Source organism: Streptococcus parasanguinis (assembly GCF_016648855.1).
In the GTDB taxonomy this organism is placed as follows: Bacteria; Bacillota; Bacilli; order Lactobacillales; family Streptococcaceae; genus Streptococcus; species Streptococcus parasanguinis_L.
The window spans coordinates 173,015-288,357 of sequence record NZ_JACLQU010000001.1; the positions used below are offsets into that span (position 1 = coordinate 173,015).

A 115,343-nucleotide genomic window follows, 5' to 3' on the forward strand; every position below is an offset into this window, starting at 1 on the left:
CCATATCGGTAAAAGCATAAGTGATGATCATCGGAATCAAACCGATGGTTGGTCCTACATAGGGAATCAAGTTAGCCAGCCCAGAAAAGATGGCAAAGACCAAAGCGTACTTCAATCCAATAAAACTATAGCCAATGTAGGCTAGTGTCCCAATGATCAAGGCATCGATTGAAATACCACTAATATAGCGGGAGACCGTTTCATTCAAACTAATCAAGAGGCTTGAGATATGGAGTTTGTCATTGCGTAAAATGGTCCGCTCTAGCATGGGCAATAACTTCTTCCCATCGATCAAGAAATAAACCAAGAAGACGGGGGTCATGATCAAAATAAAGACCGTATTGACAATGGTGTTAACCACACTTCCCAAACTGTTGGTCACACTATTTAAGAGATTTTGTAGGATATCCATATAAGAGAGATTCAACTGTTGAATCGTAGATTGGATATTTACATTCTGGAACAAAGGATTGGCCGAAAGTTTTCGAACCAAACTTTGGACTTCCCAGTATAGTCCTTGAGTTGAATTAATCAAGCTGGTTAACTGATTGATTAAGATTGGGAGCAGATAAAAGATCCCTAGACCAATGATCCCAAACAATAGTACTAAGGTGATCAAAATCCCAAACACACGCTTGATTTTTAAGTGTTTTTCTAACAATTCAACAATCGGGTTGGTGATATAGTATAAAAAACCTGCAATTAAAAATGGTAAGAGGATGGTATTCAGAACAGATACAAATGGAGAAATCAAAGTCCCCATTGATTTCCAAATATAGAAAATCACCGTCAATAATAAGATCTCACATGTCCAGAATAACAATTTACTATTTCGAAACATTCCTTACCTCCTGTTTTCTATTCTACCATATTTTATGATAGAATAAAGGAGATTTTAATCAAAAGGATGAAGTTATGAATAATTTGATTGAACTACAAGACGTCAATTTGATCCGCAATGGAAAAGCCCTTTTAAAAGAGATTAACTGGCAAGTAAAAGAAAATGAATGCTGGGCCATTTTAGGCTTAAATGGAGCAGGAAAATCGACCCTCCTCAAACTGCTCATGTCTGAATACTGGGCTAGTTCTGGCCAGGTAACGGTCCTTGGAACCCGCTTTGGAGAAGGGGGTATTCCTGAGTTACGTAAGCGTATTGGGATCGTTAGCTCCTTTATTTCAGAAAGACTGCCAGAACATCTTTTGACAGAGCAAATTGTCCTAACTGGTCAATACAAGAGCAGTATTTTATATACTGCATACGGGGAGGAAGAACTGAACTGGGCACGGGATATGCTAACTTCAATTGGAGCTAGCTCTTTGATCGGCCGCAAATACCGGGAGCTCTCCCAGGGAGAAAAGCAGACCGTTCTCATTGCACGAAGCCTCATGGACCAGCCAGATCTGATCATTTTTGATGAAGCTTCTAGTGGATTGGATCTCTTTGCCAGAGAAAAGCTCCTCCGTCAGATCCATCATATCAAACAACTGGATCACGCGCCTACCATGATCTACGTCACCCACCATGCCGAGGAAATTACAACAGATATGACCCATGTCCTCTTACTCAAACATGGCCAAGTGGTCGAGCAAGGACCAAAGGAAAAGATCCTAACTCCCCATGTCCTTAGCCAATTTTATGAAGCACCAGTATCCCTTATTGATCTTGGTGATGAGCGACTCTTTGTCAAACCAGAAATCGCACACTGAAAAGAAAATGAATAAAGCAAAAAGAGAGTGGGACAGAAATCGGTAATTCGTCAGAATTCGATTTCGTCGTCCCACCTCCGCACAGTTGAGTAGGGCTGTAAAAGCTGATGAAATCAGCGTAGTAGAGTCCACTCAACCACTGCGTCTTGATCGACAATCCAAAAATAATTGAGAGGCTAGGATTTTTGTCCTAGCCTCTTTTACTCTTATCTCAACGATTCCGTGCATACTCGATCAAATCGTATGGAAGCGTATTGGCACTTTCTCTTAGGGAATAGCTTTCTAATTCATTGACATTTTGCCGCATACGGCGCGCTTGCTTAGCGGTAATCAGGTGTTGCGCTTCATATTCAAAAATAATCTTACGCTCCAAATAATAGCCTCTCAACATTTCATCGATATTATTTGGTTTCACGCGATTAATAACCCGCTCCACAAAGGCCCCACTGGTAATAATAGCTGTCTCTCTCAGACGAGATTCTTGTAGGAAAGAAATCAAACTGCTCCGATAAACCCCCTTGAGGTCTTCCAAACTTTCGATGATGATTTCCGTATTGGCCAGATAAAGGGCCGCAATCTGGTCATAATCAATGGCCTCTAACTTGCTGTCTTCTCGGGCCCACCAGTTTCGCAAGCCAGACCCAAAAGTTAAGATCTCATGAACTAATAAACGCAAAAGGCGGAAAGACACCAAGAGGTAATAGGTTAAGCGAGACGAAAGATTGCGATTGACACGTTGCTCCATATTGCGAAGATAGCGTTGATAGACGCGGTAGCCCCGCTCTCGAATCTTCCCTTCTTCATAAGCCTGTTCCAAGCCGTCACTTTCAATACTCAAAATCAGGAGCTTCAACTGTTCCCAGTCCTTTTGAATGAGCCTGTTTTCTTGGCCCAGAATCAAGTTTTCTATGCGACCATGGTAGTTATCAATCGCCGCATACAAGGGTCCCTTGTGCTTGCTATTCTTTAGGTCTGCTTCTAATTCCATGACGACATCATTTAAAATCGCGATCTGCATCAGGTAGTCATTGGTTTCTTCCTTTTCTTCTGATAATTTTGGAAGTACCACTAAGCCAGCAATAAAGCTGACAAGGGTAACTCCTGCCACTAAAAAGAGTAGGATAGGGTATTCTTTTTCGATCTTGGTTGGAATCAAAAGAATCGTCGCAATCGAAACCGTTCCCTTCACACCCGAAAAAGTCAGCAATAAGGCATCTTTTAGATAATTTCTCAACGATTTTTTTAGTCGAGCCGTTCGGAACCAATAAAAGAGGTAAACCATGACAAAACGAATCAAAAAGAGCAAGGCTGTCAACACAAAGACCGAAAGAACTAAAAGAAGATCATTGTAAATGGGACTACTTAAGATGGGCTTGGAAATCATTTCCAATTCCATTCCTAAGATGACAAAGACCGACCCATTTAAGATAAAGTTGACCGTATTCCAGACAGTATGACTCACAGTATCTACCCGCGCTTCAAGGAGGGTAATGTGCTTAAAGCGACTGGCTTTTAGGATTCCTGACACAACTACTGCAATGATACCAGAGACATGGAGTTCTTCTGCTAAGAAGAAGGTCAACAAAGGGAGGCTTAGTTCTAATAACAATTCACTGGCAATATCACTGGCGCGAACACTCAAGAGTAAGGTTTGCAACCAACGGTTCACAAAGGCCGTCAAGATCCCCACTGCAAATCCTCCAATGATGGAGATTCCTAAGGAAACCCCTGCCTCTCCAAGAGAGAAACTTCCGGTCGCAAGGGCTGCCAAGGCCACTCGAAAGGCAACTAGACCTGAGGCATCATTTAGTAACCCTTCGCCTTTTAAGATATTCGAAACCCGCTTTGGAAAGCTAAAGCGCTCAGACAGGGAGGCAAAGGCTACTAAGTCGGTAGGCCCAAGGGCTGCCCCCACTGCCATACAGGCTGCTAAAGGAAGGCTCAGCCATAAGGAGTGAGCTGCCCAGCCCAAACTAATGGTTGAGATAAAAATCACTGGGAAAATCAAATAGAGGATGATCCGCCAGTGTTTCAAGACAGAAGTAATATCTGCTTCTTCTGCCTCTCGAAATAAGAGAGGGCCAATGACCAAGGCCAGAAAGAGCTCGGTATCCAGATGAAAATTTTCTTCTGGCACAAAGAGAGCCCAACCAATCCCTAGTAAAATTTGAATCAAGGGCAGAGGAAGGCTCGGCACAAGTTTATTCGTGGCATTTGAGACGATCAAAATCATCGAAAAGATCACTGTATAAAGGAGTAGTTCCATATCACTCCCTCCTTAGCGTTCTTGGCAGCAGGTCTCAAATTGCTGTTTTAACTCCGCAATCTTTTGGTCTGTCTTGGTTACATCCTTGTGCTCAATCTTCTTTTGGCACCGTTCCATCTCAAGCGAAACCAATTTCTTTTTTATTTTGAGCATCTTTTTGGTCATATGGGCTTCATCATAAAAACCCATTGCACGCTCGTGGATGGTTGATTCAACAAAATGATGTCTCAATCCTTCGATTTTATTCTTTAAATATTCTTTATCCATGACGGTAGCTTTCTAATTTTTCGATCATGACCAAAAAGGGTGGCTGATTCACTTGATTCAGTGTCCGGTAGATAGTCGCTGTATAGTCTTTTTGAGGCAGATGACTAACAAAGTCCAGCACTGCATCACGCTCGATGTCTCCTCCCTCATGACCATAATAGATCATAATAGCCATTCGCCCACCTTTTTCTAGGCGAGCACAGATTTTTTCCATCGCTTCAATCGTGGTAGCTGGAAGAGTAATGACCGATTTATCTGCAGATGGCAGATAACCCAGATTAAAAATAGCTGCTTTGATGGTCTCCACATATTGGTCCACATGCTGGTGGCCATCCAAAATCAATCGGACATGTTGAAGTCCCAACTTCTCCAATCTTTCTTGAGTATTTACAAGTGCCTGCTCTTGAATATCAAAGGCATAGACCTGGCCTGCTAGTTGGGCTAAAAAGGCCGTATCATGTCCATTTCCCATGGTCGCATCCACCACCACATCTTCTTTGGTGATGACTTCTGCTAAAAATTGATGGGCCATTTCAAGTGGTCGAAGCATCGGCAGTCTCCTTTTCTTCTAGCTTACATCCTTGGGTACTTCCACGACGACGCATTTCAGTTTCAATGGCGTTTAGGACTTCCCATTTGTTGAGGCTCCACATAGGGCCAATCAACATATCTCGTGGCGCATCCCCGGTAATCCGGTGGATGACAATGTGTTTGGGGATGATCTCCAACTGGTCACAGATGACCTTGACATACTCCTCCTGGCTCATGAGTTGAAGTCGTCCTTCATGATAGTCCCGTTGCATCCGTGTATTGGTCATCAAATGCAAGAGGTGTAACTTGATGCCATCAATTTCATTATCGGTCACACAACGGCGAACATTTTCCACCATCATCTCATGCGTCTCCCCAGGAAGGCCATTGATCAAATGGGAGACGATCTCTGCCTTGGGCACCTGTTTGCGAATACGCTTGACTGTTTCAACATAGAGATCATAACTATGGGCCCGATTGATCAATTCAGAAGTCGCTTCATAAGTCGTCTGAAGGCCCAACTCGATCGTCACATGCATGCGCTCTGTCAGCTCTGCTAGGTAGGCCAAGGTCTCATCTGGTAAACAGTCCGGGCGCGTACCAATGTTGATTCCTACCACTCCTGGTTCATTGATGGCCTGTTCATACCGCTCTCGAATGACTTCCACTTTATCGTGGGTATTGGTGAAATTTTGAAAATAGACCAGATACTTCTTCACATCTGGCCATTTCCGATGCATAAAATCAATCTCTTTGTAAAACTGTTCTCGGATTGGAGCTTCTGGGGCCACAATGGCATCTCCTGAACCCGAGACCGTACAAAAAGTACAGCCACCGTGGGCGACTGTTCCGTCTCGATTGGGACAATCAAAGCCTGCATCAATTGGGACTTTAAAGGTCTTTTCTCCAAATAAGGTTCGATAATAATCATTCAAGGTATTGTAGGATTTCATACCCTTCATTATAGCAAAAAAAGAGTCGAACTCAAAACGCGAGTTCGACTCCTAGTTGTTAGATGCTTATTTTTGCTTGCCTGTAAAGCGCCATTGAAATCGCAAGCGATCATACAAGGGATACTCAAACTGTAAGACAGCAAGACCCAAAATCATACTGCCGAGAACGTCTGATGGGTAGTGGACCCCGACATAAACCCGGGAAACCACAATGGTCACGATTCCCAGAACCAGCAAGCCTTGAAGGCAATAGCAGGCTGTTTTATGTTTTACATGTTGGCTGATGATGATGATCAAACTTCCCAAAACAAGGGTAGACGCCAGTGAATGACCACTCGGAAAAGAAAATCCTTTTTCCTCTACTAGATGAAGAATACTTGGTCTCGGTCTCTGGTAGATATTCTTTAGAAGAAGAACCAAAAGACCAGTCAATACCAGATTGCTTCCAAGAAAAAGAGCTTCACTGTACCATTTCTTGTAAGCAAAGACCGCTAGCAGAAGACCCACCCAGATGACAATGATCTTGGTATCCATGACGTGGGTCACCTTGGTAAAGAAGGCCGTCAGTGCTGCAGGCAGATCGCCTCGAATAGCAGATTGAATGGTGCTATCAAAGCCTGTTAATTGTTGCGGGTAAAAGCGAATCACATACCCAAGAATGACAAAAATGAGAAGGGCGAAGCTTGCCTTCGCCCAATGTTGTTGTTTATTTTTCATATTTTTTCAAAATCGGTTGCAATAAGGTATAGATCAACCCAAATGCGATGGCCCAAATCACTCCTTCGATCAGGTTAAACGGTGCAACCATTGCAGCTAAATAGTGGACAAGCCCTAGTGTTTTCGAAATATTATAGTTCATAAAACGAGCATACAAAGGGATTGCATAGACATAGTTCACCAATACCATCGCGATACTTAAGCTGATCGTTCCAACAATCGTTGCCAGGACAAATCGACCATGGGTCCGTTCCTTGTTCCAAATCCATGCAAAAGAAAGGACAAAAACAAGAACTCCAATGATATTGATTGGTAATCCAATCAAGGTTTCAAGCCCCTTATTATTTAGGGCTAATTTAAGGACAGATCGGATCAAGGTTACCCAAACGGCACTTTTAAAATCCAATAGGACCAAGGCCAACAAAATGGCGATGATACTCAAATCAATTTTGAAGAAATCTATCAAGAAAGAAAATTGATAGAACATCAAAATAAAAGATAAAGCGGATAAAACAGCCACTAGGGTCAGTTTACGTGTATTTGTCATAACAGGTTCCTCCAATTTTTTAAAAATTAGAGAAGCTGGAAAGACGTCTACTCCATCATTCTACTCTAAACTATTTAAACAAAGCTTAAACTCGAAACCATTCTAGTTACTCTAGCTGGTCTCCATCGAAACATGCCGTTAGTCAGTCCCAGCCACTAACGTTTTATTCCCATGCATCAGCTCTAAACAGATCAGAATAGCTGTCAGTCTATTCGTCTCTCGTCTTCTCCCATCCAGACTATACTGTCGGTTGTGGAGTCACACCACATCAGCTTGCGCTCGCGGACTTCTTTTAGAGTATGGAAAAGAACATTTCCTAGTAAAAGTCACCGCCGGTCGGGAATTACACCCTGCCCTGAAGACCCTTTTATGATAACAAAAAAAACTTGCCTAGGCAAGTTTTTGTAACTTTATAGATTACATCGTTCGGTCTTTTAGTTTTCATCGGCTATTTGAGCTTGTCGTGCTCATAACGATGGCTCAACTCCAGCCCTTTAAAGCCCTGCTGGCGAAGAGCCTCATAGACAATCATGCAGACGGTATTGGAGACATTTAAACTACGGACATGCTCGTCATTCATCGGAATGCGAATGGCCTTCTCTTCGTGCTGGCGCATAAATTCTTCCGGCAATCCTTTATCTTCGCGTCCAAACAAGAAATAATGGGACTTCCCATCCTGATAAGAAACGTCCGAATAGGTCTGATTTGCAAACTTGGACACTAGGTGTACCTGACCGTCGCGCGCCGCTTCCATAAACTCTTCTAGGCTATCATAAAAACGGACATCCAGCTTGTCCCAATAATCAAGTCCTGCTCGCTTCATTTTGCGATCATCGATCGGAAAAGCCATGGGACGAATGATATGCAAGGGGGTATTGGTCGCTGCACAAGTCCGTGCAATATTTCCCGTATTTTGTGGAATCTGAGGTTGGAACAAGACGATGTGGTTTTGAGCAGCTGACTCTTGGTAGTCCAGTTCTTCAATATTCATACTCGATCTCTTTCTGATAAAAAAATAGCCACACTGCCCGGAGTCAAGCTCAGCAAACAGCGTGGTTACAGCTTCATTAACTTAACTCACAACAGGTTTGAGGTAAATCAACGAAGGTACTTTCTAAGTATAACACTTTTGAAGCTCCTGTCAATAGTTTTTTTAGATTTTTTTAAGAAACTTTACCAAAGTTTTCAATCCCTCCTCGTTCTACTCTTTTGACGATTTTTCCTACTTGTTCTTAGCTTCTCAAAATTCCACCAGAAAATCCTTAAAAAAGATGAATTTTTCTTGAAAATAGAGTATGATAGAAGCATACTCTGGAGGTATTCTATGAAAATTATTGTTGTTGGTGGAGGAAAGGTCGGAACGGCCCTTTGTCGTTCTCTCGTTGCTGAAAACCACGATGTTATTTTGATCGAAAAAGACGAATCCGTTCTTAACCATATTACCAAACGGTTTGATATCATTGGAATTTTAGGAAATGGGGCAAACTTCAAGATCTTGGAGCAAGCAGATGTTGAAGACTGCGACATCTTCATTTCCATGACCGAGTACGACGAAGTGAACATGGTTTCTGCTGTTTTGGCTAAAAAAATGGGGGCCAAAGAGACCATTGTTCGGGTGCGGAATCCAGAATATTCCAATTCCTACTTCAAGGAAAAAAATATATTGGGCTTCTCCCTGGTTGTCAATCCTGAATTACTGACTGCTCGTTACATTGCCAATATTATTGATTTCCCAAATGCGCTTTCTGTGGAGCATTTTGCCAATGGTCGGGTAGCCTTGATGGAATTTAAGATCAAGCCAGATAGCAATCTCTGCAATATGAGCCTATCCCAATTCCGAAAGAAATACGGAAACGTCATTGTTTGTGCGATCGAGCGTGGCAATGAACTCACGATTCCAAATGGAGACTTTGTTTTGCAGCCCCAAGACAAGATTTTCGTGACAGGAAATCGGATCGAGATCGTTCTCTTCCACAACAATGTCCGACCTCAAGTCATTAAGAGCATGATGATGATTGGTGCCGGAAAAATTGCCTACTATCTGCTCAATATTCTCCAGGATGTGCGTCGCAAAATCGATCTCAAGGTCATCGAGGTCAATCGCGAACGAGCTGAATTCTTTAGTCAAGAATTCCCTGACCTCTATGTCGTCCATGGAGACGGAACCGCTAAAGACATTCTTTTAGAAGAGAGTGCCAATAACTTTGATGCTGTGGCTACTTTGACAGGGGTCGATGAAGAAAACATCATCACCTCCATGTTCTTGGATTCTGTCGGAGTCAAAAAGAACATTACCAAAGTCAACCGAACCAGTCTGTTGGAGATCATTGGCGATCAGGATATGACCAGTATTGTCACTCCAAAACGCATCGCTGTAGACACCATTATGCACTTTATTCGCGGGCGCTACAATGCACAGTTCTCGAACTTAGAAGCCTTGCACCATGTCGCAAACGGCCGGATTGAAACCTTGCAGTTCCAAATTAAGGAAGACAATAAACTAACCCAATATCCCCTCTCTGAATTGAAATTGAAAAAAGGCGTCTTGATCGCTGCCATTATTCGAGACGGCAAGGCTATTTTCCCAAATGGAGATGACCGTTTGATGGTAGGAGATCGGATTATCGTAACTACCTTGATTCAAAATGTCACAAAAATCTACGATCTACTTGAGAGGTAAGCCTGATGAATAGAAGCATGATTCGTTACCTCTTGTCCAAGCTCCTCTTAATCGAGGCAGCTCTCCTGATCGTTCCCTTAGTCGTCGCTACGATCTATCAGGAACCTGCCAAGGTCTTTGTCTCTATTGGGGCAACCATGGCCATCTTACTTGGGCTGGGGCTACTTGGTAGTTTTCACAAACCAAAGGACTTTCACATTTATGCTAAAGAAGGAGTCCTGATTGTAGCCCTCTGTTGGATCCTCTGGTCCTTCTTTGGCGCCCTTCCCTTTGTCTTTTCGGGACAAATTCCCAACATTATCGATGCCTTCTTTGAAGTCAGCTCTGGCTTTACAACAACAGGGGCAACGATATTAGATGATGTGGGTGTCCTCACCCATTCTCTCCTCTTTTGGCGCAGTTTTACCCACTTGATTGGGGGGATGGGAGTATTGGTCTTCGCCCTTGCAATTATGGACAATAACAAGAACAGCCACCTTGAAGTCATGAAGGCAGAAGTTCCTGGTCCAGTTTTTGGGAAGGTCGTTTCCAAATTAAAAAACACAGCTCAAATCCTCTACTTCTTGTACTTGGGCTTGTTCTTCCTTTTTGTGGTTCTTTATTTCCTTGCCGGCATGCCCCTTTATGATAGTTTTGTCATCGCCATGGGGACGGCTGGAACCGGGGGCTTTACCGTTTTTAACGACGGAATTGCCCACTACAATAGTAGTTTAATCACCTATTTGGTCAGTATCGGGGTTTTAGTCTTCGGGGTTAACTTTAACCTCTACTACTTCCTCATGATCCGAAAATTCAAGGCCTTCTTTAAAGATGAGGAATTGCGGACCTATATCACCATCGTCCTCGTGTCCAGTGTCTTGATCGCTTACAATGTCCTTCATCTCTATGCCAATGTCGCTAAGAGTTTTGAAATTTCTTTCTTCCAAGTTTCCAATATCATCACCACTACCGGTTTTGGTTATGGAACGACGGAAAAATGGCCTCTCTTTTCACAGTTCATCCTCTTGATGCTGATGGTCATCGGTGGTTCTGCTGGATCGACCGCTGGGGGGCTTAAAGTCATTCGGTGCTTGACCTTATGGCGAATCGCAAAAAATCAGGTTCTTTCGACCTTGTCTCCGAATCGCGTTCTAACCTTGCATGTCAATGATACGGTATTGGATAAGGATACACAGCATCAGATCCTCAAGTACTTTACGATATACAGTTTTATCACGATCGGCTTGCTCTTTGTAGTCAGTCTAGATAATAATAACTTCATGACGGTTGTCAGTGCTGTTTTTAGTTGTTTCAACAACATTGGACCTATGATCGGAACAGGTCAAACCTTCTCCATCTTTAGTCCGATTTCAAAACTGTTACTTTCCTTAGCCATGATTGCCGGACGGCTTGAAATCTATCCAATGATTCTTCTCTTCCTCCCTAAAACATGGTCTAAACGCTGATAGACAACTCTTTTACAAAATCAACACCCTTAGAAAAATAATTTCTAAGGGTGTTTCTGTTTATTTGCGATCGTCCTATTTTGATTCTTCATTTCGCTTCAGACTAAAATGGTCTGGCAAGGGGTCCGGTCCTGCTTTGGTTCCAGGATGGCAACGTAGAATCCTCGCAATCCCCATCAAGACACCTTTCACACCAAAACGTTCAATCGCTTGGATCATATAATTGGAACAGGTCGGTTGAAAGCGACAAGAAGGCGGAAATAGGGGAGAAATCCATTTTTGATAGCCTCTGACCAGTGCAATCAGGATTTTTTTCATGCTTTTTTAGATTTAGTTACTGCTAGATTGTGCAGTTGGCTGATTTCTTTTTTGTTCAAGCGACGGTATTCACCCGGACGTAGTCCTGAGACGTCCAAATTTCCAAACTGGGTCCGGGAGAGTTTATCCACTAAAAGTCCGACAGCTTCAAACATCTTTTTAACCTGGTGGTTGCGCCCTTCATGAATAGTCAACTGAACCACTGAACGATTCTTTTCAACATCCACTTTTAAGATTTCGTAAGTCGCTGGCTTAGTTTTCTTTCCATCAATGGTCACCCCTCGCGTCAAGGGACGCAAGTTTTCCTTATTGGCAATCCCTTTGACACGCGCCACATAGACCTTATCAATTTCATTGCGCGGGTGAATCATCTCATCTGTAAAATCACCATCATTGGTCAAAATCAAGACACCAGATGTATCCCAGTCCAAACGTCCCACTGGGTAGATACGCTCTGGCACTTGAGATAAAAGGTCAACGACTGTTGTCCGCCCTTTATCATCAGATACACTAGAGATGACGCCACGTGGCTTATTTAAAAGATAGTAGACCTTTTCTTCGTTGTAGATTGGAGTGCCTTCTACTTCAACCTGATCACCGGTCTTAATAATAGTCGCTAATTCACGCACAACTTGGCCATTTACTGTAACCAAGCCTTGCTTGATCAGTTCTTCGGCCTTGCGACGACTAGCCACGCCTGCATGGGCAATATATTTGTTAATTCTCATCTAGTTCCTCTGTTCTCTCTGAAAATAATTGACCTTCCTCTGGATCAATGTCCACTTCCTCAACCTTTGGTAATTCCTCCAAATGATTGATTCCCATATAATCCAAAAAATACTCCGTCGTGACATACAAATTGGGACGCCCGAGGACTTCTTTTTTCCCATCCTCTCGGATCAGATCAAATGACAGTAGTTTGGTAATGGCACCGCTGGAATTGACACCCCGAATATCATCGACCTCCACACGGGTGATTGGTTGCTTATAAGCAATGATTGATAAGGTTTCGAGGGCAGCCCGAGACAAACTTTGATTCATGGGCGTTCTAGAATAGTCTCGTAAAACTGAAGCGTAGTCTGCCTTTGTCACCAATTTATAACGGGAAGCTGTCTCCATCAAACACAGACTGGTATCTGTGTCCTCCTGGTATTTTTGGCTTAATTTTTCTAAACTTTGCACCACACCTGTCGGAGGTAAAGAGAGAAGGTCTGCGATTTGTCTGGCAGTAATTCCTTCTTCACCTGCTACAAATAAGAGTGCTTCAATTTCAGCTAATTTGCTCATGTTCAATCCTATTTAAGTAAATTTCTCCAAAAGCCCTATCCTGGATCACCGTTACTTCTTGAATCTTGATCAATTCAAGGGTTGCAAGAAATAGAGTAATGACCTCTTGGAGATCCGTTGCTTCTAGAAACAAGTCCTGCAAGAGAACTTGTGAGCGATCGTGGAATCGGTGACGCAGCTGGTCCATCAGATCCTCAATCTTGTATTCATCCTTTACAATGGTCGTATGGTTCTGACGGAATTCTTCTTTTTTCTTGGTCAATAGTTTTGAGAAAGCCAAGAAAAGATCCACCGTTGTACGATCGTGAAGCAATTCCGTATCGTCGTAGACCAATTCCATCTTGGGTTTTGAATAATAGAGGGCGCGCTCCTCGTGCTGTGAGGCCATCAACTCTCCTAATTGCTTGTAAGTACGGTACTCTTCCAATTGAGAAAGGAGGTCCTGCTCGAGATCCTCTGCTTCATCCATCTCCTCTGCAACCTTAGGAAGAAGTCTTCGACTCTTGATCAAGGTTAGTTGACTAGCCATCAGCATGTATTCCCCTGCTACCTCTAGTTTCATCGCCTGGAGAGTCGCCAGATAAGCCAGATACTGTTCGATCACCTCAATCAAGGGGACCTCATAAATATCCATCTGGTATTTAGAGACCAAGTGGAGCAAGAGGTCCAAAGGCCCTTCAAAATCTTTAATTTTAATATCCATTATTTATATTTTTCTAATGTCACCATGGTTTTTAGGCCCAATTCACGCGCAATACTAAAGAGATCCACACCGAGTTCACGTTGTTTCAAAATATATTGCTCACGAATCGATTGCGCCGAAAGGTCTTGATTGCCTTTTTCGATCAAGAAGGCTTCTAATTGTCGGAATCCCCACTGACGGGAGTAGCATTTTCCTTTATTATCAAAGAGATAAATACCATCTAAGAAGAGTTGCAACTCATCCAGTAAAGGCTCTGGAACTTTTAAAACCCGTTTTTGGCCATCTTTGCCCACTCGAATGACATGAAAGTCCAGCTGAATATCTTCGACTTTGACTTGGAGGATCTCACTTGGCAATAAGCCCATCTCCAGAATCAACAAGGCCATCAAGCGTCCCTGTGGGTTAGTTGATTCTTCCCAAAAATGGGTCAGATCCAACAATTCCCGATCATGGGTCTTGGCCGGTTGAATTTTAGGCAATACCAAACGATGGTATTCAGAAATAAAGCGTTCTTGATACAAATAATATAAAAATTGGTTGACGGCGGATAATTTTCGTTTTTGAACCGCCGGTTTAAAATCTTTAATCGAAGCTTGGTAAATTCTCAAATTCGTCTGCGTCACTTTCCCATGGATCGACTCAATAAACTGGTCCAAATCATAGAAATAGGCTGACTGAGAATTTTCACTTAATTCTTTTTGATCAATAAAACTTGCAATAAATTCTTTCATTTTGGAATCATCTCGTATTCATTTGAAAAATCATGCAGGAGCGAATTGATGGCTTTAAGAATCGATTTCCGTGTAATAATCCCTTGGAAATAGCCTTCTTCATCCACCACCGAAAGGAAGGAGTCATCCACCAACTTGTGAAGAACTTCTGTCAAATTGAAGTCTAAGCCGATGACCCCGACCTCCTTCTTTGCAACGTCTACGATATCCATCGAAGCAAAAGTCTCCTCAGGAATCTCATGTTTCAATTGATAAGATAGAATATCCGTTAGGGAGATCGTCCCCACAAACTTGCGTTCATCCGTCACTACCGGAATACGACTATAGCTAATCTGGCTCAACAACAAGACAGCATGGTCTACATTGTGGGTATCAATCAAGACCGCTAAATTTTTGGCTGGAGTTAAGAACGTCTCTTCCTGTGCCAGCAAGAAACGTTCAAATTCCTTTGCTATCATCTGCTAAACTCCTTTGTCAATTCAGGATACAACTCATGATCTCGCGTATAATACTCTACCTTGTAATTAGAATCATCTATCTCAATTTTAGCATAGAGACACTCTCGAATCAGACCGCGTGGCTGACTGATCGATCCAGGATTCACAAAGAGGGTTCTTCCTTCCTTCCAAGCATCTGGGATATGAAGGTGGCCGTAAAGACAGATATCTGCTTCTTCCTCTTGGGCCCACAGATCCAATTTTTGAAAACTAAAATTGATCTGGAAGAGATGCCCATGGGTCTGGATGATTCGTGTTGGCCCTAGTTGGGTCACCAAGCGTTCTGGATAGCCATCATAAAAATCCATGTTTCCTTGGACAACGTGAATCCCTTCCCAGACAGGATCATCACTTTTTAGTTCAGAATCCCCATTGTGAAAGATTCCATCGACCTTGCCTAGATATTTTTCTTTAATTGCTTCAACAACGGAGCGGTCTCCATGCGAGTCACTCATCACGATGATTGTTTGCTTTGCCATGATGGAAATACCTCCAATAACTTTTTAACAGCTAAAGCACGATGCGATTGTGTATTTTTTTCTTCAAGTGTTAATTCAGCGGCAGCACGGCCCGTTTCCCCAACTAAGAAGAGCGGATCATAGCCAAACCCGTTTTCACCCTTAGGTTCAAAATTAATATACCCTGGCCAATCAGCCTCAACGACTAAGCTTTCCTTGCCCGGTCTTGCAACCACCAAGGTTGTATGGAACTGGGCTGAACGGTCTTTCAAATCAAAAACCATGGCCAATTCGTGCAACAATTTCGCATTGTTTTCCGCATCTGTCGCACCTACTCCAGCAAAGCGAGCTGACCAAACCCCTGGTAAGCCTCCTAAGATATCTACCTTCAAACCTGAATCATCCGCTAAGACTGTTTTCCCAGTTAGCTCTGCGATGGTTTCAGCTTTTAGGCGGGCATTCTCCTCAAAGGTCATCCCTGTTTCTTCGACTTCTGGAAGCTCTGGATACTGATTGAGGTTTTCCACTTCAAAGCCTAGCTTTTCAAACATATTACGGAATTCTTTGGTTTTTCCCTCATTTCGAGTTGCAATAAGAATCGTATCTTTGACCTTGTCTTGACCCAAGAAGGCTTCCAAATCCAGCCCATCACTTGGCAAATGCAAATAGAGCAATTTCCCTTTTTCAACCAAGAGTAAGGCTCCTTGACGCTGGATAATTTCAAAAGATCTTCCCTTGACTTCATTCAAGATTTCAGTCAAAAAGGTTAGGAAACGAAAGGCTGATCCATAGCGCATCACCGATAGATTGAGAGGAAATCCTCCAGGATCCTTGGCAAAGAGAAGTTCCAGCTGGTCTAAAAGAGTGGAAGCTTCCGCAGGAACTTGACTAAATTGGTTGTAGTCTGCATCTTCTCCCCATTGGGCAATATACCAATCTTGGGAATCTTTGTACTCAAATAGTTTGTCACTCATAAATTTACGTGCTCCACATTCACTGAACGTTCTAGCCATTTTTCGGCAATCGCTGCAAAGCTATTGGCATTTGCAGTGGTATAAAAGCGGTGGGTCTGCTCTAAGAGTTCGCGGCTCTTATTGAGCTCAAAATAGTTTAATAAGACGGAAATATCCCGAACACACTCCGCTCCACTATCAATCAATTTGACATCCGGTCCCATCACATTTTGAATGATCGGTTTTAAAAGGGGATAATGGGTACATCCCAAGACTAAGGTATCAACCTTTCCAACTAGTGGTTTTAGGGTTTCGTAAACCACCTTTTTGGTCACACTGGATGCCAACTCGTTGGATTCCACTAAAGGAACAAACTTGGGACAAGCTAAACTGGTGACTTTCATATCTGGTGCCAGACTTTGAATCTTCTCTTTATAAATTCCAGAAGAAACCGTCATCGGTGTCCCAATCACCCCAATTTTTTGATGGGTCGTTGATTTAATGGCTGCAGAAGCTCCGGGCAAAATCACTCCCAAAACAGGAATATCAAGTTTTTCCTTGACTTCTTCCCAAACCACTGCAGTCGCTGTATTACAAGCTAAAACAATCATCTTGACATTTTTGGTCAGAAGGAAGTTCACCATCTGCCAAGTATACTCGCGAATTTGGTCTGCTGGTCTAGGACCATAAGGTGCACGCGCTGAATCTCCAATATAGACGACATCTTCGTGAGGAAGCTGACGGAGCAATTCGCGGACAACAGTCAGGCCCCCTACTCCAGAATCTAAAAAACCAATCGGTCGGTTATCCATATCTCTTCCTTCCAAAAGGAGGGACTAAGAAATTCCTCCAAGCCCCTCTCATTTATTATCGTGAGATTGCCCCACTCTTATTTTTTCTTGTTTTTCGCCATTGCTGATTTTTGTTGGGTCATAATTTGGCGATAGACTTGTTGAACTTTTGCTTCGCTTGGACGTTGGCCACTCGCACCTAAAAGTGTGCGGACTGCTTCAACATTCAAACGTGGGTTTGATGCAAATTCTTTTTCAAACTGACGACGAAGCAAGAACATTCCTGCAACCATCCCACCAAAGAAAGCTAAAATAATCAACAAAATTCCTAAAAAGAGATTCATACAATTTTCTCCGATCCATTATTTTTACATAACTATCATTATATCAGACAATCGCTTATTTTTCAATGTCAAAGCCGTAGAGTGTCGCAAGATAATCTTCTGGTTTTTCTGCTCGACGAATCAAACGGGCTTGCCCATCTTCTTGAAGCAAAACTTCTGCCGAACGCAACTTGGCATTGTACTGATACCCCATTGAAAATCCATGGGCTCCAGTGTCATGAATCACAAGTAAATCTCCAATCTCCGTCACGGGTAGTTCTCGTTGTTTGGCAAATTTATCGTTATTTTCACAAAGACTTCCCACGACATCGACCACTTCAGTCGGTTCCTCTGGACGATCCATATTGGTAATATGGTGATAAGCACCGTACATAGCCGGTCTAAGAAGGTTCACAGCTGAAGCATCGACGCCCACATAGGTCCGATAGGTTTTCTTTTTATGCGTCACTCTGGTTACCAGAAGACCATGTGAAGCCAGCATAAAGCGACCAAGCTCGGTATAGATTTTCACATGACCAAGTCCTGCCGGTTTGAGAATCTCATCAAAAACGCGATGCACGCCTTCCCCAATAATGGCAATATCATTTGGTTCTTGTTCTGGTTTGTAATTGACCCCAACTCCACCAGAGAGGTTGATGAAGCCCAAGTGGACACCTGTTTTCTCGACGACTTCCACTGCCAATTCAAAAAGTTGACGCGCTAGCTCTGGATAGTAGTCGTTGGATACTGTATTAGAAGCTAATAAAGCGTGAATGCCAAACTCTTCCACACCCAGTTCTTTCAACTCGATAAAGGCTTGGATCAATTGCTCCTTGGTCATTCCAAACTTGGCTTCTTCCGGATTGTCCATAATATCAGTTCCCAGTTCAAAAACTCCACCAGGATTATAGCGGCAAGAAATGACCTTGGGAATGCTAGTCACAGACTTCAAGAAAGCAATGTCTTCATAGGCATCCAGATTGATCGTTGCCCCTAATTCTCTAGCATAGACAAATTCATCAGCTGGCGTGTTGTTAGAAGAAAACATGATCTCTTCTCCACTAAAGCCCAGCTTATCCGCCATTAACAATTCGACATAGCTGGCAGTGTCAACCCCACAGCCCTCTTCTTGCAAAATTTTTAGGATCGATGGGTTAGGAGTCGCCTTGATGGCAAAATATTCCTTAAATCCTTCATTCCAAGCAAAAGCTTGATGGAGGGCACGAGCCGTTTCACGAATTCCTGCTTCATCATAGAGATGGAAAGGGGTCGGAAATTCTTGGGTCAGGCTTTCTAATTGTTCACGGGTTACAAAAGGTGTTTTCATAAGCGCTCATTTCTATACTTTAGTCACTATTAGTATAGCACAAGTCGGAAGACAAAAAAAGCCGAGGCAACTGCCCCAGCTCAATTGCTCTTTGATTAGTCGTTTCTTCCGAAGATACGAAGAAGGCTGATAAAGAGGTTGATAAAGTCAAGATAAAGTTCCAAAGCCATCGCTACTGCCCAACCTGTAGCAGGTTGACCATTTGTTTGATCATAGACATAGCGAATCTTTTGGTTATCCCAAGCTGTCAATCCTGCAAAGAGGAAGACAGAGATGATACTCAAGATATAGTCCATTCCAGAACTTCTCAAGAACATGTTCACAACAGAAGCGATGATCACACCGATCAAGACTCCCATCAAGGCACGTCCCATACCAGACAGGTCTTTTTTCACGACGCGTCCGATAGCTCCCATGACAATAAACATCAAGGCACTGACCAAGAAAGCCTTATAGACAGTCGCTTGCATGTAGCGAGCAATGATAAAGCTCAAGGTAAAGCCATTCAAAGCTGAGTAGATCAAGAAGATTGGAAGAGCAGACGGGCTATTTTTAACAGCCTTCCCACTGGCAACAAAGACCAAGATCAATTCTACAACCACTGCTGCATAGTAAACCATTGGTGCGGTTGTCAAGATTTGTACGAAGAAGTCTTGAAAGACTGTCATCATCAGGCCAGACACAAGGGCTGAAATCCCCACACCGATCCCAACTAATGAGTAGATTTTGTTATAAAAAGCATTCAATCCACTTTGTTCTTGGATTACTGAATCATTATACATATTAACAAGTTCCTTTCAAATTTGTTTACTACGATTTTAACATTTTTCGATGAAAAAATCTCTTTTTAGCCATCTTTTTACGCCAAGGTTCTGAAGCTTCCTTAACAGCCCAGTATTTATCCACCATCGTCACCACGAAGGATTCTTTGTAGCGAGGCGGGGCAAGGGTAGCACCCCACATATGTTTAATAATGATGTCTTCTTCCTTGGCATTGAGATCTGTGATCTTTCGTGCATTTCTCACGGCAATGCGGGGATGGATCCAGGCGTGACTTTTCGTAAACTTGGTCTCGCGCCAATCATAGTAAAAGAGGTCATGCAAGAGGCCACCCCGAGCCGTACTTTTAGCATCCCAACCAAATTTTTTAGCCAGTTTATAACTGGTATAGCTAACATGAATGGAATGCTCCAAACGATTGGAATGAATATGGTGGGGAATGTCAGCTAATTTTTGAACCTTAGGATGCTGGATCAGATGGCCTACATAGGTCATGTATTCTTTGTCACGATGATATTGCATAAGATAACCACCTTTCGTTGATAAGCTCTCCCAATAAGATCTCCATCAACTTCTTCTTACAGGTTAAGTATACTTCTTTTTCTCAAAATTTCCTTAAAGAAAACATCAAAATTCCTGCTGCCACTGCAACATTCAAACTCTCGGCCCGACCTGGCATAGGAATATGAACCAGCTGGTCTGCTTGTGCCGCCATTTCCTGGCTGATGCCATTTCCTTCATTGCCCATAACCAGAATAAACTGATCGGTCTGAGGAAGCTGACGGTAGTCAATGGAAGCTTCTGAAAGCGTCGTTGCGAGAACTGCTAGATGAGATTTCGCAGCTCGTTCCAATAGTTCTTCTCGATCCAGTTTCCAGATAGGAATATGGAAATGACTGCCCTGCATGGATCGAAGGGTCTTGAGACTGTATAGATCAGCGGAGGCTTTCGATAGCATGACACCATCAAAGCCTGCTGCATCTGCTGTTCGAATCATAGTCCCAACATTGCCAGGATCCTGTACATCCTCCAAATAGAGGAAGCGCCCTTGTAGCTGATCCGGAAGCTCTGGCTGCTCTAGAAGAATCTCTGCGACAATTCCTTGCGGAGTCTTCGAATCTGCCAGGAGACTTAAAATCTCCGGAGTCACGACGGTGACTTTTGGGATGTCCTCTACCCGGTCTAAATAGGCTTCTAAAACAAAGACCTGCCGAATCTTCGCATGATTTTCTACTGCCTCTTCAAACAGATGCCAACCTTCAATGAGATAAGAATCTATCCGGTATTTTTTTTGATGTAATTTTTTAGCATTTTTGATTACATTATTGGATTTAGACGTTATAATATTCATAGAACTATTATAGCACAAAGAAAAAGAAGAAATCATGCCTCAGATAGATTTCTTCGAGTCAAGGAGGTTGCACATGCAAAAGGTAAAAATGATTGCCCAAGGACGGGTTCAAGGGGTTGGCTTTCGCTGGGGAGTCTACAGTCTTGCTTTAGAGATCGGTGGGATCACTGGCCGTGTCTGGAATAATGACGACGGAACAGTTGGCATTCTGGCACAGGCAGAGTCTAGTAGCCAAATGGCCAAATTCATTCAAGAAATTCGCAAAGGTCCTACACCTTTTGCACATGTAACTTATTTAGATGTTACGCTCGCAAACTTTGAAAACTATACAGACTTTAAAATTGCAAATTAAGACTAGAGAACTATTGTGTATTTTAAAAAAAAACAGTAGAATAGAAAGGTAACATTTTAAAAAAGAAGGAACTATTTGTGAAAAAAAATAAACTTGCATTACTTGCATCGATGGGACTAGCTTCGCTTGTCTTCTTATCAGGATGCGTGAGTGTCGATCGGAAAACTGGAAATCCGACTGGATTGATCTGGAATCTTCTTGGCCGTCCAATGGGCGAAGCCATCAAATTCTTTGCCAACAACCTTGGCTTGGGCTTTGGGATCGGGATTATTATCGTCACCTTGATCGTGCGGTTGATCATCTTGCCACTTGGTTTGTACCAATCATGGAAGGCAACCTACCAATCTGAAAAGATGAACTACTTAAAACCTATCCTTGGGCCAATCCAAGAGCGCATGAAGAACGCTAGCACACAAGAAGAAAAGCTATTGGCGCAACAGGAATTAATGGCTGCTCAACGTGAAAATGGAGTTAGCATGTTTGGTGGAGTTGGGTGTTTGCCACTCTTGATCCAAATGCCATTCTTCTCAGCTCTCTTCTTTGCAGCTCAACACACCAAAGGGGTAGCAGATAGTAGCTTCCTTGGCATTGCTCTCGGCAAACCAAGCTTGCTCTTGACAGCAATCGTAGCAGTTCTTTACTATATCCAAAGTATGCTCTCTCTTCATGGAATTGAAGATGAAACCCAAAAGGAAAGCATGCGCAAAGCATCACTGATGAGTCCGATCATGATCGGTGTCTTCTCATTGATCTCTTCAGCCGGAGTGACTCTTTACTGGGTAGTCGGTGGGGTGATCCAAATTATCCAACAATTTGTCATCAACTACTTGATTCGTCCAAATCTTCGCAAGCGCGTCGCTGAGGAATACAAAAACAATCCTCCAAAAGCGACTAGTCACCGCGTGAAAAAAGATGTCACACCTACTGCAACGACACAAATCCAACACAAACCAAAAAACAACCGCAATGCAGGAAAACAACGCAATAGAAAGTAGTACAAACTACTAATTCTAGCGGTATACAGTAGCACTTGAACCCAAGGTTCAAGTGCTTTTTTTGATATCGTTCAGTCAGCAAAGAATTTTCACTCTCACAAAAAGATTAAGAGCACAAAAAACAAGCCCTCTTGGAGGGCTTGCGTTTTATAGTTACGCTGTTTTTTCTACGTTCAAAATTTTCACTTGGTAGCTTCCAGCTGGTGTCTCAACAGTGACAACGTCACCTGTCTTCTTACCAATCAAAGCGTGACCGATTGGGCTTTCGTTAGAAATCTTTCCTGCAAAGGCATCTGCCCCTGCTGAACCAACGATGCTGTATACTTCTTCATCTGTTTCGCCAACTTCTTGAACTGTAACGGTTTTTCCGATCGCTACTTCGTCTACTGCAACAGCGTCACTATCGACGATTTCTGCATAACGGATTTTTGTTTCCAAGCTAGAGATTTGACCTTCCACAAAAGCTTGTTCATCTTTTGCCGCTTCATACTCAGAGTTTTCTGAGAGGTCACCATATGAACGAGCGATCTTAATCCGTTCCACCACTTCAGGTCGACGGACCAATTTCAATTCTTCTAATTCTTGTTCCAATTTTTCTTTTTCTGCTAGGGTCATTGGGTATGTTTTTTCTGCCATTATTCTTCTCTTTCTATTATTTGAATGAAAAAGCTGTGGACGCGCCACATGCTTTTTCTAGTTTGAACTTGCTTGTGTCAATTTACTATTGACGTGTTCTTCAACATTTTTATTGTGTTCTTCGTATGTCTTAGCGAAGAAAACTTCACCATTTTCGACATTTGCGACAAAATACAAGTAATCGGTCTTACTTGGGTTCACCGCCGCTTCGATCGCTGATACTCCAGGGTTATCCACTGGGCCAGGCATCAAGCCGGTATTCTTATAAATATTATAAGGTGAATCCAGCTCTGTATTGATCGTTGCATCTTCTTTTAAGGTCGTCTTTTGACCAAGTTTCCCTTCTGCATAAAGAATTGCAATATTACTTTGCAAAGGCATGTCTTGGTTCAAACGGTTATAGAAGACACTCGCGATATCTTTGCGGTCCTGATCCGTCGCCCCTTCTTTTTCAACCAAGGAAGCAAGAGTCAATACTTCGTTTACATTGATGTTCTTGCTCTCAAGTGTTTCATAGTATGGGCTTAAGTTTTGATCCATTGCCGCAAGCATCTGATCGATCATTTCTTTCACTGTGGTATCTTTGCCATAGTTATAAGTTGCTGGGAAGAGATAACCTTCTAAACGGTAGCGAACACCAGAATCCTTACTTGGCAGATTCGCCAAGAGTTTCGGATATTTGGCCACCATCTTCTCAATAAAGGCATCGTCTTGGACAGCCTTCAAGAAATCTTCTTTCTTGAATGGAGTCTTGCCGGCCTTCTTAGTGGAGACATCGGTGGTGATAGCCGTCGCAATCTGATCGATCGTATAACCTTCTGGAATCGTGACCTTTCCAAGAACTGGAGCCTGAGGAGTTTTGGTTCCCTCTTCTTGCAGTTTTTGGATGATGGTTTCTAGATCCATGCTCTTTTGCAAATTGAAATAACCAGATTTGAAATTGCTATAGTTCTTGAACTTGGTATAGTAGTTAAAGAACTGACCATTTTTCACGAGTCCTTTTTTCTCAAGGATCGCGCCAATCTCACGATTACTTGAACCTGCTGGAATCTCAACCGTTACGAATTCTGTTGCATTTTTATCCATCGGCTTGACAGCTGAATGGATATAGGTCACAGCAAAGATCCCTGTAGCCACGATCACAATCAGCAAAAGGCTGACCACTGTCCGCACAATTCGTTTAGCGATTTTATTTTGTTTCTTTTGTTTTTGTTGGCGCTGGTTACGAGAAGAGCGCGATAAGCTTTCCTCTACCGGTTCCTGACTTGGTTCTTTTTTAGCAGGCTTTGTACGCTCACTCTTTTCTTCCACAGCAGGAGTCGCCTTTACCGGCTCCACTGGTTCTTCTTTGGGAGCCAACGCAGATTCTTCTACTTTTGGAGGTAGTGTTGCTTCTTCCTCCTCTTTCAGTGAAGAAGGGGTTTCAATACTTCGATCAGGTAGATCATACTCTTTTTCGATTTTTAGAAGTTGCTCATTGGCCTCTTCTAAGTCTCTGAGGATCTGCTCTTTGAAGCTTAATAACTTCTCACTGTCTTGTGATTTATCAGTCAAATAATTGACCTCCCTCATCATAATCCTTAATATTATATCTTAAAAGATTTAGAAAAGCAATACAAATCGCTCTTCTTCTTCAAAATACCTATTTAATCAAGTTTTTCATTTTCCCAGACCAGATTGTACCAAACTTCACCCGCATATTGGGATTCTGAGAGACCCTCATTGGTAAATCCTTGCTTTTCATAATAAGGAATCAAATAATCATGACAGGTCAAATTGATCCCTTGGCGATTATCTTTCAACGCAATCTCTTTCATCGCTTCAAGCAAAAGGGTTCCCACTCCAAGTCCTTGAGCTTCTTTAGCAATGGATAGACTCGTAATGGAAATAAAGCCCTGTTCTAACTGACTTAGATCTTCAACCTCTGAAAAAGAGGAATCGATCAAATAGCGCTCCAGTCTAACAGGTCCTTCTAAATAGCCTAAAATCTGACCTTGGCACTCTGCTACAAGAAATGTCGTTTGAATCTTTTCGATGTGATCTTTTAAAATCTCACGCGCAATCGCTTCTTCTTCTGAGAAATTCTCAAGCTCAATGCGCTCGATGGCATCCAAATCCTGCAGCTCTGCCTGTCTAATGTGAATCTTTTCTTTCATCATTTACCCCTTCTATCGTTCCCAAACCATACGGACACCTCGATCAGACTCAGCTTCATCTCGAAATCCTTGCTGGGAAAAATAAGATAGTAAGTCTTCTGGGCAATCGATCCAAATGGCTTCCTTTTCCTTTTGAACAGCTAGATCCTTTAAAGCAGCGATCAAAATAGAACCATAGCCTTGACCTTGAAAGGCTGGTCTCACTGCTAATCGAAATACGATTAGGTTTCCTTTTAAAGGCTGGTCTTCTGTCGCCAACAAGTAAGCCACAGCATCCCCCGCCTGCTCTGCAAGCAAAGAAATGGTTTCCTTCGAATCTAGCGCTTCCTCAAGAGTGGCCTTGTGCTTCTTTCCTTCATTGTCATGAAGTTCATCTTCTAGCAATAACAGCTGTTCTTGATCAGCTGGGGTGATTGATCGAATCATCATCCTGCTCTCCTCATTTCATGATTCTTCAGCGGACAGATAAATTTGAGTCTGGAACCAATCGATTCCAGACTCAATCATCTCTTATTGTACACTATGTGTCAAACTAGATAATAAACGCTCAAATGAGTATTCATAGGTTTGAATATCTCCTGCTCCCATAAAGACATAGACTGCATTGTCATGGTCAAGAAGAGGAGAAACATTCTCAGCTGTAATAATCGCTGAACGTTTGACAATTTTTGCTTCCAAATCTTCAACTTTCACATCGCCGTGATCGACTTCCCGCGCAGAACCATAGATCTGTGCCAAGTAAACAGCATCTGCTTGATTCAAAGCTTCAGCAAATTCATCTAACAAGGCAATCGTCCGTGTAAAGGTATGTGGTTGGAAAATGGCCACAATCTCTTTACTTGGGTATTTTTGACGGGCTGCATCCAAGGTTGCAATAATTTCCGTTGGATGGTGCGCAAAGTCATCGATGATCACTGTTCCATTGACTACTTTTTCAGTGAAGCGACGTTTCACTCCAGCAAAGGTCTTCAAATGCTCGCGGACTAAATCTAAGTCAAATCCTGCAATGTAAAGCAAACCAATGACTGCTGTGGCATTCATGATGTTGTGGCGACCAAAAGTTGGGATATGGAATTGCCCCAAATCTTCTCCACGGAAATGAACGTTGAAGGTTGAACCAGTCGTTGAACGAAGCAGGTTGCTTGCCACAAAATCATTCGTCTCCTTATCAAAACCATAGTAATAAATTGGTGCTGATGAGGTAATCCGACGCAATTCTTTGTCTTCTCCGTAGATGAAGAGGCCTTTGCTGATTTGTTTGGCATAATCGTTAAAGGCATTAAAGACATCTTCTAAGCTCGTGAAATAGTCTGGATGGTCGAAGTCAATATTGGTGATGATGCTGTATTCAGGATGGTAAGGCATAAAGTGGCGTTCATACTCATCTGATTCAAAGACAAAGTATTTGGCTGCTGCAGAACCACGACCTGTCCCGTCACCAATCAAATAACTGGTATCAGTGATATTTGATAAAACGTGAGAAAGCATCCCTGTTGTTGAGGTTTTTCCGTGTGCTCCGGCAACTCCCATGCTGACGAATTCTCGCATAAATTCACCAAGGAATTCATGGTAGCGTTTATAGGTTAGGCCATGCTCATCTGCATAAGCGATTTCCACATTGTTATCTGGACGGAAAGCATTCCCGGCAATGAGGATCTTGTCGCCTTCCAAATTTTTCACATCAAATGGATAAATTTGAATTCCTGCTTGTTCCAAGCCACGTTGCGTAAAGTAATACTTTTCAACATCTGACCCTTGAACCGTATGTCCCATTTGGTGAAGCATGAGGGCTAAAGCACTCATCCCTGCTCCTTTAATTCCAATAAAATGGTATGTGTTAGACATATTTTCTCCTTATTCTTGATCTAGATGGGTTAAATCCAATTCTTGTTTGATTGGCTGTGGTTTCAACTTGTGTTGATCTTTATTGTATATTTGGCTAGTCTTTAAGAAATCATAATTGTTTTTCTTTTCAGTCGGTTCTGCCACTTCTGGTTCTCCTGCAGATTCGAACTCTGCAAGGATCAACTGATCTTGTCGCAATCGTTTGCTATATTTCAATAATTCGCCTGGGTTTTCCTTTTGGAAGGGAGCCGTTGGCTGACCGGGTTTCCGTTCTGAAATAAACGGTTTTTTCCGCTTACTTGTGGTAGCTGCTGGATCCGTTGTCAGATAGGGGGCTGTGCGTTTCTTTTTCAGATCTTCACGCGCACGCTCTCTCGCTTCCTCTGCATAACGATTGGCTGGACTTTTTTTATCAATCGGCTCTTTAAAATCAGGTTTTCTTACTGGCCGTCTTTTCGGTAGGGGCTCTTCTAGTGGTTGGTGGTAAGGATGCTTAGGTTTGGTATTTTCAGCAATCGGTTGCCATTCCAAATAATTTTTATCCACATAGTCGCCTGTAATGTTACTAATCAAATCTGTTTCATCATACAGGTTCATGTGAGGCATCTCTGTTAACATCAACTCATTATCCCCTACTTGAGGAAAATATTTTTCTGTCATGCTTTCTTCCTTTCGACACTCCATTAATTATAAACTATTCACAGAATTTTTCAAGCTATTCTGACTGAATTCCAAGAATCTCACGAATTTCCTCAACCGATAAACTAGATCGTGTTTCCGTTCCATCTAAAATCGTTGAGACCAAGTGTCTTTTGGAAGCTTGCAGTTCTTGGATTTTTTCTTCAATCGTACCACGAGTGATCATGCGGTAAACTTCAACATTTTGTTCCTGTCCCATTCGATGGGCACGTCCAATAGCCTGGTCTTCCACTGCAGGATTCCACCACAAATCGACTAAGATGACCGTATCGGCACCAGTGAGGTTCAATCCAACCCCTCCAGCCTTCAGAGAAATGAGAAAAGCATGGCGCTCACCCGCATTAAAAGCATTGGTCATTTCTTGACGATCTTTAGCGGGAGTGGATCCCGTGATTTTAAAGGAGGTCATGCCAAGCTGGTCAATTTCCTGCTCTAGGATATCCAGCATGCCTCTAAATTGAGAGAAGATCAAAACCCGGTGTTCGCCATCCTTGATTTGACCCAAAAGATCTCGAAAGCTCTCCAATTTCCCACTATCTCCCTGATAGTCTTCCATAAAGAGGGCGGGGGTATCACAGATTTGGCGAAGGCGCATGAGACCCGAGAGAATTTCCACCTTACTCCGATTTAGTTCTTCCTCGCTAGAGCTTCGAACCCGATCTTGAATTTGTTTTAATTGAGTCAAATAGATCGTTTTTTGACTTTCATCCAACTCATTGTGATAGGTTGTTTCAATCAAGTCCGGTAATTCTTGGAGCACTTCATCTTTTTTCCGTCTCATGACGAAAGGTTTGACAAATCGCGCAATGGTCTCAGGACTCAACTTTTGAAATTCTTTTTTAGCTGGGAAGAGCCCTGGAAGGACAATTTGGAAAATGGACCAGAGTTCACCCACATGGTTTTCAATCGGTGTCCCAGATAGGGCAAATACGTGCGGAACGTCAAAGCCACGTAAGTGTTGGGCAATCTTGGTTTGGGCATTTTTCATGACCTGGGCTTCATCTAGAATCAAGTACTCATACTGATTCTTCTGGTATTCCTCCACATCTTGACGGAAAGACGCGTAACTAGTGATAACTGCCTGTGGATTGGTTGCGATGAGTTCATCTCGGTGCTGCTTGAGACCATAGACGACGGCCACCTCCATCTGAGGAGCGAATTTTGAAAATTCTTGTTTCCAATTGTAGATGAGACTAGATGGAGCTAGAATCAAGATTTTAGTTTCTTTTTTTGCAACACTAGTCAAGAAGGAAATGGTCTGCAGAGTTTTACCAAGCCCCATATCATCCGCTAAAATACCACCAAAACCATAATGATTTAGCATGGAGAACCATTTGACCCCTGTTTCTTGGTAATCCCTTAGGGTCGCTTGGATTGTCATCTGAGGGAGTTGGAAGTCTTCTGGATGAGTCAGATCATGAGCTAAATTTCGAAATTCTTCTGAAAAATGAACATTGTCTTGATCTGCCAACAAATCAGATAGCTGATAAGCGGCAATCCGGCGGGCTTGTAGTTTCCCACCCTTGCTCATTTTCGCCCGCAAATCTGCTAGGGCTCGACTGATCTTCTTGGTTTCTTCATCAAAAACAAGGACCTTCCCTGTATGGCTGACAAAATAATCTGCTTGCCCCACTAGAGCTTTGAGGACCTGGTCCACTTCGGCTGGATCCACACTTTCAAAGTCAAAACCGATCTCCAGTAGACTGCCATTGGTTTTAACATCAATTTTTGGACGCTCCACTTGATAAAGATCTAAAAGGCTATCAGAGAGGGTAACCTCTCCTAAGGCTTCAAAAGTCGGGATCTGTCGATGAAAGAATGGATAGATTTGCTCACTTGATAACGGACTTCTTTGGGAAGAAAAGTCGTCTGTAAAACCTGCTGCTAGCATGGTTGAAAAGACTTCTTGCTCCTTATCGAAATCACTGGAATAAGGAAGATTGAGGAGTTCCTCACGCGTGGTCACCACACGATCCTGGTATTGAAAGACTACATCCAGTAAAACAGTCTGGTCCTGTGCTAGATCAAAATGAAATTCCGGAGTGAAATCGTGGATTAAAAAGCTGGTCGGTGCGGTTATTTGTCCCAGTTTTTTGAACTCTTTTAAACTATAGGAAAGTTTGGTCTGATCCGTTGGATCAAAATGCAGGCGTTTTTTGCGATCCTGATCCATTGGTAAGTCTTGAATGGCCTTCCATAGGGTCCGCTGTTGGGGCGTCAGGTGATAGAACACTCCATTTCGAAACAGGTAATTAGCCGACTCGACAACCTTCACTTGAGGCTCCGTAATGATCAATTCGTAAAAATCACCATGGTCTTCCACCTGAAAATGAAAGAGATCTTCCTCCCCATGGACATCCTGAAAATAGACTTCAGAAAAATCATACAAGCTATATTGCAAGAGGAAGGAATCCAAATTCATCAGTAATTCTACAGCTTCTTCAAAGAGAGTCGGTGGAAAATAAAGATGGCGCCCAGCATTGGGAAAGAAATCTTGCTCTTTCGATCCACTATCTGTGACCAAGCCTTGTAGGAAATTGATCACATCCTGACTAGACCCATCAAATTCTAAGTAAGAAATGGGTTCATAGTAACTTTTGCCAATTGCAAAGTGGCCTTCTTTCTGAAGGGTCTGCAAAAAAGCTAGCACATCTCTGATTACATAAGAGCGCTCGTCTGGCAAGCGACGAATGCGAAGGGTCCACAAGAATTGACCAGAGTATTCATCCTCCTGCCCAACTGCTGATAGGACATAGCGAGTTTCTTTCTTTTCGATTTTTGGAAGGACCTGGTCTAAAAACAAACTTCCAAAAGAGACCTTCTCCTGCGTTTCTTCAGTCGCCGTGGCGTCTTCTTCAAGGCTTGTAAGAGCAGCTTTCCCACTGTCATCATTCTTCAAAAAAGCTTCTACAGCTGCTAGATGCGTACAGAATTTTTTCTTTTGAAAGAAAGCGCAGCTACAAAAAACGACATCGTCATCCAAACTGTACCGCAAGCTTTCTTCTTCCACCCGAAAATACAGGTATTTTTCTTTTACTTCCTGAAGGGAAACTTTCCCAGCTTCATAGAGAAGGCTCCCTTGTGAACGAACCTTCCCAGGAATTAATTTTGCCATGTTTACCACCTTAGATTAATCCCTTTATTATACCATATTTAAGATAAAATTAGAAAAGATAATTTTACTATTAAAAGGATTTTAACTTACTTTTAGAAAAAAACTGAGACAGTCTTGTCCCAGCTTTTCACCTGATTTCGTAACAGAGTTACCTCAATCAGCTATCCATGATTTTTTTCTTTTAACTGTTTGAGCGAACATTAGACAGAATAGGTAAATAGAGAGGAGAAAGATCCCGATAGCCCACAGAAAAAGACAAAAAACAAGACCTATTGTTTAATAAAATCCCCAACAATAGGATCAAGAGCTCCAAGCTTACGATCGAACCGAGAAACAAGAGATACAGATAGATTTTAAATAATAAGTATACAAACCTAAAGCTCTCATGATCTTCATGAGTTTACTCTACTCATCCTTAAAAAAAGCATAAGGAATATAGAATATCCGGACTATGAAACTATGCATCTGACTATCCTCCACTTCATTTTACCAGCTTATTAAAAAAAGCAACGCTTATGCGCTACTTTTAGTTGTTTTCATAGTTGGAAGAATAAGCATTTTATCATTTGAAATATCCTTCTCCACTTTGATCCATTTGTCTCGTATTCCCTACTTCCGTTTCCGCGCAATCAAATGGATTGGAGTTCCTTCAAAAACAAAGGCCTTGCGAATTTGGTTCTCCAAGAAACGGAGGTATGAGAAGTGCATCAGTTCTTCTTCATTAACAAAGACCACAAAAGTTGGCGGCTTGGTTGCCACTTGTGTCGCATAGAAGATCTTGAGACGTTTTCCTTTGTCGGTCGGCGTTGGATTAATGGCAATGGCATCCATAATCACATCGTTCAAGACAGCTGAAGGAATCCGTGTATTTTGACTCTCACTGATCTGTTTGATCATCTCTGGCAACTTGTGCAAGCGTTGTTTGGTCAAGGCAGAGACAAAGACAATCGGCGCATATGAAAGGTATTGGAATTGATCGCGAATGTCATCTTCCCACTGCTTCATGGTATGGTTGTCTTTTTCAATAGTATCCCATTTGTTGACAACAATGATCATCCCTTTACCAGCTTCATGAGCAAAGCCAGCGATCCGCTTATCATACTCCCGAATCCCTTCTTCGGCATTGATAACCATCAAAACCACATCTGAACGGTCGATGGCACGCATGGCACGCATGACAGAATATTTCTCAGTGTTTTCATAGATTTTACCAGATTTGCGCATACCAGCTGTATCGATCATGGTAAATTCTTGGCCATCTGCATCGGTAAAATGGGTATCGATAGCATCCCGTGTGGTTCCAGCAACAGGGCTTGCGATGACCCGGTCTTCTCCAAGGATCGCATTGATCAAGCTTGATTTCCCAACATTTGGACGACCAATCAAGCTAAATTTGATGATATCTGGATTTTCTTCTTCTGTGTCATTCGGAAGATTTTCGATGATGGCATCGAGAACATCCCCAGTTCCGATCCCGTGGACAGAGGATACCGGTAGTGGCTCACCCAGTCCTAAGGCATAAAAGTCATAGATATCATTGCGCATCTCTGGGTTATCCACCTTGTTGACTGCAAGAATCACCGGTTTATGGGTCTTATACAAGATACGAGTGACATATTCATCCGCATCCGTGATCCCTTCTTTTCCAGAAACAACAAAGACGATCACATCTGCTTCGTCCATGGCAATTTCTGCCTGATGCTTGATTTGCTCCATAAATGGGGCATCTACGTCATCAATTCCCCCCGTATCAATGATACTAAATTTTCGATTCAACCACTCAGCTGTTGCATAAATGCGGTCACGAGTGACTCCTTCTACATCCTCAACGATGGAAATCCGCTCACCGGCAATCCGGTTAAAGAGCGTCGATTTTCCGACATTGGGACGGCCTACAATCGCAATAGTTGGTAGGGCCATGATTTCCTCTTTTCTAATGAAAGGCGAGACCTCGGTTCAAGAACGCCTCTCTTCATTTCATAATAGTTTGTGTTTTTCTAGTAGTTTTTTGGTCTCTTCTTGTTCAGGTTGACCAAATTGAGCTGCAAGGCGCTCGCTCCAGCTATCGGTTGCACGCGCTCCAGCATAATCTGCCTGAACCTTGTCATAGGCAGTCACAACTGATAGGTCTTGTTCTTGGTATTCTTCTTCAAAAGCAACCTGCTCCAATGGCAAACGTGGTTTCACCGCATGTTGCTGGTTGGGTACTCCGAGGGCAATCCCAAAAACCGGATAGGTATAGTCTGGCAGACGGAAGAGTTCTGCGACTTCTTCTGAACAGTAGCGCAACATGCCGATAATCACTCCACCATAGCCGAGACTTTCAGCTGCCAATAGTGTATTTTGAGCTGCTAGAGCCGCATCCACTGAGGTGATCAGTAAGTTGTCCACCCCTTCAGGATGGAAATCCTGCTCATGAAGTTTGACAGCTTTTCCAGCACGGTTTAAATCCCCAACAAAGAGGAGAAAGACGGCTGATTGGCGAATCGCTTCTTGAGGAAGCAAGTCGTAGAGGGCTTCTTTCTTTTCCTTGCTTTTGACCACAATCACAGAATAAGACTGAAAATTTTTCCAACTTGATGCCATCTGCCCAGCTGATAAAATTTCCTTGAGGTCAGCTTCTTTGATGGCTTCTTCCTTAAAACGGCGAACAGAAAAATGAGATTTCATTAAACGGATGGTTTCATTCATCGGCGATTGACTCCTTCCAGATGGATTTCCTTGGCTAAAAATTTCACGCGCTCCATGACCCGTTTGGCCTGCCAGGTTTCATCCCCATTGCGCGAAGCTGCAAAATGACGTTCCAACTCTTCAAAATTAAAGTTAGAAGTAAAGAAGGTTGGGAGATTTTCCTGCATTCGGTGCTGCAAAATCACCTGTAAGATTTCATCTCGCACCCAGGCTGACATCTGTTCCGCACCGATATCATCGAGAATTAAAATTTCGGCTTTTTTCACCTGATCGACGGTTTCTTTGACCAAGCCTGAACTGATGGCATTTTTGACATCGATCGCAAAACTTGGGAAATGAAGTAGGGTAGTAGAGGCCTGACGTTTTTCGGATAAATCATGAGCCAAGGCTGCCATCATGTAGCTCTTTCCTACTCCAAAATCACCATAGAGGTAGATCCCCTTTTGATATTCCGGATAGTTGGCTACAAAATTGGCTAATTCTTCAAAGGCCTCAAATCGTCCCTTATCATCGAGCTCTACCTTGGCTAGACTCGCTTCTTTCAAGGTTGAAGGGAGATTGATCAAGTTGAGACGTTGGTTGATCGCAGCTCGTTTTTGGGCTTCGATTAACTCTGGCGTTTCCTCATAAGCGACATCTGCATAGCCTTCATTCATGGTGAGGATGGGCTTATAACCTTTGGCAATATAATCCGGATCTCCCAATAAGAAACGGTTGCGTTCACTAATGTATTGATTAAATTTTGAAATACTCCGTCGAATTTCTTGTTCAGACAAAGACTGGTCCTTGATAAAGGCAGCAACTTCTTGGTCTGCCAAGATCTGTGCGACCAAATCCTCATAGTTAAATTGACGCGCACGGTTCATATGAGACATGGTTTGACCTACACTTTCCATCTACTCACCTCCTTGATTCAGTTTTTCTAACAGGCGTTGTTTCTCTTTAGCAAGATCCACCTTTTCTGCTTGACTGGTTTGATTTTGATAGTTTGGTTGGCTCCACTTGGGAACATTGCTGTGCTTACTCTTGGCTGATGTAGGACTCGTTCCCTTGTTTCCTTGAGCCTTAGCTTGTTCCTGGCGTTCTCGAACTTTTAAAATCGCCAGTTCTGCACTGTTGACCCCTTGATAAGAAAAATCATTTCCTACCTTCAAAGAATACTTTTCATTGAGATTAGCAGACTGGGTCTTATTAAAGGTCAACAATAAGATGATATTGATCACCTCATCTAATAAGCCTAGATCAGCTAACTTGGATAAAGTCTTGCGTTCGCTCTGCGTAATGGTCGCATTGCGCGCCTTCTTAATCTCCGCTAGAAATTGTAGGCTGGATTTTGCCTTCGCTTCCCTCAGAATAGTTTCTTCCTGACGGCTATAGGACATGCGTGGTTGCTCTTGGTTGGCCTGAGCCAACTTTTGCTTCATTCTATTTGGAGAGACAATCCGGTCTACAGCCGTTTCTTTGGCTAGGAGATAGGTTTCATACCAGGTCCATTGCTGCTCTTCTGCGATGGCAAAGAGGGCTAGGGTTGCTTCTCCTTCATCTGCGAAACGAAGCCCATCACGCCCCATCATTCGCTTAAACATCTCCATATCAAACTGCTGTTTCTTACTGGCAACAACAGTCACCTCCCCAGCATCTAGTCCAAAGACTTGCGAGAAGGAAACTTGCCGTTTAGTCCCTAAAGAGCGTGCTGGGAGCAGATCCTCCACGGCCTTTTCCCCAATTTTCTTTTCAAGCAAACGTTTGAAAACAGCATTCGAAAAAAATTGTTCTGAGGCAAGAGGAGCATGTAACTGAATGGTGATCCCAACTTCTTCCTCATAGAGATCGAGCAAACCCATGGCAATTAACCGGTCAAAAGCCAGTAGCAACTGTGGAAATCCTATATTCAAATGATTGAGGATTTGAGCAAGTAAATATTGTTTTTCACCCTGATCATAAGAGGCGAGCAGATAACGATAAACTGCTACCGTTTCCGTCTCTAAAATAGGCAGGTAATACTGCTCCAATGCAGCCCCTGCCGGTGGAAGAAGATTATTTTTTAAAAATGCGAAAGGCGTATTGGGCTTCATCTATTTTTCCTTTTTCTTCTTGGTTCCCTTCGTAATTTGTTTCAAGAGGGTCTCTAACTCACCGACATCCTTGAAACTCCGGTAAACACTAGCAAAACGGACATAGGTGATCTCATCTAGATCTGCTAACTCATCCATGACCAACGAACCAATATACTCACTGTTGATTTCATTATCACTTTGGCTGCGAACCTTTTGTTCAATCCGGTTTACAATTTCTTCGATTTCGTCACTAGAAACAGGCCGTTTTTGAGCTGAGCGGATAATACCATTAAAGATTTTATCACGAGAAAATTGCTCGCGTGTCCCATCCTTTTTGACGACCACTAGAGTCCGCTCTTCCACTCGTTCGTAGGTAGTAAAGCGATAATGGCATTCTTCGCATTCCCTGCGACGACGGATGGTGTTCCCATCTTCAGCTTGTCGACTATCCACCACACTAGACTTACTTCCACCACATTTTGGACAACGCATTTGCTACCTCCTTAAACTGTTTTAACACTTCATTTTACCATAAATTGAATCGTAAAGAAAGCAGAAGAACAGGAGAATCCCCTATGCTTGCTCCTCATTGATCCATAAAAAAGAGTCGAAGGACGATTGACTAAAATCGTTTTCCTTTCGACTCTCCATTTATATTAAAGTGATAATTCAGCTTCTAAGCCATAGTGATCACTGACATGGGGTTTGTTTTGATCATCAAAAATGACATGTAGACGCTGGATGTCCCATTCTGGACTTGCAAAGACGTAATCGATTCGCAATGGAACTTGATTATCCGTCCAGCCATCGATTCCAGGACCTACAGTATAAGTCCCCTTTGTTTCTTTGGCTTCGATAAAACTATCTTGAAGTTTTAGCGAACTGGATAGAATCGTTTCATACCCTTCTTGACCAGCAGGATTATTGAAATCACCAGCTAGAATAAAAGGTTTGCCTACTTGGCTGAAGTAGTTCTCAATGCGTGGCCACTCAAATTGGAAACCTTTGTCCCACCAAGAAAGATGGACGCTGGCAACAGCAATCTCTTTGCCATCTACACTTGTATGGGCAACGGCTACTCGACGAGTATGGTAGTCCGTTGGATCATCCATATTGGATACCAAAATCTCATCTGCCTTCAAGGGTTGACGCGAAAGAACGGCCACACCCTCATTGAGGTGATCATAGCCAATATGGTTGTAGGCCCAAGTCCAATAATAGTGGAGTCCATGAGCAGCTAACTCTTCTACCAATACGCGAACAAAGTGATCCTTGTGAATCGCTACAGATGATGGCAAAGCTTGATAATACTCATCTGTTTCGACTGTTTCTGAGGCCATTTCTTGATTGACCTCTTGGAAACAGATCACATCATATTGTGCTTCTAAAATTTGTTCCTTGAGGGTTTCAAATTTTTGCTGAGCATTCTCTTCCATCCAACTATGGGAATTTAATGTTAAAAATTTCATCCCCTGATTTCTCCTTCTCTCCAAATCAAGAAACGGCAAGAGGCCGGGTGCACTGTCCCAACCTCATTTTCTTTGCCGATGTCTTTTATAATTCTACTGTTGCAACTGGTGCATTTGCTGCCAATTTACCAGTATGTTCGACCTTAACGGATTTAATCGCATCTGCATTTGTGAAGACAACAATTGTTGAAGTTTCACGACCAGCTGCACGGATTGCATCAAGGTCTGCTTCTACCAAGAGGTCTCCAGCAGCCACTGTTTGACCTTCAGAAACTTTAACCTCAAATGGTTTTCCTTCAAGACTAACAGTATCTAGACCGATGTGAACCAAGACTTCCAAACCATTATCTGTTACCAAACCAAGGGCATGTTTGGTTGGGAAGACACTAGTAACTTTACCAGCAACTGGTGAAACGATGTGGCCATTTTCAGGCTCAACTGCAAATCCGTCTCCCATCATTTTTTGTGAGAATACAGGATCTTTCACATCTTCGATGTTGATCACTTCACCATCTGCAACAGAGTTAACTTCATCAGTTACCCCTTTAAAGGTTGCTTCAGCCTTTTGAACTGCTGTCATTTGGCTAGGAAGTGTTTCAGGAATAACTTCACCTGAATCAAGAACGTCTTGGATATCAGATTTCAATACGTCAGCTTTAGGTCCGTAGATCGCTTGGACACCTTGTCCTTTCATGACAAGACCCATAGCGCCTTCAGCTTTCCATTGTTCTTCTGTTCCGACTTTTTCAGCGTCCTTAACGGTTACACGAAGACGAGTCATACATGCGTCCACATCGACGATATTGGCACGTCCACCAAGAAGGTTGATAATGTTAATGACTTGTGAGCTTGCTGAGCTTGTAGCTGCACCTGCTGCTGCACCATCTCCTGAAGGGGCATCATCATTTTGTTCATAGTTACCGTTACGTCCTGGAGTTGCATAATTGAATTTCTTAATCATGAAGTTAGCAATGAAGTACATGATAAAGGCAAAGAGGACTGTTACCCATACAAAGTTAAAGATATCTAATGCCAAACCAGCATTGATGGCCATTGGGGTACGTGTCAAGAATTCGATTGAACCGAATGAGTGAACACGAAGGTTAACCAAGTCAGCCATTGCAAAGGCAGCCCCTTGAACAAGAGCATAGATGATGTACAATGGTGTAGCAATAAACATGAACATGTATTCAATTGGTTCTGTTACACCTGTCAAGAAGGTTGCAAGGGCAGTTGCAAAAAGCATCCCTTTGTATTTTTCTTTTTTATCTGGATCCACATTGCGGTAGATGGCAACCACGATCCCCATCAAGATACCAAATGATCCGATCATTTGACCAACTTTGAAACGAGCTGGTGTGTAGGCATGAAGCAAGTGTTGGTATTGGCTAGGATCAGCTTTCTTCAAGTTAACAAGGTCTGTTACCCAAGCCAACCAAAGTGGATCTTGTCCAAATACAGTTGTTCCTTTAGCTGCACCTGTAAGAACTTGGTAGCTACCACCCAATTGAGTATAGTTGATTGGAATAGTCAACATGTGGTGAAGACCAAATGGCAAGAGAAGACGTTCCAAGGTACCAAACAAGAATGGTGCCAATACTGGAGCTGTTGATTGTGAGTTGGCGATCCAAACACCAAATCCATTAATTCCTGATTGAACTACTGGCCACAATGCTGCCAAAACCAAGGCTGTAGCAGCTGAACGGACGATAACAACGAATGGTACAAAGCGTTTCCCATTGAAGAAAGAAAGGGCTTCTGGGAGTTTACGGTAGTTGTAGTATTTATTGAAGGCTGTTGCTCCAACAAAACCTGAGATAATCCCTACAAATACCCCCATATTCAGAGCTGGTGCTTCAAGAACACTGATAAAGTAGTCCGCAACTTTAATTGATCCACCAAAGATTGTGTGAACCGTTGCAGCTTTGTCAGCTAACATTGCAGATGTCACTCCGAAAACTGCACCGGTAATACGGTTAATCAAGATGAAAGAGAGACCAGCCGCAAATGCGCCCCCAGCACGCTCTTTGGCCCAGCTACCACCGATAGCGAGTGCAAACAGGATGTGAAGGTTACCGATAACCCCCCAACCAATTTGTTCGAGAATCCCACCTGTAATAACAAGTGGAGATAAATTCGGGTTGATCATAGGGATTGATTTCCCGATTGAAATCATCAACCCAGCCGCCGGCATGACAGCGATAACGACCATCAAGGCCTTACCGAACTTTTGCCAGAATTCAAAGCTAAATAAACTTTTGAATGATCCTTTGTTCATCATTCAACCTCCTTATATTGCTTAAGGCTTTGTTTTTGAGAAAACGTTTGCGCTTAATTTGTTTCTAGTATACCATATTTTAAAATTTTGTAAAGCCTTACATTCATTTTTTTCTCCAAATTTTATCTTTTTTTATCTTTTTTAAGCCGAATCCTTTTTAAAAGCTATTCTTTTTACACGCAAACGTTTCCCTTTAGACGTAAAAATATTCGAACCCTCTTAGGGTTCGAATATTTTATTCTAATGCGTCTTGCATGGCATAGCCAATCCCACGAACTGTCTTAATATAGCTTTTTTGACCGGGTAGATCAATTTTCCCACGGAGATAACGGATATAGACGTCAACAATATTAGTCTCACCCGTACTCTCGTACTTCCAGACACTTTCCAACAACTGCTCGCGTGTTACCACTCCCTTGCTCCCCATCAGAGTCGCCAGGAGATCGTATTCTCTACGGGTCAAACTAATCATGTCTTTCCCACGATAGACGGTATGGTGTTCCACATCAATGCGCAGATTGCGGTATGAGGTTGGAATTTTCATCTGGCTACAATGTTGGTCAATATAATCACGGCCTCTAAAAATAGCTGTGATTTTATCGACTAAATCACTGATCACAAAAGGTTTGACCATATAGGAAACAGCAAAGCGCTCAATACTCTTTTCGTGTTCGGCAATTTTTTCGCGACTATCCAAAACAATCAAAACAGAAGCTGGGCGAATCTGACTGATTTCCTCTGCGAATCTTTCACCAGACATATCTGACAAATCGTAATTAAACAAGATCAGATCATATTTAGTCGCAGCAATCAAGGCCAGACCCGCTTTTCCATCCTCGACCACATCAACTTGGTACCCTTCTTTTTGAAGTTCCAAATCAATGAAGCGAGCGATTTGCTTCTCATTTTCTACTAGTAGAACTCGTTTGACCATAGAGCAAGATTATTTTTCGTCGTACCAAGAATAGTGGAAGGTACCTTCTTTGTCTTTACGTTGGTAAGTGTGGGCACCAAAGTAGTCACGTTGCGCTTGGATCAAGTTTGCTGGAAGGTCAGCTGAACGGTAGCTATCAAAGTAAGTGATGGCAGCTGAGAAGGTTGGCACTGGTACACCTGCTTGAACAGCAAGAGCTACGATATCACGAACTGATTGTTGGTACTTAGCAGTGACATCCAAGAAGTACTCATCCAAAAGAAGGTTAGCAAGATCTGCATCACGGTTGTAAGCATCTGTAATCTTTTGCAAGAAACGAGAACGGATGATACAGCCATCGCGCCAGATAGATGCGATATCTGCAAATGGCAAGTTCCAGTTATTTTCTTTAGAAGCGACACGCAATTGGGCAAAACCTTGTGCGTATGAGATGATTTTTGAGAAGTAAAGGGCTTGGCGGATTTTTTCAATCAACTCAGCCTTATCACCTTCAAATTTGAAAGCAGCTGGTTTTGGAAGCACCTTGCTAGCGTGTACACGTTCTTCTTTATATGTAGAGATGTAACGTGCAAATACTGACTCAGTGATGAGTGACAGTGGCACACCAAGGTCAAGAGCTGATTGGCTAGTCCATTTACCAGTTCCTTTGTTTCCTGCAGCATCCAAGATGTAGTCTACGATAGGTCCATCTTGACCTTCGTCGTCTTTGCGTCCAAGGATATCCGCAGTGATTTCGATCAAGTAGCTGTCCAATTCACCCTTGTTCCATTCAGTGAAGATTTCAGCCATGTCTTCTGCAGAAAGTCCAAGCAAGTGTTGCATGAGGTCATAGCTTTCCGCGATTAATTGCATATCGCCATACTCGATCCCGTTGTGGACCATTTTCACATAGTGACCAGCTCCATCAGGACCGATGTATGTCACACATGGTTTGCCATCTTCTGGTGCTTTTGCAGAGATTTCTTCAAGAACATCTGCTACCAATTCATAGGCTTCTTTTTGTCCACCAGGCATGATAGAAGGACCTTCAAGGGCACCTTTTTCACCACCAGAAACCCCTGTACCGATAAAGTTGATACCAGAGTTTGCCAACTCTTCGTTCCGACGGATGGTATCTTTGTAGAAAGTATTTCCTCCGTCAATCAAGATATCGCCTTTATCCAAATGTGGAAGAAGGGCTTGGATGGTTGCATCTGTACCAGGTCCTGCTTGAACCATGAGCATGATACGGCGTGGTTTTTCGATAGAGTTTACGAAGCTTTCGATATCATAGCTTGGCACAAAGTTCTTTTCAGGATGGCAAGCAACAACATCTTCTGTTTTTTCTTTACTACGGTTATAAATGGCAACTGTATAGCCACGAGATTCGATATTAAGGGCAAGGTTACGACCCATTACGGCCATACCAACAACACCAAAGTTTGCTTTAGTCATGTGACACTCCTCTTTATAGTTTGCCTATATTCTACCATTTTTTGACATCAAATGAAAGCAGAAAATAGCTTCCCACTTCTCCAAGAGCGAGAAGATCATGTAAGTCATTTGATCTTAAAAACAAAAGTGCCCGAGAAACAGTTCTCAGACACTTCCTTATGAATGGCATTAATCTTCTTTTGAAGCTAATTCATCCGCTTCAATGACCGGTTGTTCTCCTTCTTTGAGTTTGTTGACCGTCATATTGACCCCAAGAGCTCCTGCTAGCAATTGACGAATATCAAATCCAGCTCCTTGAGAGACTTGGTCGATACTTTGCATAATATCGCCCACCATCTTAGAAGCATTGCCTTCGCCATACATGGTGATTTTATCCACCTTGGTTAATGGTTCAGCGACAGCACGCGCAATTTCAGGCAACTTATCAACAACCATTTCAGTAATGGCTGCTTCTTGCATTTTCTTCATCGCTTCGGCCTTTTGGTCCAAACCTTTGGCTTCAGCTTCCAGTTTCAAGCGAATGGCTTCAGCCTCGGCACGACCTTTAGCCTCAATAGCTTCGGCCTCTTGCAATTGGGCAAATTTCTCAGCTTCGGCTTGGGCTTTTCGAGCTTCGGCTTCTTTTTGTGTTTCGAAGAGTTCTGCTTCTGCCTTGCGTTGGCGTTCGATCAATTCTGCTTCGGCTGCTTGTTGACGCGCATATTTTTCAGCTTCGGCTTGCTTACGGATGTTGGCATCCAATTCTTGCTCACGAACCTTAACTTCGCGTTCTTTGACTTCCGCTTCTTTTTCTTGTTTCATGATATTGGCTTCAGCTGCCACGCGCTCTTGTTCACGACGTTGCACTTCTGCCTCAATCCCTTTAGCTGCATCTGCTTTTGCTTGGGCAATATCTGCTTCTTGCTTGAGGGCTGCTTGTTTGAGTTTTAATTCGTTTTGTTTTTGCGCAATTTCAAGATCGGCTGCAACACGTTTGTCGTTGGCCAATTTATCTTGTTCTGCTTCGACTTCCTTGCGTTCGCGTTCTGCTTTGGCTTTAGCGATCAAGGCATCTTTCTTAATGGTTTCAACATTTTCAATCCCGAGGTTGTCGATGACTCCCCCTTCATCAGAGAAGGATTGAACCGTAAAGGCGATGACTTCAAGACCCATTTTAGCCAAATCTGGCGCTACGTTGTCTTGCACCTTTGAAGCAAACTCTTGACGGTCGTTGACCATCTTACGGAGCTCCATCTGACCGATCACTTCCCGTAAATTCCCTTCCAAGACATCTTGGACAGAATTGGAAATATCCGTTGTATTCCAGTTCAAGAAGTTCTCTGCAGCACGGGCAATCATCTCATCGGTTGTACCGATTTTTAACTTAACAGCCGCATCGGCACGGACGTTAATGAAGTCCAGTGTTGGGACTGCTTCAGATGTCCGAACATCTGTCGAGAATTGCTCAATATCAAGATAAGAGCGTTGTTCGACAAAGGGAATCATAAAACCAGCTTTCCCACGCAAGTGACGTTGTTTCCGAAGACCTGTAATGACCACGACTTCGTTGGGTTTAGCGTTGACATACCCTTTAACAAGCAAAATCAAAATAATAACTGCGACTATTAGGCCGGTAATCAACCAACCTGGAATAAATAAAGTATCCATACTTTTTCTCCTTTTTTAGAGGTCTCCCCTCTGTTATTTATTAATCCTAGTATATCAAAAGAAGGCCTTTCCTCAAAGAAAAGACCTGTATTTATGTCTAAATTTATCAAATGCAATCTCTAGCTTATTCTTCATCAAACAAGCCATTTAGACCAGCGAAAGGACTGTTTTCTTCTTTCTTGATCGCTTGAGCGGCTTGGTATTCTTCTTCGGACAGGATTTTCCAATCATTGCCTTCGATAAAACCTTGTCCAGCCTCTTCTTCTGGAGTGAGAACCTTGAGAGGAATATTGAGCAGAATATTATCCGCTACACTCTCACTCAGGTCAATCTTCCCACCTTCGATTGGAAGGATCAAGTCTTCCTCTAGGGCCTCGATATCTGCGTCAGACTGTACATCCTCCGCAAACACCTCTGTTACAGGATAGTTCTCTTGAAGCTCAACAGGCTCCATGCTTCGGCTAGATGCCAAAACGATGGTGTAGGTCAACTGGTAATCCAAGACATAGAGGCCTGTATCATAGGCTACTCGTCCTGTCGCTGTCACATTCTTTAAATCAAGAATTTCTGAATTACGCTTTTGCAGATCCTTTAACAAATCCAACTCTTGATCAAAAGCTAGTCCTTCAGGATTTTTACGGATTTCTTGTGTATATAAGTTCATTCTTTTGTCCTCAAATCTTCTAGATACTACTAGTATATCATGAAGCTGCCCCTCAACCAAGAAGTCTCCTCAAAAATTTGTTATAATCATGAAAAAAGATACAGTAACTAGGCCAATTGGTGTTGTACACAAGGTCCCACCATCTCTTGGACAACAGAGGGTCACTGGCTAGGGCATTGAGCAATGTTAGATAGAGGAGAATTCATGAAAGAAATCGGAGCAGTTTTTCGGCAAATACGTGAAAGTCGCCACATCTCTTTAGAGGAAGCTACGGGTGGCGAATTTTCGCGCTCTATGCTGTCGCGATTTGAAAGAGGAGAAAATGACCTGACCACGCAACGGTTTTTTCAGGCCCTTCAACAGATCAAAACCAGCCTCAGTGAGTTTTCTCATCTAGCTGGAATCGATCAGCACTCTTTTATTCCCAAATTGTTGAAAGAGCACTATGAAAACATGAGCTTGGAACACGACCAAGCCTTGTACCAAACTTACCAGCTAGCCTATCAGAAACATCACAAAAAAGAAGACCTCTTAGCCAGCATTATTCTCAAGGCCCAAATGCTTGGCTTCTATCCTGAGGTGGAGCTCACCGCTAGCCAAGAGGAACTGGATTTCCTCCATGATTATCTCTTCTCTGTCATGATCTGGGGAAATTTTGAATTGAACCTGTTCTCTCTGACCTCTCCACTTTTCTCTAGTCGCCTCTATCGACAATACACAGAGGAGTTGGTCCAAAGGGAGGATTTCAAGCTTCTCCTAGATTCCTCTCGTCCTGCCCTTAACTCTATTTTTCTTAATGGCTTCTTTCTGGCCATTAGTTCAAATGAATTTGAAGATGCAACCTATTTTGATCAGTTGATCAAGGACCACTTTTACTCCGAAAACGAAGCCTACCTTCGAACAGTTTATCTCTACGCCAAAGGAGAATTTCTCTATCGAAAGGGAGAGAAAGAAATTGGTCTTGAAAAGATGGAGCAGGCCATCCAGGTCCTATCCATTCTGGATTGTAAGGATAGTGCTAGCTACTATAGACAGAGCATGCAGGAACTCATCAAAGAAGATTGAAAACTCACAGATTTATTCTGTGAGTTTTTGTTGAAAATATGCAACATTTATTTTTTCTTGCTTTTTAGGTTTACAATAGGACTATCAAGTAAAGAAAGAAGGTTCTTCCCATGATGACCAAACTAAAAAACCACTTCCTCCGCTTTCTTCTCTCACATACTAGCGTCTATCTGAAGGATCAGAAGCTAGCTCTTTCAGAAGAGGAAAAATTGGAGCTCTTCAAACAGATCTTTCGATCCATCAAACAAGTCCTAGCAACTAATCACGTGAAGGAGGAAGGCTCATGAAACTCTTAGCTCGTAATAAAATTTTTGCCTTACTTAGTCTTTCACGCTTTTTAAATACCCTTGGCGCTGCCATCTACAATCTTGTCTTTGTGGTCTTTGCTGCCAGTATGCCGCAACCGAGCCTAGCAGTTGGCATTGCCAATCTCATTGTATTTATTCCTAGCCTCTTTACCATTTTTGTCGGGATGAAGGCTGACCGCACGAAGAAAAAAGCTAACTGGTTGATCCGCATTGGCTATCTTCAAGCTATCCTCTTTATCCTTATTGCCCTCATGACCAAGATTCCGGGTTACCTAGCCTTTTCGATTGTTTGCTTTTTAAACATCGTTTCAGATTGTTTGAGTGATTATCGCGGAGGCTTGCAACTCCCTATCATGAAAAAGAACATCCCAGACGAGGATTTAATGGAGGCTTATTCCTTCAACCAACTGCTTAGTATGGTCTGTTCGATTTCTGGACAAGCTCTAGGAGTTTGGCTGCTAGCTATCAGCCATCAAAATTTTGCCCTGGTCGCTTCGATCAATGCAGTGACTTTTCTCCTGTCTTCTACCTGTCTCTTGATTAGAAAAAAGCAGCTGACACATGATCCCGTCATTGAGCCCAAAAGTAAGAATTCTTTGGTACACGAATGCCAAGAGATGTACCAGAACGCCAAAAGTATTTTTGCAGATGAGGAGGTCCACCACTTTGGTAAGTTGCTCTTCTCATTGGTTCTCATCAATGCTCTTGGGGGATCCATCTCAGGTATCTACAATTTGCAACTGCTTCACTCCCCCTTCTTTCAGTTGAGCTTTAGCCAATCCCTCTTGATTTTAGAGGCAGTGACTATTTTAAGCATGGTCTGGGCTAGCCTGACACCCCATGACTATTTTTCCAAGCAATCACTCCACCATATCCTCCTGTGGATCGCAGGTGGGCTCACCATACTTGGGCTCACAAATATCCTAATGCACTGGGACATTCTTTCCCTTCTACTCATCACTTTCCTTGGTTATCTTGTAGCAAAAATCAACCCAAAAGTTTCCAGTCTTTTAATGAGCAAATTACCCGCTGAAAAATTAGCTTCTACGTCTAGCTTTTTGGGACTGATGGTCAGCTTTGCCATGCCACTTGGGACAGCTCTCTTTTCTAGTCTAGCTATCTGGAGCCTTCCCCTAGCGTGGGGGATGTTTGCCATTCTCGGTTTCGGCACCGTCCTCTTAACAACCAAATAAAAAATCCACCGTTTGGTGGATTGATCTTGAAGACAAAGTTATCTTAAAAACTTTCCTTAGGTGAGGACGGACGTCAGCGAACTTCTTCGAAGTTCCATGACTTAGTTTTGGACACAAGGTTCCAAAACTCCCGAGTGCTAGAAACAAAAGTGTTTCTAGCACTTTTCTCACAGCGGAAAGTTTCAATAGATGAGTTAATAATTCTAAAGAATAAATTTCTTTTATTTGTATAGAATTTATTAGATTTATAAAGAAAAACAGTTTTCCCACACTCTCAATCCTACTAATGGTGGATTTTTTACATTTTTCTTAGGCGAGCTACCCGTTCAGCAATGGGTGGGTGGGTATAAAAGAGTTTTTGCAAACCGGATTCTTTTTTAGGATCGTTGATAAAAAGAGCACTGCTCGCATCATCGACATGTCGTTGCATTGGTTCGCTATTGTCTAGTTTTAACAAAGCATTGATCATCCCTTGAGGATTCCGCGTCAATTCAACACTTGAAGCGTCTGCTAGGAACTCCCGTTGACGAGAGATGGCTAACTGGACCAGGGTCGCTGCTAATGGTGCTAAAACGATGGCAAGCAAGGAAAGAATCAAAATAACAATCTCCAAACCACCGCTACCTTCTCGATCATCGTCCCGGCTACGGCCACCGCCCCACCACATCATCCGACCACCAATGCTAGAAAGCATGGTGATGGCACTAGCAAGGGCAACTGCAATCGTAGAGATGCGAATATCGTAATTGCGAATATGGCTGACTTCGTGTCCGATGACTCCCTCCAATTCCTCACGGTTCATCACAGCTAGAAGACCTGTCGTTGCTGCAACAGCAGCATTTTGAGGATTAGACCCTGTCGCAAATGCATTCATAGAAGGATCATCTACAATATAGACCCTAGGCATGGGGATCTGGGCTACCATAGCCATATCTTGTACAATATGGTAGAGTTGAGGGGCTTGCTCTTCCGTTACCTCATGCGCCCCATTCATCCGCATGACAACTTCGGTGGATTGAAAAATCATGCTAAAGGCATAGATTCCACCAATAATCAAAGCTAGGATGACGCCACCAAGGGAGGAGCCTAACCAGAGGTAACCAACGGCTGCTCCGATAAGAGCTAAGAGTATGAAAAAAGCAATAAGGAGAATCCAAGTTCTCCTTTTATTGCTTGCAATTTGGTCAAAGAGCATATTAGTCTCCTAATCCGCTAAAGTCCACCTTTGGTACTGCTTTTTCTTCTTCAGGCACTTGAAGAAATTCAGCTTGTCTGAAGCCGAACATTCCAGCAATTACGTTTGTTGGGAAAGTTTCCAACTTGACATTGTAATTGCTTGTGACACTATTGTACAATTGACGAGCATAAGAAATTTTGTTTTCTGTGTTGGTCAATTCTTCTTGCAATTGCATGAAGTTGGTGTTGGCTTTCAAGTCTGGGTAGTTTTCAGCCACCGCAAAGATGCCTGCTACTTGACGGGAAAGAGCATCACTGGCTGCCATTGCTTCTGCAGGTGAAGAAGCTTGCGCTACTTGTTGGCGAAGTTGAGTGACCTTAGCAAGGGTATCCCCTTCGTACTTGGCATAGCCTTTAACGGTTTCGATCAAGTTTGGAATCAAGTCATTTCGACGTTTCAATTGTACATCAATTTGACTCCAAGCTTCGCGAGTTTGCATCCGGCTTTTCACCAAACCGTTGTAAACTCCTACTACAATCAACACAAGGACCACAATGATCCCAAGAATAATCCAAATCATTTTATTGAATTCCTTTCATTTCTTTCTACCAGTATATCAAATTTCCCTTATTTTGTGGTAAAATAATAGCATGAAACCAGAAGAATTTTATGCCCGTTTAGCCGAACTCGGCTTTCCATTAACTGATCGTCAAAAAGAGCAATACGAACGCTATTTTGAGCTCCTCGTGGAATGGAATGAAAAGATTAATCTCACTGCCATCACCGAAAAAGACGAAGTCTATCTCAAGCATTTTTATGATTCGATCGCACCCATTTTACAGGGTTTGATCGAAAACCAACCCATCCGTCTCTTGGATATCGGGGCTGGCGCCGGCTTTCCGAGCCTTCCTATGAAGATTCTTTTCCCTGAACTAGATGTGACCATCATTGATTCCCTTAATAAGCGGATCAATTTTCTCCACTTGCTGGCTGAAGAGTTAGGTTTGAGCGGAGTTCATTTCTACCATGGACGTGCTGAGGACTTTGCACAAGATAAGGCCTTTCGTGCCCAATTTGATATCGTAACCGCCCGCGCGGTTGCCCGCATGCAGGTCCTCTCTGAACTGACAATTCCTTACCTGAAAGTAGGGGGACGTCTTCTTGCTCTTAAGGCCAGCAATGCTCCAGAAGAGTTGGAAGAAGCCAAAAACGCCCTCAACCTGCTCTTTAGCAAGGTTGAAGACAATCTACAGTATGAATTGCCAAATGGCGATCCACGCTATATCACTCTTGTCGAAAAGAAAAAAGAAACCCCCAATAAATACCCAAGAAAAGCAGGCATGCCTAATAAGCGGCCATTGTAGTAAGATACAAAGGGCTAAGAGGATAAAGTCAAATAAGAGGCTGGACAAAAGTCCTGGCCTCTCAATTGTCTTTAGATTGTCGAGCAAGACGCAGTGGTTGAGTGGGCTCTACTACGCTGATTTCATCAGCTTTTACAGCCCTACTCAACTGTGCGGAGGTGGGACGACGAAATCGAATTCTAATGAATTACCGATTTCTGTCCCACTCTCTTTTTTATTTTTGTTTCAATTCTGTTCGCAGGGCTTCTTGCTGCTCTTTTGTCAGATGAACTCCCTTACTTGCTACAATTTGACTAGAGACTTTATTGGCAAAGCTTAAGGCTTGCGCGATATCTAAACCTTCTAAACGAGCGGATATAAAAGCTCCGACATGGCTATCCCCAGCACCTACTGTATCAACGACTTCTGCTGGGAAACCGTCCGCCTCATACCAGTTGCCATCATAGGCAACCGCTCCTTTTTCCCCCAAGGTGACAATGACTAATTGCCCCGTTCTCTGATACAAACGTTCGATGGCTGGCTGGATCTCTCTACACCCAGAAAAAGCCAGTGCTTCAGCCTCATTAACATGGAGAATCGGATGCAGATCATAAATTGCTTCCAGTCGATCTTTGGGAATCATGAGTCCGCGTGGTCCTGGTGCGAAAATCACCTGGCCTTCTAATTGCGAAACAGACTGCACCAATGCAAGACCGGTTGGCTCCTCGACTTCAAGGCCACACAAGTAGATGTAATCAAACGGATCTGTCTCGATCTCTTTTAGCCACTCTGCTTGGAAGCTATACTCCACTCCATGATCCGATAAGAAGGTCCTCTCACCATCAGACTCTACAAAGCAATAACAGCACCCATTGGCCCCCTCTAATGAGATGGAGGAGGAAATTCCCAATTGTTTCAGCTCTTTCCTTATAAAATCACCATACATACCAGAACCGACTGGCGAAACAAATTGGTAGGGCTGCGACAAAAAATGAAGGATATTGACGACATTAAAGGCACAACCTCCTACAGACCATTGCTGGTGATCAATATGAGCATCTCCTTCACGACTCGGCAAACGATCCAAGTAAATCATCACATCACAAACTGTAGAACCAATAATTAACGCAGCTGTCATCTTTTTCTCCTTACTTTGCCTTCTATTATACCAGAGGAAACATAAAAAACAACCAACCCCTTGTGGAGTGGTTGCTTCTCTTTTTAATCACGATAAACAGGTTGAGGCCCAAAGGTTTGGGAAACCGGCATGATTTCAATCCGATTGACATTGACATGCTTGGGCTGTTGGAGCAACCAAGCTACGGTGTTGGCAATGTCTTCCGGCTGAATGGCATGGGCATCTCGATAGAGGGCTTCTACCCGTTTTTCGTCTCCTTTAAAGCGAACAGAAGAGAACTCCGTTCCTTCGCAAAGACCGGGTTCAATATTGCTGACACGAATCTTCTTGCCAGCTAGATCCGCCCGAAGATTGAGGGAGAATTGCTTGACAAAAGCCTTGGATGCCCCGTAAACATTGGCCCCTGGATAAGGCACAGTTCCTGCTGTAGAGCCCAAATTGATAATATAGCCATCATTTCGTTCCACCATCTGGGGCAAGATTTTCCTTGTCAGATAGGTCAAGCCGACAATATTGGTCTGAATCATGGTCAGCCAGTCTGCGACCTCTGCTTCATAAGCTGGGGCGAGGCCTAGGGCCAAACCAGCATTATTGACCAAAACATCCACTCTCTCCCAAGCTTTTGGCAAACTGGCAAGTGCATGATCTACCTGAGAAAGATCCGTCACATCCATTTGCAGGGGATAAAAGGCTTCTCCCAACTCTTCTTGGAGGGCCTGTAATTTTTCGATGCGTCTAGCTGATCCGATCACACGGTATCCATCTGCTACTAAACGACGGCAAATCGCTTGACCAAAGCCAGCTGAAGCTCCTGTTACTAAAATCGTTTCTGACATGACATTACCTCCATGGATTGTAAAAACGTCCCTGATTGACAAAGATCCATCAGGTTCTGTTTCGACTTAGAATCTAGATGAAACAATCCTATCTTGCAAAATTACTTCTTGTATTGGAAGGAAAAATCCTTCAGTTCAATCATTGCTTCTTTCATTTAGTTTGCCTTTTCCCAAAAGAGCGCAAATTGGATGGCTAACTCCGCGATGCGATCCTTGCCATCTAAGTCCTCATGACTAGATAAGGTTCGGATATCCCATTTTTCTTCAGAGAGGTGGTCCGCCGCGTAGAAAAAATGGCAGAGTTCAAAGCCCCGAAAAGCTGCTAATGCCGCCACTGCCGAACATTCCATATCCACACAGATGGCTCCTGCTTCCTTTCGACGTTTCATCTTGTCGATGGTTTCCCGATAGGGAGCATCGGTCGTCCACACTTTTCCTGACTGATAAGAAACCTTGTGACTGTCCAGAAAAGCTTGGAAGAGAGGAAGGCTTTCCTTATTTACTTCCACTTCATCACTAGCCGGAAGATAGTGGTAGCTGGTCCCTTCATCACGAAGAGCTGCTGTTGGAATGATGATGGAGGTCGCTTCAATATCCCTGTCCAAAACCCCACAAGTCCCAAAAAGAACGAGTTTTTCCATCCCAAATTGAATCAAATCCTCAATAATTCCCACACAAGAAGCTGCCCCAACGGGCGCATTAAAGGCAGCGATCTGTTGGTCTCCGATAGTGATCCCATAAACGAAAACTTCAAAGTTGGCCATGGAGGTTCTTGTGATGACCTCATGTTCATAATTTTCAAGGAGGCGCGCAAAAGTTACTCTTGAAAAGCAAGAGATGACTACTTTGGGAAATCCTTCAATTGGTTTGTGTAAGTCTTGTGGATTAATAATAGCCTGTCGGTTGGCGTCAAATTCTTCTAACAGCATTTCGTGCACCTCTTTCATTCTACTTCTAGGTCCCTATTATACCACAATTAGCCTAGTCATTGGTTTTTGATCAAAGGTAAGAGTATAAAAAAGAACTGCTCCCAGACGTTAGATTTTTCGGATCAAACGTCGGAAGGACAGTTCACTTCGATATTGTTACTTGTTTTCCAATTGCGCTAATTCTAGCAAGCGTTCTTTGGACAATTTTTTAATTTCAATTTGACTAGCATCAAGCAGCTGGAATTCATCTGGCTCTAAGGCCTCCAGTAAGTCCTTCAGAGCAAGAGAACCAATTGGATGGTAATTTTCTGGCTTATCCGGATCTCCATCGATCGCAACCAATAGCACCCGCCAATCAATGATACCTGCTAAGCCCACGATTTCTACATATTCTGCAGGAACATGTGGCACCCGTGGCAAGACCGTATCCGTATCTTCTGTCAAGCTATAGCTGGCTAAGAAGGCTCCTGTCTCCTCCTGTTGGTAAAAACGGACTTGACTGAAATAAGCTGCACTATATTGAATCTTCTTGATAAAGGCGGAGTAGGCTTCTAGGGGATGGACATGGTTCAAGACTTCCTGCACTGTATCCCGATCCAAATAGACCGGATGAGCGAAGCCTTGTACTTCAAACTCTTTTAGATCTTTTTCCTTGGTCAAATTCCCCAGCGTTTCTAGGATAACGACTTCATAATCAAAATGGAAAATAGAATCTGGAGTATAGCTCACGCCGTCGCTAGCCACAATCTCCGTTCCCAACACTTCTGCTAAACGACTGATCCAGCGCAGGGCCAACTGCCAATCTTCTTCTATCGCAAAAGAGGGCACCTGAATTTGATAGGACTCTTCCTCATCAAAATAGCATAACTGCAGAGGAAGACCACTCTTTCTATACACGATACAGTTCAAGCCTTCAAAATCATTTAAGGGACGATGAAGAGTAGCAGGATCATAGTTGTAGGTTGTTAACCCCTCCACTAATTTAAGAACTTCCTGTGCTGCGAGTACTTTCTGATAGCCAAATAAGCTCTTTTTATTTTTGATTGAAAACACGATACTCATTTGTTTTCTCCTTTGTGAAATCGCTTACCTAAAGTATAGCACAATTTTCAATCAATTTCCATATAAAAACAGCCTGAGCTTTCAGACTGTTTGTTCCTATTATGCAGGTGCTCCATCCAGCGTCTCACCGATAAGTGCCAAACGCCCAGCAACCTCTGCTTGTGACAAGTTATGTTCTTCTACATAACGATTGCGAGGGTGAACCCGGCACTCATGCGAACATCCGCGAAGATACTTGTCTTCGTTTTCTTCTGAGGTCAAGATGCGACGGTTACAGAAAGGATTTCCACAGTTGACATAGCGTTCACATGGTGTTCCATCAAACCAATCTTTTCCGACAACGCTTGGATCGACATGGTTGACGTCGACTGCAATCCGCTCGTCAAAGACATACATTTTCCCATCCCACAGTTCGCCTTGAACTTCTGGGTCTTTCCCGTAAGTGGCGATTCCACCGTGCAATTGACCGACATCTTTGTAGCCTTCACGGACCATCCAACCTGAGAATTTCTCACAACGGACTCCACCAGTACAGTAGACGACAACACGCTTGTCCATGAATTTTTCCTTGTTATCACGGACCCATTGTGGCAACTCACGGAAGTTGCGGATGTCTGGACGAATAGCCCCACGGAAGTGACCAAGATCGTACTCGTAGTCGTTTCGAGTATCAAGGACAACGGTATCCTCGTCGAGAAGAGCATCTTTAAATTCTTTTGGAGACAAGTAAGCACCTGTCGTTTCAAGAGGATTGATGTCGTTATCGAAGTTATCATCTTCTAAACCAAGGTGGACAATCTCTTTCTTATAACGTACAAACATCTTCTTGAAAGCTTGCTCTTCTTCCTCATCGATCTTGAACCAGAGATCTTCCATCCCTGGAAGGCTGTGAACGTAGTCCATGTATTTTTGCGTTGTTTCGTAGTCACCAGAAACGGTTCCGTTGATCCCTTCATCAGCGACTAGGATACGACCTTTAAGGCCGATTGATTTACAGAAAGCCAAGTGATCAGCCGCAAATTGTTCTGCGTTTTCGATGGGAACATATTTATAGTAAAGTAATACACGAATAGGTTTTGCCATAATATTCTCTTTTCTAAGATTAAATTATCAGAATTTTTCATTCAACTATACCAGTATACTCTCCCAAGAAAACGAATGCAATTTATTTGACTGAAAAATAAAAGCCTGGGAGACCAGACTTTTACACGATGAAACCAAGTTACTCTTCCTTTTCCAACTGATCCAGATATGCATCATAGCGTTTTTTCTCAACTTTTGCAAGAAGCATTACAAGGGTATTCACTCCCCATACAATTGGAAGATTCAGTAAAAAGGTAATAGGAAGTACTAATAAGAATTTTGAATGGAAGGGATTTGACTGATAGACAGCCTGGTTTAATTGAAAATTTTGAGCCCAGATGAACAAGGAGAGAATTGAGGTTACTGCAACAATTCCCGTCACATTTAGATAGCTATAACTGATAAATCTCACACCCAATCGTTGACAACGAACAGAATAATACAATCCTGAGACGATGAGTAAGGCTACCACCATGATTGGACTGAGCCCCACCTTAGATGTAAAAATGGATCCTACACTAAAAACAGTTAAGGCAAGGAAAAGAAAACCAGCCGTCTCAGCTCCAGCCTTATTAGCTAAGCCTTCTTCTCGTTCATCTATGATTGTTTGTTCAGCAATTGTAATCTCATTGCTTTCTCCTTATTCTTCATCCTCTAACTCTGCCTCGATCTTCTCTTGTTTTTTCCGATTGATAAGAGCAAGTGGTTTTTCAAGCAGATCTGTCAGGATGGCAAAAACGATGATTTCTAATAAAATTTTGATCAGATACTTGGGACTCAAGATAAAGCTCGTTGCCTCTCGCTTTCCAATCACATCCATGGCTATCATCAGCACAGCAAAGAATAGACCTGACCCAAGGCGACTTAACCAGCTATCTTTTTCTAACATATCTCGAACATCAATACCTGAACTGATCCTTCTCACAAAGGCATAGGCTCCCATGGCAATCAGAAGGAACATCTCAGGGAGATAAGCGACTAGGTCTAAGTCCAGGATACTGGATTTCACAAAGGCGGATAGGGCAATAAAGCAGGTCATGCCAAGGACAAGTTCTCCTGCGATTTTTCCATCAAGTAGCATGGTCCGTTCATCTTTTACAATTGGTTCTTTCTTTTGTTTCATATGTTTCCTCTTTCTATGTTAAAACTGTTACTCCCAGAACAGTTGATCCAGCGTCTTATCCAAGGTCTTACAGATGGCAAGGCAGAGACTGAGGGTTGGGTTATACTTTCCCGCCTCAATCAGACCGATGGTCTGGCGCGTCACTCCAATGGCATCTGCAAGATCCCCCTGGGTCATATCATGCTCGACCCGGGCCATTTTTAATTTGAGATTTTTCGCCACATGATTTTCCTTTCTTGTTTTTATAGCTTTATTATACACTATATTTTCTATTTTGCAATATATATATTGCATTTTGTAAAAAATATTTTTGATAAAACTAAGAAAGCCTGGTTTCCCAGGCTTTCTTAGTTTCCTCTTCTTTTTGTTAGAAATGACTGTAGGATATATGATAGTCCCCATCCTAATCCAGCACCCAGTATGACCGTGAGGACAAAGCAAGTGATGGTCGCTAGATCTGGTGATACCATCACTCGATTGACATAGTCTATCGATTTACCACGATCCAGTAAAGACATGCGGTAACTGGCTGGATAGAACCACATCATAAGAATGGGCCCTGTTGTCGCAAAGGCAAAAATAACAAAAGACAAGGCGTTTCGTAAATTCAAGCGAAAACGACCACTTGAGGCGACCATCTCCGCAAAACTTCCGGCGATCAAGGCTGGAATAAAGGCACCTGCACCATGACGCGAAAAGAGAAAGAAGGAGCCGATCACGCAGCCAACTATAAAGATAGATCCAACTCCTTTTATTTTTTCTAGATAATAGCGGTAGATCGTCCCGCCAAACAAGGCTGAAAAGGCAGGAGCATAAAACATATTTCCTTGATGATCGACCAGATTTCCAACTAAGACCCCCAGTCCAATCGCAAGAAAATAGAGGAAAGTGAAGGCTCCAACTTGTTTTATTTGATTCACATTTATTCTATTCATTGGATACTGATCCTAACGATGGCTAATTTTCTTCGAAAGGAAGTCCCCGATAAATTGGACCAGAACGATAAGAATCAGGATCAATAAGGTCGCCACAAAGATGACATCATTGTTAAACATGTTTTTCCCGTAGTTGATGGCCAAGGTTCCTAATCCTCCAGCACCAACGGCACCTGCCATGGCGGTTTCTCCAATCAAGGAAATGATGGTCACTGTTGTTACACGGATCAAATCAGGAAGCCCTTCACGAAGGTAGACACCGACAATATCCCAGAAGGTTGCCCCACTGGCTTGTGCTGCTTCAATCACCCCTCCATCCAACTCGGACAAGACCACTTGGACTTGGCGGGCAAAGAATGGAAAGACAGCCAAAGACAGCGGAACAAGGGCTGCTGTAGGACCAATGGTATTTTTCAAGAGCAAGTAGGTCAAGGGATTAATAAAGGCCAACAAGATAATGAAAGGAATGGCGCGGAACAAGGAAGTAATCTTATCCAAAATTTGGAAAACGATTCTATTTTCGATGACACCACCTGGACGGGTCAAGACTAACAAAAGTCCTGTCACCAAACCTAAAAATCCACCAATAATGAAGGAAATAACGGTCATGTAAAGAGTCAAGTAAATAGCGGTTCCCCATCCATACTGGCCAGACCACCCTAATTTATAGACATTTGGTAAATATGTTTGAATTAACTGGATCATGCTTTTCTCCCATCTTTCACAATAGTCACGGAAACTCCTGCATTTTCTAACTCAGCTTTGGCCGTTTCCAGATTTTGATTTTCACCTGATAAGATGACCACCAATTCTCCAACAGGCGTGTGATCAAGGATCTCGATGTTCCCAAATAAAATGTTGGCAGATACTTGGTACTGCTTGTATATATCATTGATGATGGCTGTATCTGTCACAGAACCTGCATACTTGAGATGCGCCAAAATCGAATCATCAGGCAAGTTCTTAACAATCGCTTGTTGATTGATTTTCACCATGGCTTCATCAATTCCTGTTGCAACGGTAATGAAGTCTTGCGTCAAAGCATTTTTCGGATTCGAGAAGATATCTAAAACAGACCCTTCTTCAATCAGTTCGCCATTTTGCATGACAGCTACCCGGTTAGCAATATCTTTAACAATTTGCATCTCATGGGTGATCAAGACAATGGTTAAACCAAGTTTTTTGTTTAACTCTTGCAACAAAGCTAGAATTTGTTTGGTCGTCTTTGGATCCAAGGCTGAAGTTGACTCATCTGAGATCAAAATTTTTGGATCGTTGGCAAGGGCACGCGCAATCGCTACCCGCTGCTTTTGACCACCAGACAATTGTGCTGGGTAATTCTCTGCACGGTCAGCTAGACCAACCAATTCCAACAATTTCGCCACTTTCTCATTCTTTTGTTCTTTGTTTAATTTAGAATGTTTAAGAGCAAATGCTACATTTTCTGCGACAGTCATTTGAGCCATCAAGTTGAAGTGTTGGAAAATCATTCCGATATCCCGACGTTTCTCCCGAAGGGCAGCCGGTTTCAAGGTCACCTGATCTTGATAAATCACATCTCCGTCCACAGTGATGGTTCCGGCGCTGGGCACTTGCAAGAGATTGATCACCCGAACCAAGGTCGATTTCCCCGCTCCGGAATACCCTACAATCCCATAGATATCGCCTTCATTAATATGAATGGTCACATCTTTGACGGCTTGGATCTGACGTTTCTTTTGCTGGAAGGTCACATCAATGTGGTCCAGCTGAATCATTGCTTTACTCATAACTTGCTATTAACTCCTTTATCAATTCAATATGGGTGTAATAATCGGCGATTTTTACATTTTCGTCGCCCCCATGATCACGGCTATTAGCATTGCCGATTCCAAAGGCTGCCATCGGTACCTGCAAAGCCTCAAATACCGTATGCATGGGCCCTGTCCCCGCTGTTGTTGGAAGAACAGAGACTCCTTCTCTATAGAAATCTTTGGCCAGCCGAATGACATTTAAAATCGATGGGGCACTCATATCACTTCGGTAACTCATTTCACCGAGAGTGTAGACCAATTCGACCTGATCATAGCCATTTTTCTTCAATTGCTGATTGATCTTTTCTAAGACATCCTTGGGATCCAGTCCAGGAACCAAACGCACCTCCATCTTAGCACGCGCCTCTGCTGGAAGAATCGTTTTAACACCTTGGCCTTGGTAACCAGAGCCAAAACCTTCAATATTCAGGGCTGGTTCAAAATAGAAACGGCGCAGGAATTCTTTTCGGTCTTCCTTCAAGATTGGGAGGGTTAGACCATAGGTTTCCGCAACATCTTCTGGTCCTTTGTTGGCATATTGCTCGATCAAAGCTAGCTCGCGTTCATTGGGTTCTTGGATCTGATCGTAAATCCCATCCACCAAGATTCGGCCTTCTTTGTCACGAAGACTGGCGATGGCATTTAACAAATACCAAGAAGCAGAGTCCACCACACCACCATAGCTGGAATGAATATCCACTTCTGCACTCTTCACCACCATATCAAAGGTGACGATCCCCTTGCTACCACCAGAAATTTCCAACTGACCCTGATTATTTCGGGTACCTTGTTCCCAGACTAAGAGGTCTGCCCCACGCAAGTGTTTCTTGTGTTTGGCCAAGTATTTATCCAAGTCCGTCGATGCAGACTCCTCTGCCCCTTCGATGATAAAGGTGATATTGACTGGCAAATCGCCACTTTCACGAATGTATTTTCGAAGAGCTGTGAGACGAGCTGTGATATGCCCCTTGTCATCATCAACCCCTCGACCGTACATGGTCCCATAATGAACTGATAAGGTAAAAGGGTCTCCCGTCCAAGGTTGGTCTCCATCAGCTGGTACCGTATCATAGTGGTTATAAAAAATGATGGTTTTAGCTTCAGGATTTGGCGAGAAAAATTTGGCAATCACAAAAGGGGCTGTGTAGCTATCATCAACTTCGACTTTGGCTCCTGCAGCTGTAAAAATTTCCCCCAAATAGTTGGCTACTTCCTTGAGACCAACTTGTTGGGCAAAGATGGATTTTTTTGAAATCAAGGTTCGCAACACTTCAAAATAATGTTGTGCGACCTCATCATTTTCAAATTTACGGATTTGTTCCGCTTCTGTTGCAAAAGGCATGCATTCCTCCTAATACACGATAAGAGGTAGAGAATTGCTTCTCCACCTCCTTCATACACTTGAGATCAAATCTTAGAAGACTGGTTGGTCCATTCCTTCTGAAGATTCTTCGATCACTTTCTTCACATTGTCTTTGTGATAGGCTTTGATGATTTCTTTGATTGCTTTTGCTTTATCAGATTTTTCCCAATCTTTCTTAGCAGCGATCACGTTGTACCATTGTTTTGAGTTGTTGTCTTTCTTTTCAACATAGATAGCTTTTTTGAAATCAACGCCTGCTTCACGAACGAAGGTATTGTTGATGACTGCAGCATCTACTGATGGAAGAGCAGATGGTGTTTGTGAAGCATCCAATTCAGAAATCTTCAAATCTTTTGAATTTTCTTTGATGTTTGACACGTTTGCCAATTGTCCATCTTTGGTATCCAATTTAATCAAACCTGCTGATTGCAAGACATACAAGGCACGGCTTTCATTTGTTGGGTCATTTGGTACAGCGATTGTTCCACCTTTAGGAATTTCTTTAATTGAAGTGTATTTGTTTTTACCGTTTTCTGTACCAGAGTAAAGACGGATTGGAGCGATGTACGTATCTGCTACTGCAACAAGGGCATTGTCGTTTTTAGAGTTCCAGTTATCAAGGAAGTTGTAGTGTTGGAAAGCATTGATATCCACGCTACCATCTTTTACAGCCACGTTTGGTTGTGAGTAGTCTGTAAATTGAGTGAATTCCAATTTGATTCCTGTTTTAGCGTCATCCAAGTTCTTTTGAACTTGATCCCAACGAGCTTTTTCAGTATCGCTCAAAGTCATGACACCTACTTTTACAGTTGTTTCACCATCTTTGCTAGATGATTTTGAAGAACCACATGCTGCAAGAGCAAATGTTGCAATAGCTGCAAGAGCTGTTAAACCAAGAATTTTTTTCAATTTCATTTTGAAGTCTCCTTTAATTATATATTATTCTTTAATATCTTTTGCTTCTGGTAGATAAACTCCACCAAAGTATTTTTTAGACAGTTTTTCAAGGGTTCCATTGTCATAGAGTTCCTTGATACGTTTGTTGACAAATTTTTGAAGGTCTTTATCTTCTTTTGCAATAATTGGATACACATAAGGTTGTTGGTCGCTTGGAAGCTCGATAACCTTCAAGTTGTCATAGCCTTGATCACGAATGATAGTATCTACTGAGATCCGTTCGAAGATCTTGTAATCTGTACGACCATCCGCTAAATTAGCCATGATGGTTTGAATGGTTCCATCTGTGTATTGCAAGTCAGTTGGATTATCTGAATGTTTTTTATTGAAATCTTCTAATTGTTTAGCAGTAGATGTTCCTTGAACAACTTCTGTTTTCTTGCCACCAATGTCATCCAACGATTTAATAGAAGAATCTTTTGGTACGACCAACACTAATGGATTGCGAGCATATGGATTTGGATAGAGGTATTTTTCTTCCCGCTCTTTTGAGTAACTAATGTTGTTGGCACCGATTTGGAAACGGTCACTATCTAAGCCAGCAAAGACGGAAGACCACTCTGTTTTGTTAAAGTTTACTTCATATTTGTCTGAGCCTTTGAAGATTTCACGCAAAACTTCGATTTCATAACCGGTTAGCTTGCCGTCTTTTTCTTCGTAAGAGAATGGTTTGGTTGTTCCAACAGTCCCAACTTCAATGGTTTTCTTACCACTGGCTGATTTACCAGATGAACATGCTACTAAAGCACTGGTTGCAAGGACTGCAACTAATCCTAAAGCAGAATACTTAATCACTTTTTTTAGATTCATAGGATCTCCTTATTCGTTTCAGGCACATAAAACGCCATTTTAAAAGTATTTTTTAATTTTATCAAAAAAGCATTTACTTGCCTAATATATATTTTTTATGGAGGTGATAGTTTTTCTTTATCACACTTCTTTGGCCTTAAAATATCGCAATAAAGCTTGCGCATTTTCAACATAATAGGGAACCGATACCTCAAAGGCTGCATCATCGATGGTCATGTGATCATGATGGAGGTCTGGCGCATCCGGCTCTCCATTCGAACCGATAAAGGCAAAGACTCCAGGAATTCGCTCTTGGTAAAAGGCGAAGTCTTCTCCAGCAGTAGAAGGATTTGCTGGAATCACTTCAGCCAAACCTTGTGAAGCTTCCCAAACCACCTGCGTCAATTCCTCATCATTAAAGGTAACGGGCGGGGTCACACCCCACTCAAAAGCCACATCTACTTCCAGACTTTCTGCAATGTGTCGAATGATAGAAATAAAATGTGCCTTCAAGTCTCTTTGCACACTCGGATTAAAGGAACGAATGGTTCCTTCAAAATAGCCTGATTTTGGAAGCACATTCCAGGTTGAGCCCACATCCAGGTGCGTAATGGACAAAACAGCTGTTTCAAAGGGAGAAACGGTCCGTGAAATTAATAATTGTACATTCTGAACCATGGTTGTGACGGCCGTTACAGTGTCAACTCCTAAATCTGGTCTCGCAGCATGACTACTAACCCCTGTCACAGTAACCTTGAATTTCTCAACCCCTGCCATCATGGCTCCAGCATTCAAGGCAAGTTGCCCTGCTTTTAGCTGGGGAATATTGTGAAAACCAATAATTCCTTGAACATCCTCCAACAGTCCTGTTGCTAAAACATCAGAAGCACCTTCTGAGATTTCTTCTGCTGGTTGAAAGATCAAGCGTACGGTCCCTTCAAGCTGGTCTTCTTTTTCCTTGAGAAGAGCTGCTGCTCCCAGAAGACTGGTTTGATGAAAATCATGGCCACAGGCATGCATGACGCCTGGATTCTGACTTTGGTAGGGCAGATTCGTTTGTTCCAAAATCGGAAGGGCATCGATATCTGCTCGAAGTGCCACCACCGGTTGGCCGGACCCAATTTCTGCAATCAGACCAGTTTTTAATCTACTCTCTAAAATACGAATCCCCAACTCTTCAAGACGCTCTTTTAGAAAGGCGGTTGTCTGGTATTCTTGACCAGACAATTCTGGGTGTTGGTGGATATAGTGGCGAATCTCTGCTAACTCTTCATAAGAAAAAGACACAAGCCTTCATCTCCTTTCGAACTTAAAATTATTTTATCACTAATAGGTGTTTCCGTCTAATTCCTGTTTCTTGGATTTTGATATAGTTTAAAGCTATAGACAAAAACACTCCTAGATTCATGTCCTAGGAGTGCCAACTTCAGCATTAAGAAAGATTTCCCTCGAATTTTTCCATAAAGCTATCACTATTGTAGGCTTTTTCTACTTCCCATTTGCCATCTTTCTTAACAAAGGTCAACTGGTAGTCGTATCGATCCGGCGTCGTCAAGGGGCGATCTGCAAGAGAAGCCATCATTTCCTCTCTATAGGCTTTGTTTTGAGCCTGGTTCGCTTCGATGATCCCTGGATAGTCTTTTCGATGTTCCTGATAGAAGGTCTGCATGTGGTTTAAGATCGTCTTTTCCATGCTGACCGTCTCAGGATTTAGACTAATGACCACCTTGTCCGGGAGATATTGTTTAACCTTATAGGTTAATTTCGCACGCTTAGCATTTTCTTTTTCATAAGCATCGATAAACTGGGTCACTTCTTCTTCAGGGAATTGGTAATCATGCAATTGACGAGTAAAATCAGCCGCAAATTTCGCACGGAAATCACTGCGTTCCTTTTTCAAATCAGTTCCCAAAACAAAAGCGTCATCCTTTTTGACCTTTCGTTGGCCACTGAAGTAAACTTGATTGATGTATTCATCTGCTAGAATAGTGGAAGCTTCCACCTTGTCCTCATACTGAGAAGAATCCACCGCAAATTTTAAAGGCTTGGATTTTTTATCAGAGCTATAGGTTTTTCGTTCATACTGCACTTCATATTTTTTACCTTTTTCGACTGGAAAAACGATATAGCCGGTTAATTTTTTATCCTGGGCCAACTGATCACTCTTGAGCAGTTGGAAGGCTTCACTGTGGTCATAAATTCCTGACTGCAATTTGACCTTGTTATTATTCGCATCGTAAATGGTGATATCTGAATCTGACACGTTGATAGATTCTTTGGCAACATTTTTAAATTCCAATTGAAGGGCTAAATAGCTTCCGTCTTCTGAGTCATTGAGGACAGGTGGTTTGATGTATTGCCCTCCTTTTAAACTCACCTCGACTTGACCGTCAGATGCAGAGCTTTTCGCTGCTTTTTCTGTCTTTGCTTGCAGCGAATTTGTCTTTTGAGCACTGATTCCACAAGCCGCTAAACTCAAGGTCGCTACAGCAAATAGGGTCCATTTAAAAATCTTTTTCATCCTCATCTCCTTAAAAAAGTTTTGTTCTATTTTAACATCTTTTTCTAGCGATGTATACGCTATATAGTGATAACTCTCCCTCAGAGGGCGAGGATTACAAAAAGGCCAAGACCTTCGTCTCAACCTTTTAACTAAAATATGATTGGTTTTGGTTTTACAAGATTCCTTTTTCTTTTTGAATCATGAAATCCTTGAGGGAAATCAAGAGAACTGCAAGGAGGATCATGGCCATCCCAATCACATCAACCATAAAAAAATGCTCCTTCATAATGACAAAGGCAAAGAAAACTGCCGAAACAGGCTCAAAGGACGCCAGCAAGCTTCCTTTAACGGCTCCTACCAAAGAGGTTCCTTTCAGAAAGGCTGTATAGGCAAAAATCGTCCCAATCACCACCAAGCCAAAAAGGGCCATCCAGGTATCGAGTCTGTAGTTTCCAGAAGAAGAGAGAAGACCACTAAAAGGGAGCATTAGGATTCCTGGAATAGTCATCCCAACTCCAATCACCAGCATGCTTCCCCATTTTTGAATTAAGTTCAGAGGTAGAATGATGTAAAGGGCATAGGCAAATGCTGACACCACTCCCCAAGCCAAACCTTTGGGATTGATGGCCAATTGATTGAGTTGACCATGGGTTGCTATTAAGAATGTGCCTCCAATCGCTAGAAGCATCGAAAACACTTCTGCTAGTGTAGGGGCCACCTTATCAATGATACAGGTATAGGCTAAAATTCCCACTGGACAGAGATACTGTAACACCGTAGCAGTCCCAGCATTGGTTTCAGCAATCGCCTCTAAATAGGTCAACTGAGTCAATAACAATCCTAAAAAGGCAAAAATAAGAAGGGGAAGGTAGGAAGATTTATCTTTGGCAAAGGCCAAAAACTTCTCCTTATCTGCAACGTAGGAAAGAAGAATAAGGACAATTCCAGAAAAAAGCAAACGGAGATTTGTTAACTCAATAGCCGAAAATCCATGAACCATTAAATATTGCCCGCTAACTCCGGATAGTCCCCAAGCGATCCCGGCGATCAAGGTCATGAGTGTTCCTTTCATCGTCTTTGACATAGTCCCCTCCTAAATCTGTTCCTTACTTTTATTGTATCATAAAAGGCCGAAACGAAACGTTTCAGCCTCATATATTTCATATAAATTTATTCGCTTATTCAGGTTGAACCAAAATCTTGATTTGAGATTTATCTTGTGTTAATTCAATAAATCCTTCTTCAACGATATTTTCCAATTTAATTTTCTTGGTAACCAATTTTTCAGCAGAGAAGTAGCCTTGTTCCATCAATTCCAATACTTTAGGGAAAATATGACGGTAGGCAATAATTCCTTTGAGAGATTTTTCTTGGATAGCGAATTCATTTGGATTGATGCTAGCTTCACGTTCCCAGATAGATACGACCATACATTCCCCAGCTTTATGAACAGCTGCAAGGGCTTGACCTAAAACAACTGGAACTCCAGTCACTTCATAAGAAACATCTGCTCCACCACCTGTCAAGCGATGGATGGCTTCGACGATTGTTTCTCCTTCTTCTGGGCGAACAACGATTGCTCCCAATTCTTCCGCTTTCGCTTGGCGTTCAGGAGATAATTCAACCGCATAGATTTTTGATGCTCCTGCTGCACGAAGGGCTTCAACAATCAAAAGACCGATTGGACCCAAGCCAAAGATAACGGCTGTATCCCCAGTTTTCAATGCAGATTGACGAACGGCATAAACAGCCACAGCTGCAGGTTCTGTAAGCGCAGCTTGTTCATAGCTCAAGCCATCTGGAATCACATGGACAATGTCACCGTCAAGGACACAATATTTGGCAAAACCACCATCTGCAGCAAGGCCGACAAAGTTCAAGTTTGGATCAAGGTTATAGTCACCGATTAGGTTATGTTTTGCCAAAATTGGTTCAATCGTCACGCGATCCCCAACTTTGACACGAGTCACATCACTTCCGACTTCTACAATTTCACCAGAGAATTCATGTCCCAAAGTAACCGGTGCTTTTTGACCAGAATACACATGTTCTTCAGTTGGGATGAAGATCGGTCCATCCAAATATTCATGCAAGTCCGTACCACAGATCCCTGTGAACTTAACTGCCACTTTTACTTGATGTGGTTGTACTTCAGGTACTTCCACTTCTTCGATACGAACGTCTTTTGCTGCATGCCAGCGAGCTGCTTTCATAGTAGCCATATGATGATCTCCTTGTTTTCACCTTTTTTGTTTTCTTTTCAGGAAACTTTATATTTAAAATTGTAAACGTTTTCCTTTTGTTTGTCAAGGAAAAACTGAAGATGAAAAAGAGCAACCCTTTGACTGCTCCTTCTTATTTCTTTTTAATTCGTGAAGTCTCTATTCTCCAGCCCACCATCCAACCAAGGACGAGGAGATAATTTTCAAGTGCACCGATCCCATTGACCGGCAGATGATTGTGAAAATAACTAAAGAGATGATTGGTACCAATCCCAAGCCCACCGATAATCAAGGCCAATAAAACCGTACGAAGATAAAACCAATCGTATTTGAGATTGACAGCAATCAGGATCACAAGAACTGCCACATTCCAAATCCCAATCTCTCGCTGCCAACCGACAGAAACACCATATCCCGAATGACTTCCCATATAGGATGGAAAGAAGAGCTGAAAAATAATGGCTCCAGACATGGCGATGATAAGTAAAATAAATAAGAATCTTAACAGCCGATTCATCTTCTTCCTCCTTTAAGAAAAAACTGATTAATCTCTTGACACTTATTTTCTGTTAAAACAGGAACACCGCTACTGTTTAAATAAAATGCAATATAGTCTAATTTTTGTGAGAATGATATCATTTCTTCACCTGATATAGTTGGATCAAGCCACACATCAATTAATAGAGATAGTGTTGTAGCTGTCTCTAAAGGATATTTACAAGAAAACTCGCCCTTCTCATTTCCTTGATGAATGATTATTCCTACATATTTGGAAAGAATATTTACCGTATTTTTTAAAGAAAACAACAAGCCGAACGGTATCTTTTGTGCCCAGTCTATACCAGTAAGCTGTTTCATATTCTCATTGCCTATTAAATAATCAACTAATTGTAATAAACGATCTGTTGATGAAACTCCTTCGTTTTTTGACAATTCTTCTAGAAAAGTTGAGAGGGAGTTCGTTTCTTTCTCCATTAAGAGTTGTAGAATCTCTTCTTTACTTTTGAAGTGATGGTAAACAGCCCCTTTTGACAATCCTGTCACTGTTACTAAATCAGCCATCGTTGTTTCTTTATAGCTTTTATTTGAAAATAAGGACAAGGCTGCCTGAATAATTTGATCTTTACTTCTTTTTGATTTCATTTCTTGTTTCAAGTAACTCTCCTCCTTTAAAAAACAGACTATCGGTCTGTTTTTAATTTTATTAAATTCAGAAGACTTTGTCAATGAAATTCCATTTTTCATTCCCTCTGAAAAAGTAAAAACAGACACTAAAAGGTGCCTGTTAGAATGTAAATATATACTGAAACTTTCTGCCGTGAGAAAAGTGAGAGTGGGACAGAAATCGGTAATTCGTTAGAATTCGATTTCTTCGTCCCACCTCCGCACAGTTAAGTAGGGCTGTAAAAGCTGATGAAATCAGCGTAGTAAAGCCCACTCAACCACTGCGTCTTGCTCGACAATCCAAAAATAATTGAGAGGCTAGGACTTTTGTCCCAGCCTCTTCCAATCATTCCCCTTAAATGTTATTTAATGGCTAATCATCATATCCACTTGAAGAATTTCCAGTATCGTTAACTTTTGAATTTGAATCATCATAATTATCATTAGGTTCTACTCTATTTCTATTCTGTCCACCTTCATTTGGTTCATAAACGGTCAATACAATTCGTGTGCGGTTAATATCCACCGTACTCGAAACTTCTGGAGTTTGACTGACAATTTGACCTGCAGAAACGGATACTCCATCAGGAAGATGGTTAGTTTTTCTGATTTTAATATTAGATTCTTTGATTCCATATATTTCAATCAAATTACTTCTAGCAAAATCATAGGTTGATCCAACATAGTTTGGCATTTCAATTGAAGTTGTTTCTTTTGCTACTTTTAAAACAATCTTGGTCTTTGAACTCAAAGAATATTGCTTTCCTGGAGCTGGAGTTTGTTCAAGAACTGTCCCTGCAGCATAATCGAAGGTCTCAACTTCTTCAATCGTGATCATTTTGCTTGATACTTTATAAGTATTTTTCAGATCTTCCTCTGCTTTAGCTCGTGTTTCTCCTACATAGTTTGGCATTTCAAAACTATTTGGACCTTTTGAAACGATCAAATTAATTTTATTTCCTCGTTTTATTTTGCTACCAGTGACTGGATTTGTTTTTATAATATACCCCTCTGCAATCGAATCGCTATATTCCTCTTGTTCTTTTCCTAATTTTAAATTTTGCTTTTCAATGATTGCATTTGCTTCTGCTACTGTTTTCCCTGAGAGATTAGGAACAACTGTAGTATCTGTGCTTTTTTCTAGATCCGATTTTCCTTTATTGTCTTTTTTTGAACTTTCCGACTTTCTTGAAATAGATACTGAATCATTTTGTCTTTGATATCGTCCACTTTTTGGTAAAAAAAGCCATAACATTAGAATTAAAATGACTAATCCAATAACTAGACTTATAATTCTTTTCCTTCGTTGTTTCTTTTTTTCTTCTTCTTGTTTGATTAATTCTTCCTGCCTATAGCGTTCAGCTTGTAAAGCTAGTTTTCTCTCTTTTTCAGCTTCCTCAAACTTATACTTCTCGTATTCCCCCTCAACTTCTGAGAGAAGTATTTGTATTCGATCACGCTCACTATTATCTTTAGCTTGAGCCCATATCTTTTTCAATTCAAATATTTTATCTTTATAAAATTGCTCCTGTTTTTGTTTGAGTTCTTGCTCTCTCCGTCTCTCCTCAGCAATTGCTTGTTGTTGTAATATTTCATTTTGCTTTTCAGTTTGTCGAACTTGATTCTCTAGAAGTCTATTTTTTTCTTCTGAAGCTAATCTTTGCTGAATAGAGTGTCTATCTAACAAATCATTGTGTCTCTTTAATTCTTGATTTCGCTCTTGTTCCCTCTGTGCTGCCTCATAATCTTTTTCCCAGTTACTCATTTTTTCTCCTAATTCGCATTGATATTTTCTTGACTCGATAAAGTCATCTACTAATATTTAATCAATTTCTATAAAAGCCTAAAAATCCTTCTGTTATTTAAAAACTCATATTTCCATAACACTCACATTTTATAACTAATTAGTGTAATATATCTTTATGCAATATTATAACCAATTAAAAAAGTAAATACAAGAACATTAATAAGATATTTTTAAAACAAAAAAATAAACTGCCCCCAAAAGGTAGGCAGTAAAAATCTAACTTTTAGGGTGCAGTTCTCGATTTCTCGATTTCTCTATTACTCTTCCTTCAACTTCGCCAATTCTTGGGCAAGTAACTTGAGGGCTACTTGTGGGTTGGCTTGGCCTTTGGTTGCTTTCATGAGGAAACCTGTGAAGGCCTTGGCCGCATTCCGTTTTCCTGACTTGAAGTCGGCTACGGCTGCTTCATTGTCTGCGAAGACTTGGTGGATGATTGGAATCAAGACTTCAGGGTCTGAAATCTGTACCAATCCGGCTTTTTCGACGTATTCACGCGCACCGCCACCGTTTTTCGCCAAATGAACGAAGACTTTCTTGGCAATCTTAGAAGAGATGGTTCCATCTTCGATGATGGCAATCATTTCTACTAAGTTTTCTGGTGTTAATTGGATTTCTTCCAGTGTTTTGCCTTCTGCATTCATGAATTGCGCCACTTCACCTTGGAGCCAGTTAGACACTTGCTTGGCATCTCCACCAAGGGCTACGGCTGCTTCAAAGAAGTCAGAAGTGACTTTCGTCGCTGTCAATTGGCTGGCATCATAGTCAGACAAGCCAAGCTCTGCCACATAGCGAGCACGGCGGTCTTTTGGAAACTCTGGCAACTCCGTGCGCATTTCCTCAATCCACTCATCTGAGATTTCAAACAATGGAAGGTCTGGTTCTGGGAAGTAACGGTAATCCGCTGCTCCTTCTTTGACCCGCATAAGAATCGTGCTCTTGTTGGCCTCATCATAACGGCGTGTTTCTTGACGAATGACACCACCTGAACGCAAGATTTTCGCTTGGCGCTCCACTTCGTATTCAAGACCTTTACGGACGTTGGAGAAGGAGTTCAAGTTTTTCAACTCCGTCTTGGTACCAAATTCCTCTTGACCGTATGGACGAAGGGAAATATTGGCATCGACCCGCATCGATCCTTCTTCCATCTTGACGTCAGAAATACCTGTGTACTGGATGACTTCTTTGAGGGCTGTCAAATAAGCATAGGCTTCTTCTGGAGAACGCATATCTGCTTCAGATACAATCTCGATCAATGGCACCCCTTGACGGTTGAGGTCTACATAAGAGAAGCCATCTGTTCCGTGCGTGTTCTTACCAGCATCTTCTTCCAAGTGGGCCCGTTCAATCCCGATTTTCTTCGTTGAGCCGTCTTCCAATTGCACTTCAATCCAACCGTTGTAACCGATTGGCTCATCAAATTGTGAGATTTGGTAGGCTTTTGGATTATCAGGATAGAAATAGTTTTTACGGTCAAAGTGCATGTGCTGGTGGATATCCATATTCAGGGCCAAAGCAGCCTTGATACCAGCGTCCACAACACCCTTGTTCAAGACAGGAAGCACCCCTGGGAAAGACCAGTCGATCACATTAGTATTGGCATTTTGCTCATTCCCAAAGTGAGCAGAGGTTGGTGAGAAAATTTTTGAGTTTGTATTCAATTCAACGTGGACTTCAAGTCCGATGACTGTTTCAAAGTTCATTAATTGTCACCTCCGAAAATAAGGGGTTGTTGCTTGTGGTAGTCCGTCGTTGCTTCAAAGGCAGCTGCAGCTTGGTAGATAGTTTCTTCAGAATACTTCGGACCAATCAACTGCAAACCAACTGGAAGACCTTGCGCGAAACCTGCAGGAATCGAAATCCCTGGAAGACCTGCCAAATTGACCGGAATGGTCAAAAGGTCAGCCAAGTACATGGCAACCGGATCATGGTTGAGCGAATCCAAATCAAAGGCCACGCTTGGAGCTGTTGGACCAAGGATAAGGTCGTAATCCGCAAAGACTTTTTCGAAGTCTTGGATAATGAGGGTACGAACTTGACCAGCTTTCTTGTAGTAAGCATCGTAGTAACCAGATGACAAACTAAAGGTACCTAGCATGATCCGACGTTTAACCTCATCACCAAAGCCTTGGCTACGAGTGTTCACATAGATGTCATCCAAGTTCTTGGCATCTTCCGCACGGAAACCATAGCGAATCCCATCGAAACGTTGCAAGTTTGAAGATGCTTCAGATGAAGCGATGATGTAGTAAACGGCAACCCCGTATTTAGAGTGTGGAAGGCTAACTTCTTCGACAGTTGCTCCCAATTTTTCAAAGTGTTTCGCCGCATTAAGGATGGTTTCTTTGACTTCTGGGTCAATACCTTCCCCGAGGTATTCCTTAGGAAGGGCAATCTTCATACCTTTAATGTCTTGACCAATCTTAGAAGTAAAGTCTGCTACACGAACAGGTGCAGATGTTGAATCCTTGGCATCTTCACTGGCAATGACATTGAGCAAGAGCGCATTTTCCTTAACCGTTGGTGCAAACGGCCCAATTTGGTCGAGTGAGCTACCAAAAGCAATGAGACCAAAACGGGAAACTGTTCCATAAGTTGGTTTGAGACCAACAATCCCATTAAAAGCAGCCGGTTGACGGATAGAACCACCTGTATCTGAACCAAGGGACAAACGGACTTGACCTGAAGCGACAGAAGCTGCTGAACCACTAGAAGATCCACCAGGCACCTTGCTGTGGTCCCATGCATTCTTGGTTGGTCCATAGTAAGAAGTTTCACCAGATCCACCCATGGCAAATTCATCCATGTTGGTCTTTCCGATGACAATCATATCTTTGGCTTTGGCATTGGCAACTGCTGTCGCATCAAAGATTGGCTCGTAGTTATAGAGCATTTTTGAAGCCGCAGTTGTCAAGATACCATCTGTTGAGATATTGTCTTTGACAGCGAGTGGAATCCCTGACAGGAGGTTGTCTGCATCGATTCCTTTTTCATCAATGGCCTTGGCTTGTGCAAGAGCTGCTTCTTCGGCCACCGTTACAAAGGCATTGATCGCTTCTTCACGCGCCTTGATATCTTCAAGCGTAGCTTGTGTCAATTCGGTTGCCGAAATTTCCTTAGAGACAAGGAGGTCGTGCAACTCTTCAATGGTTTTATGGTTGAATGACATTAGGCATCTCCTCCATCTTCTAGGATAGCTGGTACCTTGATGTAGTAGTTATCTTTTTCAGGTACATTTTTAAACAAGCGATCTCGGTCAGTCCCTTTTTCAGCAACATCCGGACGCAATACAGTCTTACGATCCGCCATGGTCGTTGTTGGAGCAACGCCTGTTGTGTCCACTTCTTCCAACAATTCCACCATGTCGACAATCTTCGACAAAGTTGTTGCAAACTCAGCTGTCTCTTCTGGAGAGAATTTCAATTTTGAAAGATTGGCAACGTGGGTTACCTCTTCTTGCGTAATTTTCATCTTGCTTCCTTTCGTGAAATGATGATTTTTCAATACCCTCTATTTTACCATAATTTAGCTCAATTTGCTTGCCTTAGAAAAAATCTGTAGGACTTTTTTGTCGCTACAGATTCTTCATTTTATATTGCTTTTTCGCCTAATTGTCCCATCTCTATTAGAGTTTCTTTCCAGACTTCCTGAACATGAGATGCGAGGTAGCAAGAAGCCAAGTCATAAGAAGCCCGATGAAACGGTGCAAGGTCACTTTCAAAGAGCTGGACCAGCTTGTCCGCCAACTCTTTCACCAATTGTTCTTCTGGCACTGTCTCGCTATAAGCTACCAAAAAGCCATTTTCACCCTCTTTTATAAAAGTTGGATTGCCATAACGGGCATCAAAGCCCAGCAAGGCCAAACCTGCTCCAGCCGCCTCCATCAAAGTCAAACCAAAGGTCTCCCACTGAGAAGTGGTGAGGTAGGCTTGGTAGCAAGGATAGATCTGCTTTAGATCCGCATGACCGCGTAGGTGAATATAATCTTGTGCTGCAAGCTCTTGAATCAGGTGGCGCAAGTTGTCCGCTTCTCCACCCTTTCCATAAATATCAAACTGAAGGGTTGGGAGTTGTTCATGAGCTTGGGCCACTACTCGAATGGCCAAATCGATTCGTTTCCTTGGATCCAAGCGGGAAGCTGTGATCACACTAAAGGGAGGTCTGTCTCCTAGTGACTCCGTCAATTCTTCTAGATGCCCTACCGGAATGCTATAGATTGGAATTCCTTGGCATCCTTGTTTAGCGAGTGTCTGCTCCAAGACTTCTTTTTGAAGATCCGTCGCCGTGATGAAGTAATCGAAGCGTTTGGCATACTTGAACACATAATAATATTCATAATTGAGATGGCCATTTTCAAATTCATGCTCCGAATGAAACACCATGGCGAGCTTTGAAGGAGCAACTTTCTCCAACAAAGGACGGGCAAAATCCATGCGCGAAGCCCGATCAAGCAGAATCAGATCTTCTTCTTTTAGCGATAGCTGCGACAAAAAACGTCTCATCACTTCTGTATGGTTGGTCAAAATCTCAGGCCCCAGTTTATAGAGCCAACTTCCACCTGACCTCGATTCTTCAAAAGCGATAGTCCCATCTTGATGGTGATAGATCCGTCTGACAACACTACCATACTGAAAATACTCTGTGACAAGTTTACAAGCTCCATAATACTCTCGCTTGATCCTATTTCCAGCCAAAAGATAGTCTACATAGCGGACACAGTTTGGATGATAGGGATCCAAATGAAAGGTCAAGGCGTTTCCATCCGCAAATTGGTAGCGAATGGCTCTTTCCGTTTTTTCAACAACATCCAGACGAGTCAGTTGAAACTCCATTTGCAAGGCCCCTACCGTCTTTTGAGGGACCGTAGTCTGTTGATCCGTAAAAGCTAAATGGGCAAAAAGCAGTTCCTCATCCCGATGCCCCAATGAGAGGTAGTAGGCTAATTTTTCTGGAGTGGGCCAAGTGGTAAAGACAAACTTCGCTGCCACTCCTAGTCCACGGAGCATCTTTGCCCGAGAGGCTTGTGCAACATCGACCCCATTGGGTTCGAATCCCACTAGTAGATTAAAGGTATAAATGGTCATGCTGTCCCTCCCTCTAATCGCTTAAACAGCTCTTCCAAAGCTTCTTTTTCAGGCAATTTCAAGATTCGTGCCTGCTCTCTTACCAATTCTTTGTAGGCCTCTGGATGCTGGAGCACTATTTCTAGTTGCTGTTCCATTTCTTCGACTGAATCTGTAATCGTGCTCAATTTTTTATAAGCTTCATGGTGCACGGTAGTCTTCAACCCAAACAAGACTTGCCCATTTTCAAGAGCATGAAGACTACTACTCCACACTTCTTCTCCCTGGTTGCAATCCAGATAAATAGAGCAGCTGGATAACAAGTCCTCATATTTGTCCAGCGAAATCCCTGGATAGAGGCGCACATTGGAGCGAGTTGCTAAGTCTGTTAATTTTGGCCCCATAGCCGTCAAAGCAGCAATGTGAAAGGTCACTTGTGGGAATTGATGGACTAGGCGAGATAGGCCTTCGACCTCTTGAGAAGCCGTCATGACCAGAGCTTCTGGTTGAAAACTTTCCTGCTCCACATCTACCAGCCCTGACAAGGCTGTAATTCCGTCTTTTTGCTCCCTCAACAGACCATCTTCTACCAACAAAATCTGACTGACTTGTTCTTTGATCTCGTCTAGATCATGCGCATTACTGGCACAATAGGCGAGTCTTTCCTTTGGTATCTCTTTCACAACATCTAGCAATGCCTTGTCTAGCAAAAGAACGGCTTCATCTTCCGGCAAGACTTGTTCTAAGACAGCTCTTTGCAGCTCTTCCTTACTGGCATACAGGCGATCCCGTCCCTTAGGAGTTTGATGCAAAAAGATTCCTTGTGAGACAAAGTGAAGCAAGACTTCTTCTTGCTGACGGTTCAAATAGATGTCTAAATAGGGTTGACCAGCTTCCGTAAGGAGACTCCGTTTGCTTCTCCAGCCATAGCGGTTGTAGACATCAATCGATATGATCTCCTCTCCCTGACCAAACCACTCCACTCTATCAACCGTTCGGGACAAGATATCCTCTCGCAAAACCACGTTGGCACGACGTTCCTCACCATCAAAAAGATAGGTTGTGATCCCCAGTGTCCAACATTCCCATAATTCTGGAACTGCTAGATCATTGAAAAATAAAGGTTTTCCAATTTTTGATGCTGGGTCTTTTTGGGTAAAAAAGGTCGCAAGACTCTCTGTCTGTTGGTCCAAATCTGTTTCCAAATTGGTCACAAATACCCGATAGGGCTGGCCAAGTTTGTCCAAGTATTTTTGCAAACGATCCAGCTCTCTGGTCTGCTCTGATGCAATAATGAACATGCTGATCCTTTCTCATCAATAAGGGGTTAGTCCATCGTTTCAATAAAACGGAGGTTGGTCACCACGCGCTCATAGGTTTCTGACCCTTGCAAGCCTGCTTCCTCTAATTTTTCAAGGGCCCGTTTCAAGCGCGTTTTATAGATATAACGATGCCAAGTCAAATCATAGCCCAACATCCCCAGTAGAGCCAACTTCTCCTGCTTAGCTTCCATCTCATCGACGACTCGCTTTTCTGTCCAAACCTGGGACAGAGTATCTGCACGCCCCACGCGATACCAATAAATACATTTCTCCGTATGAACTACCCGATGGGCTTTTAAGAAGAGCTTGTACATCAGGAAGTTGTCTTCAACATTTTTTCCGACTGGAAAACGAAGCCCTTCAAATAAGCTACGCTTATAGAGCTTCATCATGGCACAAGCCCAGGCCATATCTCTGGTCTCCTGGATGGCATCCTGGTCCATGATCTCACGTCCCTCATAAAGGGTCTCTGAATAATCGTCGTCCGTTACCTTGATCAAGTATTTGCTACTACTGTCATCATAGAGGTTATAGTTGGCTACGGAGACATCCGCATCATACTTCTTCAGTTGACGATAGAGCACTTCTACATAATCCTCCGTCACCCAGTCATCTGGATCAATAAAGGTGATATAATCACCAGTCGCCAACTCAATCCCTGTATTACGGGCAGCAGATAAGCCCCCATTTTCTTGACGAACGTAGCGGATGCGCGCATCCTTCCTAAAAAATTCTTTACAGATCTCTTCTGACTGGTCTGGCGAACCATCATTGACCAGGATAATTTCAAGGTGAGGGTAAGTCTGATGGACAACCGTTTCCAAACATTGTCTCAAATAAGCTTCTACATTATAGATGGGAATGATGATACTCACTACTTCATTTGTTTCCATGCTTCTTCTCATTTCTCTTTAAATAATCGCGAATCGCTGCCACCATCTCCTGCACCTGATCATCCGCAAACACTTGGTTCACACCATTCTCTACATGATTGGTTCCTTCAAAAGAGAAAATCGGCAAGCCCAATTGATGGATCGTTTGCGTCACCTGATCCACCTCATCGTAAGGATTGATATCCAGATAGAAATCCAATTTTTCTAGGACCTTTCGACTGGTCAAGGGATCAAAAGAGGGATAAAGAAAGAGGTTGGGGTAGCGTTCCAATTGCACCAAGTTAAAACCAAAATGGCTATGGGCAAGGACATGAATCGCTACGTCTGGCAACTCTTTTAACAAAGTCTCCAACTCGTGTATATCTGCTGTATGGGTATAAATGGCAGCATGATAAGGAAATTCTCCCACTAGGTCTTGATAGGTTTGCTTCAAAATCGGTTTTCGAAGCAAAATCTCCTCCCAAGAGAGGGCATAGTAAAACCACCATTGTTCCCGAAAACGATTGAAGCGTTTGGAGGTCCATGGTTTATTATGAGAGGTGTAGTGAATGACCGCCGGAATCCCTTGAAAGGCATCGTACCAGTCTAGATCTCCATAGAGGTATTGATCCTTATCAGAACCTACTTGTAAATTATAGGTCCAAGGTAATGGAAACCACGCATCTTTGAAATACAGATTCAAAATTCCTTGATCTCCGTAAACATGCTGATGGTGTTCACGAGTAAGATCAAAAAGTGCATCTGTTACTTGGTGCTCTTGCCACCAAGTCTTATCAATCACCAAAAGTCCAGCATTAAATCCATCTGTCGTCGTTGGCTTATCGACCACCGCACCCAGTCCATAACCTTTTAGATCGACCTCAAACAAAGGCGATAAATCCTGTGTAAAGATCATGTCACAATCCAGATAGAGGATCCGTTCTTCCTCCACAAACTCTGGAATAGCGTAACGGAAATAGGTCGCATAGTGAATATGGTCACTTGGAAGCGAGAAGGATTGGAATTGCTCGGGAGACATCCGACAATTAATCACTTCTGAATCCAACTGGCGCAAGCGCTGATTCATGATAGCAAACCACTCCGTTGGTAGATCTTCATTTAAGACATAAATTTTCAACTGATCCTGATGGGCGCACAGTGACTTCATAGCGGTTTCCAACTTTTCCATATAAGATAGATCTGCTGAAAACACGACAGCTTTTTTACTCATAACTCCCCCTTATTTTCTTCCATTAGAATACCATTTTCAAGAGAGGAAAACAATTTCTAGGCCCCAAAAAGAGGCCTAGACAACCGTCTATGACCTCTTTTAGAAAATTTTCTTATTTTGTATCGAATACAGCTAGTGTGCCGTCTACCAAGCTTGCCCCTAAGACATGCTTGAAATGGTTCAAGGCAAACTGGTGATTTTCAGGAGTGAGCGATGCCACTGCAGGTTCCACGACTTCGATCTGATAGCCGAGGTTGTATGCATCAACCGCTGTATGGAGGACACAGATATCCGTCAAGACCCCAGTCAAAATAACGGTATCCACATGACGTTCACGAAGGCGGATATCTAGATCCGTCCCTGAAAAAGCAGAATAATGACGTTTGTCCATCCAAAAGACGCGCGGATCCGCTTTGTGGTCCCGATAAAAGTCTGCCAAAGGGCCGTACAAATCACGTCCACTAGTCCCAATGATATTATGGGGTGGGAAGAGCTTGCTTTCAGGATGAAAAGGATCGTCTACATCATGCGCATCAATGGCAAAAAAGACATAGGCTCCTTGATCAAAGGCCAATTGGGTCACCTGAGCAATAGTCTCAGAAATGGCTTGTGCAGGAGCACCTGCCGTAAGCTTACCATCATCCGCCACAAAATCGACAGTATAGTCAATTGAAATTAATGCTTTAGCCATTAGTAGTCTCTTTTCTTAATTTCTTCAAAAATATCTGGTATCAACACTTTGAGATAAGTTCCCTTCATTCCGAGTGAACGACTTTCAATAATACCAGCAGATTCCAATTTCCGAAGTGCATTGACAATCACAGAACGGGTAATGCCAATACGATCTGCGATGATAGAAGCGGTCAACTGACCTTCATTGCCTTTCAATTCACTAAGGATGGCAGATACGGCACGCAACTCAGAGTAAGACAAGGTATTGACAGCCATATTCACCGCTGTGCGACGACGAATATTCTTCTCGTCCTCCTCGCGTTGGTAGTTCAACATTTGAATCCCTACCACGGTACTAGCAATCTCAACCAAGATCAAATCATCATCCGCAAACTGTTTATCATTGCGCCAAATGATTAAGGAACCCAACCGAATCCCAGAAACATGAATAGGCGCAATGGTGGTCAAGCCATCAGGAAATTCAGACTTGGTTTCAACCGGAAAGATACTCAAATCATGGTCCACATCTAAATTAGCTTCTGTATCGTAGACCAAACTAGCCGCCTTGGCATAATCTTCTGGTAGTTTTTTATTTTGGAAGAAAGCTTCTACCCGGTCATTGTTGGTCTTGTAACGCATGAAATAACCAAGAAGGGTTCCCTTGCTATTAATGATACAGGCATTACAGTGGATAATATCCGCCAATTGCTGGGCAATATCATTGTAAGGCATCTCAGCCTGCAACTGTTCATCTGTCCGTTTCAAGATAGATGTAATTTTACGTGTCTTTTCTAATAAGTTTGCCATAATAAACCTCGCATATAGTCAGCTCAAGTATATCATATAAGTGTGGGAATTTCAATCAAATTATCTGAAAATTATTTATTTTTTCTACAATTATGCACAATTCAGAAAAATGGCGATGAGATAACATGGATTTTATAGAATGAAACAAAAAAGATTGAAGACCTTCATCTTCAATCCTTTAACTAATTAGCGTTTGTATTGTTTCAAGAAACGAGTCATTTTTTCTTGAATTTGAGCCAATTCATCCACACGTGGGAGGTAAACGATCCGGAAGTGATCTGGGTCCTTCCAGTTAAAACCACGGCCATGAACCAAAAGAATCTTTTCTTGCTTCAAGAATTCTAAAACAAATTGTTCATCGTCATCCACTCGGTACATATCCCGATCAATCTTAGGGAAGATATACAATCCAGCCTTTGGCTTAACAGCTGAGAGGCCCGGAATCTCATTGATGGCTTTGTAAATAAAGTTCCGTTGTTCGTAGATTCGACCACCTGGAAGCAAGAGTTCATCCACAGATTGGTAACCTCCAAGAGAGGTTTGCACAACATGTTGAGATAAAACATTTGAACAAAGACGCATATTGGACAACATGTTCAAGCCTTCGATATAGCCCTTCACATGATGTTTCGGTCCGGATAGAACCATCCAACCAACACGGAAACCGGCAATCCGGTGAGATTTTGACAAGCCATTCATACTCACACAGAAGAGATCAGGCGCTAAACTTGCAATAGCCGTGTGTTTTTCCCCATCCATGACCAAGCGATCGTAAATTTCATCCGCAAAGATGATCAAGTTATTTTGACGAGCGATCTCTACAATCTCAAGTAGGATCTCATCTGGATAGAGGGCACCTGTTGGGTTATTCGGGTTGATGACAACGATAGCCTTAGTGTTTGAGGTGATTTTCGACTTGATATCCTCGATATCTGGGTACCAGTTTGCTTCTTCATCACAAAGATAGTGAACAGCATTCCCACCAGCTAGGCTGACGGCTGCTGTCCAAAGAGGATAGTCCGGCATGGGAACCAAGACCTCATCCCCATTGTCCAAAAGTCCTTGCATGGACATGACGATCAGCTCACTCACTCCATTCCCGAGGTAAATATCATCAATATCCACATTTGGAATTTTTTTCAACTGGCAGTACTGCATGATGGCCTTGCGGGCTGAAAAAATCCCTTTTGAATCTGAATAACCTTCACTATCACGCGCATTCATGATCAAATCATGGATAACTTCATCTGGAGCTGTAAAGCCAAATTCAGCAGGATTCCCTGTATTCAAACGTAGAATTTTTTCTCCATTTGCTCGCATGCGCATCGCTTCTTCCAAGACTGGACCACGAATATCGTAAGCGACATGTTCGAGTTTGCTTGATTTATTATATTCCTTCATATTCTGCCTCGATTCACGAAATTATCTCTATTATACCACTAGTTGAAATAGAGTACAAACCGAGGACTTTAAAAATTCAGCAAAAATATACTAGAAAAAGCGAGACTTTACCTTTACATTCTAGCCTAAAAGGGATAAAATATAAGTGTATAAGGAATAGGATTCCCTTCTATTCTATCCATGTTTTCAAGCTATAAGGAGGTAGGATTATGTCTCAAAAATACGAAAACATTATGGTCGCTGTCGACGGTTCTCATGAAGCAGAATTAGCCTTTGAAAAAGGGGTTAATGTTTCTCTTCGCAACGGCTCTAAATTGACTATTGTCCACGTCATCGATACCCGTGCCCTTCAAAGTGTCTCAACCTTTGATGCTGAAGTCTACGAAGAATTGCAAGAAGAAGCCAATGAATTGCTCAAAGGCTACAAGGAACGTGCTGAAAAAGTCGGGGTTCAAAATATTGCGACTGTTGTAGAAATGGGAAATCCAAAAGTCCTCTTGGCCAATGATATCCCAAGCAAAGAAGGGGTTGACCTTATTTTGGTCGGTGCTACTGGACTCAATGCATTCGAACGCTTAATGGTCGGATCCTCCTCAGAATACATCCTTCGCCACGCCAAAGTAGACTTACTAGTGGTGCGCGATAAGGATAAAACCATGTAAGAAAGAAAAAGTTTGGAACCTTTGTTCCAAACTTTTTTAGTTGTCTTTTTTTGCTTCTTTTTGTTTTGCATGTTTTTCGTAGGCCTTGAGCTGGCGATCGAGTTCTTTTTTGATGGCTGGTTCTGGGGCGTATTTTTCTTCCCAATCATCTGGCTTCAAAATCTTGTGAGTCACTGGATCAAAGTGCGCTCTTCCATCTGGGAAAATCTTACCCATATTTGCCCGATGAACAATCTCAAAGACCTCTTCAGGATCCACTCCCATTAGAACAAAGCTACCATAAGTCAGATAGAGGGTATCGATCAAGGCATCGACCTGTCCCACCATGGAAATTTCAGCTGGATGCTTGCTACGCACCTTATCTGCAGCCTTATCCAAAGCTTCGTGAAGGGCCGCTACCGAGCGATCGAATTCTTCCTCACTTGAGCTAGCTGCTCGAACAAATTCCACCAGTTCCTCTTGCTTGAACATGGTCCGATAAAGGGCATCTTGAGGTTGCCAGACCACTGGTTTCTCCTGCGTTTCCCCATCCATTACACCATGGAAGGTTTTGACCTTATTGAAGTGATCATCCTTAGAAAGAAAGAGTTCTTTCTCTGAGAGAATACCAAAGTGTTGCAGGGCTTTTTGAATGCCATCCTTGCCATTACTAGTCGTGGTATGCTTGGCAATTGCCTTAACACTAGTGGTTCCATTTCCCATCGCAATGGACAAGCCAACTCCCGAAAGCATTTCTAAATCATTATCCGAATCCCCAAAAGCCATCACCTCATCGATGTCAAAGCCAAATTCCTGGCCAACGATGCGGATGCCTTCTAGCTTAGAAATGCCTGGGTTGAGGACGTCTGCTGCAAAAGGACTGGAACGTGTAAATTTCAAATGTGGAAACTCTTTTTCAATTTTTGCAGTCTCTTCCGGACTCGATAAGATCAGTACTTGGTAGATTGGTTCTTGCGCTAGTGCATAGAGGGTGTCCTGATCCTGTGGGACGACCTTGCTGACCACTTTGTTAAATCCTCGACTGACTGTTCGGGCCATTTTGCGAGGCACAAAGCGACTGGACCAGGTTGAAATAGGACTCATCCCAAAACTCATGATCCGAGAACCAAATACTCCATCCTTTGTCCCAAGAGCAATTTCCTTACGGTGTTCTCGAGCATAGTCGATCAGCTGGTGCAGGCTCTTTTTGTCGATTGGGCTGGTAAACAGTACGCGGTCCTTGGTCAAAATATATTGACCATTATAGGTTACTGCAAAATCAAAGCCGTAGCGTTCCATAAAGGGTTTGACAAAGGCAGGTCCCCGCCCTGTCGCAAGTCCTACATAGATTCCTTCTTCCTTCAAAGATTGAATAGCTTTTTCTGTTGATTTTAAGACCGCTCGACTATCATTGACCAGGGTCCCATCGATATCAAAAAAGACTGCTTTTATTTCCATGTCTACTGTTTCTTTCTTTTTATGATAAAATAAATTATATCACATATTCCAAGGAGCTTCACATGTTTAAGAAAATTTTAGCACTACATACCGGAGGGACCATCTCGATGGCTGCAGATGACTCTGGAGCAGTGATTACAAATGAAGTCAATCCCATGACCCAAGTTACTTCACCAATTGAAGGAATTGAAGTCACTTCTGAGGATATCTTCAATCTACCAAGTCCACAAATGACACCGCATCACATGTTAGCTCTATATCAAAGAATCAAAGAGGCAGCCAGCCACTTCGATGGGATCGTCATTACACACGGGACCGATACGCTGGAAGAAACAGCTTATTTCTTAGATACCATGGAGTTACCTGAAATCTCCGTGGTGATTACAGGAGCCATGCGAAGTTCCAACGAACTTGGAAGTGACGGTGTCTATAATTTCTTAACAGCCCTCCGAGTGGCAGCCGATCCAAAAGCACGTGATAAGGGTGTCTTAGTCGTCATGAACGACGAAATTCATGCAGCTAAGTACGTCACCAAAACCCACACCACCAATGTCAGTACCTTTCAGACACCAACCCACGGCCCTCTGGGGTTGGTCATGAAAAAGGAAATCCTCTTCTTTAAAACAGCTGAGCCACGAGTGCGCTTCGATCTCGATAAAATTGAAGGTTTCGTTCCCATTATCGCTACTTATGCTGGTATGAAAACTGATCTGCTAGATCTACTGGATCACTCAAAAATTGATGGCCTCATTATTGAAGCCTTTGGAGCTGGAAATATCCCTAAAGAAACTGCCCATAAACTCCAAGAATTCATAGATGCTGGACTTCCAATCGCTTTAGTATCCCGCTGCTTCAACGGGATCGCAGAACCAGTTTACGCGTATGAAGGCGGTGGCGTCCAACTCCATCAAGCCGGTGTCTTTTTCATCAAAGAATTAAATGCCCCCAAAGCTCGCATCAAACTTCTCATCGCCCTCAATGCCGGCCTAAAAGGACAAGAACTCAAAGAATATATCGAAGGGTAGCATAAGATACAAAGGGCGTAGCGGATACAGTCAAAATAGGGAATTCGACGCAGAATCATCAGATTCTAGGAGGATTCATCTTTTTGACACAATCCGCAGCCCATGTTCAATTTGTGTAACGGCAAGCACTAGGGTAACTCACTAACTCCTCAGGTGGATGGTATCGATCCACCTTCGTCCTGTCGCAATTCAACAAGATACAAAGGGCGTAAAATCCCATCTTAAAAGTGAGTAGAGTAGAAACATCACATTTCCACTCTACTCACTTTTTATGATCTAATCTAAATGTTCTTGCTTCTCCAGATAAAGAGAGAGCAAATGCCAGTCTGGGTGTTCTCGCCAATCTGGAGTGGCTACGATCTGGCTAGCGACTTTCCGCGCTTCTTCAAGAATAGGATAATCTTCTACTAAATCGGCTACCTGAAATTCTGGAATTCCTGATTGACGGGTTCCAAAAATTTCACCTGAACCCCGCATTTTCAAATCTTCCTCTGCCAGCACAAACCCATTAGTCGTCTCTGTCATGATTTTCATGCGCTGTTTGCCACTATCTGTTTTAGGATTGGCCACTAGAATAGCATAGGATTGCTTATTTCCCCGACCAACCCGGCCTCGAAGCTGATGCAGTTGACTAAGGCCAAACCGATCTGCATCCATGATGACCATGACAGTCGCATTGGGCACATTGACTCCTACTTCAATAACGGTTGTGGATACCAAAACATCGACTTGGTGCTCTTTAAAGGCCTGCATGATGGTCTCTTTTTCTTCACTTTTCATCTTCCCGTGAAGAAGAGAAACACGCGCCCGCTGACCAAAGAAGGCTTCTAACTCCTCCTGGAGGGCAAGGGCATTTTTCAAATCTAGCGCCTCTGACTCCTCAATCAAGGGAGAGATAAAGTAGGCTTGAGAACCTTTTGCGAGCTCTTTTACCAACCAGTCTAGGACCACTTCTAACTGCTCATGCTTGACCCAGCGCGTCATGATTTCCTTGCGTCCCGCAGGCATCTGGTCAATGATGGACACATCCATATCCCCGAAGGCTGTAATCGCCAAGGTCCGAGGAATAGGAGTGGCCGTCATCATCAGGACGTCTGGATTTTGTCCCTTTTCTCGAAGGATGCGACGCTGGGAAACCCCAAAACGGTGCTGCTCATCAATAATGACCAAACCTAGATCTTGATAGTGAACCCCTTCTTGAATCAAGGCATGTGTCCCCACAATCAGTTGAGTTTGTCCTGAGGCGATCTCCTCTAAGACTTCTCGTTTCTCAGCCACCTTCAATCCTCCCGTCAGAAGAGCAATTGGCAAGTCCGGAAAAAGATTTTGCAAGCTTTCCTTGTGCTGCTCTGCCAAAATCTCCGTCGGAACCATTAAGGCAGCTTGCTTACCAGCGCTTAAGGCTGCATACATGGCAAGACCGGCCACGACTGTCTTCCCGCTTCCCACATCCCCTTGAAGCAAGCGGTTCATATGATAAGGAGAGGCCATATCTGTCAAGATTTCATTCAAGCTGTTTTCTTGAGCTTTCGTTAGCTCAAAAGGAAGCTGTTTTTTTCGTTCTGCTAATTTTTCTGGATCCCAGGCCAGGGAAATTCCTTGGCTGGCATCGTGATTTTCTTCTTTTAGCACTTGGAGCTGTAGCTGGAAAAAGAGGAGTTCTTCAAATTTCACCCGGCGAAGGGCTTGCTTGTACTCTGCTAGATCCTTAGGAAAATGCATAGCCTGCACTGCTTGAGAGCGTGACAAGAGTTGATAACGCTCCCGCAAAACTTGGGGCAAATTCTCTTCTAAAAGCTGATCCAAGCCCTGATCGAATGCTATTTTGATCAATTTCACCAGGCTGTTTTGGCTGACTCCTTGCGTCACCCGATAGACTGGCTGCAAATCATCTTCCACTTGAGCCAGGAGCTTCATTCCTGTCAAACTGCCTTTTGCCTTGTCCCATTTCCCAAAAATCGCTACTGTTTGCTGAACCTCGATTTTGTCTGCTAGATAGGGTTGATTGAAAAAATTAACCGCAATCACTTGGTCTCCCTGTTTGATCGAAAAACGCAAGCGATTTCGTTTGTAACCATAATATTGGACATTGGCTGGTGTTGCTACCACCCCAGAGATGACTGCTTTTTCCCCATCTTCTAACTCTAAAACATTGCGGGTTTTGAAGTCTTCATACCGAAAGGGGAAATACAAGAGTAGATCTTCTAAGGTTTCAATCCCTAATTTTTTAAATTTTTCCGCCGATTTTGGACCGACGCCAGGCAGTACGGATAAGGGTTGGTGTAAATTCATTGTTCCTCCTTTCTTTTATAAAAAAGCAGGTCCTTCAGGGAAAACCCACCTACTTTTTTTATTCTTCACCTGCATAGTCACGAGGAATCCGATCACTCAAGAGACAGACTACTTCATAATTAATGGTACCACGGTAGTCCGCAATCTCTGTTGCCGTAATTTCTTTCTCGCCGTCTCGGCCAATCAGGGTAACCTTGGTTCCCAGAGGTAATTCTTCTGGAAGGCGAACAGTAATCTGGTCCATCGAAACTCGCCCAACAATGGGACAATACTCACCCTTAATTAGCACATGGAAATTTTGCATTTCTCGGATCCAACCATCCGCATAGCCAATGGGAATCGTTCCAATCCATTGGGCATCTTCCGTCGTATAGGTTGCCCCGTAGCCAATATCTTGTCCGGCTTCTAACTGTTTGACATGAACCAATTCGCTCACCAAACTCAAGGCTGGCTTGATTTCATAAGGCAAGGCTAGCACCGAACCACTTGGATTCAAGCCATACATGACATCTCCCAGACGAACAGCTGTGAAAATCGTATCTGCATGCCACAAAGAGGTGGCTGAATTACTCGCATGAACAATCGGAGGAAGGATTTCAAGAGCAGCCAATACTTCTTTGAAAAAATGATATTGCGCTTGAAATTTTCTATCATCTGCTTCATCTGCTGTCGCAAAATGAGTAAAGATTCCCTCAATTTCAGCACCGGCTGCTAAGAGGAGGCGTTCAGCCTCTTTGATCTCTTCGATTCTTCGAAATCCAATCCGCCCCATTCCTGAGTCCACCTTGATATGGACCTTCAATCCTGATAAATCTTCTTCTCCAAGCAATTGATTCAACCAAGCAAGACTAGCCACCGTTAAGCGGATGTCATGCTCTTTGGCCAGACTCACTGTTTCGCTTGGTACCACTCCCAAAATCAAAATAGGGTGTTGCAAGCCTTCTTCACGGATTTCGAGGGCTTCATCCATATTGGATACACAAAAGCCATCAACCTGAGGTGCCAATTTTTTGGTTACTGCAGCGACCCCATGACCATAGGCGTTGGCCTTGACGACTGCATATTTCAAGGCTTGACTCGGAATATGCTCACTGACTTGTTGCACATTAAAGGCAATGGCATCCAAATCGACTCTTGCAACCGTTGGTCTATGTTTACTTGCTTTCATTTTCTTCCTCCAAAATGACACTGGTCGACACTAGATCTCCCTTATGACTGATCGAAATCCATACCTTCCCAGAAAAAGGAGACTTGGAAAAATAGGGAGCTCCATGGGCATCATTTAAAATCTCTAAATCTTGAAAACCAACCGGTCCAATCCCTGTTCCCATTGCCTTCGAAAAGGCTTCTTTGGCGGACCATCGGCCCGTTAAATATTCCATCTTCCGTTTTCCAGACAATTCCTCAAAGCGCTCTCGCTCAGCCTCGGTTAAGACTTTTTCAGCGAATCGGGTATTCTTCTGATAGGCTTTTTCAATCGCAGCGATCGATTCGATATCGATGCCATGTCCTTTGATCATCTTGTTTTATCCTTATTTATCGTTTCAATATCGTTTTACTGACAAAAGAGAAGGGGCTAAAGAATCACTCCTTCCGCCCCTGCCTGTTACTTATTCATCGTTGCAATTTCTTTGACCAAGGCCTGTGTTTTTTCCCAACCCAGGCAAGGGTCTGTGATGGATTGACCATAAACCACTGGTTCATTTTGACGGCCATCTTCTAGATAGGATTCAATCATGAAACCACGAACTAAAGTTGCCAAATCCTTGTTCCAAACACGGTTCATCATGGTTTCTCTCACGATTCGTACTTGCTCTTCGAATTGTTTGCCAGAGTTGTCATGGTTGGTATCCACCAGGATGAAGGGATGTTGCAAGCCCATTTCGCTATAGCGTTTTGCTGCCGCTAGCAAATCTTCATAATGGTAGTTTGGAATATTCTTACCACTTGCATCCAAGCCCCCACGAAGGATCGCATGAGCTAAAGGATTTCCTGATGTTTCCACTGCTTGGGCATTGAACAAAAAGTTTTGGGGATGTTGGGCTGCATAAATCGCATTGAACATGACAGAAAGATTTCCAGATGTTGGATTCTTCATGCCTGTCGGAGCAGAGATCCCACTAGATACAAAGCGATGCTCCTGGTCTTCAACCGAACGCGCTCCAATGGCATGATAGGAAATCAAATCTTCAACATACGGAAGACTTGCTGGATAAAGCAACTCATCCGCAGTTGTCAAACCAGTTTCTGTAATCACACGGTAGTGGAGATGTCGGACCGCTTTCAAACCATCCACAAAGCTTGGTGCTGCCTGTGTATCTGGTTGGTGCATCAAGCCTTTATAGCCATCCCCGTTGGTCCGAGGTTTAGCCGTATAGACCCGCATCACAATGAAAATCTGATCTTTGACTTGCTCTTGCAAGTCTGCCAAACGACGGGCATAGTCCATCACAGCTTCTTCATTATCAGAAGAGCAAGGCCCGATCACAAGAAGGATCCGTTGGTCTTCTCCTTTGATAATAGCTTCCAATTCTCGATCACGCGTTTCTTTGCGCTCCAAGGCTGGACCTTCCAAGCGGTAAAGCGAAGTGATCTCTTGCTCATCAATCTTATTGCTCTTCGTAATGAATACCATACGGCCTCCTTATGCTACCTAGACCCATCCTCTTTCTATTTCAGAGGAGCTCTTAAAATTTACGTCCGTGACAGTTTTTGAATTTCTTACCTGAACCACAAGGACACAAATCGTTGCGTTTCACTTGTGACAAGTCAATATCTGCTGGAATATCTTGTTGTTGCGCTGCAATGTTGCGAGTCGCAGTTGTTGAAATGCTGTGTTCTGTACGTGGACGTTCTTGTTCGTGAATTTGGGCTTTCATCATAAGACGAGTCACATCAAATTCAATCGATCCGATCATATCGTTAAACATACGGAAACTTTCTGATTGGTATTCTACCACTGGGTTATTTTGCGCATACCCACGGAGTCCAACCGCATTTCGCAATTGATCCAAAGCATCGATATGGTCTGTCCACTTGCTGTCCACCACACGAAGGATCAAGACTTTTTGGAATTCTTGCACAGACTCTTCGTCACGCAATTTCGCTACTTGGCTAGCATAGATTTCTTCTGCACGTGCATACAAGTAATCGATAACTTCCTTGTCAGATTTTCCTTCAATATCGCTTGCAGAAATCGTATCTTCCGGAACCAAATTGTATTTGGCAAAGTTCAGAATCGCTTCAACGCGTTCTTCCTTACTTGAGTGGCTGGCTCCTTCAACAATCCGTTTGATGGTCCGTTTGATCATGGCCTTGATTTCAGGTGCCAAGTCACGGTTAGCTGTGATAACATCATAGCGTTCAGCGTAGATAATTTCCCGTTGTTCCCGCATCACGTCATCGTATTGAAGGACTTGTTTACGGGTATCGTAGTTGTTTCCTTCAACCCGTTTTTGTGCACCCTCTACCTGACGTGTGAACATGTTTGAACGGATGACCGATTCTTCTTCGCTCAACTTGAAGCGATCAAGCACTGCTTTGATCCGTTCAGAACCGAAACGACGCATCAATTCATCTTCAAGGGACAAGTAGAATTGAGATTCACCTGGATCCCCTTGACGTCCTGAACGTCCACGAAGCTGGTTATCGATCCGACGACTTTCGTGACGTTCTGTCCCGATAACACATAGTCCACCGAGTTCGCGAACACCTTCACCAAGCTTGATATCGGTACCACGTCCGGCCATGTTGGTCGCGATAGTAACAGCACCACGTTGACCAGCGTTCATGATGATTTGCGCTTCTTTGTAGTGGTTTTTCGCATTCAAAACTTCGTGAGGGACACCTGCTTGAACCAACAATTGAGAAAGGTAATCACTGGTTTCAACGGCTACGGTACCAACTAGGACTGGTTGACCTTTTTCATGACGAGACTTGACATCTTCCACAACAGCCTTGAATTTTGATTTCAAGCTTGGGTAGAGAAGGTCTGGATGGTCAATACGGGCAATCGGACGGTTGGTTGGAATTGGAATCACGCGAATGTTATAAATTTCACGGAATTCTTCTTCTTCAGTTTTCCCTGTCCCTGTCATCCCTGACAACTTCTTGTACATACGGAAGAGGTTTTGGTAAGTAATCGACGCAGATGTTTTGGTTTCTTCTTGAACTGGAACACCTTCTTTGGCTTCGATCGCTTGGTGGAGACCATCAGAATAGCGACGTCCTTCCATGGTACGACCTGTAAATTGGTCGACGATCAAGATTTCTTGATCTTCGCTGACCACATAGTCGATATCCAAAATCATGATGTAGTTGGCACGAAGGGCGTTGTCGATAAAGTGAGTCAAAGCTACGTTTTCAATATCGTACAAGTTTTCAAGATTAAAGTAGCTTTCCGCCTTATCAATCCCTGAATCTGACAAACCAATGGTTTTAGATGGTACATCGATAATGTAATCATCCTCTGTCAAGCTCTTCACATAAGCATCTGCCATGTGATAGAGTTGGTTTGTATCAGAAGCTGTCTGCCCAGAAACGATCAGCGGTGTACGAGCTTCGTCGATCAAGATCGAATCTACCTCATCGACCAAGGCATAGTTCAATGGACGTTGAACCATGTTTTCAGCACGAACAACCATGTTATCACGAAGATAGTCAAACCCGATCTCTGAGTTAGTCGAGTAGGTAATATCACAGAGGTAAGCTTCTTTTTTCTCAGCTGGAGATTTTGCTGCCAGGTTGATCCCTACTGAAAGGCCAAGCCATGAGTAAAGTTCTCCCATCTCTGTTGCATCCCGCTCTGTCAGGTATTCATTGACGGTAACAACGTGTACCCCTTTACCAGACAAGGCATTCAAGTATACAGGCATGGTTGCTGTCAGGGTTTTTCCTTCCCCTGTACGCATCTCTGGAACGTCACCATGGTGAAGGACGATCCCCCCCATGACCTGAACCTTGTATGGGAACAAACCAAGAACCCGTTTTGCAGCTTCACGAACAACTGCAAAAGCCTCGTACAAGAGATCATCCAAAGACTCACCATCTTGGTAGCGTTGCTTAAACTCAACTGTTTTCGCTTTTAATTCGTCATCCGTCAAAGCTGCCATTTGGTTTTCGTAAGAAAAGACCTTGTCAGCCATTTTTTCAAGGCGTTTGATTTCGCCTCGATCATTTTCAATAATTGTTTTTACTAAATTTGCCATTTTTTTCCTTACTTTGATTTTTTCAAAATCTAAAATGTTCTTTTTATTCTAGCATTTTTTTAACATTTTTTCAAGATCAAGGCTGTATCTTACAAGACTTTCGAGTGGTTTTTTTCGTGTGAGAAAATCCAAAAAGATGCCTGCTCAAGCAGACATCTTTTCTATATGCGATAGTTATTCAGACAAATGGTAAGAATAGCTTGCCACAACCACTTCTTCATGCCAACGAAGTGCGTACTTCAATTTCAAACTCATTTGGTTATGGAGAATATTTTGCCAATGTTTTTTAGGGATGAATTGAGGGACTAATACTGTGACGGTATTGCCTTTTTCCTTAGCTTCCTCAGCTACTTTGGAGACAAATTCAACTGTTGGTTGAATAATATCCCGGTAGCTCGTCATGACATTTTCAAAGCGAATATGAGGGAAATAGTGCTTAAATTCTTCTGCCACCTCTGCATCTTTAACCTTGGTTTCTTCTGTTGAGACGTGCATGGCTATGACGTCATTTCCGAGGCTATTGGCATAACTCATCGCTCCCACACTTACCTGAGTGACATTTCCGACAAGGACGATCACGGTATTGCCCGCATAACTTGTCTTTTCGATCTTACCTCCCAAGCGCAATTGAGCCGCAACTTTATCATAGTGATTACGGATACTCAAGAACATCCAAAGCAAAAGACCGATAATAGGGAAGAAGGGCCAGATCTCACGCAGACGGAACAGCAAGAGGATCAAGACAATCCCATAACAGATGGCTGCCCCGAGGATATTGGCAAGTGAATACTTGAGAAATCCTTTTTGATATTGGCGTTTCCAGTGGATAACCATCCCTGTTTGAGAAAGGGCAAAAGGAATGAAGACCCCAATGGTATAAAGCGGAATCAAGCTTTCTGTTTGCCCATCAAAGATCAAGAGCAAGACGATGGCACCAATCGCCAAGGTCAAAATCCCATTGGAATAGCCCAGACGATCCCCTTTTTCCATATACATGTGTGGCATGTATTTGTTTTTAGCCATGTTAAAGGCCAACATTGGAAAGGCTGAGAACCCAGTATTCGCCGCAACTGCCAGGATCAAGGCTGTTGATAATTGGAAAACGTAGAAGAAGGCTTGTCCGACCGGAGAATTTCCTAAGATAGCTTGGGCCATTTGAGCTAGAGTTGTTACCCCTTTTGCTGGTACAACACCCACCCAGTAATTGAGGAAGGTAATCCCTGCAAACATGATCCCTAAAATCAAAGCCATGATGGTCAAGGTAGAGGCTGCATTCTTTGCTTTTGGTTTCTTAAAGAAAGGAACCGAATTGGAGATAGCTTCAACCCCTGTTAGGGAAGCTGATCCACTCGTAAAGGCCCGCAACAAGAGAATGACACTAACCCCTGAAATGGTTTGACCCACATGAGCAGTCGCGTTATAGGCCAATTGACCAGTCAAAATTTGGATCACACCATAGCCGATCAAGGCAATGGTACTGACAATGAAAAGGTAGACCGGAATCATCAACGATGTCGCCGATTCGCGCAATCCCCTCAGGTTCATCAGCATCAAGATCAAGACCAACAAAATGGAAATGTGAAGATTATAAGGATGAAGAGAGGGAATCGCTGACGTGATGGCATCTGCACCGGAAGAAACAGATACTGCTACCGTCAGCATGTAGTCGACCAAGAGACTACCACCAGCGATCAAACCTGCTTTGGGAGACAAGTTCTCCGTAGTCACCATGTAGGCTCCTCCTCCTTGGGGATAGGCATGAATGACCTGGCGATAAGAAATCGTTAAACTGGCTAGGAGAACTAGAACCACAATCCCAATTGGAATGGACCACCAAATGGCTCCTGCTGATACGGTCATCAAGACCAAGATAACTTGCTCTGGACCATAGGCGATAGAAGAAAGCGCGTCACTAGAGAGCATGGCCAAGGCCTGCATCTTCCCTAGCAACCCTCCTTCACCTTCTGCACCAGATTTCAACGGACGGCCAATAAACCATTTTTTCAATGTTGAAAACATAAAAAACTCCTTGAAAAAAAGATCATGAGGCCGGGAATTCCCTGCCTCTTTTTCATAAAACAGGGGTTATTCTACTCCTTTTTTTCAAGACTGTCAACCGAAATTGTGTAATTTTCATAAAGTTTTCATTCTTTCCTTCCACCTCCCATAGATAGAACCGTTTCTTTTTAATTTTTTCTAAGCAAAAAACAAGGCTGGGACAAAAATCCTAGCCTCTCAATTATTTTTGGATGTCGAGCAAGACGCAGTGGTTGAGTGGGCTCTACTACGCTGATTTCATCAGCTTTTACAGCCCTACTCAACTGTGCGGAGGTGGGACGACGAAATCGAATTCTAACGAATTACCGATTTCTGTCCCACTCTCACTTTTTTATTTCGCCTGATTTTCGACATAAAAGGCAATGACATTCGAAGTGTACTGGGCTGTACCAACTCCAAACTTGTCGATGTTTTCCTTGAATTCTGGATTATAGACATAGCCTTTGCCGATATGGCCAAAAACCTCTATAGAGCAGTCAAATCCATACGTTCGAATCGCATCTAAAAGTTTGGCTGCTTGATCTTGGTTTTCATTTGCTGATACGGGTAGACCATCTTTGAGATTTTGCGACAAAGTTTGAAAAACTTGGTTAAAGGCTCTTGTTGCCTCATCTTCTCGACCTTTTTGGTGTTCAAGCGCTTGGTTCATGACTTCTTGACCATACTTGTCTACCGCCTCTTGCTGGTATTTTTGAGTATCTTGGTAGCTAAATCCAGTAAATTTTTCCTCAATTGTCATTTGTCTTTCTCCTTTTTGTTCTTGAATGGTTTTTTGCAAGGTGGAAATCAAGGTATCCAAACGTTTTCTTTCTTGAGTCAAATAATCTAACTGTTTGGTCAAATGGGGCAATAAGTTAGACTTTTCTTCGGCTAAGAGTTCTGCTATTTGGTCCAAGGAAAAACCTAGATACTTGTAATAGAGAATTACCTGTAAGCGTTCTAAATCTTCTTGGCTGTATGTTCGATAGCCATTTTCAGATTTCACAGGGACTAGAAGCCCTATCTTATCATAGTGGTGCAAGGTCTTGATAGAGACACCCGACAGCTCTGCAGCTTTTTTGATATGGTACATGATTTCCTCCTTGTACTCAATAAAAATCAAAGAGCAAACTAGGAAGCTAGCCGCAGGTTGCTCAAAGCACTGCTTTGAGGTTGTAGATAGAACTGACGAAGTAAGTAACATATATACGGTAAGGCGACGCTGACGTGGTTTGAATTTGATTTTCGAAGAGTATTACAAGGATAGTATAACCCCTCCCCTTAGGTCAGAGTCAAGACTTAACATAAAAATAGTTTTATTTCAGAAAAAAAGCTTGAGTAGTTCCATTGCGTTTTACTCAAACCCTTTGTTTTTATGGGTGACTTACAATCAATTCTAAACCTTGCCCTTCCAAAGTCCAAGATTCAACATCGCTTGGCAAGATAAAGTGACTTCCTTTTTGAATAGGATAATCCTTTCCATCTACAGTCAATTTTCCTTCTCCAGTTAAGACGCTCAATAAGCTGTAATCGGCAGTCTTTTCAAAATTAGCTTTTCCAGTAAGTTCCCACTTATAAACCGTAAAGAAATCACTTGCAACCAAGGTCGTCATCCGAAGATCATCGATCACAACTGTATCTGGATGGCTATTAGCTGGCTCCCCAATATTCAACACATCAATTGATTTTTCTAGATGAAGCTCTCGCAAATTTCCTTGAGCATCCTTGCGGTCAAAATCATAAACCCGGTAGGTGGTATCACTCGACTGTTGGGTTTCAAGAATCAAGATTCCAGATCCAATTGCGTGCATGGTTCCACTTGGCACATAGAAGAAATCTCCAGCCTTGACTGGAACTTTTGTCAGCAAGGCATCCCAGTTTTTATCTTCGATTTGCTGGCGGAGTTCTTCTTTTGACTCGGCATTGTGTCCATAGATAATCTCTGATCCTTCGTCAGCCGCAATCACATACCAACACTCGGTTTTTCCAAGTTCTCCCTCATGCTCCATGGCATAGGTATCATCCGGGTGCACCTGTACACTAAGCCAGTCGTTAGCATCCAAAATCTTTGTTAATAAAGGAAAGACAGGCTCTTTACGATTGCCGAATAATTCTCGGTGCTCTTGATAGAGCTGATCCAATCCCATTCCTTCGTATGGACCATTGGCCACTTTAGAAACGCCATGCGGATGGGCCGAAATCGCCCAAAATTCACCGACATGGTCACTCGGAATGTCGTAACCAAATTCCTCTTTTAGACGTGTTCCTCCCCAAATTTTTTCCTGCATCACTGAATGTAAAAATAATGGTTGTACCATAATATCCTCCTCACATTTCATGTTTCTATTATACAAAAAAAAGAAAGCTTTTGAAAGCCCTTCCTGATCGTTTCCTTTCTCGCCAGAATCTTCATTTTTGTGTATAATGGAAAAGATGACACTAAAAGAAAATATTATCCAACTGGCACATTCTATTGGGATTTCAAAAATTGGATTTACAACTGCTGATGACTTTGCTTATTTGGAAAAATCGCTCCGCTTGGCCGTTGAGGAAGGACGGAATTCTGGATTCGAGCATAAGAATATTGAAGAGCGCATCCACCCCAAATTAAGTCTCTCCTCCGCAAAGACGATCATCTCAATCGCTGTCGCCTACCCCCACAAACTCAAGCAACAACCTCAAAAAACAGCCTATAAAAGAGGAAAATTCACGCCCAACAGCTGGGGATTAGACTACCATTATGTCCTTCAAGACAAGCTCAACCGCTTAGCTGCTGGAATTGAAGAAATGACGCAAGATTTTGAATACAAGGGCATGGTCGATACTGGAGCACTGGTTGATACGGCTGTCGCCCAACGAGCTGGAATTGGCTTTATCGGAAAAAATGGCTTAGTCATTTCAAAAGAATACGGTTCTTACATGTTTTTGGGGGAATTGATTACCAATCTCGAAATTGAACCAGATCATCCTGTCGACTATGGTTGTGGAGACTGTCGACGTTGTTTAGATGCATGCCCAACCTCCTGCCTAATCGGAGATGGCTCTATGAATGCAAAACGCTGTTTGTCCTTCCAAACTCAGGACAAGGGCATGATGGACCTAGAATTTCGCAAGAAAATTAAAACGGTCATCTATGGATGTGACATCTGTCAGATTAGCTGCCCTTATAACAAAGGGCTGGATAATCCCTTGGCAACAGAAATCGATCCTGATCTGGCTCATCCAGAGTTGATTCCTTTTATCGAACTGTCTAACGGACAATTTAAGGAAAAATTTGGAAACGTTGCCGGAAGCTGGCGAGGCAAGAATATCCTCCAGCGCAATGCCATTATCGCACTAGCAAATGCTAATGACCGCTCAGCCATCCCTAAACTCCTGAACATCATCGAGACCTCGCAAAATCAGATCCATATTGCAACGGCTATCTGGTCTTTAGGGCAACTGCTCCGTGAAGTCACTCCAGACCTTGTTGAGCTCTTACGGAATATCAAACATCCGACTAATGCTATCATAGAAGAACGAACTGCTTTCTTTGAAAAATTCGGCATTCAAGCAGTTTCACAACTACAATGAAAAAACACTAAGGTTACAACCTTAGTGTTTTTTTAGTTCCTTCAAGAAATACCAACTACCCATCTCTACTTGGTTAAAGCTAATCTCACTTGAATAGACTTCCTTGTAACCATTTTTCGTGTAAAAATAGACATTTCCTTTGGTATTGGTATAAAAGGCTAGTTTTTTTCCTTGGTTCTCTTCCAAGAAAGGCTCAATTCCTTCTGTCATAAAGCGACTGCCATAGCCCTGCCGTTGGTGTTTAGGGGCGACTGCGAGAAGCATCAAATACCAATCAAAGTCTACATTTTGCTCCAATTCCTTATCCGTGTCCTCCATAAATTTAAAGTAGGCCAACATATTCTTCAAGGAAATAAACTTGAGCAAGCCAAATCCCCCATTTAAGAGATAGACTCGAAAAGGAATCGGTCCCTTTTGTAACAAGGCAACTGCATAAATTTCATCATTTTTTTCTGCCACAAGGCAAATATGGTGCTTAAGAAAAACCTTTACCAGGATGCGCATCATTGCCTCAACAAAGGCTGGGTATTGCTTGGGATCACGCACCAAATCCTTGATAACTTTTAAAAATAGATAGTCCTCAAAGGCTGCACTGGCTACTCGAACCACCTGATCCAGATCTGCTTTTTCTGCTTTTCTGTACTTCATCTTCTCTCCTATTCTAAGTCTACTTTCCAGTATACACTATCCCTCGCTCTTAGACAAAGGTCAATTTTCAGCAATTTGTTCATTCAAACCAGCAAAAAGAGTCCTCCCCAAACGAGTCCCAGCCCCCAAGCGACGAGAACATCCTTGGGATAATGAACCCCTCCAATAACTCGGACAAGGGCTAATAGAAGAGATAGGAGCATGGAGCACATTCCTAGCGGAAGCGACAACTGGCAGACACACATCGAGATAATGGTGGCCGAAAAAACATGTCGGCTAGGAAAGGAATGTCCGGATGAATTCTTTTCTAATAAGGGTTGAATCTCCCATTTCTCATAAGGTCTCGGAACATTGACCCAATGACGAAAGAGGCTAAACAAGACAAAACCCGAAGCAGGGATCCAGATAAAAGGCCAGATTTCTCCCATTGAAGTTTTCTTAAAAAACAGCCAACAAAAGACCAGGCCGTAGATACCTGGCATCACGAACGTCAAGATTCGACTCATCCTTTGAAGAACCTGCACACGATGTGGCTTTCTCGTAAAAGGCAGGGTTAGCCAACGATAAAATTTCGGATAATCTTGAAGATTGGGCTTCATGTTGGCACTCCTGTCTATCATCTCATTTTTGTACTACTAGTATACGCGATCCTAAGAAAGCCTGTCAAGCCAAGCTTCTTTTTTATCCTTTCTTTCTTCTTTTTCACATGATTTAGCACTAAAATCTGATGATTTATCATTTTTCTGTCTCCAAGAAACGTCTTTTCCATTACTATTATCGATAAAAAAATGAGGCTGGGACAAAAGTCCTAGCCTCTTAATTGTTTTTGGATTGTCGATCAAGACGCAGTGCTTGAGTGGGCTCTACTACGCTGATTTCATCAGCTTTTACAGCCCTACTCAACTGTGCGGAGGTGGGACGACGAAATCGAATTCTAACGAATTACCGATTTCTGTCCCACTCTCATTTTTTCACTTTGTATGTTACGCCCTTTGTATCTTGATGAAATGCGACAGGACCAAGGTGGATCGATACCATCCACTTGAGGAGTTCGAGTCGTCCATCGTGCTTGCCGTTACACGAATTGAACACGCCCTAAATGCTGTGTGAAAAAGATAAATTCTCTTGTGAGCATGGCTCACTGCAAGAATTTCCTATTTTCACTGGCATTTTACGGGCTTTGTATCTTGTTCTTACGCTACTTCTTCTGTGAATTGACTATTGTAGAGATCAGCATAGAATCCATTTTGGCTCATGAGTTCTTGGTGGTTACCCTGCTCGATAATATTTCCATCTTTCATCACGAGAATCAGATCCGCATTACGGATAGTGGACAAGCGATGGGCAATGACAAAGGAGGTCCGGCCTTCCATGAGTTTGTCCATGGCTTTTTGAATCAACTCTTCTGTACGGGTATCGACAGATGAGGTTGCTTCATCCAAGATGAGGAGCGGGGCATCCTTCAAGAGGGCACGCGCAATGGTCAAGAGTTGCTTTTGACCGACGGACAAGGTGACAGAATCATCTAGCACGGTGTCATAACCATTCGGCAAGGTCCGAATAAAGTGATGGACCCCAACAGCTCGTGTTGCTGCTTCCACCGCTTCGTCTGAAATATCCGTTTGATTGAAGACCAGGTTTTCTCGAATGGTCCCCTCAAATAGCCAGGTATCTTGCAAGACCATCGAAAAGGCATCATGAACTTCTTCTCGGCTCATGGCCTTAGTATCCACACCATCGATGGTAATTTTACCAGCTTGAATGTCGTAAAAACGCATCAAGAGATTGACCATGGTCGTCTTACCTGCACCTGTCGGACCAACAATGGCCACTTTTTGCCCCGGTTTGGCTTCAGCTGTAAAGTCATGGATAATAGTCTTGTCTGGTGAATAGCCAAAGCGAACATGCTCAAAGGTGACATGACCTTTTGGTGTTTCCAATTGACGTGTTTTTTGGGATTCGTCTTCCATTTCTTCTTCGTCTAAGAATTCAAAGACACGCCCCATAGCAGCACTGGCTGATTGCAATTGGGTAATTCCTTGGGCCATTTGACCAATTGGTTGGGTAAAGATGCGGACATAGGTCATAAAGGCCACAATGGTCCCGATGGTAATGTCTCCATTAATGGTGAGGACAGCCCCAACGATACAGACCATGACATAGCCGAAATTCCCTACAAACTGCATCAAGGGCATCATGATCCCAGAGAAGAATTGGGATTTCCACATGCTATGGTACAAATCTTGGTTGATGGCATCAAAATGATCTTTGGCTTGATGGCGGCCATTATAGGAAATAACAACATTGTGGCCACTATAGATTTCTTCAACATAGCCTGAAACTTTGGCAAGATTATCTTGTTGCTGTTTAAACAAAGGCTGACTCTTGACCATAATGATGCTAGAAAGAGCAAAGCCAGCAAAGACGGATACAATCGCTGTGACAGCTAAGTGCCAGTCCGTCTTAAACATCATGAAGATGGAGCCGATCAATAAGACGATAGAGGAGACCATTTGAACCAAGCTTTGGTTAAAGGATTGGGTCATCAAATCCACGTCATTGGTCACACGAGACAAGGTATCTCCTTGTTCGTGACTATCAAAATATTGGAGGGGTACACGATTGATCTTTTCAGCGATGGCATTGCGCAAGCGTTCTGCGAAGCGCTGAATCATCGTTGAGATAATGAAGCTACTGCTGTAGGACACTAGTGCTCCAACTCCATAAAGGATGGCTAAGGTCAGAGCAATCGAAGTGATCTTGTCAATATCAATGACTCCTCCCATCCCTTTTGTGATAGTATCCGTGATTTCTTTTAATTTATCCGGTCCAATAACCGTGATAATACTCGATACGACCGAAAAGAGGATAGCAACTAGGAAAAATAGGTGGAAGCCCTTCAAATAGGGAGAAAGTTGTCTCCAAAGGGACGATTCTTGTTTTGTTTTATGCATGTTCCAACTCCTCCTTAGACAATTGTGAATAGGCAATTTCTTGATAGACTTCATTGGTCGCAAGCAATTCCTTGTGGGTACCTTGACCGACGACCTTCCCTTGATCCAAGACCAAAATCAAATCCGCATCCATAATGGTCGAAATCCGTTGCGCAACGATCAATTTGGTCGTATCTGCCAACTTTTCTTTTAGGGCTTGTCGCAAGATCCGATCTGTTTTATAATCCAGGGCTGAGAAGGAATCATCAAAGATGAGGATCTCGGGCTTGCGTGCAAGGGCACGCGCAATCGCCAAACGTTGACGTTGTCCTCCAGAGAAGTTGCTTCCTCCTTGCGCTACTTCTGTATCCAAGCCCTTCTCTTTTGCGGCAACAAACTCTTTGGCTTGGGCCAATTCAAGAGCTTTCCAGATGGCTTCATCCTCTAATTTTCCTTGGCTACTTTCCCCAAATTCCATATTGGAGCGAATCGTGCCACTAAAGAGCACTGCTTTTTGTGGAATGTAGCCGACTTTATTGTTCAATTCTTGGTGGCTATAGTCCTTGACATTCACCACATCCACTAAGATCTTTCCTTCTGTCGCATCGTAAAAACGCGGGATTAAATTGACCAAAGTGGATTTACCAGAACCAGTTGATCCGATGAAGGCAACGGTTTGTCCTTTCTGAGCTGAGAAGGTCACGTGCTCAATCACAGCACGGGAAGTCCGTCCATATCGGAAGGAAACGTCTTGAAATTCTACTGTACCTGCTTGGCCTGTTGTTTCTTTTGACTCACTTGGGAAGGCTACAGACGGTTCAAGAGCCAAGACCTGATTAATCCGTTTTGCGGATACCAAGGCACGAGGAAGGATAATCAAGATGGCCACCATCATCATAAAGCCAATGACAACCTGCATGGCGTAAGAGGAGAAGGTGATCATATCTGAGAAGACCTTGGTCCGATCCGCTAATGCAGGACTGGCGAGGATCTTTGTAGGATCTTTTGGCATGGCGATATCATTGATCAAGTGCGCCCCAATCCAGTAGATAGCCAGGGTCAACCCACTTGATACCACTGTCATAACCGGGTTCATTAAAGACATCAAACGATAAACAAAGAGATTTAGACGGGTTAAGCCCTTGTTTTCAGCCTGGAATTTTTCATTTTGATAAGCTTCTGCATTGTAGGCGCGAACCACTCGCACCCCAGTCAAACTCTCTCGTGTCGTCGCATTCAAAGCATCGGTCAAACCTTGAACCTTTTGCTGGCGTGGAAAGGCAATAAGAACCAGAACAGATAGCAGAATCAAGACCATCAAGACCGCAATCCCAACAGAAGTTGTCCAAGCATCGCTCTTGCCCCAAATCTTGGTCAAAGCCCAAATTGCCATAATGGGACCACGCGTCACGACTTGCATCCCCATGACAATCATGATTTGCAATTGAGTCAAATCGTTGGTCGTCCGGGTCAAGAGAGAGGGAACAGAGAATTTCTTGATCTCGGCATCAGAGTAATCCATCACTTGATGGAAAATCTCTCCTCGAAGCCGCGTCGTAAAGCTGGCAGCGACTCTTGAAGCTAAAAAGCCCACAAAAACTGCCATCAAAAAGCTTCCAAAAGAGAAGAGCAACATCTTGCTTCCCGGATCCATAATATCAGAAACCTTGGTCCCATCCTTAGCTAAGAGGGTCGTGATATCAGATAAGTATTCAGGAGTCTTTAAATCCATCCAAACAGCCAGACAGATAAAGACCGTACTAAGGGCAATCATGCCCCATTCTTTGGCGGTTAACCGCCGAAACATATTGATCATTCCTCACTCCTTTTTTTCATATTCTCATAAAATTGATGCATGACCTTGAAAAAGATGGCCAATTCTTCATCTGATACACCCACCATCATCTTCTGGTCCACTTCCTCAAAGAATTGTTTCATGTCATTCAACTTGTTTTTCACACTGTCTGTTAGGTAGACATACTTGGCCCGTTTATCGGTCGGACTAGCCTCTAAATAAATAAAGCCATTTTTCTCCATCCGCTTGATCAGGTTACTGGTCACTGATTTTGCGATATGAAGTTCCTGCTCAACATCCCGAATCAAGGTCACTTTTCCCTCCTTTTCACGATGAGATAAGAAGCTCAATACCTGACCTTGGGGTCCTGCGCTAAATTCAAGCCCCTGCTTCTTGGCCTCTCTTTCTACCATGAGGTGAATGAGATGGCCGATTTTTTTAAATTCTTGTAACGGTTTGTCCATCATTCCTCCAAATAGTTCTCATAAGAACTTTAAAGTTACTATGAGAACTATTTTAGCACAAAAAAGATCCCTGTCAAGAAAAAAGTTTCTATAAGAACTAAAAAATGGAGCCGAATCGACTCCATCCTTCATCTTTAGATAATAATGCCTTCTAGATGATCCATTTCATGCTGACAGATCTGGGCTGGAAAACCTGACAAACGAATCGTTTTTGCTTTCCAATTCACATCTCGATAGGCCACTGAAATCTCCTCATAACGAGTGGTTGGCCGAATCCCTACCAAGGATAAGCATCCTTCCTCTGTTTGGTAAGGCTTTTTCTTTTCAAGGAGAACAGGATTAAACAGGACCAGATTTTCACTTCCCATTCGGATGATAATCGCCCGTTTTTTCACCCCGATCATATTAGCCGCTAAACCCACACACTCAAGGAGATGAGCATTTAAGGTGTCCTGCAAATCCAAAGCCAAGGTGCGATCCTCAGGTGTCGCTTCTTCTGACTTTTGACCCAAAAATAAGACATCTTTTACAATATTCTTTTTCATTTCTTCCTCACTTCTTGATAGATAGATGAAAGAAGAGAGTGGGACAGAAATCAGTAATTCGTTAGAATTCGATTTCGTCGTCCCACCTCCGCACAGTTGAGTAGGGCTGTAAAAGCTGATGAAATCAGCGTAGTAGAGCCCACTCAAGCACTGCGTCTTGATCGACAATCCAAAAATAATTGAGAGGCTAGGACTTTTGTCCCAGCCTCCTCGCTCTTGTTTCTAACCTCTAAGAGACAATTGCTTCTTATTTTTTAAGCTTCTCGCTCACTTCTTTTGCAAGGACAAAGTTCCCCAAGGTCGCTGAACCATTGCCAGCAACTGCAGGTGTCACAATATAATCTCTCACATCTGGTACAGGGAGGTAACCGTTCAAAAGAGCAGTAAATTTCGTGCGAACACGATCTAACATATGTTGTTGAGCCATGACTCCTCCTCCAAAGACAATGACGTCTGGGCGGAAGGTAACTGTCGCATTCACTGCTGCTTGTGCGATGTAGTAGGCTTGAATATCCCATACATTGCTGTTGAGTTCAATGTTTTCCCCACGAATACCTGTACGAGCTTCGAGACTAGGACCAGCCGCAAAGCCTTCCAAACAGCCATTGTGGAAAGGACAAACACCCTTGAATTCTTTTTCCACATCCATTGGGTGTTGAGCCACATAGTAGTGTCCCATTTCTGGGTGTCCAGCTCCCCCGATAAACTCACCACGTTGGATGACACCAGCTCCGATTCCTGTTCCGATTGTATAGTAAACCAAGTTTTCGATATGACCACCCGCGTTATTGCGTGCTACCACTTCGCCATAGGCAGAGCTATTCACATCTGTCGTGAAATAGATAGGTACATTCAAGGCACGACGGAAGGCCCCAACGATATCTACATTGGCCCAATTCGGTTTTGGAGTCGTTGTGATGAAACCATAAGTGTTTGAATTTGGATCGATATCAATTGGTCCAAATGAACCAATCGCAAGCCCAACTAGATCCTCAAATTTTGAGAAAAATTCAATACACTTATCAATCGTCTCAATTGGCTTGGTTGTTGGAAATTGTACTTTTTCCACAACATTATAGTTTTCATCACCAACTGCACAAACAAATTTTGTACCGCCAGCTTCCAAACTTCCATATAATTTTGTCATGTTGGCTCCTTTTTTATTATGAAAAATATCCTGTATTTATTATAGCATATTTTGTAGTCAATCTTTTTCTCTTCTCTAAAGAAAAAACACACCTTTTTTGAGAAATAAAATTCAAGGACTGGAGATGATAGACCAGTCCTTGAGAACTTATTTTTCGATTAAGCTTTAACTTCGATGATTGCATCACCCTTCGCAACAGATCCAGTTGCAACAGGTGTGACAGAAGCAAAGTCAGCTGTGTTAGTGACGATCACCATAGTTGTGTCTTCAAGACCAGCTGTGGCAATTTTCGCTGCATCAAATGTACCAAGGACATCACCAGCTTTAACTTTATCGCCTTGAGCTACTTTTTGATCAAATCCTTCACCGTTCATTGATACTGTATCAATCCCAACGTGGATCAAGATTTCAGCACCATTAGCTGTTTTCAAACCGTAAGCGTGACCCGTTGCAAAAGCAATGGTTACTTCAGCATCCGCTGGTGCATAGACAACGCCTTCAGTTGGTTTGATGGCAATTCCTTGTCCCATCGCACCACTTGAGAAGACAGGATCATTCACATCAGACAAAGCAACAGCTTGACCAACGATCGGAGAGATAATGGTTTCGTCTTGAAGAGATGCTGGAATAACTCCAGTTGTTTCTTCTTCAATAATTGCACCAGCTTCTTTGTCCTCTGCAGGAACTGATGAAGCTTCATCTTCATAACCAAACATATAAGTCAAACCGAAACTTAGTGCAGTTGTAAATACAACCATAAATACATATTTCAATAATTGACCATTTAGATAGAGAAGTGTACCTGGAATAATTGTAATACCAAATCCTGTACCAGCCAGATTTAACATAGATGCAATCCAACCACCTACAGCACCTGCTCCCAAAGCAATAACGAATGGTTTCACATAACGCAAGTTCACCCCGAAGATTGCAGGCTCAGTAATACCTAGCAAAGCAGAAATAGTTGCTGGGAATGCTAAAGCTTTCACTTTTTGAGATTTAGATTTTACTGCCACTGCTAAAGTAGCACCAGCTTGCGCAGTCATAGCAGCTGTAATAATTGCATTAAATGGATCTTTTTTATCTGCAGTAATTAATTGTGATTCAAGAAGATTAAAGATATGATGGACGCCGGTAACGACAATCAACTGATGAACGCCACCAATAAGAAGACCTGCAAGACCAAATGGTAAATTCAAAATAAACTTAGTTACATTTAGTACATATTCTTCGATACTGTGGAAGAATGGACCAATAATAAACAAAGCGAGGAATGACATGATTGTCAATGTGAATAATGGAACCAATAACAAATCTAAGACATCTGGAATTTTCTTATGGAGCCATTTTTCAAGTTTCGCACCAATTAGACCAACGAAGAAAGCGGGAAGAACTGAGTTCTGGAATCCAACCACATGATGGAAGATACCAAAATATGTTGCTGCTTTAGAAGGATCTTCCGCAACAACCCACGCATTTGGAAGTGTCGGACTAACCATCATCAAACCAATTACAATCCCAAGAACAGGATTTCCTCCAAATACTCGGAACGCAGACCATGAAATCAAGGCTGGGAAGAAGGCAAACGCGGTATCAGTTAAAATTGTTGAATAGGTATAAAAATCAGTAGATTTAAATGCGTCTGCTGTTGTACCAAACAAAGCCAAAACCTGGTCTTGAGCAATAGCACCGCGAATCCCCATAAACAATCCAGTTGCAACGATCGCTGGTAAAATTGGCACAAAAACGTCTCCAAAGGTACGGATCGCACGTTGGAACCAGTTTCCTTGTTTAGCAGCTTCAGCTTTCATTTCATCTTTTGATGATGTTGGTAAGCCAAGAGCTACCACTTCATCATAGATCTTGTTTACAGTACCAGTACCAAAGATGATTTGGTATTGACCTGAGTTAAAGAAAGCACCTTGTACTTTTTCAATGTTCTCAACAACATCTTTGTTGATTTTTGATTCATCTTTTACCATCACGCGAAGACGAGTCGCACAGTGAGCAACACTGCTAACGTTCTCAACCCCACCGATTGCATCGATGACTTTTTTTGCAATTTCTGTATTTGACATTTGCAAAAATCTCCTTATTTTTTATTGTTTTGAAAACGGTTCACCCGCCTCTACGTTTTTAATTGTACCACGTATTGAAAATATGTCAACCGTTTTGCAGGATTTTTTTGAAACTTTTTTGGACTTTTTGACACCTTTTGATAGCATGAAACTATTTTCATTTTGAGACAAGCCTATACTACGCTTTTTAGCACTTTAAACCAGTCTTTTATTTTCATTTTCTTTCATTTTTTCATAGATTTCCAACTTCTCCTCTTTTCTTCAAGCTACAAAATAGATGTCAATCGTTTGACATTTTTTGCCATTTTTTTCATTTATCGCTTGCATTTTTAATAGGAAATCGGTACTATGGAAGTAAGAAAAAATTCGGAGGAATAAAATGGAATGGACAACTGAACGTCGTTACAGACGTTACGAAGACTGGACAGAAGATGAAAAGCAAGCCATCCAAGAAAACATGGCGAAATCTCCTTGGCATACACACTACCATGTAGAGCCAAAAGCTGGTCTCTTAAATGATCCTAACGGTTTTTCCTACTTTGATGGAAAATGGATCTTGTTTTACCAAAATTTCCCATTTGGTGCAGCCCATGGGTTAAAATCATGGGTACAAACAGAAAGTGAAGACTTGGTTCATTTCAAAGAAACTGGGGTAACGCTTCTTCCAGACACAGATCTGGATAGCCATGGAGCTTATTCCGGATCAGCTATGCAGTTTGGTGACAAACTATTCCTATTCTACACCGGAAATGTCCGTGATGCAGAATGGGTTCGTCATCCTTACCAAGTCGGTGCTTTGATGGACAAGGACGGAAAGATTGAAAAAATTGACAAAATCTTGATTGATCAACCGGCTGACTCTACGGATCACTTCCGTGACCCACAGATTTTTAATTTCAAGGGTCAATTCTACGCTATCGTTGGCGGTCAAGACCTTGAGAAGAAAGGATTCATCCGTCTCTATAAGGCTGTAGATAACGACTATACCAACTGGATTGCAGTCGGTGACTTGGATTTTGCAAACGATCGGACAGCTTATATGATGGAATGTCCCAACCTAGTCTTTGTTGGAGACCAACCCGTTCTTCTCTACTGCCCTCAAGGCTTAGATAAATCCGTTCTCGATTATGACAATATCTATCCAAATATGTACAAGATCGGGGCAAGCTTTGACCCAGAAAAGGCCAAAATGGTTGATGTATCTGAATTGCATAATCTCGACTATGGTTTTGAAGCCTATGCCACTCAAGGATTTAATGCACCTGATGGACGTGCCTATGCTGTTAGCTGGCTAGGTCTTCCAGACGTTTCTTATCCAACAGATTCCTATGACTACCAAGGAGCTCTCTCACTGGTCAAAGAATTAACCATCAAAGATGGCAAGCTCTACCAATACCCAGTTGAAGCGATCAAGGACTTGCGCGCTGAGAGTGAGGCATTTGCCAACAAGGCTCAAACCAAGAACTGCTATGAATTGGAATTGCAGTTTGAAAAAGATAGCCAGAATGAAATCGTCCTCTTTGCAGATGCAGAAGGAAAGGGCTTAGTTCTCACATTTGATCTGGCTAAAGGATTGGTCACAGTGGATCGTAGCCAGGCTGGTGAGCAATATGCCCAAGAATTCGGTACGAGCCGTAGCTGCACAATCGCTAACCAAGCGACGACTGCTAATATTTTCATTGACAATTCAATTTTTGAAATCTTTATTAATAAAGGAGAAAAAGTATTTTCTGGTCGGGTCTACCCACATGCGGATCAAAATGGAATCTTGATCAAGTCTGGAACCCCTACTGGAACTTACTACGAACTTGATTATGGTCGCAAAGCTAACTGATGTCGCCAAACTCGCCGGTGTCAGCCCTACTACTGTCTCACGGGTCATCAATAAAAAAGGATACCTGTCTGAAAAAACGATCCAAAAAGTCCAAGAAGCCATGCGAGAATTGGGCTATAAACCTAACAATGTTGCTCGTAGTCTCCAAGGAAAATCAGCCAAGTTAGTCGGCTTGATCTTTCCCAACATCAGCAATGTTTTCTATGCTGAATTAATCGACAAACTAGAGCACCAACTCTTCAAACACGGCTATAAAACCATCATCTGCAATAGTGAACACGACTCCGAAAAAGAGCGCGAATACATTGAGATGTTGGAGGCCAACCAGGTAGATGGCATCATTTCAGGAAGTCATAATTTAGGCATTGAAGATTACAACCGGGTAACTGCTCCTATCATTGCTTTTGACCGCAACCTCTCCCCAGAAATTCCGGTTGTCTCTTCAGACAACTACGCTGGAGGGGTGCTTGCAGCAGAAACTTTAGTAAAAACCGGAGCCCGAAATATCATCATGATCACAGGTAATGACAACTCCAACTCCCCAACAGGCTTGCGTCACGCAGGCTTTGCATCGGTTTTACCTGAGTCCATGATCATTAATGTTTCCAGTGATTTCTCCCCTATTCGCAAAGAAATGGAAATCAAACAGATCTTAACCCAGCAAAAACCAGATGCTATCTTTGCCTCCGATGATTTGACGGCGATCTTGATCATGAAAGTCGCTAGAGAATTAGATATTCAGATTCCTCAGGATTTGAAAGTGATTGGTTATGATGGAACCCAATTCATCGAGACCTATACACCTGAACTGACAACCATCCAACAACCCCTCGAAGACATTGCTATCCTCATGGTGGATCTTTTACTCCAAAAGATCGAAGGAAAAAAAGTAGCGACTACCGGTTATTTCTTGCCCGTTAGTCTCCACTCTGGAAAAAGTGTCTAAAACAACCCCTACAGTTCTATACTGTAGGGGTTGTTATTCGTCAAAAAAAGGCTGGGCAAAAACTGTCTAGCCTTTTATATATAATAGAAATAACTGTATGACGCAGTGGTTGATTGGCATCTTTGTTCGCCTTTTAAGCTCCAAAGATGACCTAATCAACTGTGCGGGGGTGGGAAAACGAACTCTTTTAACTAGTTGGAGTTCTTTCCCACTCCCTTTTTACTTATTCTTCTGTCACAAATTGACTGAGGACACCGTTGACAAATCGTGAAGAGGTTTCATCTGAAAAGGCCTTGGCCAATTCCACCGCTTCATTGACTGCGACGATCTGTGGTGTATCAAACTCTGTCATTTCATAAATTCCCAGACGAAGGATGTTTTTCTCTACCAAGGTCAAGCGCTCAACAGTCCAGCCGGTTTTCAAATGTTGACCGATTTGTTGGTCTAGTTGATCTTTTGACTGATAGACACCCGTCACGAGATTCATGAGAAAGGCAGGAAGATCGACTTCTTTGTCTTCTGCTAGGTCCTTGTCATGTAGATAAGCAAAGCGACAAGCTTCAACAATGTCTCCATCGTATTCCAAGGCCATCAAGGCTTGGAAGGCGCGCTCACGCAAATCTCGACGTGATTCTAATAAAATTTCATCAGTCATTGAGGAAGTCCTCATTAAACAAGTCTTTCAAGTCTGGTTTTGGAGATTTTTCCGTTGCGATACCGACAACGTGAATGTTGACAGCATCCAAGGTTACATCTGCCATATCATAAACTGCTGACTTGACTGCTTTTTGAATGGCTACAGCGACAGATGGTACAGCCACTCCATATTCTAAATAGAGATAGATGTCTACTGAAACTTGACCATCTTCCTCGGTATGAAGGTAGACGCCACGTCCAAGTGAGCGTTTGGATAAGCTATCTGAAACACTCTTATTTTCAAGCGAATAGACACCCTCTACTTTTGCTGTCGCAATCGCAATAATTTTTTCTAATACACGTGGTGCAATAACGATGTCACCAAATTGTTCAGTTGCCATAGAAGTTCCTTTCTATTTGACACCCTGAGATGTCTCTTATGCACGAGAAACGTAAGTTCCTTCAGTAGTGTTAATGACCAATTTTTGTCCAGCTTCGATGAAATCAGGAACGTTTACGACCAAACCAGTTTCCATTGTAGCAGGTTTACCAGAACCAGTCACTGTAGCACCTTTGATAGATGGTTGAGTTTCTGCAACAGTCAATTCAACAGTTGTAGGAACTGTTACACCGATGACTTCGCTTCCGTAGAATTGAATTTTTACTTCTGAGTTTTCAAGGATGTAAAGCAATTCTTGTTCTACATTCACAACTGGAATTTCATATTGGTCATATGTTTCAGTGTTCATGAAGTAGGCTGTATCATCCATTTTGTACAAGTATTGAGCTGGAACAGTTTCGATAATCGCTTGTTCAAATTTTTCTTCTGGACGGTAGCTTGTATCAAATGTTGAACCAGTACGGACATCACGCAATTTCATACGCATGATAGTGTTTCCTTTACCTGGTTTGTGGTGGCTAGCTTCCAAAACGCGGATCAATTTTCCGTCAGCTGTTTCAAAAGTCATACCAGCTTTCAATTTACTTGCTTCGATCATGTTTTATTACCTCTTTTTTAAAAATAGATTACTCTTTATTGTAACACACTATTTGATTTTTCTCAAACAGCAATTTTCTCTTTTTAGGAAGGCTAGAAGGTGGAGAGAGATTGCAAGAACGAGTCCTTAGAATCTCTATACCTCCAACTCCAGCTTCACTATTCCTTATTGGTCCACAGGCACAATGTTGCCATCAGCATCTTTGGTGACATGGACATATTTTCCATCTACTTCAATGTAGAAGGTATGAGGCTTGTCTTGAGCTGGAGAGGCTTGCTTTTGAAGGTCATTGCCAAGTGCTTGACCCAAGTTCATCCCCATAATCATGTTCATGCCATTGCCACCTTCATTTTTAGCAGCAGCGACCAAGGCCTCATTGCGAGCACGACGTTCTTCGATTTCAATGGTATTGTACTTCATCGCTGCCAATTCACTGTCCAGTTTATTGACCTTGGCCATACTGTCTGCATCGTAGCTCAAATCTTCGATGAGGACGTTGGTTAATTCGATACCATATAATTCTGTCCAAGTTTTGTTGACTTCGCGTTTTGCAACTTCATTGAAGACGTCTTGGTCAACATTGATATTGTAAATGTCCGCCTTATTTTCAGCCGTATATTTTGAAATAGCCACTGCAATTTTTGGTGCTAGATTTTGGCGCAAGGTGCCCTGAGCCACATCTTCCAAGGTAAATGGCTTATCTGCAGTGATTTGACGACTGACTGCACTGATGTAAAAGAGTACAGGATCTGCCACTTTAACATCATAAAGACCATAAAAACGAATACTAAGAAGTTGTTGGTAACGGTCGCTAAAGTACTCGACTGGATTTTGAGTGCCAAATTTATTTCCTGTAAAAGGTTGCATCCGCACAAAAATAATTTCTTGTTGGGTGACCACTTGGCCTCCAAATGAGAAACGATTCTTGAACTGATCCCACGTTCCTTTCACACCACCTTTTTCAAACAACCAGGCATTTTCACCGGCTTGCCATTCGTGGCTCCCTGCTTCTAGAAGGTCTCCTAGAAAAGTTCCATTATTGACCAAGAGAGCAACATAGCCTTGGGGAACGATGACGACAGAACCATCTGTCAATAGACCCGTATTTTGGTTACTCTGACGAGAGCGCCCATCTGGATCTTTGGTTAAGAGCTGTCCCTTAATGGCCAAAGCAGTTGCTGGAACAGCTTCTGGCAAGGTAATGGCTTCCTTAAATTTACTATCTTGAAAACTTGAAATGCCCGCTGAAAGGGCTGCTTTAATAAATCCCATACATTCTCCTATCTGTAGAATTCAATTTCATCCACAACTTCGTAGACATCCAAGACCCAATCTTTTGGATTGTGCTTCAAGGATGCTTGGCAATATTCACACTTGTCGATTGAATCGATGGTCAGTGGCGCACCACAGTTCGGACAGTGATCACTAACGACTTCTGAATTCTTAATGATCTCTGTCTGGGCTCCATGTTCACGGAGGAAGACCATGCGGTAAACGGTAAAGAGATCTTTGGTTGGATCCCCTTCGATCACACGGCCCGTTTCATCACTTCGGATGTAATCTCTCATCGTCGATGACAGAATGACTTCGATGCGGTCATTGCCTTCTGGATTTTCGATAAAGTCTTTGATCTTGGAATCTTCCACACATACGCGCTCTAGAACATTGGTTGTTTTGGCGCGAATATGCTCTTGCAACTGTGTCAAGTGTTGCTCATAAAGACTCGTACTTTCTAGATTCCGCACGGAATTCCAATCTTTTTCTGTCCAGGCAGACTGCAATTGAAGATAAACCAGCTTGACTTGCGATAAGAAGCGGTCTTCATCAAACATTGGATCCAGTTTACGGATACGGCGAATCGCTTCATAGTTGTTCTCAATTGGTCGACCAGCCCGTTCTTCGGTTGTCCGTTTTGGACCACTGTTTGAAGAAAATGATTCATCACTTTCATTAGCTTCTTTTGCAATATTATAGACAAATCCAATCAATCCAACGATAGCAAAAATTGCTACTACACCATCAGAGTCTGTTCCAGAACCAGAACTGTAGCTACTGGATCCACTAGACCAGCTACTGCCACCTCCAGACCAGCTACTGCCACCTCCAGACCAGCTACTACCACCACCACCGCCAGAATGAATAGTGCTACTACCACCACTATGCGTATTGCCGACACCAGCATGAGCCCGAGGAGCAAATACAAACAGCAGGACTAGTAGAAAAATTCCAACTATTACACTTCGTTTTTTCATAGGCCTCTTTTCTTATCTTTGTATGTTACACAGGGGTTAAGAAAATACTGTCTATTTTATAGGACAATCAATTCTTTAGGAGCAAGAGTCAAGACTTCACAGCCTTTTTCTGTGATCAAGAGGTCATCTTCGATCCGCACACCAGAGAGACCTTCGATATAAATACCTGGCTCATCTGTTAAGACCATCCCTGCTTGAATCACTTCTTTAGACGTTTGGCTGAAGTATGGTTCTTCGTGGATATCTAGCCCAATTCCATGACCGATTCCATGAGTGAAGTATTGACCATAGCCGGCTGCTTCGATCACATCGCGTGGGATTTTATCAAAATCACGGAAGCCAAGTCCATCTTTAGCCGCAGCAATCAAGGCTTGATTGGCTTTCAAAACAGTTTCGTAAATTTCTCTTTCCTTGTCGCTGACATGACCCGCATAGATAGTCCGTGTCATATCGCTGACATAGTGGTCATACAAGCAACCAAAATCAAGGGTCAAGGCATCTCCTGCTGAAATGACCCGATCACTTGGAGTCGCGTGAGGCATGGCAGAGCGTTCACCAGCTGCTGAAATAATATCAAAAGATACACCAGAAGCTCCCAACTCCCGCATTCTAAAATCGAGGAAAGTCGCTGCTTCCAACTCTGTCGTTTGCCCTACCTTGATATAATCCAAAATATCATGGAAGGCTTGGTCAGAGATGCTACAAGCTTTTTTAATGGCCGCAATCTCCGTTTCATCCTTAATCAAGCGCAATTCCATGACAAAATTCGCTAGGGATTGAAGGGTAATGCCACTGAAAACAGAAGCCATACGGGCATGGTAGGCCACCGTCACTTCGTCCTCAAAACCAAGTTCTTTGATGCCAAGGTCCTTAACGATCTCTGCAGCTGCAGTCAACTCATCGCGGGTTTCAACAATCTCTACAAAGGGGAAACAAGTCGCATGGGCATGGATGGTGTAGCGCGAATCTGTAAAGAGTACCACGCGTTCTTCTGTCACCAAAGCGGTCCCGTTTGAACCCCAGAAATTAGTCAAATAATAAACATTTTTCAAATTGTTAATCAATACCGCTTTGAGGTTTTGGGCTTTCATTTTGTTTCTTAAGTTGCTGATCCGTTGATTCATTGTAATTTTCCTTTCAAATATTGTCCTGTGTAGCTAGCAGGATTTGCTGCTACTTCTTCTGGCGTTCCAGTCGCAATAATGGTTCCGCCACCGACACCGCCTTCTGGTCCTAAATCGATGATATGGTCTGCTGTCTTAATGACATCCAAATTGTGCTCAATCACAAGGACTGTATTGCCATCATCCACAAACCGCTCTAAGACTTTGATCAAGCGCGAGATATCCTCCGTATGAAGTCCTGTCGTTGGTTCATCCAAGATATAGAAGGATTTTCCTGTAGAGCGCTTGTGCAGTTCAGAAGCCAACTTCATCCGTTGCGCTTCCCCTCCTGATAGAGTCGTTGCAGGTTGCCCCAGCGTTACATAGCCCAAGCCCACATCTTGGATGGTCTTGAGTTTGCGTTCAATTTTTGGAATGTGCTTGAAGAATTCAACTGCCTTGTTGACCGTCATATCCAGCACTTCTGCAATATTTTTTTCCTTGTAGTGGACTTCAAGGGTCTCACTATTGTAACGACGTCCATGGCAGACCTCACAAGGAACGAAGACATCTGGCAAGAAGTGCATTTCAATCTTGATGATCCCATCTCCTGAGCAGGCTTCACAACGCCCGCCCTTGACATTGAAACTAAAGCGGCCTTTTTTATAGCCCCGAATTTTGGCTTCATTGGTCTGAGCAAAGAGATCGCGAATGTCATCGAAGACGCCTGTATAGGTCGCTGGATTGGAACGAGGAGTCCGACCAATCGGGCTTTGATCAATGTCGATCAAGCGATCGATATGCTCAATCCCCTGAATCGTCTTGTATTTCCCTGGTTTTTCCGAATTGCGGTTGAGCTTTTGAGCGATGGCTTTTTTCAAGATGCCATTGATCAAGGTCGATTTTCCAGAACCGGAAACTCCAGTGACTGCGATAAATTTGCCCAGAGGAAAGCGTGCAGTGATGTCTTGTAAGTTGTTCTCACTTGCTCCATTAATTTCAATATAGCGACCATTTCCTGAACGGCGCTCTGTCGGAACCGGAATCTTGCGCTTGCCGGACAAGTACTGACCCGTGATGGATTTGCTGTTGCGAGCCACCTGCTTAGGAGTTCCAGCCGCAACGATCTCTCCCCCAAAAACACCGGCACCTGGGCCGACATCGATCAGGTAGTCTGCTTCTCTCATGGTATCTTCGTCGTGTTCGACGACGATCAAGGTATTGCCTAAATCACGCATCTTTTTGAGACTGGCAATCAGGCGGTCGTTGTCCCTTTGATGGAGGCCGATTGACGGCTCATCCAAGATATAAAGGACTCCAGAGAGGTTGGAACCGATCTGGGTTGCCAAGCGAATGCGCTGACTCTCTCCACCTGATAGTGTTCCTGCTGAGCGTGACAAGGTCAAGTAATTAAGGCCTACATTGTTTAAGAAGGTCAAACGATCTTTGATCTCTTTTAGGATCGGTCTTGCAATCGTAGCTTCATTGTCTGTTAAGACCAACTGATCCACAGCTTTTAAGTGGTCCGCAATCGATAGATCTGACACTTCCCCGATATGCATCCCTTTCTCCCCACCAACACGAACAGAAAGTGCCTGGTCATTGAGACGGTAGCCATGGCAGGTCGCACAGGTCAATTCGTTCATATAAGAGCGCATTTGGTTGCGGGTGAAGTCACTATTGGTCTCACGGAAACGACGGTGAATGTTGTTTACGACCCCTTCAAAAGGAATCTCGATATCCCGAACCCCACCAAACTCATTTTCATAGTGGAAGTGGAATTCCTTGCCGTTTGAACCATAGAGGACCAAGTCTTTTTCTTCTTGAGAAAGATCGGAAAAAGGTCGGTCCATATCAACGCCAAAATGGATCATGGCCTGCTCCAACATTTGTGGATAGTAGTTGGAAGAGATCGGATTCCAAGGAGAAAGTGCTCCTTCGCGAAGGGTTAAGCGATCATCTGGCACCACCA

111 protein-coding genes and 1 riboswitch (2 of these 112 running past the window's edge) are annotated in these 115,343 nt (G+C 42.8%); of the genes, 14 read left to right on the top strand and 97 right to left on the bottom strand.

Annotated elements, in window-relative coordinates; genetic code table 11:
• Window positions 1-841, bottom strand: partial view of an AI-2E family transporter gene (locus tag H7T92_RS00810; protein ID WP_195424099.1) — the 5' portion only. The gene continues 287 nt to the left of window position 1, outside the view; only the first 841 of its 1,128 coding nucleotides appear in the window; it begins with the start codon at window positions 839-841; the stop codon falls past the left edge of the window.
• A gap of 74 nt (window positions 842-915) precedes the next feature.
• On the opposite strand from H7T92_RS00810, the gene H7T92_RS00815 reads away from it, so the two are divergent.
• Window positions 916-1,707 carry an ABC transporter ATP-binding protein gene (locus tag H7T92_RS00815; protein WP_070595311.1) on the top strand — a complete coding sequence of 264 codons (792 nt, stop codon included), beginning with the start codon at window positions 916-918 and terminating at the stop codon, window positions 1,705-1,707.
• A gap of 211 nt (window positions 1,708-1,918) precedes the next feature.
• On the opposite strand, the gene H7T92_RS00820 is transcribed toward H7T92_RS00815, so the two are convergent.
• The 7 genes from H7T92_RS00820 to trmL all read right to left on the bottom strand — a co-directional run bounded on the left by H7T92_RS00820 (window position 1,919) and on the right by trmL (window position 7,979).
• On the bottom strand, window positions 1,919-3,973 hold the full coding sequence (locus H7T92_RS00820) for a cation:proton antiporter (RefSeq protein ID WP_155167437.1): 2,055 nt from the start codon (window positions 3,971-3,973) through the stop codon (window positions 1,919-1,921).
• A 12-nt stretch (window positions 3,974-3,985) separates the two neighbouring features.
• Window positions 3,986-4,240, bottom strand: a complete 255-nt coding sequence (locus H7T92_RS00825; RefSeq protein ID WP_049474012.1) for a hypothetical protein — start codon at window positions 4,238-4,240, stop codon at window positions 3,986-3,988.
• The gene (mnmM, locus tag H7T92_RS00830) at window positions 4,233-4,790 is read right to left on the bottom strand and encodes a tRNA 5-(aminomethyl)-2-thiouridylate-methyltransferase MnmM (RefSeq protein ID WP_070595315.1); all 558 of its coding nucleotides are present in this window, start codon (window positions 4,788-4,790) and stop codon (window positions 4,233-4,235) included. The genes H7T92_RS00825 and mnmM overlap by 8 nt, the downstream gene beginning before the upstream one ends.
• Window positions 4,774-5,733, bottom strand: a complete 960-nt coding sequence (mnmL, locus tag H7T92_RS00835; protein WP_023918876.1) for a tRNA modification radical SAM protein MnmL/YtqA — start codon at window positions 5,731-5,733, stop codon at window positions 4,774-4,776. Before mnmL ends, mnmM begins: the two co-directional genes overlap by 17 nt.
• A 57-nt stretch (window positions 5,734-5,790) precedes the next feature.
• A complete protein-coding gene (locus tag H7T92_RS00840) occupies window positions 5,791-6,441 on the bottom strand; it encodes a phosphatase PAP2 family protein (protein ID WP_070595317.1) in 651 nt (216 codons plus the stop codon).
• Window positions 6,431-6,988, bottom strand: a complete 558-nt coding sequence (locus tag H7T92_RS00845) for an ECF transporter S component (RefSeq protein WP_070595319.1) — start codon at window positions 6,986-6,988, stop codon at window positions 6,431-6,433. Before H7T92_RS00845 ends, H7T92_RS00840 begins: the two co-directional genes overlap by 11 nt.
• A 217-nt stretch (window positions 6,989-7,205) precedes the next feature.
• Window positions 7,206-7,355, bottom strand: a riboswitch (FMN riboswitch).
• Window positions 7,356-7,436: 81 nt separating this feature from the next.
• Window positions 7,437-7,979: a tRNA (uridine(34)/cytosine(34)/5-carboxymethylaminomethyluridine(34)-2'-O)-methyltransferase TrmL gene (gene trmL / locus H7T92_RS00850; protein ID WP_070595322.1), complete on the bottom strand. Its 543-nt coding sequence runs from the start codon at window positions 7,977-7,979 to the stop codon at window positions 7,437-7,439.
• Window positions 7,980-8,312: 333 nt separating this feature from the next.
• Between trmL and trkA the strand changes: the two genes are divergently transcribed.
• Window positions 8,313-9,668, top strand: coding sequence for a Trk system potassium transporter TrkA (gene trkA, locus H7T92_RS00855; protein ID WP_201036733.1), 1,356 nt, complete (start codon window positions 8,313-8,315; stop codon window positions 9,666-9,668).
• A gap of 5 nt (window positions 9,669-9,673) precedes the next feature.
• Window positions 9,674-11,113, top strand: coding sequence for a TrkH family potassium uptake protein (locus H7T92_RS00860; protein ID WP_024055210.1), 1,440 nt, complete (start codon window positions 9,674-9,676; stop codon window positions 11,111-11,113).
• A 75-nt stretch (window positions 11,114-11,188) separates the two neighbouring features.
• Here the strand turns inward: H7T92_RS00860 and yidD are convergent, their stop codons facing one another.
• From yidD to H7T92_RS00930, 14 genes are all read right to left on the bottom strand, one after another.
• Window positions 11,189-11,431, bottom strand: coding sequence for a membrane protein insertion efficiency factor YidD (yidD, locus tag H7T92_RS00865; RefSeq protein ID WP_042766312.1), 243 nt, complete (start codon window positions 11,429-11,431; stop codon window positions 11,189-11,191).
• Window positions 11,428-12,159, bottom strand: a complete 732-nt coding sequence (locus tag H7T92_RS00870) for a pseudouridine synthase (RefSeq protein WP_003005375.1) — start codon at window positions 12,157-12,159, stop codon at window positions 11,428-11,430. Before H7T92_RS00870 ends, yidD begins: the two co-directional genes overlap by 4 nt.
• Window positions 12,149-12,718 carry an SMC-Scp complex subunit ScpB gene (gene scpB, locus H7T92_RS00875; protein WP_009731504.1) on the bottom strand — a complete coding sequence of 190 codons (570 nt, stop codon included), beginning with the start codon at window positions 12,716-12,718 and terminating at the stop codon, window positions 12,149-12,151. The genes H7T92_RS00870 and scpB overlap by 11 nt, the downstream gene beginning before the upstream one ends.
• Window positions 12,702-13,421, bottom strand: coding sequence for a segregation/condensation protein A (locus tag H7T92_RS00880; protein ID WP_013904016.1), 720 nt, complete (start codon window positions 13,419-13,421; stop codon window positions 12,702-12,704). The genes scpB and H7T92_RS00880 overlap by 17 nt, the downstream gene beginning before the upstream one ends.
• Window positions 13,421-14,152: a site-specific tyrosine recombinase XerD gene (xerD, locus tag H7T92_RS00885; protein WP_201036734.1), complete on the bottom strand. Its 732-nt coding sequence runs from the start codon at window positions 14,150-14,152 to the stop codon at window positions 13,421-13,423. The genes H7T92_RS00880 and xerD overlap by 1 nt, the downstream gene beginning before the upstream one ends.
• A complete protein-coding gene (gene cbpB / locus H7T92_RS00890; RefSeq protein ID WP_201036735.1) occupies window positions 14,149-14,610 on the bottom strand; it encodes a cyclic-di-AMP-binding protein CbpB in 462 nt (153 codons plus the stop codon). Before cbpB ends, xerD begins: the two co-directional genes overlap by 4 nt.
• Window positions 14,607-15,128: a metallophosphoesterase gene (locus H7T92_RS00895; protein ID WP_201036736.1), complete on the bottom strand. Its 522-nt coding sequence runs from the start codon at window positions 15,126-15,128 to the stop codon at window positions 14,607-14,609. The genes cbpB and H7T92_RS00895 overlap by 4 nt, the downstream gene beginning before the upstream one ends.
• Complete coding sequence (locus H7T92_RS00900; RefSeq protein ID WP_201036737.1) at window positions 15,104-16,081, bottom strand: nucleoside-triphosphate diphosphatase; 978 nt, start codon at window positions 16,079-16,081, stop codon at window positions 15,104-15,106. The genes H7T92_RS00895 and H7T92_RS00900 overlap by 25 nt, the downstream gene beginning before the upstream one ends.
• The gene (gene racE / locus H7T92_RS00905) at window positions 16,078-16,872 is read right to left on the bottom strand and encodes a glutamate racemase (RefSeq protein ID WP_013904021.1); all 795 of its coding nucleotides are present in this window, start codon (window positions 16,870-16,872) and stop codon (window positions 16,078-16,080) included. The genes H7T92_RS00900 and racE overlap by 4 nt, the downstream gene beginning before the upstream one ends.
• 77 nt (window positions 16,873-16,949) lie before the next feature.
• A complete protein-coding gene (locus tag H7T92_RS00910; protein ID WP_049514904.1) occupies window positions 16,950-17,195 on the bottom strand; it encodes a YneF family protein in 246 nt (81 codons plus the stop codon).
• 55 nt (window positions 17,196-17,250) lie between these two features.
• Window positions 17,251-18,501 (bottom strand): diaminopimelate decarboxylase, encoded by a 1,251-nt coding sequence (locus tag H7T92_RS00915; protein WP_201036738.1) that lies wholly within the window; start codon window positions 18,499-18,501, stop codon window positions 17,251-17,253.
• A 95-nt stretch (window positions 18,502-18,596) separates the two neighbouring features.
• Window positions 18,597-19,283: a Bax inhibitor-1/YccA family protein gene (locus tag H7T92_RS00920; RefSeq protein WP_003008369.1), complete on the bottom strand. Its 687-nt coding sequence runs from the start codon at window positions 19,281-19,283 to the stop codon at window positions 18,597-18,599.
• A gap of 28 nt (window positions 19,284-19,311) precedes the next feature.
• The gene (locus H7T92_RS00925; protein WP_049482905.1) at window positions 19,312-19,803 is read right to left on the bottom strand and encodes an HDIG domain-containing metalloprotein; all 492 of its coding nucleotides are present in this window, start codon (window positions 19,801-19,803) and stop codon (window positions 19,312-19,314) included.
• 82 nt (window positions 19,804-19,885) lie between these two features.
• Window positions 19,886-20,632, bottom strand: a complete 747-nt coding sequence (locus H7T92_RS00930) for a TrmH family RNA methyltransferase (RefSeq protein WP_201036739.1) — start codon at window positions 20,630-20,632, stop codon at window positions 19,886-19,888.
• Window positions 20,633-20,705: 73 nt separating this feature from the next.
• On the opposite strand from H7T92_RS00930, the gene H7T92_RS00935 reads away from it, so the two are divergent.
• On the top strand, window positions 20,706-20,984 hold the full coding sequence (locus H7T92_RS00935; protein WP_023918900.1) for an acylphosphatase: 279 nt from the start codon (window positions 20,706-20,708) through the stop codon (window positions 20,982-20,984).
• A gap of 77 nt (window positions 20,985-21,061) precedes the next feature.
• Window positions 21,062-21,979 carry a membrane protein insertase YidC gene (gene yidC / locus H7T92_RS00940; protein ID WP_003008377.1) on the top strand — a complete coding sequence of 306 codons (918 nt, stop codon included), beginning with the start codon at window positions 21,062-21,064 and terminating at the stop codon, window positions 21,977-21,979.
• A 153-nt stretch (window positions 21,980-22,132) separates the two neighbouring features.
• Here yidC and greA read toward each other — a convergent pair whose 3' ends face one another.
• From greA to H7T92_RS01030, 18 genes are all read right to left on the bottom strand, one after another.
• Entirely contained in the window at window positions 22,133-22,615 is a 483-nt protein-coding gene (gene greA, locus H7T92_RS00945; RefSeq protein ID WP_003005389.1) for a transcription elongation factor GreA, read from the bottom strand.
• A gap of 57 nt (window positions 22,616-22,672) precedes the next feature.
• Window positions 22,673-24,202, bottom strand: a complete 1,530-nt coding sequence (gene mltG / locus H7T92_RS00950) for an endolytic transglycosylase MltG (protein WP_463260732.1) — start codon at window positions 24,200-24,202, stop codon at window positions 22,673-22,675.
• A 59-nt stretch (window positions 24,203-24,261) separates the two neighbouring features.
• Window positions 24,262-24,771 (bottom strand): GNAT family N-acetyltransferase, encoded by a 510-nt coding sequence (locus H7T92_RS00955; protein ID WP_201036796.1) that lies wholly within the window; start codon window positions 24,769-24,771, stop codon window positions 24,262-24,264.
• Window positions 24,772-24,783: 12 nt separating this feature from the next.
• Window positions 24,784-25,200 (bottom strand): GNAT family N-acetyltransferase, encoded by a 417-nt coding sequence (locus H7T92_RS00960; RefSeq protein WP_201036741.1) that lies wholly within the window; start codon window positions 25,198-25,200, stop codon window positions 24,784-24,786.
• 81 nt (window positions 25,201-25,281) lie between these two features.
• Window positions 25,282-26,616: a UDP-N-acetylmuramate--L-alanine ligase gene (murC, locus tag H7T92_RS00965; protein ID WP_201036742.1), complete on the bottom strand. Its 1,335-nt coding sequence runs from the start codon at window positions 26,614-26,616 to the stop codon at window positions 25,282-25,284.
• Between the two features lie 9 nt (window positions 26,617-26,625).
• On the bottom strand, window positions 26,626-27,276 hold the full coding sequence (locus H7T92_RS00970) for a hypothetical protein (RefSeq protein ID WP_003017389.1): 651 nt from the start codon (window positions 27,274-27,276) through the stop codon (window positions 26,626-26,628).
• Window positions 27,277-27,331: 55 nt separating this feature from the next.
• Window positions 27,332-30,430 (bottom strand): DEAD/DEAH box helicase, encoded by a 3,099-nt coding sequence (locus H7T92_RS00975; RefSeq protein WP_201036743.1) that lies wholly within the window; start codon window positions 30,428-30,430, stop codon window positions 27,332-27,334.
• Window positions 30,431-31,039: 609 nt separating this feature from the next.
• Window positions 31,040-32,350 carry a ribosome biogenesis GTPase Der gene (der, locus tag H7T92_RS00980; protein WP_031575509.1) on the bottom strand — a complete coding sequence of 437 codons (1,311 nt, stop codon included), beginning with the start codon at window positions 32,348-32,350 and terminating at the stop codon, window positions 31,040-31,042.
• Window positions 32,351-32,407: 57 nt separating this feature from the next.
• Window positions 32,408-33,121 (bottom strand): nitroreductase family protein, encoded by a 714-nt coding sequence (locus tag H7T92_RS00985; RefSeq protein WP_049497789.1) that lies wholly within the window; start codon window positions 33,119-33,121, stop codon window positions 32,408-32,410.
• Window positions 33,118-34,017 carry a primosomal protein DnaI gene (dnaI, locus tag H7T92_RS00990; protein WP_003008404.1) on the bottom strand — a complete coding sequence of 300 codons (900 nt, stop codon included), beginning with the start codon at window positions 34,015-34,017 and terminating at the stop codon, window positions 33,118-33,120. Before dnaI ends, H7T92_RS00985 begins: the two co-directional genes overlap by 4 nt.
• A complete protein-coding gene (locus tag H7T92_RS00995) occupies window positions 34,018-35,196 on the bottom strand; it encodes a replication initiation and membrane attachment family protein (protein WP_201036744.1) in 1,179 nt (392 codons plus the stop codon).
• The gene (gene nrdR, locus H7T92_RS01000; protein ID WP_003005476.1) at window positions 35,197-35,670 is read right to left on the bottom strand and encodes a transcriptional regulator NrdR; all 474 of its coding nucleotides are present in this window, start codon (window positions 35,668-35,670) and stop codon (window positions 35,197-35,199) included.
• Window positions 35,671-35,834: 164 nt separating this feature from the next.
• Window positions 35,835-36,647, bottom strand: coding sequence for an endonuclease/exonuclease/phosphatase family protein (locus H7T92_RS01005; protein ID WP_049474028.1), 813 nt, complete (start codon window positions 36,645-36,647; stop codon window positions 35,835-35,837).
• A gap of 85 nt (window positions 36,648-36,732) precedes the next feature.
• On the bottom strand, window positions 36,733-38,925 hold the full coding sequence (locus H7T92_RS01010; protein ID WP_201036797.1) for a PTS transporter subunit IIBC: 2,193 nt from the start codon (window positions 38,923-38,925) through the stop codon (window positions 36,733-36,735).
• A 235-nt stretch (window positions 38,926-39,160) separates the two neighbouring features.
• The gene (locus H7T92_RS01015; RefSeq protein ID WP_201036745.1) at window positions 39,161-39,859 is read right to left on the bottom strand and encodes a response regulator transcription factor; all 699 of its coding nucleotides are present in this window, start codon (window positions 39,857-39,859) and stop codon (window positions 39,161-39,163) included.
• A 9-nt stretch (window positions 39,860-39,868) separates the two neighbouring features.
• The gene (gene gndA, locus H7T92_RS01020; protein WP_045614364.1) at window positions 39,869-41,293 is read right to left on the bottom strand and encodes an NADP-dependent phosphogluconate dehydrogenase; all 1,425 of its coding nucleotides are present in this window, start codon (window positions 41,291-41,293) and stop codon (window positions 39,869-39,871) included.
• Window positions 41,294-41,461: 168 nt separating this feature from the next.
• Window positions 41,462-42,940, bottom strand: coding sequence for a flotillin family protein (locus tag H7T92_RS01025; protein ID WP_123159489.1), 1,479 nt, complete (start codon window positions 42,938-42,940; stop codon window positions 41,462-41,464).
• 124 nt (window positions 42,941-43,064) lie between these two features.
• Complete coding sequence (locus H7T92_RS01030) at window positions 43,065-43,604, bottom strand: YceD family protein (protein ID WP_049472052.1); 540 nt, start codon at window positions 43,602-43,604, stop codon at window positions 43,065-43,067.
• 204 nt (window positions 43,605-43,808) lie between these two features.
• On the opposite strand from H7T92_RS01030, the gene H7T92_RS01035 reads away from it, so the two are divergent.
• The 3 genes from H7T92_RS01035 to H7T92_RS01045 all read left to right on the top strand — a co-directional run bounded on the left by H7T92_RS01035 (window position 43,809) and on the right by H7T92_RS01045 (window position 46,170).
• The gene (locus tag H7T92_RS01035) at window positions 43,809-44,669 is read left to right on the top strand and encodes a helix-turn-helix domain-containing protein (protein ID WP_201036746.1); all 861 of its coding nucleotides are present in this window, start codon (window positions 43,809-43,811) and stop codon (window positions 44,667-44,669) included.
• 110 nt (window positions 44,670-44,779) lie between these two features.
• Window positions 44,780-44,956: a hypothetical protein gene (locus H7T92_RS01040; RefSeq protein ID WP_192832130.1), complete on the top strand. Its 177-nt coding sequence runs from the start codon at window positions 44,780-44,782 to the stop codon at window positions 44,954-44,956.
• Window positions 44,953-46,170, top strand: coding sequence for an MFS transporter (locus tag H7T92_RS01045; protein ID WP_201036747.1), 1,218 nt, complete (start codon window positions 44,953-44,955; stop codon window positions 46,168-46,170). The genes H7T92_RS01040 and H7T92_RS01045 overlap by 4 nt, the downstream gene beginning before the upstream one ends.
• A gap of 298 nt (window positions 46,171-46,468) precedes the next feature.
• On the opposite strand, the gene htpX is transcribed toward H7T92_RS01045, so the two are convergent.
• Both htpX and H7T92_RS01055 read right to left on the bottom strand, forming a co-directional pair.
• On the bottom strand, window positions 46,469-47,365 hold the full coding sequence (htpX, locus tag H7T92_RS01050; RefSeq protein ID WP_201036748.1) for a zinc metalloprotease HtpX: 897 nt from the start codon (window positions 47,363-47,365) through the stop codon (window positions 46,469-46,471).
• 1 nt (window position 47,366) lies between these two features.
• On the bottom strand, window positions 47,367-47,927 hold the full coding sequence (locus tag H7T92_RS01055; protein WP_023918932.1) for a LemA family protein: 561 nt from the start codon (window positions 47,925-47,927) through the stop codon (window positions 47,367-47,369).
• Between the two features lie 70 nt (window positions 47,928-47,997).
• On the opposite strand from H7T92_RS01055, the gene rsmG reads away from it, so the two are divergent.
• Complete coding sequence (rsmG, locus tag H7T92_RS01060; protein WP_201036749.1) at window positions 47,998-48,711, top strand: 16S rRNA (guanine(527)-N(7))-methyltransferase RsmG; 714 nt, start codon at window positions 47,998-48,000, stop codon at window positions 48,709-48,711.
• A gap of 214 nt (window positions 48,712-48,925) precedes the next feature.
• On the opposite strand, the gene H7T92_RS01065 is transcribed toward rsmG, so the two are convergent.
• From H7T92_RS01065 to H7T92_RS01215, 31 genes are all read right to left on the bottom strand, one after another.
• Window positions 48,926-49,828, bottom strand: coding sequence for a carbohydrate kinase family protein (locus H7T92_RS01065; RefSeq protein WP_201036750.1), 903 nt, complete (start codon window positions 49,826-49,828; stop codon window positions 48,926-48,928).
• Window positions 49,829-49,911: 83 nt separating this feature from the next.
• Window positions 49,912-50,664 (bottom strand): SDR family oxidoreductase, encoded by a 753-nt coding sequence (locus H7T92_RS01070; protein ID WP_201036751.1) that lies wholly within the window; start codon window positions 50,662-50,664, stop codon window positions 49,912-49,914.
• A gap of 155 nt (window positions 50,665-50,819) precedes the next feature.
• Entirely contained in the window at window positions 50,820-51,593 is a 774-nt protein-coding gene (locus H7T92_RS01075) for a nucleoside phosphorylase (protein WP_201036752.1), read from the bottom strand.
• 156 nt (window positions 51,594-51,749) lie between these two features.
• Window positions 51,750-52,655 (bottom strand): DUF4299 family protein, encoded by a 906-nt coding sequence (locus H7T92_RS01080; RefSeq protein WP_201036753.1) that lies wholly within the window; start codon window positions 52,653-52,655, stop codon window positions 51,750-51,752.
• A gap of 99 nt (window positions 52,656-52,754) precedes the next feature.
• Window positions 52,755-53,738 (bottom strand): oxygen-dependent tRNA uridine(34) hydroxylase TrhO, encoded by a 984-nt coding sequence (gene trhO, locus H7T92_RS01085; RefSeq protein ID WP_201036754.1) that lies wholly within the window; start codon window positions 53,736-53,738, stop codon window positions 52,755-52,757.
• A 139-nt stretch (window positions 53,739-53,877) separates the two neighbouring features.
• A complete protein-coding gene (locus H7T92_RS01090; protein ID WP_311625820.1) occupies window positions 53,878-54,363 on the bottom strand; it encodes a DUF6773 family protein in 486 nt (161 codons plus the stop codon).
• Window positions 54,364-54,378: 15 nt separating this feature from the next.
• Entirely contained in the window at window positions 54,379-54,861 is a 483-nt protein-coding gene (locus H7T92_RS01095; protein WP_201036755.1) for a DUF6773 family protein, read from the bottom strand.
• A gap of 27 nt (window positions 54,862-54,888) precedes the next feature.
• Window positions 54,889-55,083: a helix-turn-helix transcriptional regulator gene (locus H7T92_RS01100; protein ID WP_003005328.1), complete on the bottom strand. Its 195-nt coding sequence runs from the start codon at window positions 55,081-55,083 to the stop codon at window positions 54,889-54,891.
• Between the two features lie 125 nt (window positions 55,084-55,208).
• Window positions 55,209-55,796 carry an MptD family putative ECF transporter S component gene (locus H7T92_RS01105; RefSeq protein WP_201036756.1) on the bottom strand — a complete coding sequence of 196 codons (588 nt, stop codon included), beginning with the start codon at window positions 55,794-55,796 and terminating at the stop codon, window positions 55,209-55,211.
• Window positions 55,797-55,808: 12 nt separating this feature from the next.
• Entirely contained in the window at window positions 55,809-56,501 is a 693-nt protein-coding gene (locus tag H7T92_RS01110) for a methionine ABC transporter permease (protein ID WP_003008487.1), read from the bottom strand.
• Window positions 56,498-57,565, bottom strand: coding sequence for a methionine ABC transporter ATP-binding protein (locus H7T92_RS01115; protein WP_155199908.1), 1,068 nt, complete (start codon window positions 57,563-57,565; stop codon window positions 56,498-56,500). The genes H7T92_RS01110 and H7T92_RS01115 overlap by 4 nt, the downstream gene beginning before the upstream one ends.
• Window positions 57,558-58,931: a M20/M25/M40 family metallo-hydrolase gene (locus H7T92_RS01120; RefSeq protein WP_201036757.1), complete on the bottom strand. Its 1,374-nt coding sequence runs from the start codon at window positions 58,929-58,931 to the stop codon at window positions 57,558-57,560. Before H7T92_RS01120 ends, H7T92_RS01115 begins: the two co-directional genes overlap by 8 nt.
• 72 nt (window positions 58,932-59,003) lie before the next feature.
• Entirely contained in the window at window positions 59,004-59,867 is an 864-nt protein-coding gene (locus H7T92_RS01125) for a MetQ/NlpA family ABC transporter substrate-binding protein (protein WP_049492388.1), read from the bottom strand.
• 24 nt (window positions 59,868-59,891) lie between these two features.
• Window positions 59,892-60,719 carry an amino acid ABC transporter substrate-binding protein gene (locus tag H7T92_RS01130; RefSeq protein ID WP_118095487.1) on the bottom strand — a complete coding sequence of 276 codons (828 nt, stop codon included), beginning with the start codon at window positions 60,717-60,719 and terminating at the stop codon, window positions 59,892-59,894.
• Between the two features lie 120 nt (window positions 60,720-60,839).
• Window positions 60,840-61,985, bottom strand: coding sequence for an amidohydrolase (locus H7T92_RS01135; RefSeq protein ID WP_118095488.1), 1,146 nt, complete (start codon window positions 61,983-61,985; stop codon window positions 60,840-60,842).
• Window positions 61,986-62,130: 145 nt separating this feature from the next.
• Window positions 62,131-63,219, bottom strand: a complete 1,089-nt coding sequence (locus H7T92_RS01140; protein WP_260314226.1) for a DUF4352 domain-containing protein — start codon at window positions 63,217-63,219, stop codon at window positions 62,131-62,133.
• 154 nt (window positions 63,220-63,373) lie between these two features.
• Window positions 63,374-64,285, bottom strand: coding sequence for a DMT family transporter (locus tag H7T92_RS01145; RefSeq protein WP_070449882.1), 912 nt, complete (start codon window positions 64,283-64,285; stop codon window positions 63,374-63,376).
• 94 nt (window positions 64,286-64,379) lie between these two features.
• Entirely contained in the window at window positions 64,380-65,423 is a 1,044-nt protein-coding gene (locus tag H7T92_RS01150; RefSeq protein WP_070449886.1) for a 2,3-butanediol dehydrogenase, read from the bottom strand.
• Between the two features lie 133 nt (window positions 65,424-65,556).
• On the bottom strand, window positions 65,557-65,940 hold the full coding sequence (locus tag H7T92_RS01155) for a hypothetical protein (protein ID WP_024054673.1): 384 nt from the start codon (window positions 65,938-65,940) through the stop codon (window positions 65,557-65,559).
• Entirely contained in the window at window positions 65,937-66,578 is a 642-nt protein-coding gene (locus tag H7T92_RS01160) for a TetR/AcrR family transcriptional regulator (protein WP_201036759.1), read from the bottom strand. The genes H7T92_RS01155 and H7T92_RS01160 overlap by 4 nt, the downstream gene beginning before the upstream one ends.
• A gap of 382 nt (window positions 66,579-66,960) precedes the next feature.
• Window positions 66,961-68,352, bottom strand: coding sequence for a PASTA domain-containing protein (locus H7T92_RS10380; RefSeq protein ID WP_247926373.1), 1,392 nt, complete (start codon window positions 68,350-68,352; stop codon window positions 66,961-66,963).
• A gap of 299 nt (window positions 68,353-68,651) precedes the next feature.
• Entirely contained in the window at window positions 68,652-70,094 is a 1,443-nt protein-coding gene (gene gatB, locus H7T92_RS01170) for an Asp-tRNA(Asn)/Glu-tRNA(Gln) amidotransferase subunit GatB (RefSeq protein WP_201036760.1), read from the bottom strand.
• Window positions 70,094-71,560, bottom strand: a complete 1,467-nt coding sequence (gene gatA, locus H7T92_RS01175) for an Asp-tRNA(Asn)/Glu-tRNA(Gln) amidotransferase subunit GatA (protein WP_201036761.1) — start codon at window positions 71,558-71,560, stop codon at window positions 70,094-70,096. Before gatA ends, gatB begins: the two co-directional genes overlap by 1 nt.
• A complete protein-coding gene (gene gatC, locus H7T92_RS01180) occupies window positions 71,560-71,862 on the bottom strand; it encodes an Asp-tRNA(Asn)/Glu-tRNA(Gln) amidotransferase subunit GatC (RefSeq protein WP_002884769.1) in 303 nt (100 codons plus the stop codon). The genes gatA and gatC overlap by 1 nt, the downstream gene beginning before the upstream one ends.
• A 119-nt stretch (window positions 71,863-71,981) precedes the next feature.
• Window positions 71,982-73,475 carry a glycosyltransferase gene (locus H7T92_RS01185; protein WP_201036762.1) on the bottom strand — a complete coding sequence of 498 codons (1,494 nt, stop codon included), beginning with the start codon at window positions 73,473-73,475 and terminating at the stop codon, window positions 71,982-71,984.
• Window positions 73,472-74,755, bottom strand: coding sequence for a glycosyltransferase family protein (locus H7T92_RS01190; protein ID WP_201036763.1), 1,284 nt, complete (start codon window positions 74,753-74,755; stop codon window positions 73,472-73,474). Before H7T92_RS01190 ends, H7T92_RS01185 begins: the two co-directional genes overlap by 4 nt.
• A 26-nt stretch (window positions 74,756-74,781) precedes the next feature.
• The gene (locus H7T92_RS01195) at window positions 74,782-75,669 is read right to left on the bottom strand and encodes a glycosyltransferase family 2 protein (protein ID WP_201036764.1); all 888 of its coding nucleotides are present in this window, start codon (window positions 75,667-75,669) and stop codon (window positions 74,782-74,784) included.
• On the bottom strand, window positions 75,656-76,879 hold the full coding sequence (locus H7T92_RS01200; RefSeq protein ID WP_201036765.1) for a glycosyltransferase: 1,224 nt from the start codon (window positions 76,877-76,879) through the stop codon (window positions 75,656-75,658). The genes H7T92_RS01195 and H7T92_RS01200 overlap by 14 nt, the downstream gene beginning before the upstream one ends.
• Before the next feature lie 112 nt (window positions 76,880-76,991).
• Window positions 76,992-77,570, bottom strand: a complete 579-nt coding sequence (locus H7T92_RS01205) for a cysteine hydrolase family protein (protein ID WP_201036766.1) — start codon at window positions 77,568-77,570, stop codon at window positions 76,992-76,994.
• A complete protein-coding gene (gene codY / locus H7T92_RS01210; protein WP_003005668.1) occupies window positions 77,570-78,358 on the bottom strand; it encodes a GTP-sensing pleiotropic transcriptional regulator CodY in 789 nt (262 codons plus the stop codon). Before codY ends, H7T92_RS01205 begins: the two co-directional genes overlap by 1 nt.
• 186 nt (window positions 78,359-78,544) lie before the next feature.
• Window positions 78,545-79,759 (bottom strand): pyridoxal phosphate-dependent aminotransferase, encoded by a 1,215-nt coding sequence (locus H7T92_RS01215; RefSeq protein ID WP_003008537.1) that lies wholly within the window; start codon window positions 79,757-79,759, stop codon window positions 78,545-78,547.
• A gap of 209 nt (window positions 79,760-79,968) precedes the next feature.
• On the opposite strand from H7T92_RS01215, the gene H7T92_RS01220 reads away from it, so the two are divergent.
• The gene (locus H7T92_RS01220) at window positions 79,969-80,421 is read left to right on the top strand and encodes a universal stress protein (protein ID WP_201036767.1); all 453 of its coding nucleotides are present in this window, start codon (window positions 79,969-79,971) and stop codon (window positions 80,419-80,421) included.
• 36 nt (window positions 80,422-80,457) lie between these two features.
• Here H7T92_RS01220 and H7T92_RS01225 read toward each other — a convergent pair whose 3' ends face one another.
• Entirely contained in the window at window positions 80,458-81,858 is a 1,401-nt protein-coding gene (locus tag H7T92_RS01225) for a Cof-type HAD-IIB family hydrolase (protein WP_201036768.1), read from the bottom strand.
• A 62-nt stretch (window positions 81,859-81,920) separates the two neighbouring features.
• Between H7T92_RS01225 and H7T92_RS01230 the strand changes: the two genes are divergently transcribed.
• Window positions 81,921-82,883 carry an asparaginase gene (locus H7T92_RS01230; protein ID WP_201036769.1) on the top strand — a complete coding sequence of 321 codons (963 nt, stop codon included), beginning with the start codon at window positions 81,921-81,923 and terminating at the stop codon, window positions 82,881-82,883.
• A gap of 276 nt (window positions 82,884-83,159) precedes the next feature.
• On the opposite strand, the gene recG is transcribed toward H7T92_RS01230, so the two are convergent.
• From recG to manA, 8 genes are all read right to left on the bottom strand, one after another.
• On the bottom strand, window positions 83,160-85,175 hold the full coding sequence (recG, locus tag H7T92_RS01235) for an ATP-dependent DNA helicase RecG (RefSeq protein WP_201036770.1): 2,016 nt from the start codon (window positions 85,173-85,175) through the stop codon (window positions 83,160-83,162).
• Between the two features lie 58 nt (window positions 85,176-85,233).
• Window positions 85,234-86,343, bottom strand: coding sequence for an alanine racemase (alr, locus tag H7T92_RS01240; protein ID WP_201036771.1), 1,110 nt, complete (start codon window positions 86,341-86,343; stop codon window positions 85,234-85,236).
• Entirely contained in the window at window positions 86,330-86,695 is a 366-nt protein-coding gene (gene acpS / locus H7T92_RS01245; RefSeq protein WP_003005615.1) for a holo-ACP synthase, read from the bottom strand. The genes alr and acpS overlap by 14 nt, the downstream gene beginning before the upstream one ends.
• A gap of 86 nt (window positions 86,696-86,781) precedes the next feature.
• On the bottom strand, window positions 86,782-87,810 hold the full coding sequence (locus H7T92_RS01250) for a 3-deoxy-7-phosphoheptulonate synthase (RefSeq protein WP_201036772.1): 1,029 nt from the start codon (window positions 87,808-87,810) through the stop codon (window positions 86,782-86,784).
• Window positions 87,811-87,862: 52 nt separating this feature from the next.
• Window positions 87,863-90,382 (bottom strand): preprotein translocase subunit SecA, encoded by a 2,520-nt coding sequence (gene secA / locus H7T92_RS01255; RefSeq protein WP_201036773.1) that lies wholly within the window; start codon window positions 90,380-90,382, stop codon window positions 87,863-87,865.
• Between the two features lie 174 nt (window positions 90,383-90,556).
• Window positions 90,557-92,401, bottom strand: a complete 1,845-nt coding sequence (locus H7T92_RS01260; protein ID WP_201036774.1) for an APC family permease — start codon at window positions 92,399-92,401, stop codon at window positions 90,557-90,559.
• Window positions 92,402-92,771: 370 nt separating this feature from the next.
• Window positions 92,772-93,512 carry a MerR family transcriptional regulator gene (locus H7T92_RS01265; RefSeq protein ID WP_201036775.1) on the bottom strand — a complete coding sequence of 247 codons (741 nt, stop codon included), beginning with the start codon at window positions 93,510-93,512 and terminating at the stop codon, window positions 92,772-92,774.
• A 280-nt stretch (window positions 93,513-93,792) separates the two neighbouring features.
• Window positions 93,793-94,737: a mannose-6-phosphate isomerase, class I gene (manA, locus tag H7T92_RS01270; protein ID WP_201036776.1), complete on the bottom strand. Its 945-nt coding sequence runs from the start codon at window positions 94,735-94,737 to the stop codon at window positions 93,793-93,795.
• 115 nt (window positions 94,738-94,852) lie between these two features.
• Here manA and queG point away from each other — a divergent pair, with 115 nt between their 5' ends.
• The gene (gene queG / locus H7T92_RS01275) at window positions 94,853-95,992 is read left to right on the top strand and encodes a tRNA epoxyqueuosine(34) reductase QueG (protein WP_201036777.1); all 1,140 of its coding nucleotides are present in this window, start codon (window positions 94,853-94,855) and stop codon (window positions 95,990-95,992) included.
• 21 nt (window positions 95,993-96,013) lie between these two features.
• On the opposite strand, the gene H7T92_RS01280 is transcribed toward queG, so the two are convergent.
• The 8 genes from H7T92_RS01280 to H7T92_RS01315 all read right to left on the bottom strand — a co-directional run bounded on the left by H7T92_RS01280 (window position 96,014) and on the right by H7T92_RS01315 (window position 105,602).
• Complete coding sequence (locus H7T92_RS01280) at window positions 96,014-96,640, bottom strand: GNAT family N-acetyltransferase (RefSeq protein WP_201036778.1); 627 nt, start codon at window positions 96,638-96,640, stop codon at window positions 96,014-96,016.
• A gap of 83 nt (window positions 96,641-96,723) precedes the next feature.
• Window positions 96,724-97,239 (bottom strand): phosphatase PAP2 family protein, encoded by a 516-nt coding sequence (locus H7T92_RS01285; protein WP_021153780.1) that lies wholly within the window; start codon window positions 97,237-97,239, stop codon window positions 96,724-96,726.
• 594 nt (window positions 97,240-97,833) lie between these two features.
• Window positions 97,834-99,594 (bottom strand): ABC transporter ATP-binding protein, encoded by a 1,761-nt coding sequence (locus H7T92_RS01290; RefSeq protein ID WP_201036779.1) that lies wholly within the window; start codon window positions 99,592-99,594, stop codon window positions 97,834-97,836.
• Window positions 99,587-101,389 carry an ABC transporter ATP-binding protein gene (locus H7T92_RS01295; RefSeq protein WP_201036780.1) on the bottom strand — a complete coding sequence of 601 codons (1,803 nt, stop codon included), beginning with the start codon at window positions 101,387-101,389 and terminating at the stop codon, window positions 99,587-99,589. Before H7T92_RS01295 ends, H7T92_RS01290 begins: the two co-directional genes overlap by 8 nt.
• On the bottom strand, window positions 101,386-101,832 hold the full coding sequence (locus H7T92_RS01300) for a MarR family winged helix-turn-helix transcriptional regulator (RefSeq protein WP_201036781.1): 447 nt from the start codon (window positions 101,830-101,832) through the stop codon (window positions 101,386-101,388). The genes H7T92_RS01295 and H7T92_RS01300 overlap by 4 nt, the downstream gene beginning before the upstream one ends.
• A 134-nt stretch (window positions 101,833-101,966) precedes the next feature.
• Window positions 101,967-102,377, bottom strand: a complete 411-nt coding sequence (locus H7T92_RS01305) for a peptide deformylase (protein ID WP_201036782.1) — start codon at window positions 102,375-102,377, stop codon at window positions 101,967-101,969.
• 247 nt (window positions 102,378-102,624) lie between these two features.
• Window positions 102,625-103,524 (bottom strand): fructokinase ScrK, encoded by a 900-nt coding sequence (scrK, locus tag H7T92_RS01310; protein ID WP_003016958.1) that lies wholly within the window; start codon window positions 103,522-103,524, stop codon window positions 102,625-102,627.
• A 158-nt stretch (window positions 103,525-103,682) separates the two neighbouring features.
• Window positions 103,683-105,602, bottom strand: a complete 1,920-nt coding sequence (locus H7T92_RS01315) for a sucrose-specific PTS transporter subunit IIBC (protein ID WP_201036783.1) — start codon at window positions 105,600-105,602, stop codon at window positions 103,683-103,685.
• Between the two features lie 379 nt (window positions 105,603-105,981).
• Between H7T92_RS01315 and H7T92_RS01320 the strand changes: the two genes are divergently transcribed.
• Entirely contained in the window at window positions 105,982-107,436 is a 1,455-nt protein-coding gene (locus tag H7T92_RS01320) for a sucrose-6-phosphate hydrolase (protein ID WP_201036784.1), read from the top strand.
• On the top strand, window positions 107,417-108,382 hold the full coding sequence (locus H7T92_RS01325) for a LacI family DNA-binding transcriptional regulator (RefSeq protein WP_045759818.1): 966 nt from the start codon (window positions 107,417-107,419) through the stop codon (window positions 108,380-108,382). The genes H7T92_RS01320 and H7T92_RS01325 overlap by 20 nt, the downstream gene beginning before the upstream one ends.
• Before the next feature lie 223 nt (window positions 108,383-108,605).
• Here the strand turns inward: H7T92_RS01325 and nusB are convergent, their stop codons facing one another.
• The 7 genes from nusB to uvrA all read right to left on the bottom strand — a co-directional run.
• Window positions 108,606-109,037, bottom strand: a complete 432-nt coding sequence (gene nusB, locus H7T92_RS01330) for a transcription antitermination factor NusB (RefSeq protein ID WP_003008602.1) — start codon at window positions 109,035-109,037, stop codon at window positions 108,606-108,608.
• A complete protein-coding gene (locus tag H7T92_RS01335) occupies window positions 109,030-109,419 on the bottom strand; it encodes an Asp23/Gls24 family envelope stress response protein (RefSeq protein WP_003005404.1) in 390 nt (129 codons plus the stop codon). The genes nusB and H7T92_RS01335 overlap by 8 nt, the downstream gene beginning before the upstream one ends.
• A 36-nt stretch (window positions 109,420-109,455) precedes the next feature.
• Complete coding sequence (gene efp, locus H7T92_RS01340; protein ID WP_003005479.1) at window positions 109,456-110,016, bottom strand: elongation factor P; 561 nt, start codon at window positions 110,014-110,016, stop codon at window positions 109,456-109,458.
• Window positions 110,017-110,181: 165 nt separating this feature from the next.
• Window positions 110,182-111,288 (bottom strand): SPFH domain-containing protein, encoded by a 1,107-nt coding sequence (locus tag H7T92_RS01345; protein ID WP_201036785.1) that lies wholly within the window; start codon window positions 111,286-111,288, stop codon window positions 110,182-110,184.
• Window positions 111,289-111,296: 8 nt separating this feature from the next.
• Window positions 111,297-112,268 carry a TIM44-like domain-containing protein gene (locus H7T92_RS01350; RefSeq protein WP_201036786.1) on the bottom strand — a complete coding sequence of 324 codons (972 nt, stop codon included), beginning with the start codon at window positions 112,266-112,268 and terminating at the stop codon, window positions 111,297-111,299.
• Window positions 112,269-112,324: 56 nt separating this feature from the next.
• A complete protein-coding gene (locus tag H7T92_RS01355) occupies window positions 112,325-113,392 on the bottom strand; it encodes a M24 family metallopeptidase (protein WP_201036787.1) in 1,068 nt (355 codons plus the stop codon).
• Window positions 113,389-115,343: the 3' portion of an excinuclease ABC subunit UvrA gene (uvrA, locus tag H7T92_RS01360; protein WP_201036788.1), read on the bottom strand. Its footprint extends 871 nt past the window's final position; 1,955 of the gene's 2,826 nt are visible here — the last part of the coding sequence; its start codon lies off the right edge, out of view; it ends in the stop codon at window positions 113,389-113,391. The genes H7T92_RS01355 and uvrA overlap by 4 nt, the downstream gene beginning before the upstream one ends.

Coding starts and splice junctions, on each gene's coding strand:
- H7T92_RS00815 (WP_070595311.1), top strand. CDS start 916: ATGAATAATTTGATTGAACTACAAGACGTCAATTTGATCCGCAATGGA.
- H7T92_RS00820 (WP_155167437.1), bottom strand. CDS start 3,973: ATGGAACTACTCCTTTATACAGTGATCTTTTCGATGATTTTGATCGTC.
- H7T92_RS00825 (WP_049474012.1), bottom strand. CDS start 4,240: ATGGATAAAGAATATTTAAAGAATAAAATCGAAGGATTGAGACATCAT.
- mnmM (WP_070595315.1), bottom strand. CDS start 4,790: ATGCTTCGACCACTTGAAATGGCCCATCAATTTTTAGCAGAAGTCATC.
- mnmL (WP_023918876.1), bottom strand. CDS start 5,733: ATGAAGGGTATGAAATCCTACAATACCTTGAATGATTATTATCGAACC.
- H7T92_RS00840 (WP_070595317.1), bottom strand. CDS start 6,441: ATGAAAAATAAACAACAACATTGGGCGAAGGCAAGCTTCGCCCTTCTC.
- H7T92_RS00845 (WP_070595319.1), bottom strand. CDS start 6,988: ATGACAAATACACGTAAACTGACCCTAGTGGCTGTTTTATCCGCTTTA.
- trmL (WP_070595322.1), bottom strand. CDS start 7,979: ATGAATATTGAAGAACTGGACTACCAAGAGTCAGCTGCTCAAAACCAC.
- trkA (WP_201036733.1), top strand. CDS start 8,313: ATGAAAATTATTGTTGTTGGTGGAGGAAAGGTCGGAACGGCCCTTTGT.
- H7T92_RS00860 (WP_024055210.1), top strand. CDS start 9,674: ATGAATAGAAGCATGATTCGTTACCTCTTGTCCAAGCTCCTCTTAATC.
- yidD (WP_042766312.1), bottom strand. CDS start 11,431: ATGAAAAAAATCCTGATTGCACTGGTCAGAGGCTATCAAAAATGGATT.
- H7T92_RS00870 (WP_003005375.1), bottom strand. CDS start 12,159: ATGAGAATTAACAAATATATTGCCCATGCAGGCGTGGCTAGTCGTCGC.
- scpB (WP_009731504.1), bottom strand. CDS start 12,718: ATGAGCAAATTAGCTGAAATTGAAGCACTCTTATTTGTAGCAGGTGAA.
- H7T92_RS00880 (WP_013904016.1), bottom strand. CDS start 13,421: ATGGATATTAAAATTAAAGATTTTGAAGGGCCTTTGGACCTCTTGCTC.
- xerD (WP_201036734.1), bottom strand. CDS start 14,152: ATGAAAGAATTTATTGCAAGTTTTATTGATCAAAAAGAATTAAGTGAA.
- cbpB (WP_201036735.1), bottom strand. CDS start 14,610: ATGATAGCAAAGGAATTTGAACGTTTCTTGCTGGCACAGGAAGAGACG.
- H7T92_RS00895 (WP_201036736.1), bottom strand. CDS start 15,128: ATGGCAAAGCAAACAATCATCGTGATGAGTGACTCGCATGGAGACCGC.
- H7T92_RS00900 (WP_201036737.1), bottom strand. CDS start 16,081: ATGAGTGACAAACTATTTGAGTACAAAGATTCCCAAGATTGGTATATT.
- racE (WP_013904021.1), bottom strand. CDS start 16,872: ATGGATAACCGACCGATTGGTTTTTTAGATTCTGGAGTAGGGGGCCTG.
- H7T92_RS00910 (WP_049514904.1), bottom strand. CDS start 17,195: ATGAATCTCTTTTTAGGAATTTTGTTGATTATTTTAGCTTTCTTTGGT.
- H7T92_RS00915 (WP_201036738.1), bottom strand. CDS start 18,501: ATGAAAACACCTTTTGTAACCCGTGAACAATTAGAAAGCCTGACCCAA.
- H7T92_RS00920 (WP_003008369.1), bottom strand. CDS start 19,283: ATGTATAATGATTCAGTAATCCAAGAACAAAGTGGATTGAATGCTTTT.
- H7T92_RS00925 (WP_049482905.1), bottom strand. CDS start 19,803: ATGCAATATCATCGTGACAAAGAATACATGACCTATGTAGGCCATCTG.
- H7T92_RS00930 (WP_201036739.1), bottom strand. CDS start 20,632: ATGAATATTATAACGTCTAAATCCAATAATGTAATCAAAAATGCTAAA.
- H7T92_RS00935 (WP_023918900.1), top strand. CDS start 20,706: ATGCAAAAGGTAAAAATGATTGCCCAAGGACGGGTTCAAGGGGTTGGC.
- greA (WP_003005389.1), bottom strand. CDS start 22,615: ATGGCAGAAAAAACATACCCAATGACCCTAGCAGAAAAAGAAAAATTG.
- H7T92_RS00955 (WP_201036796.1), bottom strand. CDS start 24,771: ATGAAAGAAAAGATTCACATTAGACAGGCAGAGCTGCAGGATTTGGAT.
- H7T92_RS00960 (WP_201036741.1), bottom strand. CDS start 25,200: ATGATGATTCGATCAATCACCCCAGCTGATCAAGAACAGCTGTTATTG.
- murC (WP_201036742.1), bottom strand. CDS start 26,616: ATGTCTAACACATACCATTTTATTGGAATTAAAGGAGCAGGGATGAGT.
- H7T92_RS00970 (WP_003017389.1), bottom strand. CDS start 27,276: ATGACAGAAAAATATTTTCCTCAAGTAGGGGATAATGAGTTGATGTTA.
- H7T92_RS00975 (WP_201036743.1), bottom strand. CDS start 30,430: ATGGCAAAATTAATTCCTGGGAAGGTTCGTTCACAAGGGAGCCTTCTC.
- der (WP_031575509.1), bottom strand. CDS start 32,350: ATGGCCCTACCAACTATTGCGATTGTAGGCCGTCCCAATGTCGGAAAA.
- H7T92_RS00985 (WP_049497789.1), bottom strand. CDS start 33,121: ATGAATGAAACCATCCGTTTAATGAAATCTCATTTTTCTGTTCGCCGT.
- dnaI (WP_003008404.1), bottom strand. CDS start 34,017: ATGGAAAGTGTAGGTCAAACCATGTCTCATATGAACCGTGCGCGTCAA.
- H7T92_RS00995 (WP_201036744.1), bottom strand. CDS start 35,196: ATGAAGCCCAATACGCCTTTCGCATTTTTAAAAAATAATCTTCTTCCA.
- nrdR (WP_003005476.1), bottom strand. CDS start 35,670: ATGCGTTGTCCAAAATGTGGTGGAAGTAAGTCTAGTGTGGTGGATAGT.
- H7T92_RS01005 (WP_049474028.1), bottom strand. CDS start 36,647: ATGAAATTTTTAACATTAAATTCCCATAGTTGGATGGAAGAGAATGCT.
- H7T92_RS01010 (WP_201036797.1), bottom strand. CDS start 38,925: ATGAACAAAGGATCATTCAAAAGTTTATTTAGCTTTGAATTCTGGCAA.
- H7T92_RS01015 (WP_201036745.1), bottom strand. CDS start 39,859: ATGGTCAAACGAGTTCTACTAGTAGAAAATGAGAAGCAAATCGCTCGC.
- gndA (WP_045614364.1), bottom strand. CDS start 41,293: ATGACTAAAGCAAACTTTGGTGTTGTTGGTATGGCCGTAATGGGTCGT.
- H7T92_RS01025 (WP_123159489.1), bottom strand. CDS start 42,940: ATGGATACTTTATTTATTCCAGGTTGGTTGATTACCGGCCTAATAGTC.
- H7T92_RS01030 (WP_049472052.1), bottom strand. CDS start 43,604: ATGAACTTATATACACAAGAAATCCGTAAAAATCCTGAAGGACTAGCT.
- H7T92_RS01035 (WP_201036746.1), top strand. CDS start 43,809: ATGAAAGAAATCGGAGCAGTTTTTCGGCAAATACGTGAAAGTCGCCAC.
- H7T92_RS01040 (WP_192832130.1), top strand. CDS start 44,780: ATGATGACCAAACTAAAAAACCACTTCCTCCGCTTTCTTCTCTCACAT.
- H7T92_RS01045 (WP_201036747.1), top strand. CDS start 44,953: ATGAAACTCTTAGCTCGTAATAAAATTTTTGCCTTACTTAGTCTTTCA.
- htpX (WP_201036748.1), bottom strand. CDS start 47,365: ATGCTCTTTGACCAAATTGCAAGCAATAAAAGGAGAACTTGGATTCTC.
- H7T92_RS01055 (WP_023918932.1), bottom strand. CDS start 47,927: ATGATTTGGATTATTCTTGGGATCATTGTGGTCCTTGTGTTGATTGTA.
- rsmG (WP_201036749.1), top strand. CDS start 47,998: ATGAAACCAGAAGAATTTTATGCCCGTTTAGCCGAACTCGGCTTTCCA.
- H7T92_RS01065 (WP_201036750.1), bottom strand. CDS start 49,828: ATGACAGCTGCGTTAATTATTGGTTCTACAGTTTGTGATGTGATGATT.
- H7T92_RS01070 (WP_201036751.1), bottom strand. CDS start 50,664: ATGTCAGAAACGATTTTAGTAACAGGAGCTTCAGCTGGCTTTGGTCAA.
- H7T92_RS01075 (WP_201036752.1), bottom strand. CDS start 51,593: ATGCTGTTAGAAGAATTTGACGCCAACCGACAGGCTATTATTAATCCA.
- H7T92_RS01080 (WP_201036753.1), bottom strand. CDS start 52,655: ATGAGTATCGTGTTTTCAATCAAAAATAAAAAGAGCTTATTTGGCTAT.
- trhO (WP_201036754.1), bottom strand. CDS start 53,738: ATGGCAAAACCTATTCGTGTATTACTTTACTATAAATATGTTCCCATC.
- H7T92_RS01095 (WP_201036755.1), bottom strand. CDS start 54,861: ATGAAACAAAAGAAAGAACCAATTGTAAAAGATGAACGGACCATGCTA.
- H7T92_RS01105 (WP_201036756.1), bottom strand. CDS start 55,796: ATGAATAGAATAAATGTGAATCAAATAAAACAAGTTGGAGCCTTCACT.
- H7T92_RS01110 (WP_003008487.1), bottom strand. CDS start 56,501: ATGATCCAGTTAATTCAAACATATTTACCAAATGTCTATAAATTAGGG.
- H7T92_RS01115 (WP_155199908.1), bottom strand. CDS start 57,565: ATGAGTAAAGCAATGATTCAGCTGGACCACATTGATGTGACCTTCCAG.
- H7T92_RS01120 (WP_201036757.1), bottom strand. CDS start 58,931: ATGCCTTTTGCAACAGAAGCGGAACAAATCCGTAAATTTGAAAATGAT.
- H7T92_RS01125 (WP_049492388.1), bottom strand. CDS start 59,867: ATGAAATTGAAAAAAATTCTTGGTTTAACAGCTCTTGCAGCTATTGCA.
- H7T92_RS01130 (WP_118095487.1), bottom strand. CDS start 60,719: ATGAATCTAAAAAAAGTGATTAAGTATTCTGCTTTAGGATTAGTTGCA.
- H7T92_RS01140 (WP_260314226.1), bottom strand. CDS start 63,219: ATGAAAAAGATTTTTAAATGGACCCTATTTGCTGTAGCGACCTTGAGT.
- H7T92_RS01145 (WP_070449882.1), bottom strand. CDS start 64,285: ATGTCAAAGACGATGAAAGGAACACTCATGACCTTGATCGCCGGGATC.
- H7T92_RS01150 (WP_070449886.1), bottom strand. CDS start 65,423: ATGGCTACTATGAAAGCAGCTCGCTGGCATGCAGCAAAAGACGTTCGT.
- H7T92_RS01155 (WP_024054673.1), bottom strand. CDS start 65,940: ATGAATCGGCTGTTAAGATTCTTATTTATTTTACTTATCATCGCCATG.
- H7T92_RS10380 (WP_247926373.1), bottom strand. CDS start 68,352: ATGAGTAACTGGGAAAAAGATTATGAGGCAGCACAGAGGGAACAAGAG.
- gatB (WP_201036760.1), bottom strand. CDS start 70,094: ATGAACTTTGAAACAGTCATCGGACTTGAAGTCCACGTTGAATTGAAT.
- gatA (WP_201036761.1), bottom strand. CDS start 71,560: ATGTCATTCAACCATAAAACCATTGAAGAGTTGCACGACCTCCTTGTC.
- gatC (WP_002884769.1), bottom strand. CDS start 71,862: ATGAAAATTACGCAAGAAGAGGTAACCCACGTTGCCAATCTTTCAAAA.
- H7T92_RS01185 (WP_201036762.1), bottom strand. CDS start 73,475: ATGACCATTTATACCTTTAATCTACTAGTGGGATTCGAACCCAATGGG.
- H7T92_RS01190 (WP_201036763.1), bottom strand. CDS start 74,755: ATGTTCATTATTGCATCAGAGCAGACCAGAGAGCTGGATCGTTTGCAA.
- H7T92_RS01195 (WP_201036764.1), bottom strand. CDS start 75,669: ATGGAAACAAATGAAGTAGTGAGTATCATCATTCCCATCTATAATGTA.
- H7T92_RS01200 (WP_201036765.1), bottom strand. CDS start 76,879: ATGAGTAAAAAAGCTGTCGTGTTTTCAGCAGATCTATCTTATATGGAA.
- H7T92_RS01205 (WP_201036766.1), bottom strand. CDS start 77,570: ATGGCTAAAGCATTAATTTCAATTGACTATACTGTCGATTTTGTGGCG.
- codY (WP_003005668.1), bottom strand. CDS start 78,358: ATGGCAAACTTATTAGAAAAGACACGTAAAATTACATCTATCTTGAAA.
- H7T92_RS01215 (WP_003008537.1), bottom strand. CDS start 79,759: ATGAAGGAATATAATAAATCAAGCAAACTCGAACATGTCGCTTACGAT.
- H7T92_RS01220 (WP_201036767.1), top strand. CDS start 79,969: ATGTCTCAAAAATACGAAAACATTATGGTCGCTGTCGACGGTTCTCAT.
- H7T92_RS01225 (WP_201036768.1), bottom strand. CDS start 81,858: ATGGAAATAAAAGCAGTCTTTTTTGATATCGATGGGACCCTGGTCAAT.
- H7T92_RS01230 (WP_201036769.1), top strand. CDS start 81,921: ATGTTTAAGAAAATTTTAGCACTACATACCGGAGGGACCATCTCGATG.
- recG (WP_201036770.1), bottom strand. CDS start 85,175: ATGAATTTACACCAACCCTTATCCGTACTGCCTGGCGTCGGTCCAAAA.
- alr (WP_201036771.1), bottom strand. CDS start 86,343: ATGAAAGCAAGTAAACATAGACCAACGGTTGCAAGAGTCGATTTGGAT.
- acpS (WP_003005615.1), bottom strand. CDS start 86,695: ATGATCAAAGGACATGGCATCGATATCGAATCGATCGCTGCGATTGAA.
- H7T92_RS01250 (WP_201036772.1), bottom strand. CDS start 87,810: ATGGTATTCATTACGAAGAGCAATAAGATTGATGAGCAAGAGATCACT.
- secA (WP_201036773.1), bottom strand. CDS start 90,382: ATGGCAAATTTAGTAAAAACAATTATTGAAAATGATCGAGGCGAAATC.
- H7T92_RS01260 (WP_201036774.1), bottom strand. CDS start 92,401: ATGTTTTCAACATTGAAAAAATGGTTTATTGGCCGTCCGTTGAAATCT.
- H7T92_RS01265 (WP_201036775.1), bottom strand. CDS start 93,512: ATGTACCATATCAAAAAAGCTGCAGAGCTGTCGGGTGTCTCTATCAAG.
- manA (WP_201036776.1), bottom strand. CDS start 94,737: ATGGTACAACCATTATTTTTACATTCAGTGATGCAGGAAAAAATTTGG.
- queG (WP_201036777.1), top strand. CDS start 94,853: ATGACACTAAAAGAAAATATTATCCAACTGGCACATTCTATTGGGATT.
- H7T92_RS01280 (WP_201036778.1), bottom strand. CDS start 96,640: ATGAAGTACAGAAAAGCAGAAAAAGCAGATCTGGATCAGGTGGTTCGA.
- H7T92_RS01285 (WP_021153780.1), bottom strand. CDS start 97,239: ATGAAGCCCAATCTTCAAGATTATCCGAAATTTTATCGTTGGCTAACC.
- H7T92_RS01290 (WP_201036779.1), bottom strand. CDS start 99,594: ATGCATAAAACAAAACAAGAATCGTCCCTTTGGAGACAACTTTCTCCC.
- H7T92_RS01295 (WP_201036780.1), bottom strand. CDS start 101,389: ATGATCAATATGTTTCGGCGGTTAACCGCCAAAGAATGGGGCATGATT.
- H7T92_RS01300 (WP_201036781.1), bottom strand. CDS start 101,832: ATGGACAAACCGTTACAAGAATTTAAAAAAATCGGCCATCTCATTCAC.
- H7T92_RS01305 (WP_201036782.1), bottom strand. CDS start 102,377: ATGAAAAAGAATATTGTAAAAGATGTCTTATTTTTGGGTCAAAAGTCA.
- scrK (WP_003016958.1), bottom strand. CDS start 103,524: ATGACAAAATTATATGGAAGTTTGGAAGCTGGCGGTACAAAATTTGTT.
- H7T92_RS01315 (WP_201036783.1), bottom strand. CDS start 105,602: ATGTCAAATACAGAAATTGCAAAAAAAGTCATCGATGCAATCGGTGGG.
- H7T92_RS01320 (WP_201036784.1), top strand. CDS start 105,982: ATGGAATGGACAACTGAACGTCGTTACAGACGTTACGAAGACTGGACA.
- H7T92_RS01325 (WP_045759818.1), top strand. CDS start 107,417: ATGGTCGCAAAGCTAACTGATGTCGCCAAACTCGCCGGTGTCAGCCCT.
- nusB (WP_003008602.1), bottom strand. CDS start 109,037: ATGACTGATGAAATTTTATTAGAATCACGTCGAGATTTGCGTGAGCGC.
- H7T92_RS01335 (WP_003005404.1), bottom strand. CDS start 109,419: ATGGCAACTGAACAATTTGGTGACATCGTTATTGCACCACGTGTATTA.
- efp (WP_003005479.1), bottom strand. CDS start 110,016: ATGATCGAAGCAAGTAAATTGAAAGCTGGTATGACTTTTGAAACAGCT.
- H7T92_RS01345 (WP_201036785.1), bottom strand. CDS start 111,288: ATGGGATTTATTAAAGCAGCCCTTTCAGCGGGCATTTCAAGTTTTCAA.
- H7T92_RS01350 (WP_201036786.1), bottom strand. CDS start 112,268: ATGAAAAAACGAAGTGTAATAGTTGGAATTTTTCTACTAGTCCTGCTG.
- H7T92_RS01355 (WP_201036787.1), bottom strand. CDS start 113,392: ATGAATCAACGGATCAGCAACTTAAGAAACAAAATGAAAGCCCAAAAC.